The organism is Corynebacterium sp. HMSC072G08 (genome assembly GCF_001809185.1).
Classification (GTDB): domain Bacteria; phylum Actinomycetota; class Actinomycetes; order Mycobacteriales; family Mycobacteriaceae; genus Corynebacterium; species Corynebacterium phoceense.
Window position 1 is genome coordinate 1 of sequence record NZ_KV796408.1, and the last position, 88681, is coordinate 88681.

Here is an 88681-nt window from a genome sequence, read left to right on the forward strand (position 1 = left end):
GAGAATCAGACACGCTTTCTGCTACTTAGCCCACAAAGCTGGCTACATGGCGCGGCTGACCCGTGCCGTGCGGGGCGCCGCGCGACAGCACAACGCCCCGCCGGCGGCATCGGAAAGATGCGCGAGCGGGGCGTGGTGACCCGTGGCAGGTCGCGGAGGCGTTTTACTTCACGAGCAGCACGATGAGGTCACGCGGGCCGTGGACGCCCTCCACGCGGGAGAGCTCGATGTCCGAGGTGGCCGACGGGCCGGAAATCCACGTGGCTGGGTAATCCGGGTTGATACGGGAGACCATCTCCGGCACGCCGTAGACAACCTGGTCCGGGCGCACGATGACGAGGTGGCGGTCCGGCACGAGCGAGAGAGCACGGCGGCCGCAGAGCGGGCCTGCCTCGAGCACGATGGTGCCGGTCTGCGCGGAAGAGACGTGGGACTCGGTGACGACGGCATCGACGTCGTTGAGCTCACGCGGGTCGGATTCGCGGGAGTCCGGAGTAGCGTGGCCGCCCGCGGCATTGAAGGCCTCGAGCAGGGAAGCGTCCATGCCCTCGGCGTAGCGCACGTCGGAGCAGCCGCGCTGCTGGAGGATCTCTGCGATCTTCTGCGGCAGCTCAGACTCGGCGGCCTCGTGCACGTCCGCCTTGTAGTCTACGAGGCGGTCGATGAGCATCTCATGCAGCTCCTGCGCGTTGAGCGTGCCCTTGGTCTGGTACTCGCGGGGGATCTCTACGTGGTCGGGGAGACCTGCCTGCTTCTGGGCGGTGCGGATGCGCTGCAGGATCTCAGTCTTGGCGTCCATTACTTGTCTTCGCCTTTCTGGGGAGCGTTCGAGAGGGCATTGGTGGGCAGGCCCTCGGCACGCGCCTGGGCGAGCAGGTCCTTGGCGTCCTCGGTTTCAAACCATTGACGGAAGGACTTCTTTGGCGGCACCGCGGTGTCGCGGCCTGCGGACCAGCCGGATAGGAACAGCGGCAGGGATTCCATGACGCCGTTGAAGCCGCCGAGCACGCGGCCCAGAGCGACGACGCGGGTAACTTTGTCCCACAGCTGCGGGTGGTTCCAGAGCAGGCCCACGGCGCCGAAGAGCTTGGGCTCGATGGGCGGGGCGGCGTGCTCAACCTTCTGGTGGCGGTTTTCGAGGATGACCTCGGTGAGCGGAATCTTCACCGGACAGACTTCGTCACAACGGCCACACAGCGAGCAAGCGTACGGCAGGGAGGCCGACGGATCGTGGTGGTCCTTGATGCCGGTGAGCTGCGGGGTAAGCGAGATGCCGATGGGGCCCGGGTAGACGGAGCCGTAGGCGTGGCCGCCGGCGCGCTCGTAGACCGGGCAGACGTTGAGGCACGCGGAGCAGCGGATGCACTTGAGGGCCTGGTGGCCGATGGGGCTCGACAGGGCGGCGGTACGGCCGTTGTCGAGGAGCACGATGTGGAAGTTTTTCGGGCCGTCGCCTTCCGTCACACCCGCCCACATGGAGGTGTAGGGGTTCATGCGCTCTGCCGTAGACGAACGCGGCAGCAGCTGGAGGAAGACCTCGAGATCCTGGAACTTCGGCACGAGCTTCTCAATACCCATGACGGTGATGAGGGTCTCCGGAAGGGTGAGGCACATGCGGCCGTTGCCCTCGGACTCCACGATGTTGATGGTGCCGGTCTCCGCCACACCGAAGTTAGCGCCGGAGATGGCGACCTTCGCCTTCATGAACTGCTCGCGCAGGAAGAGACGGGAGGCCTCGGCCAGCTCGGACGGCTCGGCCTTGAGTTCGTCCGTGGTGTTCGGCATCTTGTTGACGAAGATATCGCGAATCTCGGCGCGGTTGCGGTGGATGGCCGGAACCAGAATGTGCGACGGCTTGTCGTCACCCAGCTGGACGATGAGCTCGGCGAGGTCGGTCTCCTGGGCGTGGATGCCCTCGGCTTCGAGGTGCTCGTTTAGACCGATTTCCTGGGTCGCCATGGACTTGATCTTCACGACATCCTGGACGTCCTCGGCGCGGATGAGGGAGGTGATGATCTCATTGGCTTCCTTGTTATCGCGTGCCCAGTGGACGTGGCCACCGCGCTTGGTGACCTGCTCCTCAAACTGGAGGAGGAGTTCCGGCATGCGAGCTGCGACGTCTTCCTTGAGGGCGGAGCCAGCGTCGCGCAGCTGCTGCCAGTCCGGGGTCTCATCGACCGCGTGCTGGCGCTTGTTACGAATGGTGGTGGTGGCGTGCTGGAGGTTGCGGCGCTGCGTGGCGTTGTTGAGGCCATCGTGCGCGGCAGGGACGAAGCCGCGGTCACCGCGGAGGTTGCCCACGCCCTCAGGGGAGCGCGGCGGAGTGGTGTCGAGGAACGTGGTCATTAGAGCATCTTCTCCTTGGAGTAGGCGGCCGACTTCGGGGTCCACGGGTGCTCCTTGGTGGACGCCAGAATTTCCGCCATGTGGACGGCGCGGATGCCGGAGCGCTGACGGGACAGGGTACCGGCGATGTTCATGAGGCAGGAAGAGTCGCCGCCGGTGACGTATTCAGCCTCCGTCTCCTTGATGTGGCGAGCCTTGTCGAAGGACATGGACTGGGAGACCTCGGGGTTCTTCAGCGAGAAGGTACCGCCGAAGCCACAGCACTCTTCCGCGTTCTGCAGCGGGACGAGGTCGATGCCTTCGACCTGCTCGAGCAGCTGGTACGGGCGGTCGCCCAGTTTGAGGAAGCGTAGGCCGTGGCAGGAGGAGTGGTACGTCACGCGGTGCGGGAAGAAGGCACCGACGTTGGTGACACCTGCGATGTCCACGAGGAACTCCGGGAGGTCATACGTCTTGCCCGCGGCCTTCTTCGCGCCGTCCACGTCCGCGGCGGTGCCGTGGCGGTCTGCGAGCTGCACGTGCTTCTCACGTACGGCGCCCACGCAGGAGCCGGAGGCGGCGACGACGTAGTCGATGGACGGGTCTGCGAAGGCATCCGCGTAAGAGCGGATCATGCCCAGCGACTCCTTCTGGTAACCGGTGTTGAAGTGCATCTGGCCGCAGCAGGTCTGTTCCTCCGGGAAGACAACCTCGTGGCCGAGGCGCGAGAGGATGAGGGCCGTGGCCTTGTGAGCATCTGGGAACAGGGCGTCGCCGATGCACGTGGAAAACAGTGCAATACGCATGTATGCGCTCCTTTGGGTTCCAGCAGTACTGCCTGTTGTCTCGATGAGGGCTGAAGCCAGCATTTTCCACGGAAACGGACACTGACCGCTGGGTTGTACGTGTTATGGGGTTATGTATGAAATAGTACCGCGCATGGTGTGTAAATTCGACGCAAAAATAGGCTTCTAGCTGCGCTTATTCCGCAACATTAGTGTTGCGGAATTCGCTACCTGCGCGCCCGCTATTAAAAGACGGGCCGGGAAGCCGGATTTCCGAACGGGCGTGAGGATTTCATCACAAGAAAACGGGGGTAATTCGGGAGGGCAATCCATAGTATGGTCGTCTTGGAACCGCCAAGAACGCACAAAGCCCGCCCGCGCTGGCTGAAGGAAAGCCAGCGTGGGCGGGGCGTGCGGAAAGTGCTTTTAGGGAACCAGGAAGCCGAGCGCGTTCGTCATGAGGAAGACAATAACGCAGACCACCACGAGGAAGAGTGCGGAGTAGCCCACGACGGCCTTGAGGATCTTGGACTCCTGGCCTTCCATTTGGACGGCGGTCGCGGCAATGGCGAGCGACTGCGGGGAGATCATCTTGCCCACGACGCCGCCGGCGGTATTCGAGGCGAGCATGAGGTCCGGGTTCACGCCAATATTGTTGGCGGCGGTGACCTGGAGGTTGGCGAAGAGGGCGTTGGCGGAGGTATCCGAGCCAGTCACGGCGGTACCGATCCAACCGAGGACAGGGGAGAAGAGGGCGAAGATGCCGCCGGCCGAGGCCACGAACTCGCCAATCGCGATGGTCTGGCCCGAGTAGTTCATGGTGTAGGCGAGCGCTAGGACCAGGATGATGGTGAGGGCCGACCATTTCATGCGGTTGGCCACGTCGCCAAACTTCGTGACGGGGTCCGAAGCCTTGAGCGTGTAGCGGCCGTTTTCGTTGAAGAACATGTAAATGACCGCCACGATGATGCCAGCAATAAGTAGCAGCGAGCCCGGGTTGCCAAAGACGTTGAAGCTAAACGCGGTGTCCATGGGCTTGCCGTCCGTGGCGAGCACGGTGCCATCGAGCAGCGGCCAGGCGAACTTCACCTTGAGGAAGCCGAAGAGAGCCGGTACGGCGGTGGCCAGGCCGAAGACGGCGGTGACGACGGCATAGGGAAGCAAGGCCATCCAGATGCGGGAGCCGGTGAGGTCCGTGGAGGTCTCCTGCGCCGGCAGACCCATGCGCTCACGCAGGGCGTCGACGTTCTTGGGCTTCCACACGCGCAGGAATGCAAACGCACAGCCGAGCGAGACGATGCAGGCGATGACGTTGGTGAGCTGGTAGGCAAAGAAATTCGCCGCGAGCCACTGCGCGATGGCGAAGGAGATGCCCACGACGCCGGCGGCCGGAGCAGCTTCCTTCACGCCGCGCCAGCCATCAAGGATGAAGAGAATGAAGAACGGCACGGCGGCTGCGATGAGGAAGACGATGGAGGAGATGAGGCCTGCGATGTCCGCGGTCTGTTCGACGGTGCGGCCGCCCACCTCACCGGCGGTGGTGACGGGAATGCCCACGGCGCCGAAGGCCACCGGAGCGGTGTTTGCGATGAGCACGACGGTGGCGGCCTTGAGCGGCTTGACACCGAGCGCCAGAATCATCGTCGCGGTAATAGCGACCGGAGCGCCGAAGCCGGCGAGGGCCTCGAGCAGTCCGCCAAAGCAGAAGGCGATGAGGATGGCTTGGATGCGGATATCGCCGTCGCCGAGAAGGTCGAAGGTCTTGCGCAGATCCTCAAAGCGTCCCGAGGCGACGGTGATCTCGTAGAACCAGATAGCGGTGACGATGACCCAGACGATGGGCAGTAAGCCAAAGAGCCCGCCGCGCACGGCGGAAGAGACGGCCATGCCGAAGGACATGTCGAAGCCGAAGATGGCGATGAGAAGCGCCACGAGCAACGCGACGGCGCCTGAGGTGTGCGCGCGGGCCTTAATGCCCAGCAGCATGATGAAGAAGGCGACGAGCGGCAAGATGGACACCAGCGCGGTGAGCGCCGGCGAGCCAGCTATGGCATCTGTCGTGATCTGAAAGGTGTTCATACGAACTCGCTTTCCCTAGGCAGAACAGGACACGGTGGCCCTGCTCGATCGATAAAGAGGATGGGTTGGTCTTTCTTAGACTAAACCGGGGTTAGCGATTTATTCCACATTTGTCGGTTCTATGACATCTACCTCACGCCAGACGGGGGCAGCTGCGTGCAACCTGCCGCGGTCCAGCAGGGACTAATGGTGCCCCGGCCGTGCATGACCTATAGAATTTGTCCCTATGAATCCTGCAGATCTTTCCGTGCTCATTCGCGACACCGCCGCGACTGTCATGGCCGCGCACGATCTGGACGCCTCCGTCCTGCCCGAGTCCGTGACCGTCGAGCGCCCCCGCAACCCGGAACACGGCGACTACGCCACCAACCTCGCCCTTCAGGTCGCTAAGAAGGCCGGCGCCAACCCGCGCGAGCTTGCTACCTGGCTTGCCGATGCCCTCTCGGCCGACGCCGCCATCGACTCCGCCGAGGTCGCCGGTCCCGGCTTCCTTAATATCCGCTTGGCCGCCGCCGCGCAGGGCGCCATCGTTGCTCAAGTCCGCGAGGCTGGCGCTGCGTTCGGCTCCAACGAGGAATACGCGGGCAAGAAGATAAACCTCGAGTTCGTCTCCGCGAACCCTACCGGCCCCATCCACCTGGGCGGCACCCGCTGGGCCGCCGTGGGCGACTCCCTCGGCCGCGTGCTCGAGGCCTCCGGCGCCGCCGTGACCCGCGAGTACTACTTCAACGATCACGGCCGCCAGATCGACCGCTTCTCTAACTCCCTCGTTGCCGCCGCAAAGGGTGAGCCGACCCCGGAGGATGGCTACGGCGGAGACTATATCCAGGAGATCGCGGCCAAGGTCATGGAGCAGGTTCCGGACGCCCTGGAGGGCACCGAGGACGAGATCCGCGAGAAGTTCCGCGCCTCGGGCGTGGAGATGATGTTCGCGCACATCAAGGACTCCCTCCACGAGTTCGGCGTCGACTTTGACGTCTACTTCCATGAGAACTCCCTCTTCGAGTCTGGCGCGGTGGAGAAGGCCGTCGCTCACTTGAAGGACAATGGCAAGCTCTACTTCGAGGACGGCGCCTGGTGGCTGAAATCCACCGACTACGGCGACGACAAGGACCGCGTGGTTATCAAATCCGACGGCGACGCCGCCTACATCGCGGGCGATATCGCCTACGTCGCGGATAAGTTTGACCGCGGCCACGACCTCGCCATCTACATGCTCGGCGCGGACCACCACGGCTACATCGCGCGCCTGCGCGCGGCCGCCGCAGCCATGGGCTACGACCCGAACCAGGTCGAGGTCCTCATTGGCCAGATGGTCAACCTGCTGCGCGATGGTGTCGCCGTGAAGATGTCCAAGCGCGCCGGCACCGTCATTACCCTCGATGACTTGGTCGAGGCCATCGGCGTCGACGGCGCTCGCTACTCGCTGGTGCGTTCCTCCGTCGACTCTTCGCTCGATATCGACCTGGGGCTGTGGACCTCGCAGTCCTCGGACAACCCGGTCTACTACGTGCAGTATGGCCACGCTCGTATCTGCTCCATCCTGCGCAAGGCGTCTGAGATCGGCGTGTCCGCAGAGGGCGCGGACCTCGCGCTGCTCACGCACGACAAGGAGGGTGACCTCATCCGTACCCTCGGCGAGTTCCCGGAGGTCGTTAAGGCCGCCGCGAACTTCCGCGAGCCGCACCGCATCGCGCGTTACGCTGAGGAGCTGGCCAGCGTCTTCCACCGTTTCTACGACCAGTGCCAGGTCCTGCCCAAGGCTGGCGAGGAAGCCGAGCCGATCCACTCCGCGCGCCTCGCGCTGGCCGATGCCGCCCGTCAGGTCCTCGCCAACGCCCTTACCATGGTGGGCGTGTCCACGCCGGAGAAGATGTAAGTGAGCACGACGGACTTCAACACGCTGCCGGCGCACGTGTGGCCGCGCAACGCCCGCCGCGAGGAGGACGGCGTCGTCACCATTGCCGGCGTCCCGCTGCCGGAGCTCGCCGAGCAGTTCGGCACGCCGCTCTACGTCTTCGACGAAGACGACTTCCGTGCGCGCTGCCGAGAGATGGCGGACGCCTTCGGAGGCCCGGACCACATCCACTACGCGTCCAAGGCGTTTATCACCAAGCGCGTGGTCAATTGGGTCAACGAGGAAGGCCTGTGCCTTGACGTCGCTTCGCTCAACGAGTGCAAGATCGCGCTCGCCGCGAACTTCCCGCCGTCGCGCATGACCGCGCACGGCAATAACAAGGAAAAGGAGTACCTCGAGCTCTGCGTCGACAACGGCGTGGCTCACGTCGTGCTGGACAACGAGGGCGAGCTGGCGCAGCTCAACGAGATTGCCGCCGCGGCGGGTCGCGTCCAGAACGTCATGATCCGCGTGAAGCCCGGTGTCGACGCCCACACGCACGAGTTCATCGCCACCTCGCACGAGGACCAGAAGTTCGGAATCTCGCTCGCTACCGGCGCCGCCTTCGACGCAGCCCGCGCGTGCCTCGAGGCCTCCAACCTCAACCTCGTGGGCTTGCACTGCCATGTCGGCTCGTCCGTCTTCAACGCGGAGGGCTTCAAGCTTGCCGCCGAGCGCGTGCTCGCGCTCTACAAGCGTATCCACACCGAGCTCGGCGTCGCCTTGCCCGAGCTCGATCTCGGCGGCGGCTTTGGCATTCCCTACATGGAATACGAGCAAGCCCTCGATGTCGCGTCGCTCGCCGCGGATCTGCTGGCCGCCGTAGACCGCACGGCCCAGGAGCTCGGCATCGCCGCACCCTTCGTCCTCGTCGAGCCCGGACGCTCCCTCGTGGGCGCGTCTGCGGTCACGCTCTACCGCATCGGTACCGTCAAGGACGTGGAAACCGGCAAGGCCGAGCTGCCCATCCGCCGCTATCTGTCCGTTGACGGCGGCATGTCGGACAATATCCGTCCGGCTCTCTACGGCTCCGAGTACGACGTACGTCTCGTCGGCCGCGAGACCGAGGCCACGTCCGTCGACTCCCGCGTCGTGGGCTTCCACTGCGAGTCCGGCGATATTCTCATCGACGAGCGCACGCTCCCCGGCGACATCACGACGGGCGACCTCGTCGCTTTTGCTACGACGGGCGCGTACCAGTACATGATGTCCTCGCGTTACAACGGTGCGCTGCGTCCAGCCATCGTGTCCGTGCGCAATGGCGATGCCAGCCTCATGCTGCGCCGCGAAACCGTCGCGGATCTGCTCGCTCTCGAGGCTGACTAAAGCCCACCGCACGCAATATTTATTCACGCCCCGCAGCCTGGAATTCCCAGTTCAGCGGGGTGTCGGACGTTTTCTCCTACTGATGTGCCGCCCATCGGCGGGGGACTAGTGCGCGAGTAGACCGAGGGGTCTGTATTATGAGCGGAAGTAATTATTACACCCACTATTTTCAAGGGGACACCTCATGGCGAATAACCAGGCAGCAACCACCTATGGCCACGGCAAGGGTATCGGCGCGACCGTCGGCATCGCGCTGTTGGGTATGGGTACCGTTGGTGCCGAGGTGTTCCGACTCATCAACGAAAATGCCAACGACTTTGAGCAGCGCATCGGCGGCCCCGTCGCCGTTCGCGGCATCGCTGTCTCGGACACCTCCAAGGAGCGCCCGGGCGTTCCTGCGGAGCTGCTCACCACGGATGCCCATGCGCTCATCAACCGCGACGACGTCGACGTCGTCGTCGAGGTCATCGGTGGCATCGACTACCCGCGCGAGCTCGTCCTCGCTGCGCTCAGGGCCGGCAAGTCTGTCGTGACCGCCAACAAGGCGCTCGTAGCCGCGCACGCGGATGAGCTCGCCGCCGCCGCTAACGCCGCAGGCGTCGACCTCTTCTTCGAGGCCGCCGTCGCCGCCGCCATCCCGGTCGTGGGCATGCTGCGCCGCTCGCTGGCGGGCGACAAGATCCAGCGCATCTCCGGCATCGTCAACGGCACCACGAACTTCATCCTCGACGCGATGGAGACCACCGGCGCCTCCTACGAGGACGCGCTCGCCGAAGCCACCCGGCTGGGCTACGCTGAGGCAGACCCCACCGCCGACGTCGAGGGGCATGACGCCGCCTCCAAGGCAGCCATCCTCGCCTCCCTCGGCTTCTACACGCGCGTGACATTCGACGACGTCCACTGCGAGGGCATCTCCAAGATCACCGCCGAGGACATCGAAGCCGCCGACCGGGCTGGCTACTCCATCAAGCTCCTCGCTATCTGCGAGCGTCTCACCGCTGCGGACGGCACCGAGTCCGTCAACGCCCGCGTCCACCCGACCCTCGTGCCGAAGGACCACCCGCTGGCGTCGGTCAACAAGTCCTACAACGCGATCTTCGTCGAGGCCGAGGCCGCAGGCTCCCTCATGTTCTACGGCAACGGTGCGGGCGGTAACCCGACCGCCTCGGCCGTCCTCGGTGACCTCGTCGGTGCCTCGCGTAACAAGGTCCACGGCGGCCGCGCTCCGGAGGACAACACCTACGCGCACCTGCCCATCGCCAGCTTTGGCGAGGTTGAGACTCGCTACCACATCGACATGGAGGTCGCGGACCGCACCGGCGTGCTCGCAGCTATCTCCAACGTCTTCGCCGAGTTCGGCGTCTCGCTGCGTACCGTGCGCCAGGAGGACCGCGGCGAGACCGCCCGCCTCATCGTCGTCACGCATGCTGCGCGCGAATCTGTCCTCGCGGACATTGTCGAGCACCTCTCTGGCCTTGACGACGTCCACGCGGTCAACTCCGTGATCCGCCTCGACAACTAGTCCGCTCGACTAAGGTAATTCTTCATGAGCATTGACATTGAAGTCGGCACGACCGCCACGGTGAAGGTTCCGGCCTCCTCGGCGAACCTGGGCCCCGGTTACGACACACTCGGCATTGCGCTGAGCCTCTACGACACCGTTGAGGTCGAGGTCACCGCCTCCGGCCTCGAGGTGGAGATCTTCGGCGAGGGCGCGGACGAGCTCCCGCACGATGGCTCCCACCTGGTGGTCAAGGCCATCCGTGCGGCGCTCACCGCCGCGGACGCGCACGCCCCGGGCCTGCGCGTGGTCTGCCATAACACCATCCCGCAGTCGCGGGGGCTTGGCTCCTCGGCTTCCGCCGCCGTCGCGGGCGTCGCCGCTGGCAACGGCCTGGCGGGCTCACCGCTCACCAATGAGCAGCTGGTGCAGCTTTCTGCGGCTTTCGAGGGTCATCCGGATAACTCGTCTGCGTCTGTCCTTGGCCAGGCCGTCGTCTCGTGGACCACCGTCCCCGTCGACGGCCGCACCGCGCCGGAGTACAAGGCCGCAACCCTTGACGTTCACCCGGACATCAAGGTCACTGCGCTCATCCCGGACTTCCACGCGTCGACGCAGGCTGTGCGCCGCGTGCTGCCGTCGCACGTCACGCATTCCGATGCCGCGTTCAACGTGTCGCGTACCGCCGTCCAGGTCGCAGCGCTTCAGCACTACCCGGAGCTGCTCTGGGAAGGCACGCGCGACCGCCTGCACCAGCCGTACCGTTCGGACGTCCTGCCGGTGACCGCAGAGTGGGTCAACCGCCTGCGCAACCGCGGTTACGCCGCGTACCTCTCCGGCGCGGGCCCGACCTGTGCGGTCCTGCACACTGAGCCTATCGATGCCGCCATTCTCGACGACGCCCGCGCCGCTGGCCTGCGCGTCCTCGAGCTCGAGGTCGCAGGCCCCGTCGAGGTCACCGTCTCCCGGGCCTAGACACCGGACAGAGACGCACGACAAAAGCTCCCCTTGCCAACGGCAAGGGGAGCTGTCGTCGTGGGGCGCGAGCCGCAGCACGCCGCTCGGGCTTTAGTCTTACGCTGCGCTGCCTGCAGTCGTCATCGCAGGCTCAGCAGCGGCGGGCTCAGCCGCCTCAACGCGCTCGATGTGAACCTGGCAGATGCGGTTTCCGGACTTCGGAATGAGCTTGAGGTGCAGGCGTCCCTTGAGGTCGCGGCGCGAGAGCTCGTCGAGGTAGCCGTCGTGGACTGCACACACGAAGGGGGAGGGCTGGACGCCTGCCGCGACGAACGGGCAGGCATGCAGCTCCATCGCGGAGACGCCGGTGGAATTAAGTTCCTGGGCGTCGATGGTGGGATCGAAGCCCATGTCGCGCATCTTGCGGTAGAGCGGGGAGAGCGGATCGTCACCGTCGCGCCCGCAGTCTGTCATGGTCTGTGCCCACCGGCGGCCAATCTCGCGGGCCTGCTCGGACTGGAAATCGTCAAGGCTGTCTTTGTCCGCGAGCATCTCCGCCATGAGGCTGATGAGCGCGACGTATTCCTCGGCGATGGAGCGGTTGTCCGGAATGCGCACCTGGAAGATGAGCGACGGTCGTCCGCGGCCTTTGGCGGGCGCGGTAATCACACGCACGGCACCAGCGGCGACGAGTTCGTCGAGGTGGCCGCGGGCGGTGTTGACATGCATGTCGAGCTCGTCTGCGATCTCCGCGGCGCGTGCGCCTTGCGGGAAATCTTGCAGCGTGGTGAGAACTTCGCGCTGCTTAGGAGACAGGCGCAGGGCCTCGGGAAAGAGCTCAGTGGATGAGCGCGGCGTAGAAGGCATACTCACATCCTTGATGACAAGCGCTTGAACAGAGCGCGAAAACGTTCACTCGAAGAGATAACAGCTTTGAGATTACTCCGCGTAGAGCGGCGTACCCATTCTTCTGCGATGTTGTAATAAACATCACGAACCCCGTAAATATTACACCACCCCGAAAGTAAGGCTACGACGCTGCAGCGTAGACCTTGAGCTCTGAGGCTGGAATATGGCAGCGCACGCTCATGCCCGGAGTGAGGGCATCCGCGGTGGCAGCATCGATGGGCACGTCCACGACGCCCGCGCCGAGGTCGACGCTCGCCGTCGCATCCGCCAGTGTCGTCGCCGTGACCGCGATGACCTTGCCCGCCAGGCCGTCGTCTGAGTCCACGATGTTGGCCGCCGTCGGTCGGAACGTGGCCAACGCGGCGGCGCCTTCCGGCAGGCCATCGGTGTCGACGCGCAGTCGCGTGCCAGCGCACACGACCTCGTCGGTGCTGGTGACCGTCACATGGAGCATCCCGAGCCCCGCCAGTCCCGCGACGAACGGCGTGGGCGGCGTGCGCAGCAGCGTGTCCGTGGGGCCCGCGGTGACAACCTGGCCGCCCTCGAGTACGGCCGCGAAGGAGGAGAGTCCCGCGACGTCGAGCGCGTTGTGAGTGACCATGAGTGTCGTACGGTCGTGCGCGGTGGCATGGAGAAAGCGGCGCCACCGCGCGGCTGAGGCGACGTCCACGGCGGCGAGTGGCTCGTCAAGGATGAGCACCGCCGGACGCGCAGCGAGCGCGCGGACCAGGGCGACCTGCGCGGCCTGGCCGCCGGAGAGCGTGGGCACGCGGGCGTCGGCGACATCGGCGAGTCCGGCGGCATCGAGCATCTGTGCTGCCTTCTCGCGGCCGACGACCATAGCGACGGCTCCCAACGCCGTCGTCGTGGGCGGCAGGCCCGGCCGCTGCGTGAGCATGACCACGCGTCCGCCGCCAGCGTCCACTGTGACGTCCGCGCGCACGCGGCCGGCGATGATATTCATGAGCGTCGTCTTACCGGCGCCGTTTTCGCCGATGATGGCGGAGATCGCGCCGGCCGGGAAGACCGTCGTGTGGTCGCCGTGGGACACCGTGACCGCGGACGCTGAGTCCGGTGCGGTGAGCTCGCGCAGGCGCGCGGAATCGAGACACCCCAGCTCGCGGGCGCGCTGGCGCGGAGTCTTGCGGACCAGCGTCGGCAGGCCAGCCACCGCGAGCGAGACGATGGCGAGCGCGATGAGGATGGCTGAGAGCACGTAGGCGTTTTCGGTGCTTACTTCGCGCTCGAGGTAGATGCCCAGCGGCATCGTGCGCGTAATTCCAGGCATGGAACCGGCGAAGGTGATGGTCGTACCGAACTCACCCAGGGACCGTGCGAAGGCGAGCGCGGCGCCCGTGAGGATGGCTGGGGCCGTCATGGGTGCGGTGATTTTGCCCAGAATCTGCCACTGCGTGAGCCCAATGCCGCGCGCCGAGGCGAGGATCTCCCCGTCGATTTGGCGCAGTGCCGTGTCGACGGCGACCACAACGAAAGGCAGCGCGACAAAGATATGCGCCAACACGACGCCGGAGAAGTCGAAGGCGAATTGGATGCCGAGGGCGTCGAGTATCGGGGCGAGCAGTCCGCGGCGCCCGAAAGCTGCGGTCAACGCGAGGCCTGCGACGACCGGAGGCATGGCCAGTGGCACGTAGACAAGCAAGCGCACGATGGATGCGCCGCGGCGTAGGTTGTGCAGCCATACGGCCAGCCCCACACCGAGTGCTACCGCGATGACTGTTGCTTGTGCGGCTGCCGCGAGCGTGATGATGAGCATCTCGCGGGTCTCGGCACGCGCGGCAATCTCGACGAAGCGTCCCCACGGCACGCGCAGGCCCAAGGCGATGATGGGCCCTACGATATACGCCACTGCCGCGATACCCAGCACGGTGAAGACGACCGGTGTCGCTACTGGAGCGCGGCGCAGGCGAAGCGGGGATTCGAGGTCAGTGGCGTTCATGTAAACAGCAGGTGGGGTATCCGGGAACTAATCAGCCGGGGTGAAACCGAACTCCGTCCACGTGGAATCGAAGTCATCGGCGAGCGTATTCAACAGCTTAGTCGCCGCGTCCTTGTGCTCGGAATCCTTGACGGTGGCGCCCAGGATGGAGTTGGTGAACTTCTCGGCTCCCGGAATATCGATGACCTCGACGGCATCACCGGCGGCTGCGGCGTCCGTGGAGTAGACCCAGCCTGCGTCGGCCTCGCCGGAGGTGACCTTGCCCAGCACGTCCGCGACCTGGCTCTCGAGCGAGTCTGCCTTGAGGTCGAGGTCCTTGTCGTCCATGATCTTCGTCGAGACGTCGCCGCACGGCACGGTGGGGTCGCAGAGCACGAAGGTCGTGTCCTCGTTCACGTCATCAAGGGACGTGATTCCCGCCGGGTTGCCCTTGGGCACGACCATGACCATGACGTTTTCGGCTAGCGTCTGCGGCTCGTCTACGGTGCCGTCCGCGACGGCTTGGTCCATCGTCTTCTTCGATGCAGTGAGCAACAGGTCCGCCGGAGCGCCCTCCTTGATCTGCTGGACGAGCGCAGCCGAACCACCGTTGTTGAAGGTGAGCGTGGCCGGGATGTCTGCCGCGGCCTTCTCCATGGCCTCGTTGAGGACGCGCGTCGAGGACGCGGCGAAGAGAGCCAGCTGCACGGATTCGGCGGCATCGGAAGCCGGGGTGTCAGAGGACCCGGAATTATCGGACGACGCAGACGCGGCTGTGTCGGCCGAGCCGGTGCTCGAGTCCTTCTGCTGAGTCGGGGAGCAGGCGCTCAAGGTGACGGCGGTGGCAGAGGCTGCAAGGACGGCGAGAAGCGGACGGATAAGACGCATGAGTGAACTTTCTGCAGAGGCGAGTAATGGGTTCAAGTTTAGTGGGTGCAAATACAAATATCTGATGAAAAACGCACCATCGCCCCGCACTGTGGGGCGGGGCGATGGTGCGAAGGCAGGGGAGTTTACGCGGTGCGCGTGAACTTGATGTGCACCTCCTGCGGCTCCTTCTTGAGGTACTCGAGCTCGAAGTCATCCTCGCGGGCCTCGATCTCGCGCAGCAGCGGGATTGGGTCATGCGGGGCGACGAGCACCATGGACTCACCCACGTTGAGGGTGCCCAGCGCACCATGAATGGCGCCGTGGCGCACGGCGTGCGGAATCGTGGTGGCGTCGAGGGTCGGGATGTCGTTGCCCTTGTGGGCGTCAGAGATGGGCAGCTGCATGGCTGTGGTCCTTTCGGTTGATATTCGCTTTTATCTTAGGCTCAATATTAGTACGATAAAAGTCGTGAAAAATAATCGAGCCACGCAGAACGTCGCGCACCGGATGGCGTTCCTTGCCGTCGCGGGCGCGTCGCTCCTCGTCGGTCTCGCCGCCGGCGCCTCGTTGCTCGGCTTGACGTGGGGGCCTGCGGGTGCGGCGGCCTCCATCGCGCGCGACCATGGGCCGCTTATGGTCTTTGGCTTCGTGGGCGGCGCCATCGGCCTGGAGCGCGCCGTCGCCGTGCGCACGTCCTGGGCGTGGGCGGGACCGGCGTTCCACGTCCTGGGCGTCGTGACGTTGCTCGCGGGCCTGCCGCGTGCCGTGCCCGCAGCCGCCTTTGCCGCTTCGTTCCTCGTCCTCGGTGCGATATACACCGAGATTTACCGCCACCGTCAGCCCATGCTCGCCGTGCTCGTGCAGGCCGTCGGCGTGCTCGGCGGAGTCTCCGCGGCCGTCCAGTGGGCCACCACCGGCGGATTCGCCGCCGCGATGCCGCTCGCGGTGCTCTACGCCGTGGCGACCATCCTGGGTGAACGCATGGAGCTCGCGCGGCTTACCATGTCCGGCGCCCGCGCCGGAGGTTCGCTCGCCGCACTCGTGTTGGCACTCGCCGCCGCGGCGGTGCTCTTCCTCGCCAACCCGGCCATTGGCTACCGCGTCATGGGGCTCACCCTCGTCGCGTGTGCGGCCCGCGCGGCCCAGCTCGACGTCGCGAAGAACCTCGTGCGGTCCACCGGCCTGCCGCGCTATACGGCCATCGCGATGCTCGCCGGCTACGGCTGGCTCGCCCTTGGCGGCGTGTTCTGGCTGGCCTTCGGACCGGACGTGACGGGCTTTGCCTACGATGCATCCATCCACGCGGTCTTCCTGGGCTTCGTCATCTCCATGATCTTCGCCCACGCGCCGACCATTTTGACCTCGGTCATCCGGCGCAAGCTCCCGTATCACCCGGCGCTCTACGTGCCGCTCATCCTGTTGCACCTGGGACTGGCCCTGCGCATCTACGCGGATCTGCGCCAGTACGCCGGGGCCTATCAATCGGGCGGGCTCGCGACCATCCTCGCGGTGCTCGTGTTCTTAGTTACCGGCATAATTCTTACCTGGAAGGAGGCGCGTCATGGAGATAGGACTCGGCCCCAGCGCACCGCAACCACGGCTTAAAGCGCAGGCCGCGCCGTTGAGCGACGTCTCGCTCGCAGGCCGCCGCCGCTGGCACACGCTGGCCTTCGCGGTCATCGCGCTGTGGATTTTTATTGGCATGGGCTACGTCATCGCCCGCCAATTCGGCGCACCTGTCATCTGGTGGGAGCTCATCCACCCGTTTACCATCGGCGCGCTCACCACGGCGATCATCGTCTATTCCACGCACTTCGCCGAGGCGCTCACCCGCACCGCGACACAGGATTACCGCGCCGTTGCCGCGCGCGTGGCGCTCGTCCAGGTGGGACTCCTCCTCCTGCTCATCGACCGCGCGGGCTATGACTGGGGTCCGCTTGCCGATGCCGCCTCGCTCCTCATCATTGCCTCCCTCGCGTGGCACATCTGGGCCATCGCGCGCGCTCTGCGCGGTTCGCTCGCCGGGTCCTTCGCCGTCACCGTGCCCTTTTACATCGCGGCCGCCGCCTTCATGATCGTCGCCGTCGTCTGCGCCGTGCTCGCCGGGCGGGGAGTGGGCAACTATTCCTCGCTCATCGCGGCCCACCAACGCGCGGCGGTCTGGGGCTTTGCCTTGCTCACCATCGTCGGCACCGTGGTGACGCTGCTGCCCACCGTCTCCAGCACGAAGATTTCGCCCACCGCCCGCGCCCGCTGCCTGCGTGCGCTCACGGTGCATTGCAGTGGGCTTTCGGCCGCCGTCGTGTGCTACGCGCTCGGCCTGCCCGTGCCCGCGGGCATTGCGCAGCTGCTCACTGTGCTCGCCAGTGCGCTCGTAATCGCGCCGGTCGTGTCGGGCGTGCTGGGCGGGGCGCCGCAGGTCACGGCGGCATCGGCAAGCGTGCTGGCCGGAGTGTTCTGGATGGTGGCGCTCAATGCTGCCGATGCCGCCTCAGTCCTGGCCGGAGCCTTTCCCCGCGCCGTCACCCTCGTGCTCATGCCGGCCTTCGTGGGCGGCGGGCTGCTCCAACTCGTTACGGGCGTGCTCACGCACCTGCTGCCCACGCTGCGCGGTGGTGGGCGTGAGGCCGTTTACGAAGGGCGTCGACGCGGCACGTTCGCGGCGCCCGCGCGTGTGGTGCTGGTCAACCTTGGCGCGCTCATTACGCTTACCGGCCCAGCACTGGCCGGGATTATCATGATGGGGTTAGGCCTCATCGGTCACGTGGCGACTATCTGCTGGTCGCTGAAAGTTAGGAAGTCCGCATGACGAATCTTATGTCCCCGCAACCCTCCCAACCGTCCCAGCCGGCTCAACCGGCGAAGTCGAACGCCAACGGCTGGGCCGCCTGGCTGCTCATTGGCCTCGCCATCGCGGCCGTGGTCGTGCTCGCCGTGGTGAACACGACGGCAACGAACAAGGCCTCATCGCCGGCGGCTCCGGTCGCGGCATCTGGAGACGATGTCGTTGTCGATGTCACCGTGGACGGCATGGCCTTCGTGCCGAATTCCGTGGACGTGCCCGCGGGCTCGCGCCTCATCGTGAACTTTACGAACACCGGCGACAAGGTCCACGACTTGAAGATCGGCGATAACGAGACCGGCCGCATCGAGCCGGGCAAGTCCGCGCAGCTCGACGTGGGCGTCATCACGGAGGACATCAAGGGCATCTGCACGATTGCTGGCCACGAGATGCAGGGCATGACGTTCATGGTGCATGCGACGGGTGCGAACTCCGAAGCCTCAACTGGTGAGCACAACCATGCCGTCGCCGGTGCCTCCAACCCGTTTGTCACCGTGCCGTCTGCCGCGGACCGCACGAAGAAGCGCGACGATTTCCAGGCGCGCGACGCCGCTCTGGCACCGTCGACGGGCACGGTCCACGAGGAGACGTGGGAGATGACCGAGGAAGTCCGCGAGGTCGCGCCGGGCGTGAAACAAGTGCAGTGGCTCTTTAACGGCCAAGCCCCGGGTCCGACGCTTCACGGTAAGGTGGGTGACACGTTCAAGATCACGCTTGTCAACAACGGCACCATGGGCCATTCCGTCGACTTCCACGCCGGCGAGGTCAACCCCGACACCACCATGGCGACCATCGAGCCCGGCGAGGAGCTCACCTACGAGTTCACCGCCAACCGCTCGGGAATCTGGATGTATCACTGCTCGACCGACCCGATGAGCCTCCACATCGCCAACGGCATGATGGGCGCGGTCATCATCGACCCGGTCGGCGACGACGCCCTGAGCGACGTTGACGGCGAGTACACGTTCGTGGCCTCCGACGTCTTCCTCGGCGACCAAGCCATCGGTGCCAACCCCGACCGCGTCGCGAACGGTGACTTCGACCTCATGGCGTTTAACGGCTACCCCAACCAGTACGACCTCGAGCCGCTGCACGCCAAGGTCGGCGAGACCGTCCGCCTGTGGGTCCTTAACGTCGGCCCGGACCAGCCGCTGAGCTTCCACGTCGTGGGCGAGCAGTTTGACACCGTCTACAAGGAGGGCACGTACCTCATCCGCGACGAGAAGCGGACCGGCTCGCAGGCCCTCGATCTCCTGCCTGCCCAAGGCGGCTTCGTGGAGATGACCTTCAACGAGCCCGGCACGTACAGCTTCGTCAACCACATCATGACGAACGCCGAGAAGGGCCAGCACGGCAAGATCATCGTCACCGAGTAGACCGCAGCCACCTGGCACCCGAGACACCGCGCCCCGGTTCGAGGCGCGGTGTCTTTGTGTCTTCCTATCACGGGGCGGAAGTTGTGGCCGCCGACGGTGCCCAAGAGCGGCACATGTAGGGACTTAGACGGCGTAAAGACACAGGGCAGGGATCGGGAAACGCCCGCGCTCCTGTGCGAGGAGAGCGGGCGTTGGTGGGGCAGGGCGCCGGTTAGGCGCCGTGCGAAGGTGTCTCGGACTTGTCGAGCTGGGAGTGGTGGTTGCGCACCGGCTCCCAGGCGACGTGGCGGCGCATGTCCGTCGCGCGGGAATCGCGGGAGCGGTAGACCACATACGGGCGCGTGACGTAGCCGACCGGTGCGGAGAACGCGTGGACCAGGCGGGTGTACGGCCACACGGCGATGATGGTGAAGCCAGCGAGGACGTGGAGCTTGAACTGCCAGGGGACGTCAACCATCGTCTCCGGGTGGATATTGAACACGATGAGGTCGCGCAGCCACGGCGAGATGGTCTCACGGTAGTCGTAGCCTTGCGGGCCGCCGAAGACCTGGGTGGAGAACGTCGCGATGGTGCCCGAGAGCAGCGCCAGACCCAGGAAGACGTACATCACCTTGTCCGACTTCGAGGTGGACAGGAAAACGGAGCGGTTGACGATGCGGCGGTAGAGCAGGCCACAGAAGCCGAGGACCACGGCGACGGCGGCGATGGAGCCGGGGATCGTCGCGATGAGGTGGTAGGCGTGGTCGCTGATGCCGACGGCACGGGTCCAGGACTTGGGCATTGCCAGGCCCATGAGGTGGCCGATGACGACGAAGACCATGCCCCAGTGGAAGAGCGGGGAGGACAGACGCAGCAGCTTGGATTCGTAAATCTGGGACGAGTGCGTGGTCCAGCCGAACTGGTCGGTGCGCCAGCGCCAGAAGATGCCCACGAAGAAGGCGGCGATAGCGAGCCACGGGAACGCACCCCAGAGGAAGTTATTGAAATGTTCCATGGTGGATCCTTAATGAATGTCGGGTTGAGCGGTGGGGAAGGGAAGATCGGCGATACCCACCATCTCAGCGGGCGGGCCGGTGCGGATAAGGTCAACGTATTTCTGCGCGGTCTCCTCGTCGACGTCGGGCAGGGCCTTGCATAGCGCGACGATGAGGTGCGAATACGGCGAGCCAAGCTGCTCCAGCGCGGCGCGGAGCACCTCGATGCCTTCACGATAGCTGGCGAGCATCTCCACCGCGCGGGCATGCGACTCGCCCTCGGTGTAGGCGAGTGCCTCGAGCATGACGCAGAGGTGGTCTGGCATCTCATCGGAGTCGAGCTCAAAGCCCAAAGACTTGAGCTGCTCACCGATGGACAAGATGGCCATGCCACGCTGACGCGTATCGCCCACCGCGTAGTAGGTGAGGAAGAGCGAGCAACGGCGGCGCTGGTCGAAGGTCTCGACGTAGTGCTCCTCGAGCCCACGCAGGCCGGTCGAGCGCGCCCAGTCCGCAAAGGTCATGAAGTCAGTCGCAATCGCCATGGGCAGCTCACCAAGCTGCTCCTGGACGATGTCGAGGCGCTCGAGGAAGTCCTCGCCCGGGTAACGTAGCAGCACGGAGGCGGCCATGGCGACGATGCGCCGCTGGTCGTCGGTAACCGCGACGGGCGCGACGAGTGTTGCTGGAACCTTACCGGTATGCGTGCGCACGGTGCGCTTGACGTCGGCGGCGCCGCCCATGGCCCCGATGCCGGCGGGCGTGCCGAAGCCCGCGGGGGCATCGTCAGGCTGGGGCACCGGCATGCGCGCGGCGAGCTTTTCGAAGATACCCATTTAGCGCTCCGGGAACATGGAGTCCGGGCGGTCGCCCGTCCAGCTGAGCAAGGAGACCTTGCCTTCCGATGCCGCCGCACCCTCGGTGTGGCAGGCTTCCGGAGCGCCCATGCCGAGGTCATGGAAGACATCGTCGCTGGCGCGGGACGGGTCGACGTTGCCGAAGGGATCGAGCGAGGCGATGCCGCGCGGGGTCTCCGGGGACGCAGTCGGGATGACGTAGCGGTCATCGTACTTCGCGATGGACAGCAGACGGTACATGGAGAGCATGTCCTCGCCGGTCATGCCGACGGCCTGTGCGATCTCTTCCTGCGGTTCGTTGCCCAGGTTGATATCACGCATGTAGGAACGCATGGCGACGAGGCGGCGCAGGGACTTCTCGACGGGCACCGTGTCGCCGGCCGTGAACAGGCCTGCGAGGTACTCGAGCGGGATGCGCATATTCGACAAGGCGGAGAAGAGGATCTTGTGGTCCTCGCCGTCGTTGCCGGACTTGGTCACCTGGTCGACGATGGGGGACAGTGGCGGGATGTACCAGACCATGGGCAGCGTGCGGTACTCCGGGTGGAGCGGCAGTGCCAGACCGTACTTGAAGATGAGGTCGTAGATGGGCGAGTTCTGCGCGGCATCGATCCAGGAGTGCGGGATGCCCGCAGCCTGGGCGGCCTTGACGACCTCCGGGTCGTGCGGGTCGAGCATGATGGACTTCTGTGCCTCGAAGAGGTCCTTCTCGTCCGGGACGGATGCGGCCTCGGCGACGCGGTCAGCGTCGTAGAGGATGACGCCGAGGTAGCGCAGGCGGCCCACGCAGGTCTCGGAGCAGACGGTCGGCTGGCCGACCTCAAGGCGCGGGTAGCAGAGAGTACATTTCTCAGCCTTGCCGGTCTTGTGGTTGAAGTAAACCTTCTTGTAGGGGCAGCCGGAGACGCACATACGCCAGCCGCGGCACTGGTCCTGGTCAACGAGGACGATGCCGTCCTCGGCGCGCTTGTACATGGCGCCGGACGGGCAGGAGGACACGCAGGTGGGGTTCATGCAGTGCTCGCAGATGCGCGGCAGGTAGAACATGAAGGAATCCTCGATCTCCTTCTTCACGGAGAGATTCATCTTGTGCAGCGTGGGGTCCGCGTCCATCGTGGTGGTGGAGCCGCCGAGGTTATCGTCCCAGTTGGAGGACCACTCAATCTTATTGATCTCGCGACCGTCGATCTGGGAGACCGGCTTGGCGGTGGGCTGGGTCTTCTGCCCGGCCTTGGCACCCATGAGGTCCTCGTACTGGTAGCTCCACGGCTCGTAGTAGTCCTGGATGGTGGGCAGGTTCGGATTGTGGAAGATGGTGGCGAGCTTCTTCAAGCGTCCGCCCGCCTTGGGCTTGAGCTTGCCGGAGGAGGTGAGCTCCCAGCCGCCCTTCCACTTCTCCTGGTCCTCCCAGGTGCGCGGGTAGCCCAGACCCGGACGGGTCTCGACGTTGTTGAACCAGATGTACTCGGTGCCTTCGCGGTTGGTCCATGCCTGCTTACAGGTGACTGAACACGTGTGGCAACCGATGCACTTGTCCAGGTTCATAATCATGGAGATTTGGGCCATGACCTTCATTAGTAGGTAACCTCCTGGGAACGACGGCGCACGCGCGTGACCTCGTCACGGTTGTTGCCGGTTGGGCCGATGTAGTTGAAGTGGTAGGTGAGCTGGCCGTAGCCGCCCGCGATGTGAACCGGCTTGATGGAAATACGCGTGAGCGAGTTGTGCGTACCGCCGCGGCGGCCAGTGTGCTCGTTGAGCGGCGTACCCACTGTGCGCTCCTGGGCGTGGTTCATAATCATCGTGCCCTCCGGGATGCGGTGGGAGACGATGGCGCGGGCGGAGACGACGCCGTTGCGGTTGTAGACCTCGACCCATTCGTTGTCCGCGACGCCAATCTTCTTGGCGTCCTTGTCGGACATCCACACGACCTGGCCACCGCGGGAGATGGACAGCACGTGCAGGTTATCGAAGTACTGCGAGTGGATGGACCACTTGTTGTGCGTGGTGAGGTAACGCAGGGTCACCTCGGCCTCGCCGCGCTCGTTGGTCAGCTGCTGACCCGGCTCAAATTCGCCGTGCATGCGGAGGTGGTCGAGCGGCGGGCGGAAGACCGGCAGCGACTCGCCGTAGTCCATGAACCAGTCATGGTCGATGTAGTAGTGCATACGGCCAGTGATAGTGTGCCACGGCTTGTCGAATTCGACGTTGATGCTAAACGCCGTGTAGCGACGGCCATTGCGCTTATCTGCGGTCCACTCCGGGGAGGTGATGATCTCGGTCGGACGCTCCTTGATGGAGTCCCATGTGATGCGCACATCCTCGTCAGCGGTGCCGAGCGGGGTGAGGTCCTTGCCGGTACGCGACGAGAGGAACTCGAAGCCCTGCTTGGCGAGCTCGCCGTTGGAGACGCCGGACAGATGCAGGATGGCGTCGATGACCTTGGTGTCCTTCGTGAGATCCACGAGCTCGCCCATGGAGGTCTTCTCGGTGCCGCAGATGAGCTTAAGCTCTTCGACCTGCTTCTCCACGTTGAATTTCGTGCCGTGGACGCCGGTGCCGGCCTTGGCCGACAGCGGGCCCAAGTGGGTCCACTTCTCGTAGATCTTCGTGTAGTCGCGCTCGATGGTGGCGATCTTCGGCATGGTCAGCCCCGGGACGAGGCCGACTTCCTTGATATCGGGGACGATTCCGCGGGCCATGCCCATCTCATCCGGGGTGTCGTGGTGGCTCGGCTGCGTGACCACGTCGGTTTGCGTGCCCAGCCACTTCACAGCCATCGCGGACAGCGAGGCAGCGAGGTCACGGAAGACCTCGAAGTCCGTGCGTGCCTCCCACGGCGGGGTAATCGCCGCGTTGAAGGAGTGCAGGGACGGGTGCATATCCGTCGAGGACATGTCGTGCTTCTCATACCAGGTGGCGGCTGGGAGCACGATGTCGGAGACGAGCGTCGTGGATGTGTTGCGGAAATCCGTGGTCAGCATGAGGTCGAGCTTGCCCTCAGGCGCGTCGTCGACCCAGGTGATGGACTTCGGGCGCTCCTCCGGGGAGAGCTCGGCCGCGGTGGCGTCCGAGTCCACGCCCAGCAGATGGCGCAGGAAGAATTCCGTGCCCTTGGCGGAAGAACCCAGCAGGTTCGTGCGCCAGTTGAGCAGGATGCGCGGCCAGTTTTCCTTGGCCGACGGGTTGTTGTAGGAGAACTCGAGGTCGCCGGATTCCAGCTGGTTGACAACGTAATCCTTGATGTCCTGGCCAGCGGCCTTGGCCTCGTCCGCGAGGAGCAGCGAGTTCTTGTTGAACTGCGGGTAGGAGGGCATCCAGCCGCGGGTCATGGCCTCGACCATCGTGTCGGCGACCATCTTGTCTTCGATGGAGCCGTGGCTAGCCAGCGGCGAGCCCAGGTGCGAGGCGTGCGAGTTGTCGTAGCGGTACTGCTCCGTGGCGAAGTAGTAGAAGCCGGTGGAAATCATGTGGCGCGGCGGACGTTGCCAGTCCGTGCCCATGGCCCACTGGGTCCAGCCGTTGATGGCGCGCAGCTTCTCCTGGCCCACGTAGTGAGCCCAGCCGCCGCCGTTAACACCCTGCGTGCCACACATGGAGGTGAGCGCCAGGAATGTGCGGTAGATAGTGTCCGCGTGGAAGTAGTGGTTGACGCCGGCGCCCATGATGATCTGGGAGCGGCCCTGTGAATCTGCGGCGTTCTGCGCGAACTCGCGGCCGATGCGGATGCAGGTCTCAGCGGCGACGCCGGTGAGCTCTTCCTGCCAAGCCGGGGTGCCGACCTCGGAGGCATCGTAGAAGTCCTTGGGCCAGGACCCCGGGAGATTGAGCTCCTCGCGGTTGACGCCATAGTGGGCGAGCAACACGTCGAAGACGGTGGTCACGAGCTGGCCGTCGACCTCGCGGACCGGGACGCCACGGTGGACAACGCCGGCGCCGATCGGCTTATCGGTGCCCACATCGCTCGGGTCAGCATCGAGGTCGAAGCGCGGGAAGAGCACCTCGGCGGTGGAGTAGGAGTCGGTCTCCGCGATGGACATGACCGGATCGGCGTTGCCCAATGAGAGGTTCCACTTGGAGGATTCCATGTCCCAGCGGTCTGCCATCGTGCCGCCCGGGTCGACGACCTTGCCGTCTTCTTCCATGACGAGCGTGCGGTAGGCGGCATTGGGGGAGCCGTTGAGGGAGGCATCGGAAAGCTGGGCAGCGGTGAGGAACTTTCCTGGGGTGTACGTGCCATCCCCGCGGTCCTCGAGGGTGATCAGGAACGGTGAGTCCGTGAACTTACGCATGTAGTTCATGAAATACGGTTCCTGGCGCTCGACGTGGAACTTCTTGAGAATGACGTGGCCCATGGCGAACGCGAGGGCGGCGTCGGTGCCCGGGTTGATCTGCGCCCACTCGTCGGCGAACTTCGTGTTATCTGCGAAGTCCGGGGAGACAACAACGACCTTGGTGCCGCGGTAGCGGGACTCGACCATGAAGTGGGAGTCCGGCGTACGGGTAACCGGAATGTTGGAGCCCCACATCATGAGGTAGGACGAGTTGTACCAGTCGCCTGACTCCGGGACGTCCGTTTGGTCGCCGAAAGTCTGCGGGGAGGCCGGCGGAAGGTCGGCGTACCAGTCATAGAAGGAGAGTGCTACGCCGCCGATGTGCTGAAGGAAGCGCGAACCAGCACCGTAGGAGACCTGCGACATGGCCGGAATAACGGTGAAGCCGAAGATGCGGTCTGGGCCGTGCTCACGAATGGTGTAGACGTGTGCCGCGGCGGCCATCTCGATGGCCTCCTCGTAGGTAATGCGGATGAGTCCGCCCTTGCCGCGCTGCGAGATATAGGCCGCGCGCTTGTCCGGGTCTTCCTGGATGGCGCGCCAGGCGAGGACCGGGTCTCCGGTCTTCTTCTTTTCCTCGCGGTACATGTCGACGAGCACGCCACGGGCGTACGGGTAGCGCACGCGGGTGGGCGAGTAGGTGTACCAGGAGAAGGATGCACCACGCGGGCAGCCGCGCGGTTCGTATTCCGGCATGTCATTGCCGGTGGTGGGGTAGTCCACTGCCTGGGACTCCCAGGTGATGACGCCGTCTTTGACATAGACCTTCCACGAGCAGGAACCGGTGCAGTTCACGCCGTGGGTAGAACGGACCATCTTGTCGAAGGCCCAGCGGTTGCGGTAGAAGACATCAGCTTGGCGGCCGCCCTGGAGGAACAGCTGCTGGCCGGAGTCGCTGGCCTCGCCGTGGCGCAGGTAGGCACCCAGCTTGAACAGCGGGTTGAGTTTGCCATTCTGGGGCTCAACGTGAGTAGTCATGGGGGGTAAATACTCCTAGAAAGTTGGTTTAGCCGGGGAACGGAGCGTTGGGGCGGGCGTAGTAGATCCACACGAGCGCCGTGGTGATGATGAAGTAGACCACGCAGCCCCAGAAGAACGCAGTCGCAGGCATGGCGGACAGCAGCACGCCCACGACGAATGGGCCGAAGGCACCAATGGCGCCGGTCCAGCCGATGACGCCGCCCGCCTGGCGGGCCGGGAGGATCATGGGCATCTGCTTGAAGGTGCCGGCGTTAGCGAGACCCGTGAAGAAGAACATGATGAGCATGCAGGTGAGGAACCACTTGAACTCGCTCGGGTCGCTCGGGTTGAGGAAGAGCGCGGAGGCAGCGGTGAAGACCGTCATGCCGAGGCAGCCGATGAAAGTCCAGATGGCACCGCCGAACTTATCGCACAGCGGGCCCCACAGTGCGCGGACGAGTGCGCCGATGAGTGGGCCGAGGAAGGCGTAGGTCGCGCCCTTGGGCAGGTTCTCGAAGGTGCCTGCGAAAGAGGAGTTAGCGCCGTAGATGTTGTTGATGAGCAGTGCCATCTGAGCCGCGAAGCCGGAGAACGCACCGAAAGTCATGAGGTAGACGATGGTGAGGATCCACGTGTTCTTATTGCCGAAGATGTCGATCTGCTGGCGGAAGTTGGCCTTGATCGGCACGTCCTTGAGCATGGTCCACGCGAGGATAGCTCCGACGAGGGCCCACGGCACGAGGAAGATAGCCGGGTTGTGCACGAAGATATCGCCCTCATCCGTGCGCTGCGGCGCCACGAAGCCGATGCCCAGGAGCGTAAAGCCCATGAGCCACGGCGCGACGAGCTGAATGAAGGAGATACCGAAGTTACCGATACCGGCCTGGATGCCCAGCGCGGTGCCCGACATGCGCTTGGGGAAGAAGTAGCCGGTGGACGGCATAAAACCGGAGAAGACGCCGCCGCCGACGCCGGAGAGGAAGGCCAGCACCATGAACCACCAGAACGGGGTCGAGGTGTTTTGCACGGCGAAGAACCAGCCGAGCATCGGGATGATAAACAGCAGGGAGGACAGCGTCACGAGCTTGCGCGTGCCGATGATCGGCGGCAGGAACATGAACAGCAGTCGGAACAGGCCGCAGGCGAGGCCCGAGATGGAGGTGAGCCAGTACAGCTGGCTCTTCGACAGATCAAAGCCGATCTGGTTGAGCATCGGCGCGATGGCGGATACCAAGTACCACGTGGCGAAGCCGATGATGAGGATAAAAGTGGAGAGCCAGAGGGTCTTCCACGCGATCTTGGAATCCCAGTGGTCTGGATCTTCCGGGTTCCATCCCTGAATGGTAGAACCGGAGGTATCGAGAGCAGTCATTATTTTCCTTGCCATATCTCGTAGAAAAGAGCTCCTATCCAATTTATCGTGGTTTATGCTGGAGCATGACCTTTTTCACGGGTTCTTCCGTGTTTAATTACAGCAGGAAAATGTTGCGAAAATAATTCGCTCGCGACCGGTGCAGGTTAACCCGAAGAAGGTCACCCTAAGTTTTGTTTACGTTTGAATGTGTTGAATTGGTCACACATTGTGTTCGGATTTGAAGGAGCCAGATATGACGCCCACCACGGCCGCCATCATCGTTACCGCCGACAGGATTCTCAGCGGCGAAAAGCCCAATACGGCGGGTGAACTCGCGGCGTCGCTTATGGTAGATGCGGGCTTCGAAGTGGGCTCCCACGTCGTGATCGCGGAAGGCTACGCCCGTGTTGCGGAGGCGCTGCGCGCCGAGGTGCGCGCTGGCACGCACGTTATCGTCGTCATCGGCGGCACGGGCGTAGGCACCACGAATTACACGCCAGAAGTCACCGCGGAGTTCGTCACCGCGCGGCTTACCGGCCTGGAGACCCAAGTCTTGCTCAAGGGGCTGGAGTCCTCGCACAAGGCGGGGCTGTCGCGTGGAATCATCGGCATGACGGATCGCGGCGGTGGATCGCTCATCATCAACTCGGCGTCCTCGCGCGGCGCGGTCGCTGACACGCTTGGTGTGGTGCTGCCACTCGTGGGGGATATCTTCCGGGACGCCCGTTAGGCCTTCAGCCGTCGACTAGGATGAGGCGCGGGCAGCCCAGGCACACAATTCGGCGGGGGTGTCGTAGTCGACTTCGGCACCAGTGCCGGGCACGCGGACAAGGGCGCCGGGGGCGGCGCGCAGGAGACGGCGCGCGGATGTATTGTGCGGCGAACCTAGCGCCGCCAGCGCGGCCGCAAGCGCGTCCGCGTTCCACAGCGCGATGAGCGGCTGGATGCGTGAGCCGGTCGTGGCGACGGCTGCCGATGCCCCCGGTGCGGCGTCGAGGGCCGCTACCAGGCGGGGAAGCATGCGCGGGGAATCGGGCGCATCGACGGAGAGCACCGCGACCCGCGGGGTGTCGAGCGCGTGGAAGCCGGTGGCGATGCCGGCGACGGGACCGCCAAAGAGCGGAGACTCGCAGACTTGCGGCAGACCCAGCGGGTACGGCGAGACCACCGCGGTGGGCGTGCCGTAGGGCAGCGCGGCGAGCACGTGGTCAATAAGGCGCGCGCCGCGCGCGGTGACGGAGCCTTTATCCACGCCGCCCATGCGTGTGCCGCGTCCGCCGGCGAGGACGATGACTCCGGTTGTGGGGCGCATTACTCAGCGGCCGGGATTTCGGCGAGCTCCGGCAGCTCGCGAGACCAATCGCCGGAGCGGCCCCCGGACTTGGCGACGATGCCCGTACGGCGAATGTAGGCGGCGCGGTCGACGCCCTTGACCATGTCGATGACGGCGAGCGCCGCGACGGAGACGGCGGTGAGTGCTTCCATCTCTACGCCCGTGCGGTCTGCGGTGCGCACGGTGGCTTCAATGAAGACGCAGTCCTCGCGCAGCTCAAGGTCGACCGCGGCGCCGTGGACGCCGATAGTGTGGGCGAGGGGAAGGAGTTCCGGAACCTTTTTCGCCGCGGCGATGCCGGCCACGCGGGCGACGGCGAGGACGTCGCCCTTGGGCACCGTGCCGTCGCGCAGCGCGGCAAGGACCTCCGGCGAGCAGTACACCTCGCCGCGGGCGGTGGCCGTGCGCACGGTGGGCTTCTTCTCCGTGACGTCGACCATGTAGGCGGCGCCGGCGTCGTTGAGGTGAGTGAACTTCATGAGGGCTCCAATCAGTGGGAAATCTGGGGGTTAGTAAAAGTAGACGTCGACGGATGCGCCGTCTGGGAGCGTGGACTCGAGGACAGCGTAGCCGTGTGTGCCGGCGAGCGAGCCGACGAGGTGACTGCCCACGTGGCGGCCGCTAAAGGGCGTGGCTCGCGGCGGCGAGACGGTGAAGTCCAGGCGCACGGGCACTATGAGGACGCGGTCGCGTACGCGCGGGAATTCAGCGTCGGGCTGGGCGACAACGCGCGGGGCAGGGGCGTTGGGCAGACCGCGCAGGCGCCGCAGGACCGGCGCACCGTAGAGATGGAAAGACACGAAAGCCGCCACGGGATTGCCCGGGAAGGAAAGTACGGGCACGCCACGCCACGGCGAGGCGCCCTGCGGCGCGCCAGGTTTCTGGCAGACCTCGCCGAACCAGGCGTCAGGCGAGGCGCCGAGGACCTCGTGAACAACGTCGAAGGCACCGGCGGACACGCCACCGGAGGTGATGATGAGATCGACCCCGGCAGCGGCGAGAGAATCGAGCTCCGCCGCGAGCGCCTCGGGCGAGTCCACGACGTGACGGCGCGTGACCTCACTGGCGCCAGCAACGCGGGCGAGCTCAGCGAGCATGGGGCCATTGGAATTGGGAAGCGCCCCGGCCGGGAGCGAGGAGAGCGCCGCGGCGTCGGTCGCGGTGAGCAGCTCGGAGCCGGACGTCACGACGGCGACGGACGGCGCCGGGTAGGCAGAAACCGAGGCGACGCCTGCCGACACGAGCGCGGCGAGGGTGGGCGCATCCGCCAACGTGCCAGCAGTCGCCGCGGGGTGGCCGGGCTGGAGGCTATCGCCCGCGCGCCGGATATGCGGGCGCTCGCCCAGCCTAAAAACAGTGACCGACTCTGGTAGCGGGTGCGGGCCGGACGGAATGTTGGTGTCCTCGACCGGGATGACGGCAAGTCCGGAAGGATCTCCGGTGGGTGCGCCCGTCATAATGCGCACGGCGTGGCCAGCAGGTACGGGCAGCGGCGCGGAGCCCGCGGGGACATCGCCTGCGACGGGCAGCGTCCACGGGCCTTCACCCGTGAGATCGGCACGGCGGACGAGGAAGCCATCCATTGCCGAGTTATCGAAAGGCGGGACGGGGAAACGTGCAGGAGCGTCAGCAGCGAGAACGCGGCCAGGCAGCTCCGCGAGCGGTGTGTCGACGGGCATGGCCGGATGTGCTAGCGCGAGGACGCGCGCGCGGTGCGCAGCGATGGTAACGGACATAGATGTCTACGTTAGCCGCCAATGGCGGACATAGGACGATCTGGTTGCAAGAAGCCTTCGTCGTTGACGCCGTGGCCCGGCAGCTTGGCCCACATCTCGCCGGCCCAGGCGGTCATGAGCTCCTCGTCGGTGGCACCCGCACGCATGAGGTCGCGCAGGGACGTCTCCGAGTTGCCGAAGAGGCAGTTGCGCACCGCGCCATCCGTGGTAAGCCGCGTGCGGTCGCAGTCGCCGCAGAAAGGATGCGTCACCGAGGCGATGATGCCGATCGTGCCGTGGAGGGTGCCATCGTGGGAGGTTACCTCCCACAGCTCGGCCGGGGCGGAGCCGCGCGGCTCGCGGGCCGGGGTAAGTTCCAAGTCTTCGCGCAGGTAATCGAGGATTTGGTCCGCCGTGACGAGCTGGTCGCGGCGCCACTTCTCACGCGGACCCAGCGGCATCTGTTCGATGAAGCGCAGCTGCGCGCCGTGCTCGAGGCAGAAGCGGGCGAGCGGGACGATGCCGTCCTCATTAACGCCCGGCATGACCACGGCGTTGACCTTGACGGGGTGAAGGCCCGCTTCGCTCGCGGCAGCGATGGCCTTGAAGACATCCTTGATACGGTCGCGGCGGGTGAGCTGCGCGTAGAGCTCGCGGTCGATGGTGTCGAGCGAGATGTTCACGCGGTCGAGGCCCGCCTCCTTGAGCGCTTCAATGCGGCGGGGTAGGCCTAGACCGTTGGTGGTGAGCGCGATGGTGGGCGCGACACCTTCGTCAGTGCGCAGCTGCTTGGTTGCCGCGATGATTTTCTCCAGGGACTTGCGCAGTAGCGGCTCGCCGCCGGTAAAACGCACCTGGCGAATACCGAGACGTTCGACGCCCAAGCGGATAAGGCGGATGGTCTCCTCGTCGGAGAGGGTGTGTTCCGTGGGCATCCAATCGAGGCCCTCGGCGGGCATGCAGTACGTGCAGCGCAGATTGCAGCGGTCAGTCAGGGAGACGCGCAGGTCGCGCGCGACGCGGCCGTAGCGGTCGATGAGCGCGCGCGAACCGTCCGCATGAGCTGCGGGCATATCCGCGGGTGGCGTGGGAGCGCCGCCGATGCGCGGCAGCGGAAGTGCGACGCGGGTGAGTTGAGACGGGGAAGTCATAGGGTTTCCACCATAGCTTGGACGTGGGCACGGGTATAAACAATATAACGCGGGTTTGTTCGTGTTTATTCCCTGGGCGTGTCGAGCTGCCGTAAGTAGTGCTGACCCACCGAGAGTGCTCTCCCCGCAATAACGGGATTTCGCGGAAACGGCGGCGCAGCATCCAGGCCGTCACGGCGAGCGTGGTGAGCACGGAGCCGGTGATGATGCTCAGCGTCGCCCCGTTAATGCCGGAAGCGGCGACGGCCAGCCTAGAATTCCTCCGCTTCGAACTCGTCGAACTCGGGACGGTGGGTCTCGCCCGGACCGGAGAGGCGAATGATGTTGTACTCACCTTCGGCCAGGTGCATGCGCAGGTCCTTCTTATCGAATTTATCCACGGAGGTCTTATCAATGGACTTCACGAAGGTCCAGTATTCCGGCAGCATCCAGCTGGGTAGCTCCTTGCGCATCGCGTCGCGCAGGGACTCAGCCGTCTCAATGGTGGGGGAAGTCTGCGGGTCGAGCACGGTGACGGCGAGCGGACGTTCGCCCCACTGCTTATCCGGGTAGCCGATGACGGCGGCCTCGATAACGCGCGGGTCAGACATGATGAGGTTTTCCAGCTGGACCGAGTAGATCCACTCGCCGCCGGAGCGAATGACGTCGCGGGCGCGGTCCTCGATGGTGAGGAAGCCGTCGTGTGTGACGGAGCCAACGTCGCCGGTGCGCAGCCAGCCATCTGCGGTGAACTTGGAGGCGGCGTTCTCCACAGCCTTGCCGCGGAACTCGCTGGCCGGGCCACCCGAAGAAGCCGTGGGGGAGTCGTAGTAGGACGCGGTGACGAGGTTGCCCCGCACCTGAATCTCGCCGGAGTTGCGGTCCGTCTTGGGCACGACTTGGCCGTCGTTGACCACGCGGTACTGTAACGAGGCGGGAATGCGCCCCTGGGAGATGCGGTAGGCCCAGCGCGCCGGGCCGTTGACGCCCTGCGGTGGGCGGGCGACGGAGCCCACGGTGGAGGTTTCCACCATTCCCCACACGTGGATGACGTCCACGCCGTAGCGTTCCTCCCAGACCTTGATGAGCTGCGGCGGCACCGGCGAGCCGCCCGCGTAGATCTCAGTGAGCGACATGCGCTCCGGCGGGTTTTGCATGTAGTGGACGATGAGCTGGAGCCAAATAGTGGGCGCGCCGTGCGCCACGCGCGGGTGGGTCGCAGCGATGAGCTTGGACAGCGTGGGTGCCGAGACATCCGAGTCCGGAAGAACCAACGGGGTGCCCGTCATAAACGCTGCAAAGGGTACGCCCCAGCTGAGCACGTGATAGATGGGGATGCAGCATAAGAAGGTCTCGCCGTGCGTGACGCACAGCGAATCCGAGGAACGCAGCTGCATGGCCTCCAAGTAAATGGAGCGGTGGGAGTAGACCACGCCCTTGGGCGCGCCGGTCGTACCCGTGGAGTAGCACAGCGCCGCCGCAGTGCGCTCGTCGAGCTCCGGCCAGCGGTAGCGCGAGGACTTGCCGTCGAGGAGCTGCTCGTAGGAGTACGTCGCGACGCTGCGGGGCATGTGGAGGGCGGCATCGGCAAGCCCGACCGAGCCAGTAAAGACCACGGACTCGACCTCCGGCGCGCCGCTTAAGATACGCTTCAGCTGCACGGCCAAGCGCGGGTCCGCAACGATGACCTTCGCCTGCGAGTGGTTGATGATGTGGCGAATCTGGTCATTCATGAGCTGCTTATTAAGCGGCACGAAGACCGCGCCCTTACACGCTGTGCCGAAGAGAATCTCCAGGTGCTCCGCGCAATTCCACATTAGCGTGGCCACGCGCTCGTCGCCGGTAACCCCCAGGTCTTCGTGCAACGCATGCGCCCACGCCGCCGCACGCGCTCCGATATCGGCAAACGTTGCGACCTCTTGTGGCTCCTCGCCCGCGGCCGTGTCCCCACGCCACGTGGTCACCGGGGTGGCCCCGTGGACCGTGGACCCGTAGTCCAAGATGCGTGAGATATTCAGCGGCACGTCCTGCATCGTCGAAAGCATGCCCTTTATGGTAGCCGCACACCTGCCACGCGTGGGTGCCTGTTGCGACATGGGGCGAGCGGTGATCTATACTGGGTGGCGACTGTGCGGATTGTGACGGTCGCCCCCTTTGACGCGCTGCACTCGGCGTGCTCGGCTCGAAGACTCGTGGCGCCGCTGTCCCCGCGAATTTCATTCCACCAGTCACCCGATTTCTACTCATGGCCGCGTGTGTCTTCACTCACGGGTAACGCGTTTCGCACCGTGATTGCGTCCATGGGCATTCATAGACATTGTTTGAAGATGGCTCCCTGGGCCTTATCGCACGTGCGTGCGCGGCGATCCCACCCATGGCCCGGGGAGAAACGAAAGGATATCCGTGAGCACTACGGACACCACCGCAGCCGCTGACCTTGCGTCGATGAAGCTGCCGGAACTGCGCAAGCTCGCCGCCGAGCGCGGCCTCAAGGGCATTTCGGGCCTGCGCAAGGGGGAACTCATTGAGGCGTTGACCACGGGCACCGCGCCGAAGCGCGCTAAGGCTGCCAAGGCTGCCGATGCCCCCGCGACCTCCGCGCCCAAGCGCAACGTCCTAGGCGGCGACAGCCCGCGCCGCGTCCCGCGCAAGGCTGCCTCCGAAAGCGCTTCTGTCTCTGCAGCCGTAGAAAATGCCGCTGAGCAGGAGCCGCAGGAGCAGGGCAACCAGGGTGAGAAGCAGGACGGCGGCGATAACCGCACCTACGAGTCCCGCTCTCAGGCCCGCCGCGCCCGCCGCAATCGTGCGCGCCGCGAGGCCCGCAACGAGCAGGGGCAAAACGGTGCGCAGGATGATGACTCGAAGAAGTCCCTGCGCGAGCGCAGCCGCGTCGGCGACGACGAGGCTGCACAGGACTCCTCTGCCGACTCCAACGCGGGCGACAACGCTGAGCGTTCTTCCGAAGACCAGCACAACCACGACGAGCAGCGTGGCCGCGGCGAGCGCGGCAACCGCCGCGGCCGTCACGGCGACCGCAACAATGATCGCGGTAACGACCGAACTAACGATCGTGGCGAGAAGAACGACAACGACGGCCAGAACGACAAGAACGGCCGCAACCGCCACAACAACGACGACGAGGGCAACGGCCGCCGCGGTCGCCGCGGCCGTCGCAATCGCCGCAATCGCGGTGGCAACGACGGTCAGGGTGGCAACAATCACGGCGGCAACGGCGATCTGCAGGTCCGCGAGGGCGACGAGCTGCAGGCTGTGGGCGGCATCCTTGAGGTCGTCGACAACAACGTGGCCTTCCTGCGCACGACCGGCTACCACGCCGCGGGCAGCGACGTCTTCGTCAACAACAACTTGGTGCGCCGCTTGGGTCTGCGCTCCGGCGACGCTGTGACCGGCCAGGTCAAGGTCGGAGCTGGTACTAAGACGCTGGGCAACGGCCGTAACCGCCGCAAGTACAACCAGCTCGTGCAGGTCGACTCCGTCAACGGCCTCGACCCGCAGACGGCGAAGGATCGCCCAGAGTTTAGCAAGCTCACGCCGCTCTACCCGAACCAGCGCCTGCGCCTAGAGACGGATCCCAAGATCCTCACCACGCGCGTCATCGACCTCATCATGCCGATTGGTAAGGGACAGCGCGCGCTCATCGTCTCCCCGCCGAAGGCTGGTAAGACGACCATTCTGCAGAACATCGCGAACGCGATTTCCACGAATAACCCGGAGTGTTACCTCATGGTCGTCCTCGTTGACGAGCGTCCTGAGGAAGTCACGGATATGCAGCGCAGCGTCAAAGGCGAGGTCATTGCCTCGACCTTCGACCGTCCGCCGTCAGAGCACACCGCCGTCGCGGAGCTGGCCATCGAGCGCGCCAAGCGCCTCGTGGAGCAGGGCAAGGACGTCGTCGTCCTCCTCGACTCCATTACCCGTCTGGGCCGCGCGTACAACAACTCGTCCCCGGCCTCGGGCCGCATCCTTTCCGGTGGTGTGGACTCCAACGCGCTCTACCCGCCGAAGCGCTTCCTGGGTGCTGCGCGCAACATCGAAAACGGCGGCTCGCTCACCATCATCGCCACCGCGATGGTGGAGACCGGCTCCACGGGTGACACGGTCATCTTCGAGGAGTTCAAGGGCACCGGTAACGCGGAGCTCAAGCTGGACCGCGCGATTTCCGAGCGCCGCATCTTCCCGGCCGTCGACGTTAACCCGTCCGGCACCCGTAAGGACGAGCTCCTGCTCGTCCCAGAGGAGGCGCGGATCATGACGAAGCTGCGTCGCATCCTCTCTGGCCTCGACTCGTTCGCGGCCATTGACCTGCTTATCAAGCAGCTCAAGAAGACCAAATCGAATGGCGAGTTCCTCATGCAGATCGCCAGCTCCGCGCCCATGGTCGCGGACAAGGATGTGGAGGATTACGTCTAATGGCTAGCCAAGTTTCCCTCGTTGACGACATCGTCTCCGAGTACCAAGGCATCGAAATGCAGATGGCCGACCCTGAGGTGGCCGGTGATCAAAAGATGTTCCGCAAGCTGTCCAAACGCTATGCGGAGCTTCGTCCCATCGTGAGCATCAACAATGAGCTCGTACAGGCTCGCGAGGATCTCGCGGACGCCAAGGAGATGGCCTACGAGGACCACGACTTCCAGGCGGAGGTCGACCGCCTCGAGCCGCTCGTGGTCGAGCTCGAAGAAAAGCTCGCTGACTTGCTCGCGCCCCGCGACGAGCACGATGGCGACGACATCATTATGGAGATCAAGGCTGGCGCCGGTGGCGAAGAGGCCGCCCTCTTCGCTGGCGACCTAGCCCGCATGTACGAGCGCTTCGCCGATAAGGCCGGCTTCGCGTGGGAGGTCCTCGGCCTCAACGAATCCGACCTGGGCGGCGTGAAGGACATGTCCATCTCCTTCAAGTCCAAGACCCCGTCGCGCGACGGCGCCTGGTCCGTCTTCAAATTCGAGGGCGGCGTACACCGCGTCCAGCGCGTGCCGGTTACCGAATCCCAGGGCCGCATCCAGACCTCCGCGGCCGGCGTGCTCGTCTACCCGGAGCCGGACGAGATCGAGTCTGTCAGCATCGACGAGAAGGATATCCGCGTCGACGTCTACCGTTCTTCCGGTAAGGGCGGCCAGGGTGTTAACACGACCGACTCGGCCGTGCGTATCACCCACCTGCCCACCGGCCTGGTTGTGACCTGTCAAAAGGAACGCTCCCAGATCCAGAACAAGGCGCGTGCCCTGCAGGTTCTGCAGGCCCGACTGGACCAGATGGAGCGCGAGGCCCGCGAGGCCGAGGCTGGCGAGCAGCGCGCCTCCCAGGTGCGCACCATGGACCGTTCCGAGCGCATTCGCACCTACAACTGGCCGGAGAACCGCATCACGGATCACCGCATTGGCTATAAGGCCAATAATCTGGACCACGTGTTGAACGGCGATATGCAGGATCTCATCACGGCTCTGCAGACCCAGGAGCGCGCCGAGCGCCTCGAGGCCGAGGGCTAAACGGTGCCCCATACCTACGGACAGGCGCTTCGCAGTGCTGCGGAGCGCCTTCGCGCGTCTGGTGTGTCCAGCCCCGAGTGGGACGCGAGACTCATGGCCGCGTATCTCATACACACCGGACACATGGATATTCCTCTCCATGAGGAACCCATGCCCGGCTTCGACGTCGCCTATGAGGCACTCGTCGCCCGCCGCGAACGCCGCGAGCCGCTTCAGCACGTCCTTGGCGTTGCGTGGTTCGGACCCCTAGAACTCGAGGTCGGCCCCGGTGTGTTCATTCCGCGTCCAGAGACCGAGGTTATCGCGGAGTGGGGAGTGCGCCAGCTGCGCGGCGTGGATTCACCGCTGGTGGTGGACTTGTGCACAGGCTCCGGGGCTTTGGCGGCGTATATTGCGCACGAGGCCCCGAACGCCCGGGTTTATGCCGTCGAGCTTTCCGATGCCGCCTTCTCCTACGCCCAGCGCAACCTCGCCGACTCCGGCGTGACGCTCATCCAAGGCGATGTCACGGATCCCGAAATCCTGGCGGAGCTTAATGGTAGCGTCGACCTCCTCGTGACGAACCCGCCTTATGTCCCGGAGACCGATGACCTGGAGCCGGAGGTCTACGCCGACCCGCACGAGGCCGTCTTCTCCGGCGCAGACGGCATGACGCTCATTCGACAGATGGTGCCGACGGTGTCTCGCTTGCTGAAACCGTGCGGCCGCGTGGGCATTGAACACGACGATACGACCAGTTCCTTGGTCCAGGCGGCGCTGCATGACGCCGGGGGATTTACAGCTATTACACCCCTGAAGGATCTCACGGGCACACCACGCTTCGTGACCGCCCTACGAGACGAGTAAGCTAGTCCGGGTTAAAAAGAAAGCACCCCATTAACCGTCCCCACACACCGTCAAGGCTGGAGAATCCTTAGACATGCAAGGAAAGATTTATAACTGCGCCGATGAGGCCACCCGTGCCGAGGGCATCGCTGAAGCCGTCAAGGCCGCGAAGTCCGGGCGCCTGGTCGTCATGCCGACGGATACCCTCTACGGCATCGGCTGCGATGCCTTCGACAACGACGCCGTAGCGAGCTTGCTCGCTGCGAAACACCGCGGCCCGGATATGCCGGTGCCGGTGCTCGTCGGTTCCTGGGATACGTACAAGGGGCTCGTCGCGTCGATGACGGATACCATGCAGCTGCTCGTCGAGGCCTTCTGGCCGGGCGGACTGTCCATCGTCGTTCCGCAGGCTCCCAGCCTGCCGTGGAACCTGGGCGATACCCGCGGCACCGTGATGCTGCGCATGCCCTTGCAGCCCGTCGCTATCGAGCTGCTCCGCGAGGTCGGTCCTATGGCTGTGTCCTCTGCCAACATCTCGGGACACACTCCGCCGACCACGGCCATCGCCGCCAAGCAGCAGCTGGGTAAGGCCGTGTCCGTGTACCTTGACGGGGGAGAGGCCGCCATCGGCAAGCCGTCGACCATCGTCGACCTGTCCCAGGCGCACCCGTACCTCCTGCGCGAAGGCGCGATTTCTGCCGAGCAGATTTCTGAGGTCATCAGTGTTCCTGCGGAGACTCTGCGCACGCGTCCGTAACTGGCCGTCCGCGACTAACCGTTCAAAACTGATACTGCCCGGCGCCGATTTCCCTGTGGAGTAGAGCGCGACATGACGAAAGAAAAAGATAGATGGCTGGAACCGGTGTACCGCTGCGTGAGCTTGGTCTCGTGCTGCTCGTCGCCGCCGCCATCACGTACTTGTGCACTGGCGCGGTGCGCTCGTTGCTTGTTCGCACCGGCCGCGTGGCGGAGATCCGCCAGCGCGACGCCCACTCGCAACCCACCCCGCAGCTGGGCGGCGTGGCGATGTTTACCGGTTTTATCGCGGCCATCTTTCTTGCCCAACAGCTTCCAGCCTTGACGCGCGGGTTTATGCCCGTCACCCCGGAGATGACCGCGGTCCTCTGGTCGGCCGCCGCCATCGTCCTGGTCGGCATCATCGATGACCTCTACGAACTGTCTGCCATGGTCAAGCTCGTGGGACAGGTGGTCGCCGCCGGCGTCATGAGTGTGCTGGGGCTGAGCTGGACTCTCTTCTTCGTCCCGGCAGGCGATGGAACGACCATTGTCCTCGACCAAGTCCAGTCCACACTCTTTACTGTGTTCATTACGGTGTTGCTCATCAACGCGATCAACTTCGTCGATGGCCTGGATGGGCTGGCTGCGGGCCTGGGCATGATCGCAGGAGCCGCAATCCTCATCTTCTCCTTGACCGTCCTGCATGACCAAGGTGGCGCGGTCTCGGCGTACCCGCCGGCCATCATCGCGGCGGCGCTCGTGGGCATTTGTTCCGGAATCCTTCCGCACAACTTTGAGCCTTCCCGCATCTTCATGGGAGATACCGGCGCCATGCTCATCGGCTTGCTGCTCGCCGCTGCGTCGACCTCGGCCTCGGGCAAGATCAACATGTCGCTCTATGGCGGCGTGGACATGGTGGCTCTCATGAGCCCCTTAATCGTGGTGGCGGCCGCAGTCTTTGTGCCCGTGCTCGACCTCGTGTGGGCCGTCGTACGCCGCGTCTCGCACGGCAAATCCCCGTTCGCAGCGGACAAGCTCCATATCCACCACCGCCTGCTCTCCCTGGGGCACACACATCGCCGAACGGTGCTCGTGCTCTACATGTGGGTCTCTGCTGTGGCGTTTGGTGCAGTGAGTTTCTCTATCGTGCCGCCGGCGGCTGCGGTGACTTTTACCATCGTCGCGCTAGTCCTCGCTTTCGTTGCGACGCTCATTCCGCTGCGACAAGGCAAGATCGGTCGAAAGCGTCGACCGACAACGGTTGTGGAGCACGTCCATCCGGCCTAAGTGACTTAAGCATTGGGGGAGTGCGCAGGGTGCGGTATTATCGTCTCCCGTGTCTGAATCCACCGCTTCCCACAATGACAACTCCGCGGACACTTCCGCGCAGCTGCCTCCGCTCAACAGTGTTGAGGGCATTGATGACCCGCGCCGTCCGCTTCAGCGTGCCGTGAGCTTTGGCTGGAAAGGCCTTGTAGCTATCACGATTGTGTCGCTCGCTATCTGGGGCGGCGTAGCTGGGCTGCCGGGTATCTGGGGAGTGCTCATCGGAGCGGCCATCGGCGGCGCATTCGTCTTGATGACGGCAGCGTCGGTGCTTTTTACCTCCAATACGACGCCTAATACGACCCTTGCTGTCGTATTCGGTGGCTGGTTGCTCAAGCTTGTGCTCTTGATTATTGTCATGGCGGTTATTCGTGATCTCGAGTTCTACCATCACGTGGCCTTGTTCATCACCGTGGTCGCCGTTCTCGTGGTTGTCCTGGCCTCCGAGGTGTGGGGAGTTATGACTTCGCAGATGTCGAATGTCTTCTAGAACTTAGCTCAGCACTGGTCTACGCCCGTCCCCAAAGAAGTGGGGGCGGGCATTCGGTGTTGATACGTGGTGTGAGAGCTTAATCCCCCGGTTAGGGGCGGGTTGAATAAGTGCAGCTACCCCCATTTACTACGGGATCTTCTCCTTTGTGACGCATCTTACTTATACCAGGTGAGCAGGGTAAATCGCGCGCTCAGTGACACGGGGTTTAGATAAAAGTCGGTAGGCGTTGTCAGGCGAAACAAAAGCGCGCCCCCGGGGGCGAAAACCCGCTACCAACCTGATATTATTTACCGCGGGTTACCGCAGATTCGACATTTTCACCGCATAACCTGCGAGGATGACGCATCTTGGTTGGTAAGTCCCTGCCACAACGTGTGATGTGCGACGGAGTCCAAGGTTGTGGCAGAGAGCTTGAGACGTCCATCGCACCGTGCGTGAGTTTTCACGAACTACGTACGGCCCAAACACGGGAGAGAACGCTGAGCGTTACAACTTTGGCCCTAAGTGGCCACTTCCACGAGCCCAACTTGGGCAAGGAATTCTTCCCGGGGCAAATTAATCCTTCTGAGCTGTTCCTTCGGGACTTTGCTGGCGGCGCGTTTGCGTTCGACCGCCTCATGTTCGTTCGCGTTTTGATGACGCTCGTTCTGGTGGTCCTTTTCGCGCTGGCTTTCAAGAACCCGAAGCTGGTTCCTAAGGGTCTGCAGAATGTCGGCGAGCACGCGGTCGATTTCGTCCGCATCTATATCGCTGAAGACATTCTGGGTAAGAAGGAGGCGAAGCGATTCCTTCCGATTATCGCGACCATCTTCTTCGCGGTCCTTTTTATGAACGTACCGACCATTATTCCGGGATTGAACATCTCTCCTAATGGTCGTATCGGCATGCCTATCGTGCTTGCAGCTGTCGCGTACATCGCCATGATTTACGCGGGCGCAAAGCGCTACGGCTTGGGCAAGTTTGTGAAGTCGTCGGTGGTTATTCCTAACCTGCCGCCGGCCCTGCACCTGCTTGTCGTGCCGATCGAGTTCTTCTCGACCTTCATTCTTCGACCGGTCACTCTTGCCATTCGTCTCATGGCGAACTTCCTGGCTGGACACATCATTCTGGTCCTGCTGTTCTCTGCTTCGAACTTCTTCTTCTGGCAGATGAATGGCTGGACGGCTCTCTCGGGTGTCACCATCATCCTGGGTATTGCTTTCAGCTTGTTCGAAATCATCGTCATCTTCCTGCAGGCGTACATCTTCGCTCTGCTGACGGCGGTGTACATCGAGCTGTCCCTCCACGCGGATTCGCACTAGGGCGAAGGTCGATTGCACGACCTAAGAATTCTTTCAACTCCATCAACATCTTCATCCCGGACTGATACACAGTTCGGGTAACACGAAAGGGAACGACTTTCACCATGAACGAAATCATCCTGGCTGCTGACGCTGCTACCAAGTTCGCTGGCTTCGGCACCATCGGCTACGGCCTTGCTGCTATCGGCCCGGGCATCGGCATCGGCATCGTCGCCGGCAAGACCGTCGAGGCTATGGCTCGCCAGCCTGAAATGGCCGGCCAGCTGCGTACCACCATGTTCCTGGGTATCGCCTTCACCGAGGCTCTCGCCCTTATCGGCCTGGTTGCCGGCTTCCTGTTCTAAAAAGTTCGCGTTAACCACACCAACCTTTTAAGACTGGAGACCAATGAACAACGTCTTTTATTTGGCTGCGGCCGAAGAAGCGAACGAGGACTCATTCTCGGTTCTTCTCCCCGCGACTTATGACATCGTCTGGTCTTTGATCTGTTTCGTGGTCATCTTGTTCCTGTTCTGGAAGTTTGTTCTTCCGGCATACAACAAGATGCTCCAGGCACGCGAAGACCAGATCGAGGGCGGCCTGAAGCGCGCCGAGGCTCAGCAGGCTGAGGCCAAGGCTGCACTCGAGAAGTACAACGCTCAGCTGGCTGATGCCCGTGCCGAGGCTGCCGAGATCCGTGAGCAGGCGCGTGAGCGCGGCAAGCAGATCGAGACTGAGGCAAAGGCTCAGGCTGAGGAAGAGTCCCGCCGCATTGTCGCCGCTGGCGAGAAGCAGCTGGAAGCTTCCCGTGCACAGGTCGTTACCGAGCTGCGTTCCGAAATCGGTCAGAACTCCATCAACCTCGCGGAGAAGCTGCTGGGCGGCGAACTTTCGGACGCCACCCGCAAGTCCTCCACGATTGATGCTTTCCTGTCCGAGCTCGACACTGTGGCACCGGCCGGAAAGTAGGCAGACATGAAGGCAGCTAGCCGCGAAGCACTCGCGACCTCGCAGACCACCTTGGACTCTGTCCTTTACGGTGGCGACGCGGTCGCAGACTTTGCACGCACCGGCCTCGATCTGTTTGAGGTTGTCGAGGTTCTCGATGGCGACCGCGAGCTGCGCGGCGCCCTCAAGGACCCGGCTGCTTCTGCAGATGCTCGCAAGGCGCTCGTGAACACCCTGTTTGGTTCCAAGGTCTCGGACCGCGCTCTGCGCGTGCTCGAGGACGTTGTGACCCACCAGTGGTCGTCCGCTCGCGACCTCGTGAACGGCTTGGTTAATCTCGGCCGTCGCGCTCTTCTGCGCGGTGCCGAGGCTCAGGGCCAGTTGGGCCAGGTTGAAGACGAGCTCTTCCGCCTGTCGCGCATTCTGGACCGTGAGGGCGAGCTGACCCAGCTGCTTACCGATCGCACTGCTGAGTCTGCGCGTAAGCGCGGACTGCTGGCGAACGTGCTCTATGGCAAGGTCACGATGTTCACTGAGGCGCTTGCGCTTCAGACCATCGCTCGCCCCGAGCACAACCCGATTGATGACATTGCCGGTTTGGCATCCCAGGCAGCTGAGCTGCAGGGCCGCTCCATCGCCTATGTCACCTCCGCGGGCGCACTGAATGACAATCAGCAGCAAGCACTCGCCGACAAGCTGGGCAAGATTTACGGTCGTGCGATGTCCATTCACTCCGAGGTTGACGAAAGCATCCTTGGCGGAATGATCATCCGCGTCGGCGACGAGGTCATCGACGGTTCCACTGCGGGCAAGATTGCTCGTATGCGTACCGCGATGTCGAAGTAAAGGCTTTAGCCTTTCCTTCAGCTCGTCTTCGATGACGACACAATTTTAGAAATTATTGGACGATACTACCGAGAGTAGGAACAACATGGCGGAGCTGACGATCTCCTCCGATGAGATCCGTAGCGCGATTGCGAACTACACCTCGAGCTACTCCGCGGAGGCCTCCCGTGAGGAGACCGGCGTGGTGATTTCGGCAGCCGACGGTATTGCGCAGGTTTCTGGCCTGCCTTCCGTTATGGCTAACGAACTTCTCGAGTTCCCCGGCGGCGTGATTGGCGTCGCACAGAACCTCGACACCAACTCGATTGGCGTCGTTGTCCTGGGCAACTTCGAGTCCCTTACTGAGGGCGACGAGGTCAAGAGGACCGGCGAGGTTCTCTCCATTCCTGTGGGCGAGGCATTCCTCGGCCGCGTTATCAACCCCCTGGGCCAGCCGATTGACGGCCTTGGCCCGATTGAAGCCGAAGAGGACCGCGTCCTCGAGCTGCAGGCACCTTCCGTTCTCCAGCGTCAGCCGGTGGAAGAGCCGATGCAGACCGGCATCAAGGCTATCGATGCAATGACCCCGATTGGCCGTGGCCAGCGTCAGCTGATCATTGGCGACCGCAAGACCGGTAAGACCGCAGTCTGCATCGACACCATCCTGAACCAGAAGGCTAACTGGGAGTCCGGCGACAAGAGCAAGCAGGTTCGCTGCATCTACGTCGCTATCGGCCAGAAGGGTTCCACCATTGCTGGCGTGCGCCACACGCTCGAGCAGCACGGTGCCCTGGAGTACACCACCATCGTGGCTGCTCCGGCTTCTGACTCCGCAGGTTTCAAGTGGCTGGCACCGTTCTCCGGTGCTGCTCTTGGCCAGCACTGGATGTACCAGGGCGACCACGTCTTGATCATTTACGATGATCTGACCAAGCAGGCTGAGGCCTACCGTGCGATTTCCCTTCTGCTGCGTCGTCCGCCGGGACGCGAAGCATACCCGGGCGACGTCTTCTACCTGCACTCCCGTCTGCTGGAGCGTGCTGCAAAGCTCTCCGACGACATGGGTGCTGGTTCTATGACGGCTCTCCCGATCATCGAGACCAAGGCGAACGACGTCTCCGCCTTCATCCCGACCAACGTTATTTCCATTACCGACGGCCAGGTCTTCCTGGAGTCCGACCTGTTCAACCAGGGCGTCCGTCCGGCAATTAACGTCGGTGTGTCGGTGTCTCGTGTCGGTGGTGCCGCTCAGACCAAGGGTATGAAGAAGGTTGCCGGTAACCTGCGTCTGGACCTCGCGTCCTACCGCGACCTGCAGGCCTTCGCCGCGTTCGCGTCGGACCTTGACTCTGCTTCCAAGGCTCAGCTGGAGCGCGGTGAGCGCCTTGTCGAGCTGCTGAAGCAGTCCGAGTCCTCCCCGCAGCCGGTTGAATACCAGATGGTGTCCATCTTCTTGGCCGACGCCGGCATCTTCGACGTCGTTCCCGTCGAGGACGTTCGCCGCTTCGAGCGCGATGTGCAGGAGTACCTGCGTTCCAACGCGCCGCAGGTCTTCGAGCAGATTGCTGGCGGCCAGGCTCTGACCGACGAGTCCAAGGAAGCGCTTCTCGCTGGTGCAAAGGACTTCACTCCGACCTTCCAGACGACCGAGGGCCACAACCTCGGCACCGAGGCTCCGGTGGAGCCGCTGGCAGAGGCGGAGCACAAGAAGACCGAGCTCAACGTCTCCCGCAAGACGGCCAAGTAAGTCACACATCCAACGACTTTTAACCGTCTAGATTAAAGAAGGGAGGAGCGAACACCATGGCAAATCTTCGCGAATTGCGCGACCGTATCCGGTCCGTGAACTCGACTAAGAAGATCACCAAGGCTCAGGAGCTCATTGCTACCTCGCGCATTACCAAGGCGCAGGCTCGCGTGGAAGCGTCCCAGCCGTATGCACAAGAGTTGAACAACGTTATGAATCGACTCGCTGCGGCTAGCTCGCTCGACCACCCGATGCTTACGCCGCGTGAAGACACGCGTGTAGCTGCCATTCTCGTGGTCTCCTCGGACCGCGGTATGTGCGGTGGCTACAACAACAACGTCTTCAAGAAGGCGGCCGAGCTGGAAGCGGCGCTCAAGCAGCGCGGCCTCGAGGTCGTTCGTTACGTCACCGGCAACAAGGGCGTGGGCTTTTACAAGTTCCGCGAAGATCCGGTTGCAGGTGCCTGGACCGGTTTCTCTCAGGATCCGTCCTGGGAGGCAACCCACAACGTGCGCCGTCACATTATTGATGGCTTCCTCGCGGGTTCGAATGGTACGGCCAAGTCGCGTGAAGGCGTCAACGAGGGCCAGCCGGTCCGCGGTTTCGACGAGGTTCACGTTGTGTTCACGGAGTTTGAGTCCATGCTGTCTCAGACTGCGCGTGCGCAGCAGCTGCTGCCAGTCGTTCCGGTCATCCAGGAAGAGGATCTGCAGCTTCCGGAGTCCGCCACTGCGGCGACGACGGAAGAGGTTACTGCAGACTACGAGTTCGAGCCGGACGCAGACACTCTCATGAATGCCCTGCTTCCGCAGTATGTCTCGCGTACGCTGTTCTCCATGTTCTTGGAGTCTTCGGCGTCCGAGTCCGCTTCCCGACGCAACGCTATGAAGTCTGCAACTGATAACGCGACGGCCCTGGTCAAGGACCTGTCGCGTGTGGCCAACCAGGCCCGTCAGGCACAGATTACCCAGGAAATTACAGAGATTGTCGGTGGCGCTGGCGCGCTATCTGACAGCGCAGAAAGTGACTAGATTATGACTACAGCTCTGCAAGAGCAGAATGCACAGGATTCGGCGGTTGCCGGTCGCGTCGTGCGCGTCATCGGTCCGGTCGTCGACGTGGAATTCCCGCGCGGCGCACTGCCGGCACTGTACAACGCACTGCACGTCGAGATCTCCCTCGAAGCTGTTGCAAAGACTGTCACCCTCGAGGTCGCTCAGCACCTCGGTGACAACCTCGTCCGTGCCGTGTCCATGGCACCGACTGACGGCCTCGTTCGCGGTGCCGTCGTAACCGACACCGGCAAGCCGATTTCGGTTCCCGTCGGTGACATCGTCAAGGGTCATGTGTTCAACGCCCTCGGCGACTGCCTCGACCAGCCGGGTCTGGGCCGTGACGGCGAGCAGTGGGGCATCCACCGCGAGCCGCCGGCATTCGACCAGCTCGAGGGTAAGACCGAAATCCTTGAGACGGGTATTAAGGTCATCGACCTTCTGACCCCGTACGTCAAGGGCGGCAAGATTGGCCTCTTCGGCGGCGCAGGTGTGGGTAAGACCGTTCTTATCCAGGAGATGATTACTCGTATCGCACGCGAGTTCTCCGGTACCTCCGTTTTCGCCGGCGTCGGCGAGCGTACCCGTGAGGGCACCGACCTCTTCCTCGAAATGGAAGAGATGGGCGTTCTGCAGGATACGGCCCTTGTGTTCGGCCAGATGGACGAGCCGCCGGGAGTTCGTATGCGCGTGGCCCTGTCCGGCCTGACCATGGCGGAGTACTTCCGCGATGTCCAGAACCAGGACGTGCTGCTGTTCATCGATAACATCTTCCGTTTCACCCAGGCCGGTTCTGAGGTGTCGACCCTTCTGGGTCGTATGCCTTCTGCCGTGGGTTACCAGCCGACCCTGGCTGATGAGATGGGTGTTCTGCAGGAGCGCATTACCTCCACCAAGGGTAAGTCGATTACCTCCCTGCAGGCCGTCTACGTCCCGGCGGATGACTACACTGACCCGGCACCGGCGACGACCTTCGCCCACCTTGACGCCACGACCGAGCTTGACCGTGGTATCGCGTCCAAGGGTATTTACCCGGCCGTGAACCCGCTGACCTCGACGTCTCGTATCCTCGAGCCGTCCATCGTCGGCGAGCGCCACTACGCAGTTGCGCAACGCGTCATCGGTATTCTGCAGAAGAACAAGGAACTCCAGGACATTATCGCCATCCTTGGTATGGACGAGCTGTCTGAAGAGGACAAGATCACCGTTCAGCGTGCACGTCGTATCGAGCGCTTCCTGGGCCAGAACTTCTTCGTCGCAGAGAAGTTCACCGGCCTGCCGGGCTCCTACGTCCCGCTGTCCGAGACGATCGACGCTTTCGAGCGCATCTGCAATGGCGAGTTCGACGCTTACCCGGAGCAGGCTTTCAACGGCCTGGGTGGCTTGGACGACGTCGAGGCTGCGTACAAGAAGCTGACCGAGAAGAAGTAGGGAGACGCACATGGCTGACATCACCGTGGAACTGGTTTCCGTCGAACGCATGCTGTGGACTGGCAAGGCCACCATCGTCACGGCTGAGACCACCGAGGGTGAGATCGGCGTGCTTCCTGGCCACGAGCCCATGATCGGCCAGCTGGTCGAGAACGGCGTCGTGACCATCCGTCCGGTCGACGGCGACCGTCGCGTCGCCGCCGTGTCGGGTGGCTTCCTCTCCATCAACGCAGACAAGGTGACCGTCCTTGCCGATTGGGCCGTGTGGTCCGACGAATACGGCAAGGACACCACCGTGGGCAACGAGCACACCAGCGAATGGCTGGAGAATGCTCGTAAGACCGCCGGTGAGCGCGCCGTCCGTCGTGCCCAGGAGTCTTAAGACTCTGCGGCTGGAGAGATGACAAGGGCAGCAAGGCCCTTCCTGCTCTCGCTTGAGTCGCATCCCGCCTGTCCTTCCTTCGGGAAGGGGAGGCGGGATTCGTCGTTTTGGCAGTCGGACCGGGTGCGTCTCTCGGCGCAACGAAATGCCCCGTGCCCACCACAAACGGGCCAGTACGCGTGTGATCCTTGACCCGCATTCGGTCATTTTTTAGCGCAAGGGAATGCGAACGCGCTAGAGTTGCCTCTAACCCCAATTTAGATTTATCTCTTGCATGGAGGTGGCACCGCCGTGGAGACCGTGATGACCATTCTGGGCTGGCTTGTTCTGCTCATCGTCGTCGTTGTGGTGCTGCTCGCCGCCGTGCGCTTCTTTGCTCTGCGTTCCAACGGCACCCAGGTGCTTCTGCGCACCGTGCCGGCCAAGGATACGCACAATTGGCGCCACGGCCTGCTGCGCTACCGTGGTGAGCTCATGGAGTTCTACAAGCTGCGTTCCGTATGGCCGGCCGCCGATCTTACGCTAGGTCGCCTCGACATCGAATTGTTGGGTTCTCGCACCCTCGACGATGACGAGGCTTCTTTTATGACGGAGGCCACCGAGGCCGTTCATTTCCAGGCCGCCGGCCAGGAGTACGAACTTGCCACGGATCTCCATGGGGCGATGGCGCTCAACGCTTGGGTTGAGTCGGCGCCGTCCAAGCGGCTTGAGCGCGTGGACATTAAGAAGCTGCGCGAGCGCGTGCAGCGGGATAAGCGCCAGCAGGGACGCTAAGCCAGCCTGCATGGCTGGGCACAAGGGGGCATCGGAAAGCCGATTGCAAGGGCGCGCGCCGTCCGCGCTAGGGTAGTCAGCATGCGTTTAGTCATCGCCCGTTGCTCCGTGGATTATGTTGGCCGTCTCGATGCACACCTGCCGCTCGCAGACCGCCTGCTCATCGTGAAGAAGGACGGCTCCGTGTCCGTCCACGCGGACGATCGCGCTTATAAGCCGCTCAACTGGATGCAGCCGCCGTGCACGCTCGAGGAGTCGCCCATTACGGACCTCGACGGCGAGGACACGGGCGAGATTCTGTGGCTCGTAGAAAATCCCAAGGGGGAGCAGCTGCGCATCACTATCCAGGAAATCCTCCACGAGTTCGCCTATGACCTCGGCGAGGACCCAGGCTTGGTGAAGGACGGTGTCGAGTCCCACCTGCAGGAGCTGCTCGCCGAGCACATCACGACCCTCGGTGAGGGCTATACCCTCGTGCGTCGCGAGTACCCCACGGCCATCGGACCCGTGGACATCATGGCGCGCGACGCTGAGGGCCACCACGTGGCCGTGGAGATCAAGCGCCGCGGGGGCATCGATGGCGTGGAACAGCTCACGCGCTACCTCGACCTGCTCAACCGCGACGCGCTGCTGGGTAAGGTCCAGGGCGTATTCGCTGCCCAAGAGATTAAGCCACAGGCTCGCACCCTCGCCGAAGACCGTGGCATCCGCTGCGTCGTGCTTGACTACCAGGATCTGCGCGGCATTGAGAGCAACGAGCTGCGCCTGTTCTAATGCCACGTCGCAACAGAAGAATCAAGACCGAACCACGCTACCTGCCTGCCGATGGCTCTTCCTTCTTCGGTTCCCAGACCGTCGAGGGGCCCAGCTGGACTCACGGCGAGCCCTACATTATGCGACACATCGGCCCGGCCGCTGCGAAGAAGTTCTATATCTGCCCCGGCTGCAACCAGAACATTCCGCCCGGCGTCGCGCACATCGTGGCATGGCCACGCGATACCGGCGGGCGCGCGGATGACCGCCGCCACTGGCACCGGCATTGCTGGGAACGCCGCTAGGGCGTGACGCTTCGCGCACGCCGATAGACTCGGAAGGCATGAACCCCGCAACCCGTGAAGAAGCCGACGTCCTCCTCCAAGGCATCGCCGGATCCGAGGCCCATCTGCGTGACGACCAGTGGACCGCCATCGACTCGCTCGTCAATCAGCGCCGCCGCATGCTCGTGGTGCAGCGCACTGGTTGGGGCAAGTCAGCCGTGTATTTCATCGCGGCCAAGTTGCTGCGTACCCGTGGCTTTGGGGCCTCGGTCATCATTTCGCCGCTGTTGGCGCTCATGCGCAACCAGGTGGAGGCCGCCGCCCGCGCGGGCATCCGCGCGGTGACCATTAACAGCGCGAACATGACGCAGTGGGATGATCTCCACGCCGCGATTGCTGCGGGGGAGGCTGACCTCGTGCTCATCTCTCCCGAGCGCCTCAATAATCCGTCCTTCCGCACCGCGGTGTTGCCCCAGCTTAGCCGTGCCGCCGGCATGCTCGTCGTTGACGAGGCGCACTGCATCTCCGATTGGGGCCACGACTTCCGCCCGGACTACCGGCGCATCAAGGATCTGCTCGCTGGCCTGCGCCCAGATACGCCGGTGCTGGCCACGACAGCGACGGCGAATGACCGTGTCGTCGCGGATGTTCAGGCACAGCTGGGGGAGAACACCGGCGTGCTGCGCGGCGGGCTCGACCGTGAGTCGCTCTACCCGGCGGTGCTGCGCCTCGAGGATACGACGCAGCGCCCGGCCTGGCTCGCGACGCACCTGAATGAGTTGCCCGGCTCGGGCATTATTTACTGCCTTACCGTCGCCGCGGCGGAGGACCTCGCGGAGGTGCTGCGCGGTGCCGGCTTTGAGGTCGCCGCCTACACCGGTCGCACAGAGGCCGAGGAACGCGAGCGCCTTGAGCAGGCACTCATCCACAATGAGCTCAAGGCGCTTGTAGCGACGTCCGCGCTGGGCATGGGCTTCGACAAGCCGGACCTGGGCTTCGTCATCCACGTCGGTGCACCCGGCTCGCCGGTGTCTTATTACCAGCAGATCGGCCGCGCGGGCCGCGGCACCGATCACGCGGAAGTCCTCCTTTTGCCCGGCGTTGAGGACCAGGACATCTGGGGCTATTTCGCGTCGCTTACCTTCCCTCCCGAGCCGGTCGTGCGCCAGCTCCTCGAGGTCCTCGCGAACACGGACGGCCCGTTGTCCACGGCGAAGATTGAGCCGCACGTGGACCTTAACCGTTCGCGTCTGGAACAGGCGCTCAAGGTCCTCGATGTCGACGGCGCCGTCCAGCGTGTGCAAGGCGGCTGGCAGTCCACCGGGCAGCCGTGGTCTTATGACTCGGCCCGCTACGAAGGTCTCGCCGCCGCGCGCACAGCGGAGCAGCAGGCCATGCTTGACTACGAGGCGACGACGGAATGCCGCATGCTCTTCCTACGCCACCAGCTCGATGACGCCACCGCGACCGACCCCTGCGGTCGCTGCGACAACTGTACGGGCAGACGCTGGGATCCGAGCGTCGACGCCGCCGTCGGCCAGTTCGTTAGGGCGCAACTTACCGCGCCCGGCGTCGCACTCGCACGCCGTAAGATGTGGCCGACGGGTATCACCCGGCCCGTCGCGGTCAAGGGCCGTATCAAGGGCGTGGGTGAAGGCAAGGCGCTCGGACGTCTCAATGACATTGGGCGTGGCCCGGCGCTTACCACGCTCGTCACGGAGCGTGCCTGGGTGCCCAGCCAGCCGTGGCAGCAGGACCCGTGGTTGCCGCAGGTCGTCGAGGTCCTCGCCGGCTGGGACTGGCAGACGCGTCCCACCTCCGTCGTCGCACTGGGCAACGTGGACCCGGAGACCACGGCGTTCGTCGAGCGCCTCGCCCAGGCGGTCGCAGGACTGGGACGCATGCAGTTCGCCGGCACCCTGCGTACCGCGCCCGGCGTCACGGAGGTTACCGCGCAGAACTCCGCCTACCGAGTCATGGGGCTGCTACAGCACTATGACTTTGCGAGCATCAATCAGGACGTCATCATCGCGGCGGGCGGACCGGTGCTTCTCGTGACCGATCTCGTGGACACGGCGTGGTCCGTCACCGTCGCGGGCAGCGGCATTTTCACAACAACGGGGGCAGAAGTCCTGCCCTTTGCACTCGCGGCTCGGGGGTGATCACAGGGCTGATCGTTGAGTGCGATCCACCCGGCGGTGGGGTGGCTCGCGCGCGTAGAATCGCACGCATGATTGTCGCTTTTTCTGTCGCGCCCACGATTGTGGAGTCGCCCACCGCAGAGATGTCCGAGGCCGTCGCCGCCGCCGTGAAGGTCGTGCGCGAATCCGGCCTTCCCAACGAGACGAACGCCATGTTCACGCTCCTGGAAGGGGAGTGGGACGAGGTCTTCGCCGTCATTAAGAAGGCCACGGACGCCGTACGCGCGGTTTCGCCGCGTACGGGTCTTGTGATTAAGGCCGATATTCGCGAGGGCGTGACGGGCCAGCTCACCAGCAAGGTCGAGGCCGTCGAGCGCCACCTGAAGAATGGGGAGGTTTAAGCCATGACTATTCCGAATCGTTTCGTCGGCGGTGCCCTGGATCTGGGCGAGCTTAAAGCACGCAATGACGCGCGCGCCAAGGCGGCATCTGCCCCGCAGCCAGGTGGCTCGTCTGCCGGCGTCCAGCCCTTCTTCCAGGTGACCGAGGCCAACTTCGAAGAAGACGTCGCGCGCCGCAGCGCCCAGGTGCCCGTTGTCGTCCTCGTGGGCACGGCGCGCTCGCCGCAGTCGGAGCAACTGAAGGCCGATTTCGCGGAGCTCGCCGCGGCTGGCGGCCTGAAGTTCGTGGTCGGCTACGTCGACGCGGATGCCACCCCGCAGGTCGCGCAGGTCTTCGGCGTACAAAACCTGCCTACCGTCATTGCGCTCGCCGCGGGCAAGCCCATCACCCACTTCGAGGGGGGCCAGCCGCGCGAGAGCCTCGAGCAGTGGGTCGCCGCCCTCGTCCAGCAGGTCGGCGCCCAACTGTCGGGCATCCCGGACGCGGGGGATACGCCCCAGGAACCGGAGCTCGATCCGCGCGTGACGCAGGCCGAGGACGCGCTCAACGCGGGCGACTTCGACGCAGCCATCGCGGTCTACGACTCGATCCTCGCGGACGACCCGAAGGCAACGGACATCAAGCAGGCGCGCGACACCACGAAGCTGCTCAAGCGTATCTCCGGCGTCGAAGACCCCATCGCCGAGGCAGAGACCGACCCTTCGCCGGCCGCGCAGATGCATGCTGCGGACGCCGAGGTCGTCGCCGGCGTGCCGGAAAAGGCCTTTGACCGCCTTATTAACACGATGAAGGTCACGGCGGGTGACGAGAAGGCTGCGTTGCGCGACCGCCTGCTCGAGCTCTTCGGACTCTTCGACGCGGGCGACCCGCGTGTCCTCGCGGCACGTACCAAGCTGGCGAGCGCCCTGTACTAGGCGAGTGTGACCAGCTGCACGCTGCGGCGCGTCCAACAGCCACGATAGCGACCTGGCTGTCGGGTTATCCCCCGCACGGGTGAGAGAAATGCTCACCCGTGCGGGGCTTTGTGTTCGCTTGGCGAATTTCGCGGACACCCCTTTCCTAGCCCTGGGGTTAAAACCACATTAACCCTGTACTTCCTAGGTTTTCGCGACAGAAAAGAGCGGGTCTAGTATCCCTATATCACCCGTACGTGAGCCGCTTCACGTTTGGTGCAGAAGACGATACATAACTCTGTGCGCTATCGAGCGGCTCACACTTTCAAGAAAGGGACGGCTATGGTTTCGCCAGTTACCACCACCCCAAAAATTGCTCAGGCGAAGGGTCCGAAGAAAGACCGCACGCACTGGCTCTACATTGCTGTCATCGTCGCGGTCGTCGGTGGCGTGGTTTTCGGCCTCGTCGCGCCGGAGGCCGCCGCGCCGTTTAAGATCCTCGGCACGATGTTCGTGAGCCTCATCAAGATGATCATTGCCCCGGTCATCTTCTGCACCATCGTGCTCGGCATTGGCTCCGTGCGTGCCGCAGCCTCGGTGGGCAAGGCCGGCGGCATCGCCCTGGCGTACTTCATCATCATGTCGACCTTCGCGCTCGGCGTGGGCCTCCTCGTCGGTAACTACATCGAGCCGGGCACCGGTTTGGACATCTCTGCTTCGCAAGGCGCTGCGGATTCCTTTATTGCTCAGGCAGAAGAGAGCCACGAGGGCCTCACGGGCTTCATTGCGTCTATCATCCCGGACACGCTGTTCTCGTCTTTTACGTCAGGCTCGGTGCTCCAGGTTCTCTTCGTCGCGCTACTCTGCGGCTTCGCCGTGCAGTCCATGGGCCCGTCGGGTGAGCCCATCCTCGCGTTCATTGCGCACCTCCAGCGCCTCGTGTTCAAGCTGCTGTCGATGATCCTCTGGGTCGCGCCCATCGGCGCGTTCGGCGCCATGGCCGGCGTGGTTGGCGCCACCGGCTTCGATGCCGTGAAGTCGCTCGCCATCCTCATGCTGGCGTTCTACATCACGTGTTTCCTCTTCGTCTTCCTCGTGCTCGGTACCATCGCCCGCGTCTTCGGCGGCATCTCCATGTGGAAGCTGTGCAAGTACCTGGGCCGCGAGTTCCTCCTCATCCTCGCGACCTCGTCCTCCGAGTCCGCGCTTCCGAACCTCATGCGCAAGATGGAGCACCTCGGCGTGGAAAAGCCCACCGTCGGCATCGTGGTCCCGACTGGTTACTCCTTCAACCTTGACGGCACCGCCATCTACCTCACGCTGTCTTCCATCTTCATCTCGGAGGCCATGCACATGCCCATGAACCTGGGCGAGCAGATCGGCCTGTTGGTCTTCATGATCATCGCCTCCAAGGGCGCGGCCGGTGTCTCCGGCGCCGGCATCGCGACGCTGGCCGCGGGCCTGCAGTCGCACCGCCCGGAGCTCCTGCACGGCGTGGACATCATCGTCGGTATTGACCGCTTCATGTCCGAGGCCCGCGCGCTGACCAACTTCGCGGGCAACGCCCTGGCCACCGTCCTGATCGGCCGCTGGACGCACTCTGTCGACATGAACCGCGTTCACCAGGTGCTCGACGGCCAGCTGCCTTATAAGGAGACCGACCTCGACAGCGACGTCGACCTCAAGCTGCCGGACGTCGTCAACCCCGCCAACGAGACGCTGCAGCCTACGCAGCAGATTGACCTGGACAACTACGAGAAGGGCTCGGGCATCTACAAGTAAGAGCTCAACCCCACCCGCCCGCGCTGCCATTCAACCGGCCGTGCGGGCGTTTTCATGTCTACAATGACCCACATCAACCGTGTTCTGTACTGAAAGGTGACCACCATGCCCTCCGTTTACTTCCTGTGCAATAGCAACCGTGGCAAGTCCCAGATGGCCGAGGCGCTGGCGCGTAAGCACGCTCCGGAGTGGGAGACGTACTCCGCGGGCGTGAAGGTCACGAAGTCGGGTGCCGAGGGTGAGGTTAACCAGGAGTCCGTCGAGGCGCTCGCCGAGGTCGGCGCGGACATGACCCACGGCCGAGCTGAGGCCGTGGACCCACAGTTGCTGCGCAGCGTCGACCACGTGGTCATCGTGGGTGGCGCGGAGCTGGACTGGCCGGAGGACGCGACTGGAAAGCTGGAGCGCTGGGAGGTATCCGAACCCGTCGATCAGGACATCCACGGCATGGAACGCATGCGGATTATCCGCGACGAGATTGACGCGCACGTGCGCGGGCTCGTGGGGAAGTAACCTGGCGATCTGAAAATGACCACAACGCCCGAATAAGCCTGAAAAATTTTGATTTTCGAGACCTTATTCGGACGTTGTGGTCATTGAGTCTCAGGGCGAGACTGGAAGAACTAGCCGCGGTAGACGTACCACTGCGCCGAGTTGGCGGGCAGGTGCAGCCAGGCACCGTCGTCGCCCGCGGTGAACTCGGAGGGCAGGTTGTTGCCCGCGCCCTCGTAGCTGGAGTCATCCGTGTTGAGGACGAGCTCCCAGCAGCCCGGACGGGTGGGGTGGAGCTGGTAATGAGTGTGGGAGGAACCGGAGAGGTTGATGACCGCGAGCAGCGCGGAGCCGTCCTCGCCGTAGCGCTCGTAGGCGAGCACGCTGCCGTTGGCATCATCGCCCACGACCCAGTGGAAGCCAGAGGGATCGAAATCGCGCGTGTAGAGCGCCGGAGTGTTCTTGTATAGAGCACCGAGGTCGCGCGAGAGCTTCTTGATGCCCTGGTGCCACTCGTGGCTCCAGCCTTCCAGGTTGGACCAATCGACGGAAGAAGACTCGTTCCACTCGGTGGTCTGGCCGAATTCCTGGCCCATGAACAGCAGGTTCTTGCCGGGGTGGGAGTACATGTAGGCATACAACGCGCGCACGCCGGCCGCCTTGTTCCAGTCATCGCCAGGCTGGCGGCCCCAGATGGTGCCCTTGCCGTGGACGACTTCGTCATGGCTAAACGGCAGGATGTAGTGCTCGGAGTAGGCGTAGACCATGGAGAAGGTGAGCTCACCGTGGTGGTAGGAGCGGTGGACCGGCTCGCGCTTGAAGTACTCGAGCGTGTCGTTCATCCAGCCCATGTTCCACTTAAAGTCGAAGCCCAGGCCGCCGTCGGAGGTGGGGCGGGTAACACCATCCCAGGAGGTGGACTCCTCAGCGATGGTCCACACGCCCGGGTGGGCGCGGTGGAGCGTCCCGTTGGTTTCCTGGAGGAACTGGACAGCCTCGAGGTTCTCGCGGCCGCCGTACTGGTTGGGCAGCCACTCCTCGCGGGAGTAGTCGAGGTAAAGCATGGAGGCCACGGCGTCGACGCGCAGGCCGTCGACGTGGTATTCCTCGGCCCAGTACAGAGCGTTGGCGACCAGGAAGTTGCGAACCTCGTTGCGACCGAAGTCGAAGACGTAGGTACCCCAGTCGGCCTGCTCGCCACGGCGGGGGTCCGGGTGCTCGTAGAGGGCTTGGCCGTCGAAGCGGCCGAGCGCGAACTCGTCCTTGGGGAAGTGCGCGGGGACCCAGTCGATGATGACGCCGATGCCTGCCTGGTGGAGGGCATCGATAAGCGCCTTGAGATCCTCTGGCGAGCCCCAGCGCGCGGAGGGCGCGTAGTAGCCGGAGACCTGGTAGCCCCAGGAGCCGCCGAAGGGGTGCTCGGCGACGGGCATCAACTCGACATGCGTGTAGTTGTGCTCCAAGAGGTAGGGGATGAGCTCCTCACGCAGCACGTTGTAATTCGAACCGATCTTCCAGGAACCGACGTGGACCTCATAGATATTGACCGGCACGTTGATATCGCCGGTGCGTGCGTCGATCCATTTGTGGTCGTTCCACTTGTAGGTGGAGCGGGCGACGACGGAGTCCGTCGCCGGCGGGGCAACGGTGGCCTTGGCGAGCGGGTCGGCCTTGTCGATGCGGCCGGAGTGCTTGGTCTGGATGGCAAACTTGTAGCGCTCGCCCACGCCGATGCCAGGGACGAAGACTTCCCAGATGCCCGTGGAGCCTAGCGAGCGCATGGGGTATTGGGTGGGGTTCCATCCGCAGAAGTCGCCGACGACGGCGACGCCCACGGCGTTGGGGGCCCACACGGCGAAGGCGACGCCCTCGACGACGCCGAGATCCGTCTCATAGGACTTGAGGTTCGCGCCGAGCACCTCCCACAGGCGCTCGTGGCGGCCCTCCCCGATAAGGTGCAGGTCAAAGGTACCGAGCGTAGGGAGGAAGTGGTAGCCGTCGGCCACCTCGCGGGCGGGCTGGCCCGGATAGGTCACGCGCAGGCGGTAATCGGCCTCGCGAACCAAGCAGGCTTCCCAGATGTCATTGCCCACGTTCGTCATGGCAATGGTTTTCTCGGCCGTGACGAGCTCGACCGACTCGGCGCCCGGCTTGCGGGTGCGCACGACGCCGTCGTGCCAGCCATAGAAATCGTGCGGCGCCCAGTGGCGGCAGGAGTTGAGGAGATCGAGGTCAGACTGCGGGATGCTCATAGAGTCAAAAGTACCTTTATAGAGGGGTGCGTGCAGGCGATGTGAGTTTTCTCTTGATCGGCACCGAGCGGTTGATATTGTGCCCGCGGACCCTGCTCACTCGAACGGGCGTGCAGGGCCTGGCTGGCACTAGGCGCGGTAGGTGTCCTGCGGACGCCAGGCCAGCTGCGTGCGGCGGTCCTCGGCGACGGTGGGCAGCACGAGGACGTGGGCGACGTCGCCCTGCGGGGCGAGACGCACGAAGTTGTGCGGCCCCCACGTGAATGTCTTGCCCGAGATTTTGTCGTGGACCTCAAAGCTTGCGCCTTCGTCCTGGCCGATGGCCGCGTAATTGATGTGGACGGTGGCTTCCTGGGTATTGCGCGGGTCGAGGTTGACCACGGTGAGCACGACGTTGCCCGTGGCGGCGTCCGCCTTGGAGTAGGCCATGACGTTCTCATTGTCCACGTCGTGGAAGGTGAGCGCGCGCAGCTGCTGCAAGGCCGGGTTTTCGCGGCGGATGCGGTTGAGCATCCCGATGTAGGGCTCGAGCGAGTCGCCGGAGTTGAGCGCCGCCTGGAAGTCGCGCGGGCGCAGCTCGTACTTCTCGGAGTCGAGGTATTCCTCACTGCCGGGCTTGACGGCCTCGTGCTCGTAGAGCTCGAAGCCGGAGTACACGCCCCATAGCGGGGAGAGCGTCGCGGCGAGCGTGGCGCGGATGGCGAACATGGCGCGTCCGCCGGTCTGCAAGGACTCGTGCAGGATGTCTGGGGTGTTGACAAACATATTGGGGCGGCAGATATCGGCCTGCTCCAGGTGGTGCTGAACGAACTCCGTGAGGTCGTACTTGGAGGTCTGCCACGTGAAGTAGGAGTAGGACTGCGAAAAGCCCGCCTTGGCCAGGCCCAGCAGGCGCGGGGCGCGCGTGAACGCCTCGGCGAGAAAGATGATGTCTGGGTGCGTGGCATGCACCTTGGCGATGAGCCACGCCCAGAAGTTGGCGGGCTTGGTATGCGGGTTGTCCACGCGGAAGGTCTTTACACCGGCGTTCACCCAGATCATGACCATGTCGTAGATGGCCTCGTAGATGCCGTCTGGGTCGTTGTCGAAGTTGAGCGGGTAGATGTCCTGGTACTTCTTGGGTGGGTTCTCTGCATACGCGATGGTGCCGTCGTCGAGCACCGTGAAGAACTCCGGGTTGGACTGCGCCCATGGGTGGTCCGGTGCGCACTGGAGGGCCAGATCGAGGGCGACCTCGAGGCCGAGCGACTCGGCGTAGGAGAGGAGGTCCTTGAAGTCCTCCATTGTGCCCAGCTCCGGGTGCGTGGTCGTGTGGTCCTGGATGGCCCACGGGGAACCCACGTCGCCCGGCTGTGCAGTCACCGCATTGTTGCGGCCCTTGCGGTGCACCTCGCCGATGGGATGAATGGGCGGGAAGTAGACGGTGTCAAAACCCATCTCCGCCACGCGGGGCAGCGCGCGCTTCGTGGTCTCAAAGGTGCCGTGGACGGGGTTGCCATCTGCGTCCCAACCGCCGGTGGAGCGGGGGAAGAGCTCGTACCAAGAGCTGTAGCGGGCCTTGGCACGCTCGACGTCGACTTCGTAAATCTCGCTTTCGGTGATGAGCTCGCGCAGCGGGTGGTGCTCGAGAATTTCGGTGACCTCGGGGGAGAAGGCGGGGGCGACGCGCTCGGTGAAGGGGGCATCGGAAGCAAGTGCCTTGGCCGCAGCGAAGAGCGGGCCCGCCTGGTCCGTGGGGGTCTGGAGTGCGGCGCGGGTAAAGAGGTCGGCGCCGTGGGAGAGATCGTTGGCGAGCTCCTGCTCGGATTGGCCGGCGTCCATCTTCTTCGTCACGGCGTTGCGCCACGTGGCCATGACATCGCTCCACGCGTCGACGCGGAAGAACCAGCGGCCCGGGGTGGCGGGGGTAAAGACGGCATGGACGCGATCCGGGTTGACGGGGTCGAAGTCCATGGTCGTCGAGGAGACCGTGGAGGCCTCCGCATTCCACACAGACAGCGTGGCGGCGATGGCGTCGTGGCCTTCGCGCCAGACCAAGGCCGTGACGGGGATGACCTCCCCAACGGTGCCCTTGGAGGGCAGCTTCCCGCCGGAGATGACGGGGCGGACATCGTCAATGCCCAGGCGGCCGAAAGCGTGGCCGTATATGCGCGGGGAGGAGGTGGGAGAAGTCATGCCTTTCAGCCTAACCTAGCTGTGTCACTTTCACCGGGGAAGTGGAACGTAAGGCACTATAGAGGGCATGACTGCGCAAGAGATCGCCGAACCTGAATACGTGGCTGACCCCGACCTTCTGATCGACTTCCACGGCGTGGAGCTGCGCCGCGGTGGACGCACCCTTGTAGGTCCCATCGATTGGCAGGTAGAGCTCGACGAACGATGGGTCATTATCGGCCCCAATGGCGCGGGCAAGACCTCCCTTGTCCGCATGGCCGCGGCGGAGGAATTCCCGTCCAAGGGCACGGCGTTCTTAATGGGCGAGCGCATCGGCAAGACGGACATGCGCGACTTGCGCGCGCTCATCGGCATTTCCTCGGCCGCCGTGCAGCACCGCATCCCGGACAATGAGCGGGTCGACGATCTGGTCATCTCCGCCGGCTACGCCGTGCTCGGACGCTGGCGTGAGGAATACCAGGATATGGATTTCGGCCGCGTCGAGGAAATTCTCGCCCAGGTGGGGGCGACCCACCTGGCCAAGCGCACGTGGGGCACCTTGTCCGAGGGTGAGAAGAAGCGCGTCATCTTGGCCCGCGCCCTCATGGTCAACCCGGAGCTGCTCATCCTCGACGAGCCCTCCGCGGGCATGGACTTGGGCGGCCGCGAGGACCTCGTGGGTTACCTGGGGGATTTGGCGCTCGATCCGGACGCCCCGGCGATCGTGATGATTACCCACCACGTCGAGGAGATCCCGTACGGCTTTACTCACGCGATGATCCTCGACGAGGGCAAGGTCGTGGACATGGGCCTTATCAATAGCGTGCTGACTTCTGAGAACCTCTCCACGGCGTTCCATCAGCCTATTCAGGTTGACCGCATTGGAGAGCGCTATTTCGCCCGCCGCGTGCGCTAGGTTGCGGTAATCTGGCTTCACTATGCCAACCTATCGGGACCCTAACCGGACTTATTTCCGTGATGGCGTCGGTGAGCACGACGCCATCGACCACGCGGACCATACCGGTTTCAACGGCGGCAAGCTGGCTGCCACCGTCCTTATCGTTCGCGATGGCGAGGACGGACTCGAGGTCTGGGTACAAGAACGCGTGTCCACCATGCGCAATTATCCGGGGCATGTCGTATTCCCCGGCGGCGGCGTCGACCCCCGCGACTTCCCGCCGCGCACGTGGGATTCCGGCGAGCTGTGGTCCGGCGCGTCCACCATTTCCATGGCCCGCAAGATGGGCGTGACCCGCTACAAGACGCACGCCCTCGTCTTCGCCGCTGCCCGCGAGCTCTTTGAGGAGGCCGGCACGCTTCTGGTGCGCGGCCTGTCCGGCGAGGTTCTCGAGGATGCGCGCCGCTATCACGACGAGCGCCTTGAGCTCGAAAACCACACCATCTCCTTTACAGAGTTCCTCTCGCGCCGCCGCTTCAAGCTCGACGCAGATATGCTGCGCCCCTGGGCGCGCTGGGCGGGCGTCGATAAAGGCCAGTGGTTCGACACGTTCTTCTTTATCGCGACGCTGCCTCCGGGCCAGGAGCCGGACGCCACGACCTTTGAAGCCGCTGACGCCAACTGGTTCCCGCCCCAGCTCCTCCTCGACGGATGGCGCGCCGGGCTCGTGCGCCTTGCCCTGCCCACGTGGCGCCAGCTTGCCCGCCTCGCGGAGCACGACAGCGTCTCCGGCGTGATCAAGGCCGCGGCCAATGCTGACCTGCGCCCCGTCATCGGCGACCCAGTCGACGACCCACACTACAGCGACTACTTCGAGACCAACCCGGTGGACCGCATATGAGTTTTACCCTCGACGAGGTCGCCTTCCTCGCGGCCCACACCTTCGACCACGATCTTGAACTCACTCCCAAGACCCAGCTCAAGGACGTGGAGTTCCTCCGCGGGCTCTACGGCGAGCACGCCCGCGCCGTCGCCGAGCTCCTCCAGGCCCGCCGCTCGGGCAAGCTCCCTGCTCACTGGCTTGCCGATGCCACCTCGGTCCAACAAGCCACCCCACCCGCCGTCGCGTCCTTCCGCGCCCAGCACTTGGCTGCGCTCGGCGTTGAGTTCGTCCACGACGTCACCTGTTCCATCGGCACTGAGGGGGCATTGCTTCGCACTGCCCGAATTGACTATGTCGGCTCCGACCTCGACGCCTCACGCTTGGCCATGGCCCGCCACAACGTGCCCGACGGCTGGTTCGTCCGCGCGGATGCCTTGGCACCCGTGACCAACTCCGGCGTCGTCGTCGCCGACCCCGCCCGTCGCGCGGGTGGGCGCCGCATTACCGACCCCGCCAAGCTTCTTCCTCCGCTGCCAGACCTCGTCGCCGCGTACCCCGGCCGTCCCCTGGCCATCAAGTGCGCGCCGGGCCTCGACTTCTCCGAGTGGGACGGCGGCGTGGACATCGTCTCCGTCGACGGCGGCGTCAAGGAGGCCTGCCTCTACACGCCGGACCTCGCCGCCGCTCGCCGCCGCGCGGTCATCCTCCGCGACGGCCACACGGACATCGTCACGGACGCGCCCGTCGATCCACCCGCGCCCGGCGAGCCCGGCCGCTTCATCCTCGAGCCCGACGGCGCCATCATCCGCGCCGGGCTCGTCCAGCATTACGCCGCGCGCGAGGGGCTCTGGCAGCTCGACGAGCACTTGGCCTACCTCACCGGCGACCGGCTGCCCACGGGCACCTCGGGATTTGAATTCATCGAGCAGGTCCCCCTCAAGAAGCTCAAGGCCGCGCTCGCTTCGTACGACTGTGGCCGCGCGGAAATCCTCGTGCGTGGCGTGAACGTCGACCCAGACCAGCTCCGCAAGAAGCTCAAGCTGCGGGGCCCCGCAGCGCTCACGGTGGTGGTGGCGCGCGTCGACGACGGCCTCGCGGGCTCGGCCGCCGGAAGTTCGCGGCAGGTCGCATTTATCTGCGGCCCCCGAGTATCATCGAGCAAGGTTTAGCTAACTTTCATAACACACGCATGACGGAAAGGGACACGACACATGCCAACCATCGTGGCGCTGGTCAAACACGTACCGGATACCTGGTCGACGAAGACACTGGGGGAGGATCACCGGATTAACCGCGACGTGGACAACGTCATCGACGAGGTCAACGAATTCTCCGTCGAGCAGGCCCTTCGCCTGCGCGAAAACAATCCGGACGCCGGCTTCCGCGTCGTGGCTCTCACCATGGGCCCGGCCCAAGCCGACGAAGCTCTGCGCAAGGCGCTCGCCATGGGTGCGGACGCCGCTGTGCACGTCGTGGACGATCAGCTTGCTGGCGCTGACGCACTCTCCACCGCCTGGACCTTGAACGCCGCGCTCACCAAGCTCGCCGAGACCGACCCCGTCCAGATCGTCGTCGCCGGCTCCCAGGCCTCGGACTCCCAGACCGGTTTGCTCGCAGGCCTGCTCGCCGAGTACCGCCAGCTGCCCGCGCTCACCGGCGTGAAGACCCTGAACTTCACCGGCGACAAGCTCACCGGTACCCGCGAGGACGCCCGCGGTACGTGGGAAATCGAGACCGCCCTGCCGGCTCTCGTCACCGTTACAGACAAGGCGGACAAGCCGCGCTTCCCCAACTTCAAGGGCCTTATGGCCGCGAAGAAGGCCGAGGTTACCGAGTGGTCCGTCGCAGACCTTGGCATCGACGCCATTGCGCCGGCCACTCAGGTCACTGACTCCCAGGAACTGCCGCCGCGCACCGCCGGCGAGGTCATCTCCGGCGTCTCCGCCGAAGAGGCCGCCAGCCAGATCGCCGACTTCCTCGCCGCCCGCAACCTCATTTAAGGAGCACCCACCATGTCGCACGTTTACGTTCTTGTCGAGCACGAGGCGGGCCAGCTTTCACCGGTCACCGCCGAGCTCATCACCGCCGCCCGCCCGCTGGGCGTCGTCTCTGCCGTCGTCGTCTCCGCCTCGCCTGCAGGATTTGAGAAGGAGCTCGCCGAGCTCGGCGCCGCCCAGGTCGTTGAGGCCACCACGGCCGACTACGGCCAGCGCCTCATCACACCCGAGGTCGACGCCCTCCACGCCCTCGGCGCCGCGAACCCCGCGCCCATCGTCATCGCCGCGACGCCCACCGGCAACGAGATTGCCGGCCGCGTTGCCGCACGCCTGGCCTCCGGCGTCCTCGCGGACGTCACGGCCATCAACCCGGATCACTCCGCCACCCACGTCATCTTCGGTGGCACCTTCCAGGCGACCTCCACCGCCGCGGGCGCCTGCCCGGTCTTTACCGTGCGCCCCGGCGCCATCAAGGCCGAACCGCAGCCGGCCGCGGGCGAGCTCGCCCCCATGCCGCTGCCGGGCGCCACCGAGCGCGACGTCACCGTCACCGGTTTTAAGCCCGCCGAGCACTCCGTGCGCCCCGAACTCACCGCCGCCAAGGTCGTTGTCTCCGGCGGCCGCGGCGTTGGCGACAAGTTCGCCGAAGTTGTCGAGCCGCTTGCCGATGCCCTCGGGGGCGCCGTCGGCGCCACCCGCGACGCCGTGGACAACGGCGCCTACGACCCCGCGCACCAGGTCGGCCAGACCGGCGTCACCGTCTCGCCGGATCTCTATATTGCACTCGGCATCTCTGGCGCCATCCAGCACCTCACAGGCATGCGTACCTCGGGCACCATCGTCGTGGTCAACCAGGACCAGGACGAGCCCTTCTTCGAGATCGCTGACCTCGGCGTCGTGGGTGACCTCCACGAGATCGCCCCGGCGCTTACCGCCGAGATCAACTCGCGTCGCGGCTAATGTCACACTATTTCGACTACGCGGCGACCCAGCCCATGCGCCAAGCGGCCGTGGACGCCTGGGTCGCCGCGTCGGGCGCTCTCAACGCCGGCGCGACGTATGCTTCGGGCCGCCGCGCGCGCAGTGTGCTTGACGATGCCCGTGAGTCCATCGCCGCCGACCTCGGCTGCGAGCCCATCGAGGTCATCTTCACCTCGTCTGGCACCGAGGCGGACAACATCGGCATCCAGGGCCTTTATCGCGCCCGCGTGGCTGCCGGTGCGCCGGCGCGCGTTGTCTCCACGCCCATCGAGCACCCTGGTGTCCTCGAGACCGTTGCCGCCCTCGCTAAGGAAGGTGCGACCGTTGACCTGCTGCCCGTCGGCCACGACGGCCATCTGAGCGACCTCGCGGCGCTCGACGCCCCCGCTGCCGTGGCGACGTGCATGTGGGCCAATAATGAGACCGGCGCCCTCCAGCCCGTCAAAGAAGTCATCGACCGGGCGGGCGAGACCCCCGTCCACATCGACGCCGTTCAAGTCATGGGCAAGCTGCCTATCGACTTCCACGCGCTGGGTGCCACAACGTTGGCCGCCAGTGCCCACAAGTTCGGCGGTCCGCGTGGCGCAGGCCTCCTGCTCGCGCGCCGCTCGCCGGCACCGCAGCCCATCGCCTACGGCGGGGGACAAGAGCGCGGCATCCGCCCCGGCACCGTCGACGTGGCAGCCGCTTCTGCGACGGCGGCCGCGCTCCACGAGTCGCTCGCCGAGCTCGAGTCCGAGGCCGCCCGCGTGCGCGTACTGCGCGACGCTCTCCGCGATCGCCTATTGGCCGCCGTGCCCGACGCGATCTGCAACACGCATGAGCCGGCGTTGCCCAGCCACCTGCATCTCACGTTCCCGGGCACGGACTCGGATAGCTTGCTCATGCTGGCCGACGCTGCGGGGATAGAGGCATCGGCAGGCTCCGCATGCCATGCCGGCGTGTACCGCCCCTCGCACGTCCTCGAAGCTATGGGGATCGACCAGGACCACTCCGGTGGTCTGCGGTTTACCCTCGGCCCCGGCACCACGCAGGCGGACGTGGATGCTGCCTGTCAGGAAATTCCCAGCATCGTGGAGCGAGCTCGCAGTGTATAAGTAGGAAACTCGTGGGCTTTCGCCCGTAACGTTCCAGCAGGCGGGAACTACTGTTATCTCGTGCAATCAGTTATCGATTTTGTGCGGGAGATTCCGCTCACGGGAACCGCGGCGGGCGTCATCTACGTGGTGCTACTTGTCCTCGGCGCGGATGTCGTCCTCTGGGCCGGCTGGAAGCGGTGGCACCGCACGGGCCTTACCCTCGCCGTGGCGCTCGCCGCTGTCTCCGCGGCATGGTTTATTCTCCGCCATTGGGATATTCCCCTCTACCTTTTCGCCGCTGGGCTCGTCTCGGTGCTCGCGCTCGTGGGCGTGGCCGTCCTGCCGCGCCTGCGCGTGCTCCTCGCGCTCGTCGCCGTCGTCTCCGCCGTGTCCACCGCGGGCCTGGCCAACATGGAATACGGCACGTATCCCACGGTCGCCTCGCTCGACCCGCAGCCCGTAGCTCCGGAGATGACGCTCGATCAGGTCAAGGCTGCGTCGGCGACGGACGGCGCCCACGGCGCGCTCGTTACCTTCCCGGTGTCCTCCGCGGTCTCGGGATTCACCTCGCGCGACGCCACGGCGTATCTGCCGCCGGCGTATTTCACGTCGAACGCCACGTTGCCGGTTATCGTCTTGCTCCACGGCAACCCCGGCGGACCGGAGCAGTGGTTCGGCTCCGGTGAGGCAGCGCAGACCGCGGACCGCTTCCAGGCCGCCAACGGGGGAGTAAGCCCGATCGTCATCGCTGTCGATGCCACAGGCTCCGAGAACGCCAACCCCATCTGCGCCAACTCTTCGGTCGCCACAGTGATGACGTACCTCACGACGGACGTGCCGAACACGATTAAGGCAGACTTCCGCGTGGATGCGGATCAGAAGCACTGGACGGTCGCTGGTTTGAGCTACGGCGGCACGTGCACGCTGCAGATCGCCACGACGCACCCGTCCGCATTCGGCTCGGTCATCGATCTGTCCGGCGAGGCGGAGCCGACCATCGGCACGCATGCCGCGACGGTTGAGAAGTTCTTCGGTGGCGACGAGTCCAAGTACCAAGCACAGAACCCGGCTAGCCTGCTTACCGCACACAGCTACAAGGATTCGGGGCTGGCCGCCGTTTTCATCGCGGGCACCGCGGATGAGCATGCGAAGAGCGCGCTCACAGACCTCTCGGCCAAGGCGCGTGCCGCCGGAATTCCGGCGTGGTACGGCACACTCGAAGGTGGACATTCCTTTGACGTGTGGCGCCCTGGCCTGCAACGCGCCTTCGCGTGGGCCGCGCGCCGCGGCGGGCTCACTGTAACGACCGATCCCTTCGACGGACTGAAAGATTCCGATGTCACGCTCTAAAACCTTCCTGCGTCGCAACCCAGTGACGCTCCTCCTCATCGTCATCGTGTGGGCTCTGTGGATTCTTGGTGCCTCGGATGGGCTGCTCGATGACCTGTCCGTCCACACCGCCGGCGGGGCGTTCATGCTCACGCTGCTTGCCCTCGCCGTGGACATCCCAGCCGAGCGCACCCTGGGGTGGAAACGTTTCCTCGCCGTGGGCGTGGCAAGCCAGCTCATCGTCGTGCCGCTGTCCCTCGTGATTGCCAAGGGCATTGAGATTGCCGGTCTCAACCGCTGGGGCGATGATCTCCTGCGCTCGACTCGGATGACGCTCATCGCGTTCATCATTGGCACCGCCGGTTTCGCCTCCGCGCGGCTTCCCCGGCTCTGGCGCCGCCGCGTGCGCCTAGTCATCCTCGTGCTGCCCGCCACCATGGCCTTGTATTCGGGCACGCTTCCCGATGTCATCGGCGTGACCGCCGCCGTGTTGTCCATCGCCGCGGGAGCCTGGTGGGCGAAGGAAACCCGCGGCGCGGGGGCATCGGCAAGCGAGAAGCGCGTGCTCACTGCACTGGTGGTGGGGATCGTCGCGCTCGGTCCGCTCTTTGTCGCGCTCAATCCTGGCGCCGAGGGCCCGTTTAGCCCCGTCACCCAGCTCATGTGGTCCGGCGGTGCTTCCGATGCCCTCACCGCCGGTCTATGCCACTCCCTGCCCGGCTCGCAGGAGTGCCAGGACGCCCTCAGCTGGTCGCGTGTCTACGGCCTGGGCCCGGCCGTCGCGGACCTCATCCCGCTGCTCATCCAACTCGTGCTCTGTTATGGGCTGTGGAAGGGCCGCCTCGCCGCGTGGTGGGGTTCGCTTCTCGTTCAATTCGCTGCCATGGCCGTGCTCGTCACGCAGCTCTTCGACTTGGATGAAGACGGCGTGGCGCTCTACGGCATCAACCTAGCGGCGGTTCTCGTGCCGTGGCTGGGGTGTGCTTGTGTACTCGTCTGGAACCGCCGCGTGTTCAGCGTGCGCGAGAATTCCGCCTCGGTCCTCCGCGTACTGCTGCGCCTCCTGCTCGCTTTCGTTGTAGTGAGCGCCGTGTGGTTCGTGGGTGCCTGGCTTCTGAGGGCTTCCTTTGACGACGCGTCCTTCGGCTCTATCGCGTTTGAATGGCCGTTGCGCTTCTTCCCGCCCGTTGTTGCGCTGCTCCTGCCGTACGCGCTCGTGCCGGGCACCTCGGCGGCGTGGGCGCTCTACGAGTGGGTGGGCACGGTCTTCTGGCTCTATGCCGCGTGGCAAGGCTGGCGCATATTCGCTCGACCTGCTGACCCTTCCGGTGATGCCACTCACGCGCGTGCCATCCTCGAGTCCGGCTCTGGCGACCACCTGTCGTTCATGACTCTGTGGGAGGGCAACCGCTACTTCTTTAATGCAGCGGGGGATACGTATGTGGCCTACCGCGCCTCCCGAGGGGTGGCGTTGTCCTTGGGCCAGCCTGTGGGACTTGACCCCGAGGGCTGCGCCGCCGAGTTCGAGGCCTTCGCGCGTGAGAATTCGCTGCGTCCGGCGTGGTACTCCGTTTCCGAAGCCTTCGAGCGCCCGGGGTTCCGCCGCCTCGAAGTCGCCGAGGAAGCAGTGCTGCCGACCGACAACGTGGAATTTAAAGGCAAGAAGTTCCAGAACGTGCGTACCGCGCGTAACAAGGCTGGCAAAGAAGGCGTGACGACTATGTGGACGACGTGGTCGGAACTTTCGCTCGAGCTTCAAGCGGCCGTTATCGCCCTGTCTGAAGAATGGGTCTCCGAGAAGTCTTTGCCGGAGATGGGCTTTACTCTGGGCTCGCTGCCGGAGCTGCGTGTGCCCGGTACCCGCTTGCTGCTCGCCGTGGGTTCTGACGGTTCTTTGCATGGCGTGACGTCATGGTTGCCGGTCCACCATTCCGGCGAGATCGCGGGGTACACGCTCGACGTCATGCGCCGTTCCGAGCATGGGTTTAAAGGCGTCATTGAGCTGCTTATCTCCGAAGCGCTCCTGCAAGCCGCTGCCGAGGGCTGCGAGTGGATTTCGCTCTCGGGCGCGCCGCTGTCCGGCAGCTCGTCCGAGCCCGGTTTGCTCGACGCGCTGCTCTCGCGCGTGGGCGAGGAGATGGAGCCGCTCTACGGCTTCCGCACGCTCGCCGCGAGCAAGCGCAAGTTCCAGCCGACGGAGCACGCGTGGTACCTCGCGTACGACGATGAGTTGGCACTGCCTGCTATCGCCGCCGCGGTCGTCCACGCCTATGTGCCGTTGCTCTCGGCTGCGGATGCGGCGCGTGCCGTGCGCGCGTGGCTCGCCGCGCGATCCGAAAAGTTAAAGCAGTAACGCGTGTTGTGTGTGTGACTCGTGTGATTGATGTGTAGTGTCGCAGGCATGATCTCTGCACGCCGTATCGTCGCGGCCCTTACGGCTGCCGCACTTGCTCTGTCCACAGCCACCGTTTCCAGCACCGTCGCTCAGGCCCAAGACCTGGGCGGCCTCGTTGCACCCAGCGGCATCGATGTCTCTGGACACCAGCACACCACGCTCGCCGGCATTGACTGGAACGCCGTGAAGTCGGACGGCCAGTCCTTCGCGTTCGTCAAGGCCACCGAGGGCGAAGGCTGGGTTAACAGCCACTACGTCGGCGACGCGAACGCCGCGAAGATGGCCGGTCTCAAGGTCGGCGCGTACCACTACGCCCGCCCAGCAGCGGATCCCGCTCGCCAGGCCGCGGAGTTCGCTGCACAGCTCGCCCTCGTCCCGGGCCAGACCCTGCCGCCGGTCCTCGACCTCGAGGTCTCCGAGGGCAAGTCCCCGGCCGAGCTCGTGGCCTGGACGCGCACCTTCACCTCGGAGCTGCAGCGCCTAACCGGCCGCACCCCGATGATCTACACGTACAAGTACTTCTGGCTCCACGAGATGGGCAACACGACGGAGTTCTCCGAGTTCCCGCTGTGGCTCGCCGCGTACCAGGATCAGGCCCCGGAGCCGGTGGGCGGCTGGGACCGTATCGCCTTCTGGCAGCGCTCTGACTCCGGCCGCGTGGGCGGCATCACTGGCCCGGTGGATATGAACATCTTCAATGGCACCCAGATGCAGCTCGAGACGTTCTCTGCCGGTAACTACATCGACTTCGGCGGCATCCTTGAGAACCTCGTCATCCCGGGCGTTGACCTGTCCGGCGACGCACGTGCCGTCATTGCTGCCATCCTTGCTTTGTCCGTCGGCGCCGCCGTCGCTCCTGCCCTCACCGAGGCTGCCGGAGGGGACCAGTTTACAGATATGGCCAAGGCACTCATCGCCAACGACGCGCTGCCGAAGGAGAAGCTCGAGGAGATGCTGAAGAACGGTGCCACCCTCTCCGACCTCGCGCTGCTGCTCGACAACGCGGCGCACCTGTCCAACACCGAGGTCGACGCCGTCGAGGTCGACCACGCGCAGAAGGCCGCCCGCGAGGCTGGCGTGCAGTTGCCGCAGCTCGACTCCGGCGCCGTCGCGGCGGCCGTGAACCGGATGCTCGCCGGGGCTTAAACGGCAGCGCTGACAATAGCCACAACGTCCGAATAAGGTCTCGATTTTTCACATTTCGACTCCTTATTCGGACGTTGTGGCTATTTCGCGTCAGTCATGCACATCCCACGGGTCGCTCCGCGTACTAAACCACCTGTGCCACTGCCGGACCGGTGTGTGGACTTTCGCCTCCAAGTCGGGATTCAGCGCCGTCGAGATTTGCCGGAGGATATCGTCGCGGTGGTACGTCACGCAGCTTCCCGTATAGCGCAGCGGACGCCAGCCGCGCAGCACTGCGTCGTTTGTCTTCCACGCGTCGCGAATGGTCTCGGGTTTCCGGGAGTGGTACTCGAAGCCGTCGATTTCTACGGCACATCCCAATTTGGGCAGCACGATGTCCCAGAGATAGGGTCCGATGAAAGCATTGGATTCAGTGTGCAGGCCGAGCTCGCGTAATCCGCGAACGATACTTCTTTCTGCGCCCGAGTCGGTCCCGAGTGCCGCGCGATCGAGGAGCGCTCGCGAGCGTTTGGGCAGGCGAGCAATCGACTCCATGTGCTTTTCGAGCCGGATTTTTCCGGGCTGACCTGCATATGCATGCTCAAGGTATTTCAGGCCCAGCTCGTCTTCATCTATGTATGCGACCGCGAGAATGGGGTAGTGAATGCGTGCCTTGCTGTGGATGTCGTTCGCTAGCTGCGTTGTGCGGTGCGCAACGAAGAACTGCGAGTGGGGAAGAGTTTCTGAATACGCGACGTGGAGCGGCAGCGTCAGCGGCTTTCCATGAGCTATCTGTCCTGCGGTGATCCCAGTGAGGACGAGGTCCGGCGTCCGGTCTTGAAGGATGACAGCTAACTCCGCCGCTGTGGGCGTGCGGCTCAGGTACAAACCTCTACAGATGGGCACGGCCTTGCCATTCTTGACAAGCGTGCGCAGCTTCGAGCGGCTGAGCTCCGGAAGGACGAGGTCATCCATGATAATCCCCCTTGAACGTGTGGTCCCCGTCACGGAGCTTAACCTACTCGGCGGGATCGCGCAGTGCGTCCGCCCCCTTGAAAAATTTCCGGGTCCAGCGTTCGTCCTCGTAACGCGCGGGCACGGCGCCGGCGAGCAGTGGTTTTGTAAGCGCCGCAAATTCCGGTGAGCCCTCCACAGGAAGCTCAGTATCGGAAGCGATGAGAATGATGTTCCCGTAGCGGCGGCCCTTGAGCATCGGCGGATCCGCGATGACGGCCACATGAGAGAAGACCTGCGCCAGGCCGGCCAGCTCCGCCTTCGCTACCCGCAGCGAGGAGTGGTCGCCGCAGTTGGCGACATACAGGCCGCCCGCGCTCAGTGCAGAGTGAGCCGCCTCGAAGAACTCGACCGTGGTGAGAGGGCGCGGGGTTGTGGACCCCGCGAAGACGTCGCGGATGATGACATCGCAACGCCCCGGCGGAAAGCCGAAGGTCACCGCGCGCGCCTCCCCGGCGCGGATCTTGACGGTGGGGGCAGACGGGATATCGAAAAGCTCGCGCACCAGTTGCCCAAGCTTGGCATCGAGCTCGACCACCGTGTTGTGCGAGTTAGGCCAGATGGACGCAAAATAGCGCGCCAGCGAGCACCCCGCGCCGCCCAGGTGGACGAGTCGGCGACCAGGAGCCAGCGACTCGACAGCCGCAGCGATCCACCGCATGTACTCGAACTCGAGCTCCTCCGGTTCATCCAGCACGATGTGGGACGACGGCACACCATTGACGTTGAGGATATACGCGCCTTCCCGGAATGGGTCGGCCTCGACGGAAGCCGAGCCCGTGGAGATCTCGTAGGTGCCGATCCGAGGGTCGGAGGAGTGCGCGCGTTGTCTACCCATGCGCTATACCTTACTAAGGGCAGGCTCATCGGACGCATGTTAGGTTAGGTTTTCAAGCCTAGACCAGCTCTTATAGGTCATACATAATGAATGTATGGTCACTGTTAACTCCTTGCGCGCAGCGGTGCTTGGCGCGAACGACGGCATCATCAGCAATGCCGCGCTTCTCCTTGGCGTTATAGGCTCCGGTGCTTCCGATGCCGCCATTCTCACCGCCGGCATCCTCTCCGGCTACGGCATTTCGGATAAGACCGCGCACAAGGCGGCGCAGGAGATTGGAGAGGGCGACCCGCTCACCGCGCACCTGCAGATTGAGTACGGCCTCGATGGCGAGAAACTCACTAATCCCTGGGAGGCAGCCGCGGCTTCGGGCGCTTCCTTCCTGGCCGGTGCGGCGCTGCCGTTGGCATCAGTGTTCTTCTCCTCCAACTCTGCCCTCGTCGTCTTCGCGACGACGTTGCTCGCGCTGGTGATTACGTGCTTTACCTCGGCCAAACTCTCTGACACGGGTCCCGTGCGCGCGGTACTCCGGCTCGTGCTGGGTGGCGCGCTCGGCCTGGCGGTCACCTACGGCATCGGCGCAGCGTTTGGTGGGGTCGTGGGATAATTTGCCTTAAGGGATAAACTGACCTCCATGCGAGTTCTAGTAGCAATGTCCGGCGGCGTCGATTCTTCTGTGGCGGCCGCCCGCGCCGTCGAGGCCGGCCACGAGGTCGTGGGCGTGCACCTCGCGCTGCACAAGGACGCACAGCAAACCCGTGAGAAGGCCCGCGGCTGCTGCTCGCTTGAGGACTCCGCGGATGCTCGCCGCATTTGCGACAAGTTGGGCATTCCCTTCTACGTGTGGGACTTCTCGGAGGAGTTTAAGGAAGCCGTCATCGGCGATTTCGTGGACTCATACGCCCGCGGCGAGACCCCTAACCCGTGCCTGCGCTGCAACGAGAAGATCAAGTTCGCAGCCCTCCTGCGCAAGGGCATGGCGCTGGGCTTCGATGCCGTCGCGACCGGCCACTACGCCACCATCGACTCGGACGGCTACATGCGTCGCTCCCTCGATGAAAACAAGGACCAGTCCTACGTCCTGGGTGTCATCACGAAGGACGAGCTCGACCACTGTTTCTTCCCGATTGGGGACACACCCAAGCCGCAGATTCGCGAGGAGGCTAAGCGCCACGGTTTCTCCACCGCGACGAAGCCGGATTCCTACGACATTTGCTTCATCCCGGACGGCAACACTCAGGCGTTCCTGGGCTCGAAGATTGGCCTGCGCCCGGGAATGATCGTCGACAAGGAGGGGCACGAGCTCAAGGAACACGACGGCGCGTGGAACTTCACGATCGGCCAGCGCAAGGGCCTCGACATTAAGGCCCCCGCTGCCGATGGTCGCCCGCGCTACGTCATGGACATCGATGCCGCCACCGGCACCGTCACGGTCGGTTCCCGCGAGGATCTTAAGGTCACGCGCATCACCGCGGACCGTCTTAAGTACCTGCACCCGGCCATGGACGGCGAGTTCGACTGCGACGTCCAGGTCCGCGCCCACGGCTCCGTCGTGCGCTGCCACGCCGTCGTCGATCGCGCGAATGACACGATGACGCTCGAACTCGACGAGCCGCTCGACGGCGTGGCCCGCGGTCAGGCCGCCGTACTCTACCTGCCCAGCCCGGACGAGCTCGGCGACATCGTTATCGGGTCTGGCACCATAAACGGGACGAACTAAGCTCCCAGCACGCAGCGGCTGATCAGCTGGTCCAAGGCGCGGACGTCGACCTGCTTGCCCACGCTGACCTTGATACGGCCGGCACGGGTCCACAACTCGAGTTCCGCGTCGAGGTCGATCTTGCCTGCATTCTCAGATGACCACATCGTGATGGAGGAGTACGGCAGCGAGTAGATTTCCTTCTTCTTGCCCGTCAGGCCTTGCGCGTCGCGCACGATGAGCCGCTTCGTGGTGAAGACAGCGACGTCACGAAGCGTCGTATACGCGGCGATAGCTTCTTCGCCGGGCACGAGCGGCACGTCCGCTGGAATGTCGGTTTCGTCGTTGAACCACCATGTTGCGATACTGTCGTAAGCCATAGCCACCAACCTAACAAAAGGATGCGCACCCATGACCGGTTTCGGATTAGGCCCCATGCCGGGCACTTCCATGTCTGAGGCCGCCGATATCGTGATGGGGGAGACCGGCGCCCTTCCGCATCTGCCGCAGCTGCCGGACCGAGGCCTGGGTTCTGATGCTATCGGCCGCACCGCCGGCCTGCTCGAGACGCTCACCGTCGACCGTGGCCCGCGCTCGTGGCAGATGGCCGCGCGCCCACAGCGCGAGACCCGCCGCGTGTGGGACCGCATGGAACGTGACCTCGACGCCATCGTGGAGGTCTGGGGCGAGCATGTTCCACGCGTGAAGATCCAGGCCGTGGGTCCGTGGACACTCGCCGCCGCTGTTGAGTTGTCGAACGGTCACCGCGTGATTACCGACCGCGGCGCCCGCGAAGACCTGCATGCTGCGCTCCTCGAAGGCATCCAGGCTCACTCCGCGGAGGTAGCCCGCCGCTTCAACGCTGAGGTTGCCCTCCAACTCGATGAGCCTCAGCTTGCCGATGCCCTCGCAGGCCGCATCCCAGGCACCACCGACTTCGACCCAATCCGGGCAGTACCGGAGGAGGTCGCGATCGCGAGGCTGGAGGAGCTCGGCGCGGATTACCTGCGCGCCGGGAATCTCTGGCCGCTGGCCTCGGCGGGCACACTGCTTGTCGACTTCGCGGGACTCGATACGCCAGCGAACCTCGACGGCTTGGGCGAGCACCTCGAGGCCAGCCGCCGTGTGGGCCTGGCACTCGATCCGCGCACCTTCACCGATGCCCGCGCCGCCGCGATCGCCGTGGCCCAGCACGTCGACCGCCTGGGACATAGTCGCGAGCTGCTCGTCACGCACGTCGATATCAACCCGTGGCCCGTCCGGGACGCCGCGCGCGACTACCGCTTCGCGGCTGAGGTCGCGGGCATGCTTGAGCGTGACGCAGGGGACTTATAAAACAGCTGGTAGGCACCAACGCCGATGCGTAGAGTTACGGCGGCGACGAGGATGTACCACGCCCACAGGGCGCCGGGGTTCCAGGCGAGCGCGCGGCCGAAATAGAAGGCGAGCGCGATGTCGAAGAGCGCGTTGGCTAGAAAGTTCAGGAGGGATAGCGGCCGCGTGCGCAGGCGCCAGGTGCTCCAGAGCAGTCCTGCTGAGTAGGCGAGGGCGATACCGATGGCCATCATGCGTGCTCCTTAAATAGCGCGCGGGCAAGGTCTTCGACGCCGGTCATGCCGTCATTGCTGGCGTAGGCGGCGCGGTGCTGCTCGGGCTGGATGATGAGCATCGTGCTGTAGCCACCGGTGCCGCCGTTGTGCCAGTAGGTGCCGTCACTGTTGTCTTCCTTCTCCCAACCGAGATCGAAGTGTCCGTGGTCGCACATCCAGGCGGCGAATTTCGCCATGTCTGCGGCGGTGGATCGAATGCCGCCAGCAGGGGCATCGCCGTCGAGCTCCCACGCTGCGGCGGTGCGGCCATTGGGGGCGAGGCCGCGCGGGGCATCGGCAGGCACGGTGCCGGGGAGCGCGACGTAGGACTCCGTCATGCCGGCGGGCTCAAAGATGCGGGTGCGCACGAGTTCCTCGTAGGGAGTGCCGGTCTTCTCCGCGAGCAGGGCGCCGAGGAGCGCGTAGCCGAAGTTGGAGTACTGCTCCGTACCGCGGTTTTCGAGTTTCGCGGTGCGGGCGGCATCGAGAATGTCTTCGGTTGTCTCACCCGCATAGGGATTTCCGTTTCTGACCATTGTGACGAGACTGCGAAAGAAGTCGGGGTTGGCGAGACGCGGAAGGCCTGAGGTGTGGGTGGCGAGTTCCTTGACAGTGATGTCGGCGGCGGGGGAGTCCCCGAGGTCAAGGACTTCGCCGACACGAGTGTCGCGGGAGAGTACTCCTTCTTCGATAAGCTGCTGTGTGATTTCGACGGTGAACATTTTGGTCACGGAGCCGATTTCAACCTCAGTGTGCTCGTCGGCGCCGAGGCCGCCGAACTCGGGCGTGCCGTCGGTGAGGACGAAAGCGGCGAGTTGATGATGGCCGCGCTCCGCGTGGCTTGTGAGGTCGAGCGTGCCGGTACGACGTGATTCGGTGGCGATTCCGCGGGGCCCGGAGCTGATGAGTACTGCGGCGACGAAGACTGCGGCAACAACGGATGCAATGATTCGCTTATTCATTAGTGGTCCTCTCCTGCGATGATGATGGTCATCAGCGGAATGACGCGGCTGGCGCGGATTTCAAACGTGGACGCTTTGGCTTTGGTAATCCAGCCGGCGGAGCTGAGCTCGTTGAGATGGTGGTAGGCGGTGCTCGTGGAGCTCACGATGCCCTCCTCCACGAGGTCGGCTGCCGTCGCAGGGGCCGCGAGGAGACGGCGGAGAATTTCCGCGCGCAGGGGGTGCGCGAGCGCAGAAAGGCGGGTAATGGCGTCAGTCCACGGCTCGTCTGTCACGGCGTGGGTGGGGCGCTGCCATTGGTATTGGTAGCTGCCTCCGCCGAGCTGGACGTCGCCGCCGAAGGCGACGGAGCCATCCGGGATCTCGGGACCGGCTTGAAGGGCGTCAAGGAGCCAGAAAGTGTCGGCTGACGCGGGTTGCTGCTTTGCAGAGGGCTTGTGCTCCAGAGCATCGAGGCGTCGCTCCACCTCGGCGAGGCGCTGTACGAGGTCTGTCATGGTCATGTATTCCAAAATTCCAGAAAATTCAAAAAACTTCAAGAATTATGGAAATTGGGACGCGCTCGTGACAAAAGGAACGCCGCACGGCGGTGAGCCGTGCGGCGTTTGGGGAGGGAGGTTTTCTCGAACGTGAACGTTAAATCGGCTGATTTGGCGCTGAATCTGCTGGTAGTCGGGCTGTCGAAAAATTCGAGAAGTTTAGCTAATCATCGGCCACGCGGTGGAAACGTCCGAGGCGTCGCGGCCCTTGCCCTCGAGATACTTCTTAAAGCTCAGACGGTCCTCGTGCCACTTAACGGCTTGGAATTCCATGAGCTCGTCCATGTCCATCTCGGTCAACTCCGGGAACTTGCGGACCTGCTTCCAAGCAACGCGGGCGGCAGCGAGGGCATCGGCAGTGGCTTCGTGCGCATTGCCGATCTCCACGCCGTAATGGGCGGAAACATCCGTCAAAGTGCGCTTGCCCTTGCGGAACTTGTCCATGACGCGGTCGATAACGAAGGGGTCGAAGACCGGGCCGTCGACCGTGAAGTCGCCGGTGAGGGCGCGCAGCACCGAGAGATCATATTGCGCGTTGTAGACGATGAGCGTGAGTCCATCAGCCCAGGCCTGCTTGATTGCAGAAACGGTTTCGGCGAGGACTTCATCGTGCGGGCGGCCCTCGGCCTGGGCCTTTTCGGTTGTAATGCCGTGGACTGCGGCGGCTTCCTCAGGGATCGGCACGCCCGGGTCGGCGAGCATCTCGCGCGCGTCGACGTCGCGTCCATCAATGCGCACGAGCGCGGAGGTGACGATGCGGGCTTCCTTGGGATTAACGGAGGTGGTCTCGAGGTCGAAAGAGAGCATGCGGCTGGCGTCGAAGTTCATGGTTTACACCTTAGCGCCCCGCCTCGACATGAAGACAGGAACGTCAAAACTGCCGGACATGAGACTGCGATCGCGAGGTGAGAGTGCCAGCGTATCGTCTCGCGGATCCTCTGGGGACACTCCCACGATCTCATAGAGAAGAAAGTCATTTTGCGCGCAGTAGTCATGCACGAAGCCGGATTCGTCCGCGTCGTCGAACGCTAGTATCCAACGCTCGAAGCTCCGACGGACGCCATCATCAAGATGGAGCTGACGCGCGTGTGCAGTTCCGGCTTGTGGGCCTACAGTGGCCTCGGTGGCGAGATTCAGGATCGCGTTATGGGACACGAATACGTCGGCGTCGTTGAAGAAGTTGGGGCTGAGGTCAAGAACGTCAAGGCCGGCGCTCTCGTGGTTGGGCCCTTCGTCGCCTCGGACAACACGTGCGAGATCTGCCGGGCGGGCTATCAGTCGTTCTGCACGCACGTGTAGATGGTTGGCGGCGTCGGCACCCGGGCCGAGTACGCGCGCATTCCGCACCTGATCGAGCTCATCAAGGATGGCACCATCGACCCCGGCGTGGTCTTCGGCCTCGAATTGCCGCTTGCCGATCCCGCTACGGCTTACGCTGCCATGGACGAACGGCGCGCGACGAAGGCGTTGCTGAATTTCTAATGGTCGTCCGCGCTAGCATTGCCCGTAGTGATAACGGCACATGGCGATAAGCACGGCATCGTCGGTGACTTTAAAGACCAGGCGATGTTCATCGGTGATACGCCGTGACCAGTAGCCTACAAAATCATGTTTGAGCGGTTCCGGCTTTCCGATGCCCTCGTTTCCGTTGCGCTCAATGTCCTTGATGAGGGCATTAATGCGCTTGAGGACCTTGCGATCTTGGGTTTGCCACCATACGTAGTCCTCCCACGCGTTGTCGTCCCAGACGAGCTTCATGGAGGCTAGTCCTCGACGAGAGCGTGCTCGGTTCCGCTGCCGTTTTCTAGGCGCTCAATTGCATCGAAGAGGCGGCGGGCATTGGCAGGAGAGCGCATAAGATAGGCGGTTTCCCGAAGTGAGTTGTAATCATCGAGCGAAACAATAACGGCTGATTCTTTGCCGTTTCGAGTAATGATGACCTCTTCTCGGTCATCCACGACGGAATCGAGTACCTCGGCATAATGAGCTCGAGAATCGGAGTAAGTCATGGTGCGCATCGTAAATCTCCTTAACGTCTGGGATTGTACAAAAAATTGTACGTTTGCTCTTTTTGTGCGTCAACTGCTGCTGTCAAGTTCGTTAGACTCGGCACTAACGATGAGGGGTCCGGGAGTGATGCGCGGTCGAGACTCACCGTGCGAGAGCGGGATAGTCGAAGGCATCTCCGTTGACGTCGACTTTGAGGAGGACGTTGACGTCCCGTGTTCCTGACTCGTAGCGCACGGAACTCTTGGTTGCTGAGGGAGAGTAGTGGTCGCTTGCGAGGACGCGCAGAGAGGCATATCAATCCACGCCATGATGAATGGCGTGCGGACAACGTCGTCCTCAAGCCGGCCGAGCCACCGAATGGGCATCCTGTTCGTCATTGGGCAACGTCCCAAATCGATGTCTAATGCGCTGGAGAGATCTACTCCAGCGTCGAGTCCTGGCGCAGGGGGTCCCGTGGGCTGATTGCCTGAAGCCGCGATGGAGGACGACCAATTATCCTTACCCTGCACGGTGGCGCTGAAGCTGAAGTGCGAGGTTGTCCAATTAGACGGTGCCGTGAGCTGCCAACGCGCAACGTATTTGTCTGTGAGTTGTAGGCCTTGGGCGCGGAGCACCACCGAGAAACTCGATGTCGTAGTTGTCAACCTGTTGGCTGTCGATACGGCTGCGCCACGTGTAGGAAACCATGTGGCAAAAATACGTGAACCTTTAAACCGTAGCCGTTCGTGCCTTGACCTTGACGCGACGTCATAGTTTATAAAAGCCTTATGAGGATCTCTGAAGTCGCCCGAGCGCTAGGCTGTAGTGTTCGCACCATTCGTCACTATCACCAACAGGGTGTGGTTCCGGAACCTGAGCGGAAAGCGAATGGGTACCGGGACTACTCTCTTGCGGACCTCGCGGCTCTAGTGAAAGTTCGACAACTGGTCGTGGCAGGAATTCCGCTCAAATCCGTGGTCGTTGATTCCGAAGACGAGTTGTATGATGCCGCACTTGCCGAAATTGATCGCAAAATTGTTGAGCTAGGTGAGCAACGTGTCCGGCTCCTTCGACTCAGGGACAATCCACCGATGCCGGCACCTCGTGAGCTTATGGCTGAAGTGGAGAAGGTGCTTGCAGCCGGTGGATTGTCGGAACAGGACATTGCACAGGAGATCGATGCGTGGAATCTCATGTCCTATTCGGGGGTCGCCACCGACCAGACGTGGCGAGTGCTCCAAGCCAACGTTTACTCGGCAGAGTGTGTTTCCGCAGTGAGGCAGCACCACCAGCTGTGGGTACAACTGGGGGAAACCGAGCCTGGCCCGAAGTGCGATGCGCTCGCGGAACAGTGGTTTGCAGCCTATTCCGACGGCGTCATGAACGGGATTATTGAGACGTTAACCCCGGGGTATTTAGACCTCCAACCGAACGACATCGCAGCACATAATGGACAGGTGGTGGCGCTGGAGTTGATACGGCGATGAAAGCCCGTGCAGTCCTTATATCAGTACTCTTCGGCACTGTTCTTGCGGTAGAACTATTCATCGTTGTCGCTGGGCTCGGACAAGGATCCGTGATAGTCGCGGGATTTATTGCTCTCGAACTTTTTCTTGCAGGCCTCTTTCTCTTTGCCAATCGTGACAAGGATTTGGTGCCAGTTCGGGCAGTGAAATCGGAGCTTCAGGTGCTGACGACCGGTGTCTTGCTGCTTCTGCGACAACGACGCTACTCGGGAGTGGCCCTTGATTCGTATCGCGGGTGGTGGGTAATTCCGGCTGCGGTTACAGGTGCAACGGGGATTGAATGCATTGCAATCGAGCTCCTGGTGCCGTGGGTCTGGCTGCGCGCAGTCATCCTCGTAGTTTCCCTCTATTCGCTCGTCTTGCTGTGGGGCGTGTTTGGAGCAGCTTTCGTCTATCCACATTTCGTTGATGGAGACCTCGTACTGCGGCATGCGGGGCGAGATATCGCACGTATCGCCCCAAGTGCAGTCGCGAGCATCGTGCAGTCGCGTGGCTATTCACATGAGCGGCACGCTGTCGACGTAGATACATTGATTCTAGGGAATGGCGATGGGACGAACATCCATATCGAGCTGGCGTCTCCTGTGCTTGTTTCAGCACCGAGATGGCCGTGGCAAAAGGAACATGCCGTATCGATCAACGACGTGCGGGTCTGGTGTGATGCTCCGGCAGAAGCAGTCGCGACCATTGTGCGAAGGATTGGTTAGTCCGAACAGTTGAATCAAGCGGCTCTCGAACACTGCCTAGTTGGCGCGTACGATACGTATTTTGATCGGCGGAAACCCGGATCTGGCATGAGCGGACATGGAACGAAGACATCGAGGCACATATCGCTCGGCACAATATCGTTCCGAGGGAAGTAGAAAGCGCAGTGTAAAAAAGATGCCACGGGAGGCCGATGTAGTTCGAAGTCATGTCCGCCACTTCACTAGACTGTCCCTCGTGACTAACCCAGTTGATATCCAACGCGAATGGTCCGAGCTCGCCCAAGAGGTGCGCCGCCACCGTGAGCTCTACTACAACGACCAGCCGGTCATCCCGGACGCGGACTTTGATGCGCTGTTCCGTCGTCTCCAGGAGCTGGAGGCCGAACATCCCGAGCTGGCCGTGCCGGATTCGCCGACCCAGGAAGTGGGCGCGGCACCGGAGGGCGCAGCGGATATCGAGCACCTCGAGCGGCTCATGAGCCTGGATAACGTCTTTAGCGAGTCCGAGATGCAGGACTGGCTGGACCGCACCCCGGCGAAGACGTACCTCACCGAGTTGAAGATCGATGGTCTGTCTATCGACCTAGTCTACCGCGACGGAAAGCTCACGACTGCCGCCACCCGTGGCGACGGCCGCGTGGGCGAGGTCATCACGAACAACGCCCGCGTTATCGAGGATATCCCGCACGAGCTCACAGGCACCGAGGAGTATCCGGTTCCGGCGCTTGTGGAAATCCGCGGCGAGGTCTACATGCGCCCGGAAGAGTTCGGCGCGATTAACGAGGAGCGCCTCTCCGACGGCAAGCCGGCGTTTGCCAACCCGCGCAACGCGGCGGCGGGCGGCCTGCGCATGAAGGATCCTGAAGACGTGAAGAAGCGTCGTCTCCACATGGTCTGCCACGGCATCGGCGCGCGCGAAGGCTTCGCGCCCACGAGTCAGCACGACGCCTACAAGGCGATGGAGGCCTGGGGCCTGCCGGTCTCCCCATACACGGAGCAGGTGACCTCCGCCAAGGATGTCCAAGACCGCGTGAAGTATTGGGCGGACCATCGCCACGACGCCATCTTTGAGATGGACGGCCTCGTGGTCAAAGTGGACGACTTGGCTTCGCAGCGCGCGCTGGGTGCGACGTCGCGCGCGCCGCGCTGGGCGATTGCGTACAAGTACCCGCCGGAGGAAGTGACCACGAAGCTGCTCGGCATCGAGGTCGGCGTGGGGCGCACCGGTCGCGTGACCCCGTACGCCGTGATGGAGCCGGTGTTCGTCTCCGGGTCGACGGTCTCGCGCGCCACGCTGCACAACCAGTCCGAGGTCAAGCGCAAGGGCGTGCTCATCGGGGATACCATCATCATCCGCAAGGCCGGCGAGATTATTCCGGAGGTTCTCGGACCTGTCGCCGAGAAGCGCGACGGCACCGAGGAAGAGTGGCATTTCCCGGCTAACTGCCCGTCCTGCGGCACGAAGCTCGCCCCACAGAAAGATGGCGACGCAGACTGGCGCTGCCCGAATACCCGCAGCTGCCCGGCGCAGCTTTCCGCGCGTCTGGAATACTTGGCTTCCCGCAAGGGACTTGATATCGAGGCGCTCGGTGAGGAAGCAGCTCGCGACCTCATCGAATCCGGTGTGCTCCACGACGAAGGCGATCTCTTCGACCTCGACGAGGACAAGCTGCTGGGAACCAGCGCTTATACGACCAAGGCCGGCAAGCTTAACGCGCCGGGCAAGAAGCTGCTAGAGAACCTGAAGACCGCCCGGAACGCAGATTTCTGGCGCGTCCTCGTCTCCCTGTCCATCCGCCATGTTGGTCCTATCGCCGCGCGTGCGCTGGCCACGCGCTATGGCTCGATGGAGGCTCTGCGCGCGGCGCCGGTGGAGGACCTCGCGGAGACCGACGGCGTGGGCGGCATTATCGCAGAGAGCTTCAAGAGCTGGTTCGACGTCGACTGGCACCGCGAGATCGTGGAAAAGTGGACGAACGCCGGCGTGTCCATGGAGGTCGCCGAGACCGACAAGAAGGAGCAAACCCTCGAGGGGCTCACCATCGTCGTTACCGGAACCCTGGAGAACTTCACGCGCGACAGCGCCAAGGAAGCTATTCTCACCCGCGGTGGTAAGGCCTCGGGCTCGGTGTCGAAGAAGACTAACTACGTTGTGGTTGGCGAAAACGCTGGCTCCAAGGAGCAGAAGGCCCGCGACTTAGGGCTCACGATCCTCGACGAAGCCGGCTTTCAGAAACTATTGGACACGGGCGAGGCCTAAACCCACTACAGTGTTGTCCATGAAGATTGCGGCATTCGATATGGACGGCACCGTCTACATCGATCACGCGATCGCGCCTGAAACGGTCCAGGCCATCAAGGACTGGCGCGTCGCGGGCAATCTTGCGGTCTCCGCGACGGGCAAGTCCATCGACTCGGTTCGTCGCGCGCTCGAGCCCTTCGACGTCGACATGAATTACCACGTCCTCTACAACGGCACCGTCATCACGGACGCGAATTACGGGGTCCTCTACGAGCACCACTTGGACGCAGAGATCGTCAATGAGGTCGCCGCGCACCTCGATGGCACGCCGGGGCTCAACCTGTATTGCACGACGCTCGATGGCGCGGACGGCATCGTCACGCAAGGCATTCCGGAATCCTCCAACGACTTCATCCAGTGCCCGCGCGTCGTCTCTCGTGCGGAGCTCGAAGACGAAAAGGTCGTGCTGCTCTCGGCCTACATGCCGGACAATCAGCCGCTACAGAATCAGATTATCCCGTGGATCAACGAGCGCTACGACGTCTCGACCTCGCTTAACACCGGCTTCTTCGACATGATGCCGCCCGGCCATACCAAGGGCACGGGCCTGACCTGGCTCCTCGAACATCTCGGCCTGCCCCGCGCCGAGGTTGAGCTCTTCACCTTCGGCGATAGCTTTAATGACCTGCCCATGCATGAGCTTGCCGATGCCTCCTTCACCTTCCCGCATGCACACCCCGACGTACAGGCTCGCGCTCATCACGTGGTTGCCGACGTACCTGCTGGTCTGCGACTCGCCAGCGCGGGGCTCTCAGCGTCCGGAGGTGACTGAGTCCTCCGTTTATTGCGATGCTTGCGACGAAAGCCCCGGAGTGATCCTCGCGCGACATGCGCATATCACCGGGGTGGTGCTTCTTCCGTCGCGATGAGGCTTACTCGGCGAGATTCGTCGTTAGCGTGTCGAGCTGCTCCACCTGGCCAAGGATCGTGCAGTCCGGATCCGTGCGGTCGGGCAGGAGCGCCGCGGCCTCGTCGGCCGAGGCCTCACACAGGGCGTAGCCGACCCACAGGTGTTTTGCTAAGGGGAACGCGCCGTCGCCGACGCCTGCCGCAGTGTGCGTCGAATTGCGGACCCACAATGGCCCGGCGATTTTAGGGTTTTCGGAGCTGATGCAGCCCTCGGTGTCCTCGAGATAGGCGAAGGCGGCCACTTTCTCAATGAACTTTTGGAAGGTCTGAGAGACGGTTGTGGCGTTCGTCTCTTGGCTGAGGAACGAAATCCGTAGGTAATTGAGCTGACCCGGCATCCGCTCTGGTGCGGATTCCGGGAGTTTCACACTGGGGCTCTGAGAGACTTGGCCAGGGAACACCGTGGGTTCGTCGTGGTCCTCGAAGAAGAACTTCTCGTGCACGCGATCGAAAATTTTATCGTCGTCGCTGTTGTAGCGCACTAGGCTGCGCAACTCGAAGAGCTCCATCTTTTGCGGCTGTGTGAGACGGTAGAAGGCGGCCTCGGAGCGCAGCTCCCACAGCGTGTAAGGGTCATCGGTGACTGGGCGCGGGTGTGTGGACTGGGCGAGGACGGCGGCATCGGCAGCGTTCGCTCGAGTGCGATAGAGCTCATAGGCTTCCGTGAGCCGGGCGGGCGGTGCGACAAACAAGGTGGTGATCAGGACTGTATCCATGATGCCGAAGCTAACATGCCGGTGGCCCGAGCTGATACAGTCTTAGGTGTCCGAATTATCGAACAAAGGAAGACCAGTGAACAGCGAAGTGCTTGTCAAGTAATTCGCTGAAGCGCCGAGGCACGGCCTTCAGCTTGTACACCAACTGCTGAAAGGCTCACTCATGGCTGCCAACTTCTTTCATTCCGTCGTCTCTACGGATCATCTTTCTCTTACCTGGCCAGACGGAACCCAGTGCTTCGCAGAGGTCTCCGTGGATATCAATCGCCGCGTGACAGCGATTGTCGGCGATAACGGCTCTGGGAAAAGCAGTTTCCTCAAGATACTCGCAGGCGAGCTTATGCCGAGCTCCGGTTCGTTCCGCGTGCCCGAACGCCGTGGATATTTGCCGCAACATGCATCAGTGGAAGGGCACTCGGTTCTTGACCTCTTGGGTATTCGGGACATCGTGGAAGCTCTGGAGCGCATCGAAAGCGGTGGCGTTGATGAGCACGATTTCGAGCTGGTCGAGGGGCACTGGGATATTCGTGAGCACGCAGAGACGGTACTGTCCGATGCTGGAATTTCCGAGCCTAAGAATCTGTCGCGTGCTGCTCAGTCTCTTTCGGGCGGCGAAGCCGTCAAGGTCGCGCTTGCTGGATTGCAGCTGCGCACGCCGGAGCTGTATGTGCTGGATGAACCGACCAATAATCTCGACCGCGCAGGCCGTGAGGCTGTGTATGAGTTTCTGGCCAGATCGACGGTACCCGTTGTGGTGGTGAGCCATGATCGCGAGCTGTTGAACATGGCGGACGAAATTATTGAATTCTTTGCCGGCCGCGTGCGTAGTTTCCCCGGGAATTATTCGGCGTATGAATCGGTGATTGCCCGTGAACAGGACAAGGCGGTACAGGCCTGGACGGAGGCGCGGTCGCAACGAAAGCAGGCTGTGCGCAAACGCCAAGAGATGGAAACTCGACTCGCGCGTGATGCTCGTCGCGGAAAGAAGTTTGCTGCGTCGAAGCGTAAACCTGGCATGGCGATGGGGCTTGATAAACAACGCTCGGAACGATCGGCAGCGCGCCGTCACTCGTCGCACGCCGCGTCGGTGGAGGACGCGCGGCGCGAGGAGGCCGAGGCACAATTGCGCATTCGCGATGACGCTTCAGTGTTTCTTCACTTGCCGGAATCGCGATTGCCACAGGGAACGAAGGTGGTGGAGCTGACTCCGCGTGGGGGAGAACGCTCGCTCATCGTTACCGGGCCCGAACGACTTCGGCTGGGCGGGGCAAATGGTTCCGGAAAGACGACGCTCCTCCGAACCATAGCGGGTGATGCGGATGCAGCTGCGCGGTCCAATTTCCAGGTGGCCTACGCACTTTCCGACATCGGCTTCGTTCGCCAACTCATCACTCTGCCTGCTGAGAACACCGTGTGGGACGTGGTGCGAGCGGCAAATCCGGAAGCCGATCCCCAGTGGCTACGGGACCACCTTGCACAGTTACTCTTCGTCAATGACGATGTTTCCAAGAAGTGCGGCGAACTGTCGGGCGGTGAGCGATTCCGCGTAGAAGTCGCGCGGACATTGTTGGCCCAACCGGCGCCACGGCTGTTGCTCCTCGACGAGCCCACGAACAACCTGGATCTGAGCACGGTGCAGTGGTTGGTGGAGACGCTCGCAGGCTTTGAAGGTGCACTCATTGTGGTGAGCCATGACGAGAAATTCTGTGAAGACATTGGACTCGAAGGGTGGGTTGACCTTTAACTTCATTCGCGTTGAGGCGGTTGGAAGCAGGAAATCGAGACTGAAACGTAATTGCATAACGGTGTCATTTAGTCGAAATGCTTGTTAGCGTGTCTGACGTGAACAACGACGAAGTCTTCGACATCGAACAGGAATCGGTTGCGCATCCCGTCCCCACCGAGGATGCGGAGGAAGAGGAATCTGAAGAAAAGCGCACCGGCTGGCACTGGGTGATTCCAGTTGTGCTGGTAGCCGCACTAGTTTTCGCGCCGTGGATAATCAGCGTGCTGGTCCCTGCTAACGCCGCTGGATGGACGGTCGTTGCTGCTTATCTTGCGCTCACGGCGGTGTTGTCGTTCGTTGACGCGCGCGGATTCCGTCCTTCGTGGACGCTGCCCATTCTTGTTGGTGTCGCGACGTGGGTGGCGTCGCGGATGTACTTTAACGACGGAGCGTGGATCTACATTCCGATCTTCATGGTCGTCGCGTGGGGTTTGGGCAAGCTTGGTGGCAGGGGAACGAGGTAGTCATGGAGACGTGGAGCCTTAATCACCCCGATGTAGGCCTTATCGAGGTCGAGCGTGGTTATGACGCGGAATTCAAGGAGCTCGATCCGTCGTGGCCGCAGGCCGTCCCGACTGGCGACGACGGGAATCCGACTCCCTATACGGATCCGCCTCTCGATGCCGATCTGCGCGAGCGCCTCAAGGCGTGGGCGTCCAGCCCACCGGTGCGTCTACGTGTGAAGGTCGACGGGGACGTGTGGGGAAGGTTTGATTCCGCATCGAACGGCCGGATACCGCTGCGCCGCCACAGCGGAAAGAAGCTTTCCTCAATGACCACGTCCGGCACCGCGCGCACGAAACCGCATCTTCGCGTGCAGACCAACATGTTCGGCGAGCTCCTCGACGTCGATTACCGCAACGGGACAGAGGTCGTGGAGTTCGAGCCGCCCGCGGGCTCGCGCGGGGCCAAGCGTCGCGCGGCAATGGAGTCGTCGACCTTCAAGCGCGTGGCGTTTCCCATTGCGACCGGTTTGGGCAAAGGCGGCTGGGCGCTCGCAGTTCTTGTACTCGGGCCGATCGTCAAACGATTTATCGGGTGGCTGCTGAGCTTTATCCCCGATGTTGATTTTCCGGACTGGCAACTGCCCTCGCCGCCGGCCGTCACACTGCCCGTGCCGCATTTCCCGCACATCGATCTGCCGACTATCCCCGTACCGGACTGGGAGTTCCCGGAGTTTGATATACCCGCGTGGCTCGACTTCCTGCTCGAGTACACGAAGATTTGGGTGCCGATTGTCTTGGGCATCATCTTCGCCATCACGGCGGTACGCAAGCACCGGAAGTCGGAGCAGAAGAAGGCGCAGTGGTCGGAGCTTGACGCGGATCGTGAAGATGGTGCCGAGACTCTCGAGGCCGTGCGGGGCGAGGGGCCGCACGGTGACAGTGCGCGGCGTGACGCCGACGAGTGACGTTGCATGTGCTCTTTTCTCCTGGCAGTAACGAGGCTCTTCCGGTTTTAGAGTGCATTGATTTTG

Annotated in this window: 82 protein-coding genes; 51 read left to right on the forward strand and 31 right to left on the reverse strand. The window is 63.7% G+C overall.

The genetic code is table 11. From position 1 onward, the window contains the following. Window positions 1-163 precede the first annotated feature (163 nt). The 4 genes from HMPREF2559_RS03755 to HMPREF2559_RS03770 form a co-directional block, all read right to left on the reverse strand. Window positions 164-799, reverse strand: a complete 636-nt coding sequence (locus tag HMPREF2559_RS03755; protein WP_066490752.1) for a LutC/YkgG family protein — start codon at window positions 797-799, stop codon at window positions 164-166. After that, a complete protein-coding gene (locus HMPREF2559_RS03760; protein ID WP_066490754.1) occupies window positions 799-2346 on the reverse strand; it encodes a LutB/LldF family L-lactate oxidation iron-sulfur protein in 1548 nt (515 codons plus the stop codon). The genes HMPREF2559_RS03755 and HMPREF2559_RS03760 overlap by 1 nt, the downstream gene beginning before the upstream one ends. After that, window positions 2346-3131, reverse strand: coding sequence for a (Fe-S)-binding protein (locus HMPREF2559_RS03765; RefSeq protein WP_066490756.1), 786 nt, complete (start codon window positions 3129-3131; stop codon window positions 2346-2348). Before HMPREF2559_RS03765 ends, HMPREF2559_RS03760 begins: the two co-directional genes overlap by 1 nt. 405 nt (window positions 3132-3536) lie before the next feature. Continuing rightward, the gene (locus HMPREF2559_RS03770; protein ID WP_066490769.1) at window positions 3537-5189 is read right to left on the reverse strand and encodes an L-lactate permease; all 1653 of its coding nucleotides are present in this window, start codon (window positions 5187-5189) and stop codon (window positions 3537-3539) included. A 226-nt stretch (window positions 5190-5415) separates the two neighbouring features. On the opposite strand from HMPREF2559_RS03770, the gene argS reads away from it, so the two are divergent. The 4 genes from argS (at window position 5416) to thrB (ending at window position 10888) form a co-directional block, all read left to right on the forward strand. Further along, window positions 5416-7068 carry an arginine--tRNA ligase gene (gene argS, locus HMPREF2559_RS03775; protein ID WP_066490772.1) on the forward strand — a complete coding sequence of 551 codons (1653 nt, stop codon included), beginning with the start codon at window positions 5416-5418 and terminating at the stop codon, window positions 7066-7068. Further along, window positions 7069-8412, forward strand: a complete 1344-nt coding sequence (lysA, locus tag HMPREF2559_RS03780) for a diaminopimelate decarboxylase (protein ID WP_066490773.1) — start codon at window positions 7069-7071, stop codon at window positions 8410-8412. 184 nt (window positions 8413-8596) lie between these two features. Further along, on the forward strand, window positions 8597-9934 hold the full coding sequence (locus tag HMPREF2559_RS03785) for a homoserine dehydrogenase (protein ID WP_066490774.1): 1338 nt from the start codon (window positions 8597-8599) through the stop codon (window positions 9932-9934). Between the two features lie 24 nt (window positions 9935-9958). Beyond that, window positions 9959-10888 (forward strand): homoserine kinase, encoded by a 930-nt coding sequence (gene thrB / locus HMPREF2559_RS03790; protein WP_066490776.1) that lies wholly within the window; start codon window positions 9959-9961, stop codon window positions 10886-10888. A gap of 99 nt (window positions 10889-10987) precedes the next feature. Here thrB and HMPREF2559_RS03795 read toward each other — a convergent pair whose 3' ends face one another. The 4 genes from HMPREF2559_RS03795 to HMPREF2559_RS03810 all read right to left on the reverse strand — a co-directional run bounded on the left by HMPREF2559_RS03795 (window position 10988) and on the right by HMPREF2559_RS03810 (window position 14989). Then, entirely contained in the window at window positions 10988-11737 is a 750-nt protein-coding gene (locus HMPREF2559_RS03795) for a helix-turn-helix transcriptional regulator (RefSeq protein WP_068801654.1), read from the reverse strand. Between the two features lie 163 nt (window positions 11738-11900). Beyond that, on the reverse strand, window positions 11901-13736 hold the full coding sequence (locus tag HMPREF2559_RS03800) for an ATP-binding cassette domain-containing protein (RefSeq protein WP_070539581.1): 1836 nt from the start codon (window positions 13734-13736) through the stop codon (window positions 11901-11903). Window positions 13737-13763: 27 nt separating this feature from the next. Continuing rightward, a complete protein-coding gene (gene modA, locus HMPREF2559_RS03805; RefSeq protein ID WP_371325673.1) occupies window positions 13764-14594 on the reverse strand; it encodes a molybdate ABC transporter substrate-binding protein in 831 nt (276 codons plus the stop codon). A 134-nt stretch (window positions 14595-14728) separates the two neighbouring features. Continuing rightward, on the reverse strand, window positions 14729-14989 hold the full coding sequence (locus tag HMPREF2559_RS03810) for a DUF2249 domain-containing protein (RefSeq protein ID WP_070539583.1): 261 nt from the start codon (window positions 14987-14989) through the stop codon (window positions 14729-14731). A gap of 64 nt (window positions 14990-15053) precedes the next feature. Between HMPREF2559_RS03810 and HMPREF2559_RS03815 the strand changes: the two genes are divergently transcribed. The 3 genes from HMPREF2559_RS03815 to HMPREF2559_RS03825 are packed head-to-tail and all read left to right on the forward strand — an operon-like array spanning window position 15054 to window position 18803. Continuing rightward, the gene (locus tag HMPREF2559_RS03815; protein WP_070539632.1) at window positions 15054-16190 is read left to right on the forward strand and encodes a hypothetical protein; all 1137 of its coding nucleotides are present in this window, start codon (window positions 15054-15056) and stop codon (window positions 16188-16190) included. Beyond that, window positions 16147-17394, forward strand: coding sequence for a beta-carotene 15,15'-monooxygenase (locus HMPREF2559_RS03820; RefSeq protein WP_070539585.1), 1248 nt, complete (start codon window positions 16147-16149; stop codon window positions 17392-17394). The genes HMPREF2559_RS03815 and HMPREF2559_RS03820 overlap by 44 nt, the downstream gene beginning before the upstream one ends. Next, on the forward strand, window positions 17391-18803 hold the full coding sequence (locus HMPREF2559_RS03825) for a multicopper oxidase domain-containing protein (RefSeq protein WP_066490787.1): 1413 nt from the start codon (window positions 17391-17393) through the stop codon (window positions 18801-18803). Before HMPREF2559_RS03820 ends, HMPREF2559_RS03825 begins: the two co-directional genes overlap by 4 nt. A gap of 211 nt (window positions 18804-19014) precedes the next feature. On the opposite strand, the gene narI is transcribed toward HMPREF2559_RS03825, so the two are convergent. From narI to HMPREF2559_RS03850, 5 genes are read right to left on the reverse strand one after another with little or no spacing between them, the layout of a single operon-like run. Then, window positions 19015-19797, reverse strand: coding sequence for a respiratory nitrate reductase subunit gamma (narI, locus tag HMPREF2559_RS03830; protein WP_066490788.1), 783 nt, complete (start codon window positions 19795-19797; stop codon window positions 19015-19017). Between the two features lie 9 nt (window positions 19798-19806). Beyond that, complete coding sequence (gene narJ, locus HMPREF2559_RS03835) at window positions 19807-20613, reverse strand: nitrate reductase molybdenum cofactor assembly chaperone (RefSeq protein ID WP_070539587.1); 807 nt, start codon at window positions 20611-20613, stop codon at window positions 19807-19809. After that, entirely contained in the window at window positions 20614-22209 is a 1596-nt protein-coding gene (narH, locus tag HMPREF2559_RS03840) for a nitrate reductase subunit beta (RefSeq protein WP_066490795.1), read from the reverse strand. It lies immediately after the preceding gene. Further along, entirely contained in the window at window positions 22209-25946 is a 3738-nt protein-coding gene (locus HMPREF2559_RS03845; RefSeq protein ID WP_070539589.1) for a nitrate reductase subunit alpha, read from the reverse strand. The genes narH and HMPREF2559_RS03845 overlap by 1 nt, the downstream gene beginning before the upstream one ends. A 28-nt stretch (window positions 25947-25974) precedes the next feature. Further along, the gene (locus HMPREF2559_RS03850; RefSeq protein ID WP_070539591.1) at window positions 25975-27300 is read right to left on the reverse strand and encodes a nitrate/nitrite transporter; all 1326 of its coding nucleotides are present in this window, start codon (window positions 27298-27300) and stop codon (window positions 25975-25977) included. A gap of 235 nt (window positions 27301-27535) precedes the next feature. Between HMPREF2559_RS03850 and HMPREF2559_RS03855 the strand changes: the two genes are divergently transcribed. Next, complete coding sequence (locus HMPREF2559_RS03855) at window positions 27536-28012, forward strand: MogA/MoaB family molybdenum cofactor biosynthesis protein (protein WP_066490803.1); 477 nt, start codon at window positions 27536-27538, stop codon at window positions 28010-28012. A 15-nt stretch (window positions 28013-28027) separates the two neighbouring features. Here the strand turns inward: HMPREF2559_RS03855 and HMPREF2559_RS03860 are convergent, their stop codons facing one another. From HMPREF2559_RS03860 to HMPREF2559_RS03880, 5 genes are all read right to left on the reverse strand, one after another. Further along, window positions 28028-28594 (reverse strand): molybdenum cofactor guanylyltransferase, encoded by a 567-nt coding sequence (locus HMPREF2559_RS03860; RefSeq protein WP_070539594.1) that lies wholly within the window; start codon window positions 28592-28594, stop codon window positions 28028-28030. Continuing rightward, a complete protein-coding gene (gene moaC, locus HMPREF2559_RS03865) occupies window positions 28594-29094 on the reverse strand; it encodes a cyclic pyranopterin monophosphate synthase MoaC (protein ID WP_070539596.1) in 501 nt (166 codons plus the stop codon). Before moaC ends, HMPREF2559_RS03860 begins: the two co-directional genes overlap by 1 nt. 30 nt (window positions 29095-29124) lie before the next feature. Next, a complete protein-coding gene (locus tag HMPREF2559_RS03870) occupies window positions 29125-30351 on the reverse strand; it encodes a molybdopterin molybdotransferase MoeA (protein ID WP_070539598.1) in 1227 nt (408 codons plus the stop codon). Window positions 30352-30362: 11 nt separating this feature from the next. Beyond that, the gene (moaA, locus tag HMPREF2559_RS03875) at window positions 30363-31481 is read right to left on the reverse strand and encodes a GTP 3',8-cyclase MoaA (RefSeq protein ID WP_068801663.1); all 1119 of its coding nucleotides are present in this window, start codon (window positions 31479-31481) and stop codon (window positions 30363-30365) included. A gap of 251 nt (window positions 31482-31732) precedes the next feature. Then, window positions 31733-33505, reverse strand: a complete 1773-nt coding sequence (locus HMPREF2559_RS03880; protein ID WP_066490830.1) for a long-chain fatty-acid--CoA ligase — start codon at window positions 33503-33505, stop codon at window positions 31733-31735. Between the two features lie 358 nt (window positions 33506-33863). Here HMPREF2559_RS03880 and rho point away from each other — a divergent pair, with 358 nt between their 5' ends. The 22 genes from rho to HMPREF2559_RS03990 all read left to right on the forward strand — a co-directional run bounded on the left by rho (window position 33864) and on the right by HMPREF2559_RS03990 (window position 55556). After that, window positions 33864-35891, forward strand: a complete 2028-nt coding sequence (rho, locus tag HMPREF2559_RS03885; protein ID WP_066490832.1) for a transcription termination factor Rho — start codon at window positions 33864-33866, stop codon at window positions 35889-35891. Beyond that, window positions 35891-36967, forward strand: a complete 1077-nt coding sequence (prfA, locus tag HMPREF2559_RS03890) for a peptide chain release factor 1 (RefSeq protein ID WP_066490834.1) — start codon at window positions 35891-35893, stop codon at window positions 36965-36967. Before rho ends, prfA begins: the two co-directional genes overlap by 1 nt. A 3-nt stretch (window positions 36968-36970) precedes the next feature. Then, window positions 36971-37813, forward strand: coding sequence for a peptide chain release factor N(5)-glutamine methyltransferase (gene prmC, locus HMPREF2559_RS03895; RefSeq protein WP_070539600.1), 843 nt, complete (start codon window positions 36971-36973; stop codon window positions 37811-37813). A 73-nt stretch (window positions 37814-37886) separates the two neighbouring features. Next, entirely contained in the window at window positions 37887-38549 is a 663-nt protein-coding gene (locus HMPREF2559_RS03900) for an L-threonylcarbamoyladenylate synthase (protein WP_068801666.1), read from the forward strand. Between the two features lie 92 nt (window positions 38550-38641). After that, entirely contained in the window at window positions 38642-39817 is a 1176-nt protein-coding gene (locus HMPREF2559_RS03905; protein WP_066490844.1) for an MraY family glycosyltransferase, read from the forward strand. A gap of 49 nt (window positions 39818-39866) precedes the next feature. Continuing rightward, window positions 39867-40346, forward strand: coding sequence for a Cg1360 family ATP-synthase-associated protein (locus tag HMPREF2559_RS03910; RefSeq protein ID WP_371325672.1), 480 nt, complete (start codon window positions 39867-39869; stop codon window positions 40344-40346). 497 nt (window positions 40347-40843) lie between these two features. Further along, window positions 40844-41650, forward strand: coding sequence for a F0F1 ATP synthase subunit A (gene atpB / locus HMPREF2559_RS03915; RefSeq protein ID WP_070539602.1), 807 nt, complete (start codon window positions 40844-40846; stop codon window positions 41648-41650). Between the two features lie 104 nt (window positions 41651-41754). After that, entirely contained in the window at window positions 41755-41994 is a 240-nt protein-coding gene (locus HMPREF2559_RS03920) for an ATP synthase F0 subunit C (protein WP_070539604.1), read from the forward strand. Window positions 41995-42037: 43 nt separating this feature from the next. After that, complete coding sequence (locus HMPREF2559_RS03925; RefSeq protein WP_070539606.1) at window positions 42038-42598, forward strand: F0F1 ATP synthase subunit B; 561 nt, start codon at window positions 42038-42040, stop codon at window positions 42596-42598. A gap of 6 nt (window positions 42599-42604) precedes the next feature. Then, entirely contained in the window at window positions 42605-43423 is an 819-nt protein-coding gene (locus HMPREF2559_RS03930) for a F0F1 ATP synthase subunit delta (protein ID WP_066490852.1), read from the forward strand. An 85-nt stretch (window positions 43424-43508) separates the two neighbouring features. Next, the gene (atpA, locus tag HMPREF2559_RS03935) at window positions 43509-45149 is read left to right on the forward strand and encodes a F0F1 ATP synthase subunit alpha (RefSeq protein ID WP_066490863.1); all 1641 of its coding nucleotides are present in this window, start codon (window positions 43509-43511) and stop codon (window positions 45147-45149) included. Between the two features lie 56 nt (window positions 45150-45205). Further along, window positions 45206-46180 (forward strand): F0F1 ATP synthase subunit gamma, encoded by a 975-nt coding sequence (locus HMPREF2559_RS03940; RefSeq protein WP_066490870.1) that lies wholly within the window; start codon window positions 45206-45208, stop codon window positions 46178-46180. Between the two features lie 3 nt (window positions 46181-46183). Beyond that, entirely contained in the window at window positions 46184-47632 is a 1449-nt protein-coding gene (gene atpD / locus HMPREF2559_RS03945; RefSeq protein WP_066490872.1) for a F0F1 ATP synthase subunit beta, read from the forward strand. Between the two features lie 10 nt (window positions 47633-47642). Beyond that, window positions 47643-48014, forward strand: coding sequence for a F0F1 ATP synthase subunit epsilon (locus tag HMPREF2559_RS03950; protein WP_066490883.1), 372 nt, complete (start codon window positions 47643-47645; stop codon window positions 48012-48014). Window positions 48015-48284: 270 nt separating this feature from the next. Beyond that, window positions 48285-48788, forward strand: a complete 504-nt coding sequence (locus HMPREF2559_RS03955; protein WP_231725114.1) for a DUF2550 domain-containing protein — start codon at window positions 48285-48287, stop codon at window positions 48786-48788. A gap of 81 nt (window positions 48789-48869) precedes the next feature. Continuing rightward, on the forward strand, window positions 48870-49562 hold the full coding sequence (gene nucS / locus HMPREF2559_RS03960; protein WP_066490892.1) for an endonuclease NucS: 693 nt from the start codon (window positions 48870-48872) through the stop codon (window positions 49560-49562). Beyond that, window positions 49562-49846 carry a hypothetical protein gene (locus tag HMPREF2559_RS03965; protein WP_070539608.1) on the forward strand — a complete coding sequence of 95 codons (285 nt, stop codon included), beginning with the start codon at window positions 49562-49564 and terminating at the stop codon, window positions 49844-49846. The genes nucS and HMPREF2559_RS03965 overlap by 1 nt, the downstream gene beginning before the upstream one ends. A gap of 38 nt (window positions 49847-49884) precedes the next feature. Next, entirely contained in the window at window positions 49885-51987 is a 2103-nt protein-coding gene (locus tag HMPREF2559_RS03970; RefSeq protein ID WP_070539610.1) for a RecQ family ATP-dependent DNA helicase, read from the forward strand. A gap of 68 nt (window positions 51988-52055) precedes the next feature. After that, window positions 52056-52367, forward strand: coding sequence for a thiamine-binding protein (locus HMPREF2559_RS03975; protein WP_066490903.1), 312 nt, complete (start codon window positions 52056-52058; stop codon window positions 52365-52367). A 3-nt stretch (window positions 52368-52370) separates the two neighbouring features. Next, entirely contained in the window at window positions 52371-53282 is a 912-nt protein-coding gene (locus HMPREF2559_RS03980) for a tetratricopeptide repeat protein (RefSeq protein WP_066490908.1), read from the forward strand. A 321-nt stretch (window positions 53283-53603) separates the two neighbouring features. Continuing rightward, window positions 53604-55043, forward strand: coding sequence for a cation:dicarboxylate symporter family transporter (locus HMPREF2559_RS03985; protein WP_066490913.1), 1440 nt, complete (start codon window positions 53604-53606; stop codon window positions 55041-55043). Between the two features lie 96 nt (window positions 55044-55139). Beyond that, window positions 55140-55556, forward strand: coding sequence for an arsenate-mycothiol transferase ArsC (locus HMPREF2559_RS03990; protein ID WP_083297769.1), 417 nt, complete (start codon window positions 55140-55142; stop codon window positions 55554-55556). Between the two features lie 110 nt (window positions 55557-55666). Here the strand turns inward: HMPREF2559_RS03990 and glgB are convergent, their stop codons facing one another. Together glgB and HMPREF2559_RS04000 are read right to left on the reverse strand one after the other, a co-directional pair. Then, on the reverse strand, window positions 55667-57787 hold the full coding sequence (gene glgB, locus HMPREF2559_RS03995; protein WP_070539613.1) for a 1,4-alpha-glucan branching protein GlgB: 2121 nt from the start codon (window positions 57785-57787) through the stop codon (window positions 55667-55669). A 129-nt stretch (window positions 57788-57916) separates the two neighbouring features. Then, window positions 57917-59962, reverse strand: a complete 2046-nt coding sequence (locus HMPREF2559_RS04000; protein WP_070539615.1) for a maltotransferase domain-containing protein — start codon at window positions 59960-59962, stop codon at window positions 57917-57919. 67 nt (window positions 59963-60029) lie between these two features. Here HMPREF2559_RS04000 and HMPREF2559_RS04005 point away from each other — a divergent pair, with 67 nt between their 5' ends. The 9 genes from HMPREF2559_RS04005 to HMPREF2559_RS04045 are packed head-to-tail and all read left to right on the forward strand — an operon-like array spanning window position 60030 to window position 70649. After that, a complete protein-coding gene (locus HMPREF2559_RS04005; protein WP_066490930.1) occupies window positions 60030-60857 on the forward strand; it encodes an ABC transporter ATP-binding protein in 828 nt (275 codons plus the stop codon). A gap of 22 nt (window positions 60858-60879) precedes the next feature. Then, window positions 60880-61740: an NUDIX hydrolase gene (locus HMPREF2559_RS04010; protein WP_066490937.1), complete on the forward strand. Its 861-nt coding sequence runs from the start codon at window positions 60880-60882 to the stop codon at window positions 61738-61740. Next, window positions 61737-62891, forward strand: a complete 1155-nt coding sequence (locus HMPREF2559_RS04015) for a THUMP-like domain-containing protein (RefSeq protein ID WP_066490951.1) — start codon at window positions 61737-61739, stop codon at window positions 62889-62891. Before HMPREF2559_RS04010 ends, HMPREF2559_RS04015 begins: the two co-directional genes overlap by 4 nt. 42 nt (window positions 62892-62933) lie before the next feature. Next, entirely contained in the window at window positions 62934-63722 is a 789-nt protein-coding gene (locus HMPREF2559_RS04020) for an electron transfer flavoprotein subunit beta/FixA family protein (protein WP_066490956.1), read from the forward strand. A 12-nt stretch (window positions 63723-63734) separates the two neighbouring features. Next, on the forward strand, window positions 63735-64679 hold the full coding sequence (locus HMPREF2559_RS04025; RefSeq protein ID WP_070539617.1) for an electron transfer flavoprotein subunit alpha/FixB family protein: 945 nt from the start codon (window positions 63735-63737) through the stop codon (window positions 64677-64679). Continuing rightward, the gene (locus HMPREF2559_RS04030) at window positions 64679-65797 is read left to right on the forward strand and encodes a cysteine desulfurase family protein (RefSeq protein ID WP_066490962.1); all 1119 of its coding nucleotides are present in this window, start codon (window positions 64679-64681) and stop codon (window positions 65795-65797) included. Before HMPREF2559_RS04025 ends, HMPREF2559_RS04030 begins: the two co-directional genes overlap by 1 nt. Window positions 65798-65857: 60 nt before the next feature. Next, window positions 65858-67129 (forward strand): alpha/beta hydrolase, encoded by a 1272-nt coding sequence (locus tag HMPREF2559_RS04035; protein ID WP_066490963.1) that lies wholly within the window; start codon window positions 65858-65860, stop codon window positions 67127-67129. Then, the gene (locus HMPREF2559_RS04040; protein WP_066490964.1) at window positions 67116-69461 is read left to right on the forward strand and encodes a bifunctional lysylphosphatidylglycerol flippase/synthetase MprF; all 2346 of its coding nucleotides are present in this window, start codon (window positions 67116-67118) and stop codon (window positions 69459-69461) included. The genes HMPREF2559_RS04035 and HMPREF2559_RS04040 overlap by 14 nt, the downstream gene beginning before the upstream one ends. 48 nt (window positions 69462-69509) lie before the next feature. After that, window positions 69510-70649 (forward strand): glycoside hydrolase family 25 protein, encoded by a 1140-nt coding sequence (locus tag HMPREF2559_RS04045; RefSeq protein WP_066490973.1) that lies wholly within the window; start codon window positions 69510-69512, stop codon window positions 70647-70649. Between the two features lie 90 nt (window positions 70650-70739). On the opposite strand, the gene HMPREF2559_RS04050 is transcribed toward HMPREF2559_RS04045, so the two are convergent. Then, entirely contained in the window at window positions 70740-71603 is an 864-nt protein-coding gene (locus HMPREF2559_RS04050; protein WP_070539619.1) for a PDDEXK family nuclease, read from the reverse strand. 43 nt (window positions 71604-71646) lie between these two features. Continuing rightward, window positions 71647-72480, reverse strand: coding sequence for a spermidine synthase (locus HMPREF2559_RS04055; RefSeq protein WP_070539621.1), 834 nt, complete (start codon window positions 72478-72480; stop codon window positions 71647-71649). A gap of 94 nt (window positions 72481-72574) precedes the next feature. On the opposite strand from HMPREF2559_RS04055, the gene HMPREF2559_RS04060 reads away from it, so the two are divergent. Both HMPREF2559_RS04060 and mnmA read left to right on the forward strand, forming a co-directional pair. Beyond that, window positions 72575-73087, forward strand: coding sequence for a VIT1/CCC1 transporter family protein (locus tag HMPREF2559_RS04060; RefSeq protein ID WP_070539622.1), 513 nt, complete (start codon window positions 72575-72577; stop codon window positions 73085-73087). 27 nt (window positions 73088-73114) lie between these two features. After that, window positions 73115-74200 (forward strand): tRNA 2-thiouridine(34) synthase MnmA, encoded by a 1086-nt coding sequence (gene mnmA, locus HMPREF2559_RS04065; protein WP_070539623.1) that lies wholly within the window; start codon window positions 73115-73117, stop codon window positions 74198-74200. Here mnmA and HMPREF2559_RS04070 read toward each other — a convergent pair. Further along, window positions 74197-74559, reverse strand: coding sequence for a PH domain-containing protein (locus tag HMPREF2559_RS04070; RefSeq protein ID WP_070539624.1), 363 nt, complete (start codon window positions 74557-74559; stop codon window positions 74197-74199). The two genes, mnmA and HMPREF2559_RS04070, sit on opposite strands and share 4 nt — an antisense overlap. Window positions 74560-74590: 31 nt before the next feature. Here HMPREF2559_RS04070 and HMPREF2559_RS04075 point away from each other — a divergent pair, with 31 nt between their 5' ends. Then, entirely contained in the window at window positions 74591-75514 is a 924-nt protein-coding gene (locus tag HMPREF2559_RS04075) for a uroporphyrinogen decarboxylase/cobalamine-independent methonine synthase family protein (protein WP_068801681.1), read from the forward strand. Here the strand turns inward: HMPREF2559_RS04075 and HMPREF2559_RS04080 are convergent. From HMPREF2559_RS04080 to HMPREF2559_RS04095, 4 genes are all read right to left on the reverse strand, one after another. Further along, window positions 75457-75747: a hypothetical protein gene (locus HMPREF2559_RS04080; protein ID WP_141628778.1), complete on the reverse strand. Its 291-nt coding sequence runs from the start codon at window positions 75745-75747 to the stop codon at window positions 75457-75459. The two genes, HMPREF2559_RS04075 and HMPREF2559_RS04080, sit on opposite strands and share 58 nt — an antisense overlap. Beyond that, the gene (locus tag HMPREF2559_RS04085) at window positions 75744-76730 is read right to left on the reverse strand and encodes a serine hydrolase domain-containing protein (RefSeq protein ID WP_068801682.1); all 987 of its coding nucleotides are present in this window, start codon (window positions 76728-76730) and stop codon (window positions 75744-75746) included. The genes HMPREF2559_RS04080 and HMPREF2559_RS04085 overlap by 4 nt, the downstream gene beginning before the upstream one ends. Beyond that, a complete protein-coding gene (locus HMPREF2559_RS04090) occupies window positions 76730-77227 on the reverse strand; it encodes an ArsR/SmtB family transcription factor (protein ID WP_066491127.1) in 498 nt (165 codons plus the stop codon). Before HMPREF2559_RS04090 ends, HMPREF2559_RS04085 begins: the two co-directional genes overlap by 1 nt. Before the next feature lie 201 nt (window positions 77228-77428). Then, complete coding sequence (locus HMPREF2559_RS04095; RefSeq protein ID WP_066491007.1) at window positions 77429-78097, reverse strand: 3'-5' exonuclease; 669 nt, start codon at window positions 78095-78097, stop codon at window positions 77429-77431. A gap of 234 nt (window positions 78098-78331) precedes the next feature. Between HMPREF2559_RS04095 and HMPREF2559_RS04100 the strand changes: the two genes are divergently transcribed. Further along, complete coding sequence (locus HMPREF2559_RS04100; RefSeq protein WP_309473687.1) at window positions 78332-78568, forward strand: alcohol dehydrogenase catalytic domain-containing protein; 237 nt, start codon at window positions 78332-78334, stop codon at window positions 78566-78568. Further along, window positions 78569-78751, forward strand: a complete 183-nt coding sequence (locus HMPREF2559_RS04105; RefSeq protein WP_066491012.1) for a hypothetical protein — start codon at window positions 78569-78571, stop codon at window positions 78749-78751. Window positions 78752-78763: 12 nt separating this feature from the next. On the opposite strand, the gene HMPREF2559_RS04110 is transcribed toward HMPREF2559_RS04105, so the two are convergent. From HMPREF2559_RS04110 to HMPREF2559_RS13480, 3 genes are read right to left on the reverse strand one after another with little or no spacing between them, the layout of a single operon-like run. Continuing rightward, the gene (locus tag HMPREF2559_RS04110) at window positions 78764-79027 is read right to left on the reverse strand and encodes a Txe/YoeB family addiction module toxin (RefSeq protein WP_066491014.1); all 264 of its coding nucleotides are present in this window, start codon (window positions 79025-79027) and stop codon (window positions 78764-78766) included. A 5-nt stretch (window positions 79028-79032) separates the two neighbouring features. Continuing rightward, window positions 79033-79287 (reverse strand): type II toxin-antitoxin system Phd/YefM family antitoxin, encoded by a 255-nt coding sequence (locus HMPREF2559_RS04115; RefSeq protein ID WP_066491016.1) that lies wholly within the window; start codon window positions 79285-79287, stop codon window positions 79033-79035. Between the two features lie 60 nt (window positions 79288-79347). After that, a complete protein-coding gene (locus HMPREF2559_RS13480; protein ID WP_371325674.1) occupies window positions 79348-79896 on the reverse strand; it encodes a putative glycolipid-binding domain-containing protein in 549 nt (182 codons plus the stop codon). Window positions 79897-80046: 150 nt separating this feature from the next. Between HMPREF2559_RS13480 and HMPREF2559_RS04120 the strand changes: the two genes are divergently transcribed. From HMPREF2559_RS04120 to HMPREF2559_RS04135, 4 genes are all read left to right on the forward strand, one after another. After that, complete coding sequence (locus HMPREF2559_RS04120; protein WP_066509443.1) at window positions 80047-80745, forward strand: helix-turn-helix domain-containing protein; 699 nt, start codon at window positions 80047-80049, stop codon at window positions 80743-80745. 89 nt (window positions 80746-80834) lie between these two features. Beyond that, window positions 80835-81491, forward strand: coding sequence for a hypothetical protein (locus tag HMPREF2559_RS04125; RefSeq protein ID WP_141628775.1), 657 nt, complete (start codon window positions 80835-80837; stop codon window positions 81489-81491). A 235-nt stretch (window positions 81492-81726) separates the two neighbouring features. Next, window positions 81727-83751: an NAD-dependent DNA ligase LigA gene (gene ligA, locus HMPREF2559_RS04130; protein ID WP_070539628.1), complete on the forward strand. Its 2025-nt coding sequence runs from the start codon at window positions 81727-81729 to the stop codon at window positions 83749-83751. Between the two features lie 19 nt (window positions 83752-83770). Further along, window positions 83771-84565, forward strand: a complete 795-nt coding sequence (locus HMPREF2559_RS04135) for an HAD hydrolase family protein (RefSeq protein ID WP_070539636.1) — start codon at window positions 83771-83773, stop codon at window positions 84563-84565. A 100-nt stretch (window positions 84566-84665) separates the two neighbouring features. Here HMPREF2559_RS04135 and HMPREF2559_RS04140 read toward each other — a convergent pair whose 3' ends face one another. Beyond that, entirely contained in the window at window positions 84666-85418 is a 753-nt protein-coding gene (locus tag HMPREF2559_RS04140; protein WP_066491031.1) for a hypothetical protein, read from the reverse strand. 163 nt (window positions 85419-85581) lie between these two features. Here HMPREF2559_RS04140 and HMPREF2559_RS04145 point away from each other — a divergent pair, with 163 nt between their 5' ends. The 3 genes from HMPREF2559_RS04145 (at window position 85582) to HMPREF2559_RS04155 (ending at window position 88615) form a co-directional block, all read left to right on the forward strand. After that, the gene (locus HMPREF2559_RS04145) at window positions 85582-87162 is read left to right on the forward strand and encodes an ABC-F family ATP-binding cassette domain-containing protein (protein ID WP_066491036.1); all 1581 of its coding nucleotides are present in this window, start codon (window positions 85582-85584) and stop codon (window positions 87160-87162) included. A 98-nt stretch (window positions 87163-87260) separates the two neighbouring features. Further along, window positions 87261-87668, forward strand: a complete 408-nt coding sequence (locus tag HMPREF2559_RS04150) for a DUF7977 family protein (protein WP_148138773.1) — start codon at window positions 87261-87263, stop codon at window positions 87666-87668. A 2-nt stretch (window positions 87669-87670) separates the two neighbouring features. Beyond that, window positions 87671-88615: a hypothetical protein gene (locus HMPREF2559_RS04155; protein WP_066491053.1), complete on the forward strand. Its 945-nt coding sequence runs from the start codon at window positions 87671-87673 to the stop codon at window positions 88613-88615. The last annotated feature ends 66 nt before the right edge of the window (window positions 88616-88681 follow it).

Bases quoted from the DNA above. Each gene is read 5' to 3' on its own strand.
- HMPREF2559_RS03755 (WP_066490752.1), bottom strand. From the start codon at position 799: ATGGACGCCAAGACTGAGATCCTGCAGCGCATCCGCACCGCCCAGAAG.
- HMPREF2559_RS03760 (WP_066490754.1), bottom strand. From the start codon at position 2,346: ATGACCACGTTCCTCGACACCACTCCGCCGCGCTCCCCTGAGGGCGTG.
- HMPREF2559_RS03765 (WP_066490756.1), bottom strand. From the start codon at position 3,131: ATGCGTATTGCACTGTTTTCCACGTGCATCGGCGACGCCCTGTTCCCA.
- HMPREF2559_RS03770 (WP_066490769.1), bottom strand. From the start codon at position 5,189: ATGAACACCTTTCAGATCACGACAGATGCCATAGCTGGCTCGCCGGCG.
- argS (WP_066490772.1), top strand. From the start codon at position 5,416: ATGAATCCTGCAGATCTTTCCGTGCTCATTCGCGACACCGCCGCGACT.
- HMPREF2559_RS03785 (WP_066490774.1), top strand. From the start codon at position 8,597: ATGGCGAATAACCAGGCAGCAACCACCTATGGCCACGGCAAGGGTATC.
- thrB (WP_066490776.1), top strand. From the start codon at position 9,959: ATGAGCATTGACATTGAAGTCGGCACGACCGCCACGGTGAAGGTTCCG.
- HMPREF2559_RS03795 (WP_068801654.1), bottom strand. From the start codon at position 11,737: ATGCCTTCTACGCCGCGCTCATCCACTGAGCTCTTTCCCGAGGCCCTG.
- HMPREF2559_RS03800 (WP_070539581.1), bottom strand. From the start codon at position 13,736: ATGAACGCCACTGACCTCGAATCCCCGCTTCGCCTGCGCCGCGCTCCA.
- HMPREF2559_RS03810 (WP_070539583.1), bottom strand. From the start codon at position 14,989: ATGCAGCTGCCCATCTCTGACGCCCACAAGGGCAACGACATCCCGACC.
- HMPREF2559_RS03820 (WP_070539585.1), top strand. From the start codon at position 16,147: ATGGAGATAGGACTCGGCCCCAGCGCACCGCAACCACGGCTTAAAGCG.
- HMPREF2559_RS03825 (WP_066490787.1), top strand. From the start codon at position 17,391: ATGACGAATCTTATGTCCCCGCAACCCTCCCAACCGTCCCAGCCGGCT.
- narI (WP_066490788.1), bottom strand. From the start codon at position 19,797: ATGGAACATTTCAATAACTTCCTCTGGGGTGCGTTCCCGTGGCTCGCT.
- narJ (WP_070539587.1), bottom strand. From the start codon at position 20,613: ATGGGTATCTTCGAAAAGCTCGCCGCGCGCATGCCGGTGCCCCAGCCT.
- narH (WP_066490795.1), bottom strand. From the start codon at position 22,209: ATGAAGGTCATGGCCCAAATCTCCATGATTATGAACCTGGACAAGTGC.
- HMPREF2559_RS03845 (WP_070539589.1), bottom strand. From the start codon at position 25,946: ATGACTACTCACGTTGAGCCCCAGAATGGCAAACTCAACCCGCTGTTC.
- HMPREF2559_RS03850 (WP_070539591.1), bottom strand. From the start codon at position 27,300: ATGACTGCTCTCGATACCTCCGGTTCTACCATTCAGGGATGGAACCCG.
- HMPREF2559_RS03855 (WP_066490803.1), top strand. From the start codon at position 27,536: ATGACGCCCACCACGGCCGCCATCATCGTTACCGCCGACAGGATTCTC.
- HMPREF2559_RS03860 (WP_070539594.1), bottom strand. From the start codon at position 28,594: ATGCGCCCCACAACCGGAGTCATCGTCCTCGCCGGCGGACGCGGCACA.
- moaC (WP_070539596.1), bottom strand. From the start codon at position 29,094: ATGAAGTTCACTCACCTCAACGACGCCGGCGCCGCCTACATGGTCGAC.
- HMPREF2559_RS03870 (WP_070539598.1), bottom strand. From the start codon at position 30,351: ATGTCCGTTACCATCGCTGCGCACCGCGCGCGCGTCCTCGCGCTAGCA.
- moaA (WP_068801663.1), bottom strand. From the start codon at position 31,481: ATGACTTCCCCGTCTCAACTCACCCGCGTCGCACTTCCGCTGCCGCGC.
- HMPREF2559_RS03880 (WP_066490830.1), bottom strand. From the start codon at position 33,505: ATGCTTTCGACGATGCAGGACGTGCCGCTGAATATCTCACGCATCTTG.
- prfA (WP_066490834.1), top strand. From the start codon at position 35,891: ATGGCTAGCCAAGTTTCCCTCGTTGACGACATCGTCTCCGAGTACCAA.
- HMPREF2559_RS03900 (WP_068801666.1), top strand. From the start codon at position 37,887: ATGCAAGGAAAGATTTATAACTGCGCCGATGAGGCCACCCGTGCCGAG.
- HMPREF2559_RS03905 (WP_066490844.1), top strand. From the start codon at position 38,642: ATGGCTGGAACCGGTGTACCGCTGCGTGAGCTTGGTCTCGTGCTGCTC.
- HMPREF2559_RS03920 (WP_070539604.1), top strand. From the start codon at position 41,755: ATGAACGAAATCATCCTGGCTGCTGACGCTGCTACCAAGTTCGCTGGC.
- HMPREF2559_RS03925 (WP_070539606.1), top strand. From the start codon at position 42,038: ATGAACAACGTCTTTTATTTGGCTGCGGCCGAAGAAGCGAACGAGGAC.
- HMPREF2559_RS03930 (WP_066490852.1), top strand. From the start codon at position 42,605: ATGAAGGCAGCTAGCCGCGAAGCACTCGCGACCTCGCAGACCACCTTG.
- atpA (WP_066490863.1), top strand. From the start codon at position 43,509: ATGGCGGAGCTGACGATCTCCTCCGATGAGATCCGTAGCGCGATTGCG.
- HMPREF2559_RS03940 (WP_066490870.1), top strand. From the start codon at position 45,206: ATGGCAAATCTTCGCGAATTGCGCGACCGTATCCGGTCCGTGAACTCG.
- atpD (WP_066490872.1), top strand. From the start codon at position 46,184: ATGACTACAGCTCTGCAAGAGCAGAATGCACAGGATTCGGCGGTTGCC.
- HMPREF2559_RS03950 (WP_066490883.1), top strand. From the start codon at position 47,643: ATGGCTGACATCACCGTGGAACTGGTTTCCGTCGAACGCATGCTGTGG.
- nucS (WP_066490892.1), top strand. From the start codon at position 48,870: ATGCGTTTAGTCATCGCCCGTTGCTCCGTGGATTATGTTGGCCGTCTC.
- HMPREF2559_RS03965 (WP_070539608.1), top strand. From the start codon at position 49,562: ATGCCACGTCGCAACAGAAGAATCAAGACCGAACCACGCTACCTGCCT.
- HMPREF2559_RS03970 (WP_070539610.1), top strand. From the start codon at position 49,885: ATGAACCCCGCAACCCGTGAAGAAGCCGACGTCCTCCTCCAAGGCATC.
- HMPREF2559_RS03975 (WP_066490903.1), top strand. From the start codon at position 52,056: ATGATTGTCGCTTTTTCTGTCGCGCCCACGATTGTGGAGTCGCCCACC.
- HMPREF2559_RS03980 (WP_066490908.1), top strand. From the start codon at position 52,371: ATGACTATTCCGAATCGTTTCGTCGGCGGTGCCCTGGATCTGGGCGAG.
- HMPREF2559_RS03985 (WP_066490913.1), top strand. From the start codon at position 53,604: ATGGTTTCGCCAGTTACCACCACCCCAAAAATTGCTCAGGCGAAGGGT.
- glgB (WP_070539613.1), bottom strand. From the start codon at position 57,787: ATGAGCATCCCGCAGTCTGACCTCGATCTCCTCAACTCCTGCCGCCAC.
- HMPREF2559_RS04000 (WP_070539615.1), bottom strand. From the start codon at position 59,962: ATGACTTCTCCCACCTCCTCCCCGCGCATATACGGCCACGCTTTCGGC.
- HMPREF2559_RS04005 (WP_066490930.1), top strand. From the start codon at position 60,030: ATGACTGCGCAAGAGATCGCCGAACCTGAATACGTGGCTGACCCCGAC.
- HMPREF2559_RS04010 (WP_066490937.1), top strand. From the start codon at position 60,880: ATGCCAACCTATCGGGACCCTAACCGGACTTATTTCCGTGATGGCGTC.
- HMPREF2559_RS04015 (WP_066490951.1), top strand. From the start codon at position 61,737: ATGAGTTTTACCCTCGACGAGGTCGCCTTCCTCGCGGCCCACACCTTC.
- HMPREF2559_RS04020 (WP_066490956.1), top strand. From the start codon at position 62,934: ATGCCAACCATCGTGGCGCTGGTCAAACACGTACCGGATACCTGGTCG.
- HMPREF2559_RS04025 (WP_070539617.1), top strand. From the start codon at position 63,735: ATGTCGCACGTTTACGTTCTTGTCGAGCACGAGGCGGGCCAGCTTTCA.
- HMPREF2559_RS04030 (WP_066490962.1), top strand. From the start codon at position 64,679: ATGTCACACTATTTCGACTACGCGGCGACCCAGCCCATGCGCCAAGCG.
- HMPREF2559_RS04040 (WP_066490964.1), top strand. From the start codon at position 67,116: ATGTCACGCTCTAAAACCTTCCTGCGTCGCAACCCAGTGACGCTCCTC.
- HMPREF2559_RS04045 (WP_066490973.1), top strand. From the start codon at position 69,510: ATGATCTCTGCACGCCGTATCGTCGCGGCCCTTACGGCTGCCGCACTT.
- HMPREF2559_RS04050 (WP_070539619.1), bottom strand. From the start codon at position 71,603: ATGGATGACCTCGTCCTTCCGGAGCTCAGCCGCTCGAAGCTGCGCACG.
- HMPREF2559_RS04055 (WP_070539621.1), bottom strand. From the start codon at position 72,480: ATGGGTAGACAACGCGCGCACTCCTCCGACCCTCGGATCGGCACCTAC.
- HMPREF2559_RS04060 (WP_070539622.1), top strand. From the start codon at position 72,575: ATGGTCACTGTTAACTCCTTGCGCGCAGCGGTGCTTGGCGCGAACGAC.
- mnmA (WP_070539623.1), top strand. From the start codon at position 73,115: ATGCGAGTTCTAGTAGCAATGTCCGGCGGCGTCGATTCTTCTGTGGCG.
- HMPREF2559_RS04070 (WP_070539624.1), bottom strand. From the start codon at position 74,559: ATGGCTTACGACAGTATCGCAACATGGTGGTTCAACGACGAAACCGAC.
- HMPREF2559_RS04075 (WP_068801681.1), top strand. From the start codon at position 74,591: ATGACCGGTTTCGGATTAGGCCCCATGCCGGGCACTTCCATGTCTGAG.
- HMPREF2559_RS04080 (WP_141628778.1), bottom strand. From the start codon at position 75,747: ATGATGGCCATCGGTATCGCCCTCGCCTACTCAGCAGGACTGCTCTGG.
- HMPREF2559_RS04085 (WP_068801682.1), bottom strand. From the start codon at position 76,730: ATGAATAAGCGAATCATTGCATCCGTTGTTGCCGCAGTCTTCGTCGCC.
- HMPREF2559_RS04090 (WP_066491127.1), bottom strand. From the start codon at position 77,227: ATGACAGACCTCGTACAGCGCCTCGCCGAGGTGGAGCGACGCCTCGAT.
- HMPREF2559_RS04095 (WP_066491007.1), bottom strand. From the start codon at position 78,097: ATGAACTTCGACGCCAGCCGCATGCTCTCTTTCGACCTCGAGACCACC.
- HMPREF2559_RS04105 (WP_066491012.1), top strand. From the start codon at position 78,569: ATGGTTGGCGGCGTCGGCACCCGGGCCGAGTACGCGCGCATTCCGCAC.
- HMPREF2559_RS04110 (WP_066491014.1), bottom strand. From the start codon at position 79,027: ATGAAGCTCGTCTGGGACGACAACGCGTGGGAGGACTACGTATGGTGG.
- HMPREF2559_RS04115 (WP_066491016.1), bottom strand. From the start codon at position 79,287: ATGCGCACCATGACTTACTCCGATTCTCGAGCTCATTATGCCGAGGTA.
- HMPREF2559_RS04120 (WP_066509443.1), top strand. From the start codon at position 80,047: ATGAGGATCTCTGAAGTCGCCCGAGCGCTAGGCTGTAGTGTTCGCACC.
- HMPREF2559_RS04135 (WP_070539636.1), top strand. From the start codon at position 83,771: ATGAAGATTGCGGCATTCGATATGGACGGCACCGTCTACATCGATCAC.
- HMPREF2559_RS04140 (WP_066491031.1), bottom strand. From the start codon at position 85,418: ATGGATACAGTCCTGATCACCACCTTGTTTGTCGCACCGCCCGCCCGG.
- HMPREF2559_RS04145 (WP_066491036.1), top strand. From the start codon at position 85,582: ATGGCTGCCAACTTCTTTCATTCCGTCGTCTCTACGGATCATCTTTCT.
- HMPREF2559_RS04155 (WP_066491053.1), top strand. From the start codon at position 87,671: ATGGAGACGTGGAGCCTTAATCACCCCGATGTAGGCCTTATCGAGGTC.